The sequence below is a fragment of the Kitasatospora sp. MAA4 genome, assembly GCF_029893355.1.
Taxonomy (GTDB): Bacteria; Actinomycetota; Actinomycetes; order Streptomycetales; family Streptomycetaceae; genus Kitasatospora.
This window is the reverse complement of sequence record NZ_JARZAI010000008.1, coordinates 56828-171820: the sequence shown is the minus strand read 5'-3', so window position 1 is coordinate 171820 and position 114993 is coordinate 56828. Positions and strand designations below refer to the sequence as shown.

Annotated in this window: 95 protein-coding genes and 1 pseudogene (2 of these 96 only partly in view); 51 read left to right on the top strand and 45 right to left on the bottom strand. The window is 72.3% G+C overall.

Annotation, left to right across the window (positions count from 1 at the left end; genetic code table 11):
- On the bottom strand, nt 1-590 hold the 5' portion of the coding sequence (locus tag P3T37_RS13525; protein WP_280723821.1) for an IclR family transcriptional regulator. It extends 211 nt beyond the left edge of the window; only the first 590 of its 801 coding nucleotides appear in the window; it begins with the start codon at nt 588-590; its stop codon lies off the left edge, out of view.
- A gap of 97 nt (nt 591-687) precedes the next feature.
- Here P3T37_RS13525 and P3T37_RS13520 point away from each other — a divergent pair, with 97 nt between their 5' ends.
- Together P3T37_RS13520 and P3T37_RS13515 are read left to right on the top strand one after the other, a co-directional pair.
- Entirely contained in the window at nt 688-1086 is a 399-nt protein-coding gene (locus P3T37_RS13520) for a bifunctional 3-phenylpropionate/cinnamic acid dioxygenase ferredoxin subunit (protein WP_280723820.1), read from the top strand.
- Nucleotides 1087-1093: 7 nt separating this feature from the next.
- Entirely contained in the window at nt 1094-1513 is a 420-nt protein-coding gene (locus P3T37_RS13515) for an SgcJ/EcaC family oxidoreductase (protein WP_280723819.1), read from the top strand.
- A 7-nt stretch (nt 1514-1520) separates the two neighbouring features.
- Here the strand turns inward: P3T37_RS13515 and P3T37_RS13510 are convergent, their stop codons facing one another.
- A complete protein-coding gene (locus tag P3T37_RS13510; protein ID WP_280723921.1) occupies nt 1521-2528 on the bottom strand; it encodes an alpha/beta hydrolase-fold protein in 1008 nt (335 codons plus the stop codon).
- A 302-nt stretch (nt 2529-2830) separates the two neighbouring features.
- Between P3T37_RS13510 and P3T37_RS13505 the strand changes: the two genes are divergently transcribed.
- From P3T37_RS13505 to P3T37_RS13495, 3 genes are all read left to right on the top strand, one after another.
- On the top strand, nt 2831-3400 hold the full coding sequence (locus P3T37_RS13505) for an RNA polymerase sigma factor (RefSeq protein WP_280723818.1): 570 nt from the start codon (nt 2831-2833) through the stop codon (nt 3398-3400).
- Complete coding sequence (locus tag P3T37_RS13500; protein ID WP_280723817.1) at nt 3397-4023, top strand: hypothetical protein; 627 nt, start codon at nt 3397-3399, stop codon at nt 4021-4023. The genes P3T37_RS13505 and P3T37_RS13500 overlap by 4 nt, the downstream gene beginning before the upstream one ends.
- A 115-nt stretch (nt 4024-4138) precedes the next feature.
- Nucleotides 4139-5347, top strand: a complete 1209-nt coding sequence (locus P3T37_RS13495) for a hypothetical protein (protein ID WP_280723816.1) — start codon at nt 4139-4141, stop codon at nt 5345-5347.
- Between the two features lie 34 nt (nt 5348-5381).
- Here P3T37_RS13495 and P3T37_RS13490 read toward each other — a convergent pair whose 3' ends face one another.
- Nucleotides 5382-6374 carry a helix-turn-helix domain-containing protein gene (locus tag P3T37_RS13490; protein WP_280723815.1) on the bottom strand — a complete coding sequence of 331 codons (993 nt, stop codon included), beginning with the start codon at nt 6372-6374 and terminating at the stop codon, nt 5382-5384.
- Between the two features lie 290 nt (nt 6375-6664).
- Here P3T37_RS13490 and P3T37_RS13485 point away from each other — a divergent pair, with 290 nt between their 5' ends.
- Nucleotides 6665-7882: a DUF4185 domain-containing protein gene (locus P3T37_RS13485; protein WP_280723814.1), complete on the top strand. Its 1218-nt coding sequence runs from the start codon at nt 6665-6667 to the stop codon at nt 7880-7882.
- Between the two features lie 8 nt (nt 7883-7890).
- Here the strand turns inward: P3T37_RS13485 and P3T37_RS13480 are convergent, their stop codons facing one another.
- Complete coding sequence (locus P3T37_RS13480) at nt 7891-9264, bottom strand: cation:dicarboxylase symporter family transporter (RefSeq protein ID WP_280723813.1); 1374 nt, start codon at nt 9262-9264, stop codon at nt 7891-7893.
- Nucleotides 9265-9402: 138 nt separating this feature from the next.
- On the opposite strand from P3T37_RS13480, the gene P3T37_RS13475 reads away from it, so the two are divergent.
- Nucleotides 9403-11031: a sensor histidine kinase gene (locus P3T37_RS13475; protein WP_280723812.1), complete on the top strand. Its 1629-nt coding sequence runs from the start codon at nt 9403-9405 to the stop codon at nt 11029-11031.
- Nucleotides 11028-11744, top strand: coding sequence for a response regulator (locus P3T37_RS13470; RefSeq protein WP_280723811.1), 717 nt, complete (start codon nt 11028-11030; stop codon nt 11742-11744). The genes P3T37_RS13475 and P3T37_RS13470 overlap by 4 nt, the downstream gene beginning before the upstream one ends.
- Here P3T37_RS13470 and P3T37_RS13465 read toward each other — a convergent pair.
- The 3 genes from P3T37_RS13465 to P3T37_RS13455 form a co-directional block, all read right to left on the bottom strand.
- Nucleotides 11738-15820, bottom strand: a complete 4083-nt coding sequence (locus P3T37_RS13465; RefSeq protein ID WP_280723810.1) for a bifunctional nitrate reductase/sulfite reductase flavoprotein subunit alpha — start codon at nt 15818-15820, stop codon at nt 11738-11740. The genes P3T37_RS13470 and P3T37_RS13465 overlap by 7 nt on opposite strands.
- 156 nt (nt 15821-15976) lie before the next feature.
- Nucleotides 15977-16678, bottom strand: a complete 702-nt coding sequence (locus P3T37_RS13460) for a response regulator (RefSeq protein ID WP_280723809.1) — start codon at nt 16676-16678, stop codon at nt 15977-15979.
- Nucleotides 16675-18300, bottom strand: a complete 1626-nt coding sequence (locus P3T37_RS13455; protein WP_280723808.1) for a sensor histidine kinase — start codon at nt 18298-18300, stop codon at nt 16675-16677. The genes P3T37_RS13460 and P3T37_RS13455 overlap by 4 nt, the downstream gene beginning before the upstream one ends.
- A gap of 217 nt (nt 18301-18517) precedes the next feature.
- Between P3T37_RS13455 and P3T37_RS13450 the strand changes: the two genes are divergently transcribed.
- The 8 genes from P3T37_RS13450 to P3T37_RS13415 all read left to right on the top strand — a co-directional run bounded on the left by P3T37_RS13450 (nt 18518) and on the right by P3T37_RS13415 (nt 25903).
- On the top strand, nt 18518-19378 hold the full coding sequence (locus tag P3T37_RS13450; protein WP_280723807.1) for an ABC transporter ATP-binding protein: 861 nt from the start codon (nt 18518-18520) through the stop codon (nt 19376-19378).
- Nucleotides 19375-20253, top strand: a complete 879-nt coding sequence (locus tag P3T37_RS13445) for an ABC transporter permease (protein ID WP_280723805.1) — start codon at nt 19375-19377, stop codon at nt 20251-20253. Before P3T37_RS13450 ends, P3T37_RS13445 begins: the two co-directional genes overlap by 4 nt.
- Nucleotides 20254-20282: 29 nt before the next feature.
- Nucleotides 20283-21365 (top strand): ABC transporter substrate-binding protein, encoded by a 1083-nt coding sequence (locus P3T37_RS13440; RefSeq protein ID WP_280723804.1) that lies wholly within the window; start codon nt 20283-20285, stop codon nt 21363-21365.
- 121 nt (nt 21366-21486) lie between these two features.
- Nucleotides 21487-22284 (top strand): neprosin family prolyl endopeptidase, encoded by a 798-nt coding sequence (locus tag P3T37_RS13435; protein ID WP_280723803.1) that lies wholly within the window; start codon nt 21487-21489, stop codon nt 22282-22284.
- Nucleotides 22285-22522: 238 nt separating this feature from the next.
- On the top strand, nt 22523-23359 hold the full coding sequence (locus P3T37_RS13430) for an SAM hydroxide adenosyltransferase (RefSeq protein ID WP_280723802.1): 837 nt from the start codon (nt 22523-22525) through the stop codon (nt 23357-23359).
- Between the two features lie 38 nt (nt 23360-23397).
- Nucleotides 23398-24270 (top strand): ABC transporter substrate-binding protein, encoded by an 873-nt coding sequence (locus P3T37_RS13425; protein WP_280723801.1) that lies wholly within the window; start codon nt 23398-23400, stop codon nt 24268-24270.
- An 11-nt stretch (nt 24271-24281) separates the two neighbouring features.
- Entirely contained in the window at nt 24282-25163 is an 882-nt protein-coding gene (locus P3T37_RS13420; protein WP_280723800.1) for an amino acid ABC transporter permease, read from the top strand.
- Complete coding sequence (locus P3T37_RS13415; protein WP_280723798.1) at nt 25160-25903, top strand: amino acid ABC transporter ATP-binding protein; 744 nt, start codon at nt 25160-25162, stop codon at nt 25901-25903. Before P3T37_RS13420 ends, P3T37_RS13415 begins: the two co-directional genes overlap by 4 nt.
- On the opposite strand, the gene P3T37_RS13410 is transcribed toward P3T37_RS13415, so the two are convergent.
- Complete coding sequence (locus tag P3T37_RS13410; RefSeq protein ID WP_280723797.1) at nt 25867-26040, bottom strand: hypothetical protein; 174 nt, start codon at nt 26038-26040, stop codon at nt 25867-25869. The genes P3T37_RS13415 and P3T37_RS13410 overlap by 37 nt on opposite strands.
- Before the next feature lie 108 nt (nt 26041-26148).
- Here P3T37_RS13410 and P3T37_RS13405 point away from each other — a divergent pair, with 108 nt between their 5' ends.
- The 4 genes from P3T37_RS13405 to P3T37_RS13390 all read left to right on the top strand — a co-directional run bounded on the left by P3T37_RS13405 (nt 26149) and on the right by P3T37_RS13390 (nt 31263).
- Complete coding sequence (locus P3T37_RS13405; RefSeq protein WP_280723796.1) at nt 26149-27267, top strand: DUF5937 family protein; 1119 nt, start codon at nt 26149-26151, stop codon at nt 27265-27267.
- Between the two features lie 254 nt (nt 27268-27521).
- Complete coding sequence (locus P3T37_RS13400) at nt 27522-28949, top strand: family 2B encapsulin nanocompartment shell protein (RefSeq protein WP_280723795.1); 1428 nt, start codon at nt 27522-27524, stop codon at nt 28947-28949.
- The gene (locus P3T37_RS13395; RefSeq protein WP_280723794.1) at nt 28936-30288 is read left to right on the top strand and encodes a SufS family cysteine desulfurase; all 1353 of its coding nucleotides are present in this window, start codon (nt 28936-28938) and stop codon (nt 30286-30288) included. The genes P3T37_RS13400 and P3T37_RS13395 overlap by 14 nt, the downstream gene beginning before the upstream one ends.
- 45 nt (nt 30289-30333) lie before the next feature.
- The gene (locus P3T37_RS13390) at nt 30334-31263 is read left to right on the top strand and encodes an RluA family pseudouridine synthase (protein WP_280723793.1); all 930 of its coding nucleotides are present in this window, start codon (nt 30334-30336) and stop codon (nt 31261-31263) included.
- 28 nt (nt 31264-31291) lie between these two features.
- On the opposite strand, the gene P3T37_RS13385 is transcribed toward P3T37_RS13390, so the two are convergent.
- A complete protein-coding gene (locus tag P3T37_RS13385) occupies nt 31292-32506 on the bottom strand; it encodes a serine hydrolase domain-containing protein (protein WP_280723792.1) in 1215 nt (404 codons plus the stop codon).
- 6 nt (nt 32507-32512) lie between these two features.
- Complete coding sequence (locus P3T37_RS13380) at nt 32513-33340, bottom strand: DUF4389 domain-containing protein (RefSeq protein ID WP_280723791.1); 828 nt, start codon at nt 33338-33340, stop codon at nt 32513-32515.
- A gap of 143 nt (nt 33341-33483) precedes the next feature.
- On the opposite strand from P3T37_RS13380, the gene P3T37_RS13375 reads away from it, so the two are divergent.
- Complete coding sequence (locus tag P3T37_RS13375) at nt 33484-34269, top strand: GNAT family N-acetyltransferase (RefSeq protein ID WP_280723790.1); 786 nt, start codon at nt 33484-33486, stop codon at nt 34267-34269.
- Between the two features lie 39 nt (nt 34270-34308).
- On the opposite strand, the gene P3T37_RS13370 is transcribed toward P3T37_RS13375, so the two are convergent.
- The gene (locus P3T37_RS13370; protein WP_280723789.1) at nt 34309-35337 is read right to left on the bottom strand and encodes a PHP domain-containing protein; all 1029 of its coding nucleotides are present in this window, start codon (nt 35335-35337) and stop codon (nt 34309-34311) included.
- Between the two features lie 94 nt (nt 35338-35431).
- Here P3T37_RS13370 and ligD point away from each other — a divergent pair, with 94 nt between their 5' ends.
- The 6 genes and pseudogenes from ligD (at nt 35432) to P3T37_RS13340 (ending at nt 40602) form a co-directional block, all read left to right on the top strand.
- Entirely contained in the window at nt 35432-36328 is an 897-nt protein-coding gene (gene ligD, locus P3T37_RS13365) for a non-homologous end-joining DNA ligase (protein ID WP_280723788.1), read from the top strand.
- A gap of 28 nt (nt 36329-36356) precedes the next feature.
- Nucleotides 36357-36947: an amino acid transporter gene (locus tag P3T37_RS13360; RefSeq protein WP_280723787.1), complete on the top strand. Its 591-nt coding sequence runs from the start codon at nt 36357-36359 to the stop codon at nt 36945-36947.
- A 25-nt stretch (nt 36948-36972) separates the two neighbouring features.
- Nucleotides 36973-37239 (top strand): annotated as a pseudogene (locus P3T37_RS13355) (muconolactone Delta-isomerase family protein); the annotation flags it as partial.
- A 69-nt stretch (nt 37240-37308) separates the two neighbouring features.
- Nucleotides 37309-37854, top strand: coding sequence for an N-acetyltransferase (locus tag P3T37_RS13350; RefSeq protein WP_280723918.1), 546 nt, complete (start codon nt 37309-37311; stop codon nt 37852-37854).
- Between the two features lie 319 nt (nt 37855-38173).
- Nucleotides 38174-39991, top strand: a complete 1818-nt coding sequence (locus P3T37_RS13345; RefSeq protein ID WP_280723786.1) for a hypothetical protein — start codon at nt 38174-38176, stop codon at nt 39989-39991.
- Between the two features lie 56 nt (nt 39992-40047).
- Entirely contained in the window at nt 40048-40602 is a 555-nt protein-coding gene (locus tag P3T37_RS13340; RefSeq protein WP_280723785.1) for a type VII secretion system-associated protein, read from the top strand.
- A 6-nt stretch (nt 40603-40608) separates the two neighbouring features.
- Here the strand turns inward: P3T37_RS13340 and P3T37_RS13335 are convergent, their stop codons facing one another.
- From P3T37_RS13335 to P3T37_RS13310, 6 genes are all read right to left on the bottom strand, one after another.
- Nucleotides 40609-41052 carry a hypothetical protein gene (locus P3T37_RS13335; RefSeq protein WP_280723784.1) on the bottom strand — a complete coding sequence of 148 codons (444 nt, stop codon included), beginning with the start codon at nt 41050-41052 and terminating at the stop codon, nt 40609-40611.
- 86 nt (nt 41053-41138) lie between these two features.
- The gene (locus P3T37_RS13330; protein ID WP_280723783.1) at nt 41139-42914 is read right to left on the bottom strand and encodes a putative T7SS-secreted protein; all 1776 of its coding nucleotides are present in this window, start codon (nt 42912-42914) and stop codon (nt 41139-41141) included.
- Nucleotides 42914-43483, bottom strand: a complete 570-nt coding sequence (locus P3T37_RS13325) for a hypothetical protein (RefSeq protein WP_280723782.1) — start codon at nt 43481-43483, stop codon at nt 42914-42916. Before P3T37_RS13325 ends, P3T37_RS13330 begins: the two co-directional genes overlap by 1 nt.
- Complete coding sequence (locus P3T37_RS13320) at nt 43476-43817, bottom strand: SseB family protein (protein ID WP_280723781.1); 342 nt, start codon at nt 43815-43817, stop codon at nt 43476-43478. Before P3T37_RS13320 ends, P3T37_RS13325 begins: the two co-directional genes overlap by 8 nt.
- Nucleotides 43818-44165: 348 nt before the next feature.
- Nucleotides 44166-44726 (bottom strand): hypothetical protein, encoded by a 561-nt coding sequence (locus tag P3T37_RS13315; RefSeq protein ID WP_280723779.1) that lies wholly within the window; start codon nt 44724-44726, stop codon nt 44166-44168.
- A 240-nt stretch (nt 44727-44966) separates the two neighbouring features.
- Nucleotides 44967-45779 (bottom strand): DUF4253 domain-containing protein, encoded by an 813-nt coding sequence (locus P3T37_RS13310; protein ID WP_280723778.1) that lies wholly within the window; start codon nt 45777-45779, stop codon nt 44967-44969.
- Between the two features lie 142 nt (nt 45780-45921).
- Between P3T37_RS13310 and P3T37_RS13305 the strand changes: the two genes are divergently transcribed.
- Entirely contained in the window at nt 45922-46548 is a 627-nt protein-coding gene (locus P3T37_RS13305; RefSeq protein ID WP_280723777.1) for a hypothetical protein, read from the top strand.
- Between the two features lie 398 nt (nt 46549-46946).
- On the opposite strand, the gene P3T37_RS13300 is transcribed toward P3T37_RS13305, so the two are convergent.
- Nucleotides 46947-48041, bottom strand: a complete 1095-nt coding sequence (locus P3T37_RS13300) for a Ku protein (RefSeq protein WP_280723776.1) — start codon at nt 48039-48041, stop codon at nt 46947-46949.
- A gap of 138 nt (nt 48042-48179) precedes the next feature.
- Here P3T37_RS13300 and P3T37_RS13295 point away from each other — a divergent pair, with 138 nt between their 5' ends.
- Nucleotides 48180-50420 carry a BTAD domain-containing putative transcriptional regulator gene (locus tag P3T37_RS13295; RefSeq protein WP_280723775.1) on the top strand — a complete coding sequence of 747 codons (2241 nt, stop codon included), beginning with the start codon at nt 48180-48182 and terminating at the stop codon, nt 50418-50420.
- Nucleotides 50421-50430: 10 nt separating this feature from the next.
- On the opposite strand, the gene P3T37_RS13290 is transcribed toward P3T37_RS13295, so the two are convergent.
- Together P3T37_RS13290 and P3T37_RS13285 are read right to left on the bottom strand one after the other, a co-directional pair.
- Entirely contained in the window at nt 50431-51030 is a 600-nt protein-coding gene (locus tag P3T37_RS13290) for a sigma-70 family RNA polymerase sigma factor (RefSeq protein WP_280723774.1), read from the bottom strand.
- A 212-nt stretch (nt 51031-51242) separates the two neighbouring features.
- Nucleotides 51243-51647, bottom strand: coding sequence for a hypothetical protein (locus tag P3T37_RS13285; RefSeq protein ID WP_280723773.1), 405 nt, complete (start codon nt 51645-51647; stop codon nt 51243-51245).
- Between the two features lie 250 nt (nt 51648-51897).
- Between P3T37_RS13285 and P3T37_RS13280 the strand changes: the two genes are divergently transcribed.
- Entirely contained in the window at nt 51898-53154 is a 1257-nt protein-coding gene (locus P3T37_RS13280) for a hypothetical protein (RefSeq protein ID WP_280723772.1), read from the top strand.
- A gap of 181 nt (nt 53155-53335) precedes the next feature.
- On the opposite strand, the gene P3T37_RS13275 is transcribed toward P3T37_RS13280, so the two are convergent.
- The 4 genes from P3T37_RS13275 to P3T37_RS13260 form a co-directional block, all read right to left on the bottom strand.
- A complete protein-coding gene (locus tag P3T37_RS13275) occupies nt 53336-54604 on the bottom strand; it encodes a S8 family serine peptidase (RefSeq protein ID WP_280723771.1) in 1269 nt (422 codons plus the stop codon).
- On the bottom strand, nt 54601-58011 hold the full coding sequence (locus P3T37_RS13270) for a right-handed parallel beta-helix repeat-containing protein (protein ID WP_280723770.1): 3411 nt from the start codon (nt 58009-58011) through the stop codon (nt 54601-54603). The genes P3T37_RS13275 and P3T37_RS13270 overlap by 4 nt, the downstream gene beginning before the upstream one ends.
- A 48-nt stretch (nt 58012-58059) precedes the next feature.
- A complete protein-coding gene (locus tag P3T37_RS13265) occupies nt 58060-59448 on the bottom strand; it encodes a hypothetical protein (RefSeq protein ID WP_280723769.1) in 1389 nt (462 codons plus the stop codon).
- A 106-nt stretch (nt 59449-59554) separates the two neighbouring features.
- The gene (locus tag P3T37_RS13260) at nt 59555-60004 is read right to left on the bottom strand and encodes a hypothetical protein (protein ID WP_280723768.1); all 450 of its coding nucleotides are present in this window, start codon (nt 60002-60004) and stop codon (nt 59555-59557) included.
- Between the two features lie 306 nt (nt 60005-60310).
- On the opposite strand from P3T37_RS13260, the gene P3T37_RS13255 reads away from it, so the two are divergent.
- Nucleotides 60311-60700, top strand: a complete 390-nt coding sequence (locus P3T37_RS13255; protein WP_280723767.1) for a hypothetical protein — start codon at nt 60311-60313, stop codon at nt 60698-60700.
- 50 nt (nt 60701-60750) lie between these two features.
- On the opposite strand, the gene P3T37_RS13250 is transcribed toward P3T37_RS13255, so the two are convergent.
- Nucleotides 60751-61398, bottom strand: coding sequence for a class I SAM-dependent methyltransferase (locus P3T37_RS13250; RefSeq protein ID WP_280723766.1), 648 nt, complete (start codon nt 61396-61398; stop codon nt 60751-60753).
- 57 nt (nt 61399-61455) lie between these two features.
- On the opposite strand from P3T37_RS13250, the gene P3T37_RS13245 reads away from it, so the two are divergent.
- Nucleotides 61456-62067 carry a GrpB family protein gene (locus P3T37_RS13245; protein WP_280723765.1) on the top strand — a complete coding sequence of 204 codons (612 nt, stop codon included), beginning with the start codon at nt 61456-61458 and terminating at the stop codon, nt 62065-62067.
- A 1-nt stretch (nt 62068) separates the two neighbouring features.
- Here P3T37_RS13245 and map read toward each other — a convergent pair whose 3' ends face one another.
- Nucleotides 62069-62836: a type I methionyl aminopeptidase gene (gene map / locus P3T37_RS13240; protein ID WP_280723764.1), complete on the bottom strand. Its 768-nt coding sequence runs from the start codon at nt 62834-62836 to the stop codon at nt 62069-62071.
- A gap of 62 nt (nt 62837-62898) precedes the next feature.
- Between map and P3T37_RS13235 the strand changes: the two genes are divergently transcribed.
- From P3T37_RS13235 to P3T37_RS13215, 5 genes are all read left to right on the top strand, one after another.
- Entirely contained in the window at nt 62899-63174 is a 276-nt protein-coding gene (locus P3T37_RS13235) for a helix-turn-helix transcriptional regulator (protein WP_280723763.1), read from the top strand.
- A gap of 130 nt (nt 63175-63304) precedes the next feature.
- On the top strand, nt 63305-64534 hold the full coding sequence (locus P3T37_RS13230; RefSeq protein ID WP_280723762.1) for a hypothetical protein: 1230 nt from the start codon (nt 63305-63307) through the stop codon (nt 64532-64534).
- 17 nt (nt 64535-64551) lie between these two features.
- Nucleotides 64552-64947, top strand: a complete 396-nt coding sequence (locus P3T37_RS13225; RefSeq protein WP_280723761.1) for a nuclear transport factor 2 family protein — start codon at nt 64552-64554, stop codon at nt 64945-64947.
- Nucleotides 64948-65074: 127 nt separating this feature from the next.
- Entirely contained in the window at nt 65075-66022 is a 948-nt protein-coding gene (locus tag P3T37_RS13220; protein WP_280723760.1) for an ATP-binding cassette domain-containing protein, read from the top strand.
- Nucleotides 66019-66870 (top strand): ABC transporter permease, encoded by an 852-nt coding sequence (locus tag P3T37_RS13215; protein WP_280723759.1) that lies wholly within the window; start codon nt 66019-66021, stop codon nt 66868-66870. Before P3T37_RS13220 ends, P3T37_RS13215 begins: the two co-directional genes overlap by 4 nt.
- Before the next feature lie 55 nt (nt 66871-66925).
- Here P3T37_RS13215 and P3T37_RS13210 read toward each other — a convergent pair whose 3' ends face one another.
- From P3T37_RS13210 to eccD, 10 genes are all read right to left on the bottom strand, one after another.
- Nucleotides 66926-67651 (bottom strand): (2Fe-2S)-binding protein, encoded by a 726-nt coding sequence (locus P3T37_RS13210; protein ID WP_280723758.1) that lies wholly within the window; start codon nt 67649-67651, stop codon nt 66926-66928.
- 32 nt (nt 67652-67683) lie between these two features.
- Nucleotides 67684-77544, bottom strand: coding sequence for a hypothetical protein (locus tag P3T37_RS13205; protein ID WP_280723757.1), 9861 nt, complete (start codon nt 77542-77544; stop codon nt 67684-67686).
- Nucleotides 77545-77589: 45 nt separating this feature from the next.
- Nucleotides 77590-77895 (bottom strand): hypothetical protein, encoded by a 306-nt coding sequence (locus P3T37_RS13200; RefSeq protein WP_280723755.1) that lies wholly within the window; start codon nt 77893-77895, stop codon nt 77590-77592.
- Nucleotides 77888-78328 carry a YbaB/EbfC family nucleoid-associated protein gene (locus P3T37_RS13195; RefSeq protein WP_280723754.1) on the bottom strand — a complete coding sequence of 147 codons (441 nt, stop codon included), beginning with the start codon at nt 78326-78328 and terminating at the stop codon, nt 77888-77890. Before P3T37_RS13195 ends, P3T37_RS13200 begins: the two co-directional genes overlap by 8 nt.
- Before the next feature lie 100 nt (nt 78329-78428).
- Entirely contained in the window at nt 78429-80669 is a 2241-nt protein-coding gene (locus P3T37_RS13190) for a hypothetical protein (protein ID WP_280723753.1), read from the bottom strand.
- Nucleotides 80670-80759: 90 nt separating this feature from the next.
- The gene (locus P3T37_RS13185) at nt 80760-81191 is read right to left on the bottom strand and encodes a hypothetical protein (RefSeq protein WP_280723752.1); all 432 of its coding nucleotides are present in this window, start codon (nt 81189-81191) and stop codon (nt 80760-80762) included.
- A 27-nt stretch (nt 81192-81218) separates the two neighbouring features.
- Entirely contained in the window at nt 81219-81512 is a 294-nt protein-coding gene (locus P3T37_RS13180) for a WXG100 family type VII secretion target (RefSeq protein WP_280723751.1), read from the bottom strand.
- A 28-nt stretch (nt 81513-81540) separates the two neighbouring features.
- A complete protein-coding gene (locus tag P3T37_RS13175; protein ID WP_280723750.1) occupies nt 81541-81879 on the bottom strand; it encodes a hypothetical protein in 339 nt (112 codons plus the stop codon).
- Nucleotides 81880-81972: 93 nt separating this feature from the next.
- On the bottom strand, nt 81973-83409 hold the full coding sequence (eccB, locus tag P3T37_RS13170; RefSeq protein ID WP_280723749.1) for a type VII secretion protein EccB: 1437 nt from the start codon (nt 83407-83409) through the stop codon (nt 81973-81975).
- A gap of 37 nt (nt 83410-83446) precedes the next feature.
- On the bottom strand, nt 83447-84796 hold the full coding sequence (gene eccD / locus P3T37_RS13165; RefSeq protein WP_280723748.1) for a type VII secretion integral membrane protein EccD: 1350 nt from the start codon (nt 84794-84796) through the stop codon (nt 83447-83449).
- Nucleotides 84797-85055: 259 nt separating this feature from the next.
- On the opposite strand from eccD, the gene eccCa reads away from it, so the two are divergent.
- On the top strand, nt 85056-88982 hold the full coding sequence (gene eccCa, locus P3T37_RS13160) for a type VII secretion protein EccCa (protein ID WP_280723917.1): 3927 nt from the start codon (nt 85056-85058) through the stop codon (nt 88980-88982).
- An 83-nt stretch (nt 88983-89065) separates the two neighbouring features.
- Nucleotides 89066-91348: a hypothetical protein gene (locus P3T37_RS13155; protein ID WP_280723747.1), complete on the top strand. Its 2283-nt coding sequence runs from the start codon at nt 89066-89068 to the stop codon at nt 91346-91348.
- Between the two features lie 23 nt (nt 91349-91371).
- Here the strand turns inward: P3T37_RS13155 and P3T37_RS13150 are convergent, their stop codons facing one another.
- Genes P3T37_RS13150 through P3T37_RS13140 form a run of 3 tightly spaced genes read right to left on the bottom strand, consistent with a single transcriptional unit; the run spans nt 91372 to nt 95154 of the window.
- A complete protein-coding gene (locus tag P3T37_RS13150; RefSeq protein ID WP_280723746.1) occupies nt 91372-93426 on the bottom strand; it encodes a WD40 repeat domain-containing protein in 2055 nt (684 codons plus the stop codon).
- 27 nt (nt 93427-93453) lie between these two features.
- Complete coding sequence (locus tag P3T37_RS13145; RefSeq protein WP_280723743.1) at nt 93454-94377, bottom strand: hypothetical protein; 924 nt, start codon at nt 94375-94377, stop codon at nt 93454-93456.
- A gap of 39 nt (nt 94378-94416) precedes the next feature.
- On the bottom strand, nt 94417-95154 hold the full coding sequence (locus P3T37_RS13140) for a (2Fe-2S)-binding protein (RefSeq protein WP_280723916.1): 738 nt from the start codon (nt 95152-95154) through the stop codon (nt 94417-94419).
- A 276-nt stretch (nt 95155-95430) separates the two neighbouring features.
- Here P3T37_RS13140 and P3T37_RS13135 point away from each other — a divergent pair, with 276 nt between their 5' ends.
- The 10 genes from P3T37_RS13135 to P3T37_RS13090 are packed head-to-tail and all read left to right on the top strand — an operon-like array spanning nt 95431 to nt 107012.
- Nucleotides 95431-96426, top strand: a complete 996-nt coding sequence (locus tag P3T37_RS13135) for an iron ABC transporter permease (RefSeq protein WP_280723915.1) — start codon at nt 95431-95433, stop codon at nt 96424-96426.
- 11 nt (nt 96427-96437) lie between these two features.
- A complete protein-coding gene (locus P3T37_RS13130) occupies nt 96438-97448 on the top strand; it encodes an iron ABC transporter permease (protein ID WP_280723742.1) in 1011 nt (336 codons plus the stop codon).
- Complete coding sequence (locus P3T37_RS13125; protein ID WP_280723741.1) at nt 97445-98269, top strand: ABC transporter ATP-binding protein; 825 nt, start codon at nt 97445-97447, stop codon at nt 98267-98269. The genes P3T37_RS13130 and P3T37_RS13125 overlap by 4 nt, the downstream gene beginning before the upstream one ends.
- A gap of 29 nt (nt 98270-98298) precedes the next feature.
- Entirely contained in the window at nt 98299-99303 is a 1005-nt protein-coding gene (locus P3T37_RS13120) for an iron-siderophore ABC transporter substrate-binding protein (protein WP_280723740.1), read from the top strand.
- A 58-nt stretch (nt 99304-99361) separates the two neighbouring features.
- Nucleotides 99362-100561: an ATP-grasp domain-containing protein gene (locus P3T37_RS13115; RefSeq protein ID WP_280723914.1), complete on the top strand. Its 1200-nt coding sequence runs from the start codon at nt 99362-99364 to the stop codon at nt 100559-100561.
- Nucleotides 100558-102261 (top strand): IucA/IucC family protein, encoded by a 1704-nt coding sequence (locus P3T37_RS13110; RefSeq protein WP_280723739.1) that lies wholly within the window; start codon nt 100558-100560, stop codon nt 102259-102261. Before P3T37_RS13115 ends, P3T37_RS13110 begins: the two co-directional genes overlap by 4 nt.
- Entirely contained in the window at nt 102258-103463 is a 1206-nt protein-coding gene (locus tag P3T37_RS13105; RefSeq protein WP_280723738.1) for an MFS transporter, read from the top strand. Before P3T37_RS13110 ends, P3T37_RS13105 begins: the two co-directional genes overlap by 4 nt.
- The gene (locus P3T37_RS13100) at nt 103463-105214 is read left to right on the top strand and encodes an IucA/IucC family protein (RefSeq protein WP_280723737.1); all 1752 of its coding nucleotides are present in this window, start codon (nt 103463-103465) and stop codon (nt 105212-105214) included. The genes P3T37_RS13105 and P3T37_RS13100 overlap by 1 nt, the downstream gene beginning before the upstream one ends.
- Nucleotides 105211-106461 (top strand): type III PLP-dependent enzyme, encoded by a 1251-nt coding sequence (locus tag P3T37_RS13095; protein ID WP_280723736.1) that lies wholly within the window; start codon nt 105211-105213, stop codon nt 106459-106461. Before P3T37_RS13100 ends, P3T37_RS13095 begins: the two co-directional genes overlap by 4 nt.
- 35 nt (nt 106462-106496) lie before the next feature.
- On the top strand, nt 106497-107012 hold the full coding sequence (locus P3T37_RS13090; protein WP_280723735.1) for a hypothetical protein: 516 nt from the start codon (nt 106497-106499) through the stop codon (nt 107010-107012).
- An 87-nt stretch (nt 107013-107099) separates the two neighbouring features.
- On the opposite strand, the gene P3T37_RS13085 is transcribed toward P3T37_RS13090, so the two are convergent.
- A complete protein-coding gene (locus P3T37_RS13085) occupies nt 107100-108368 on the bottom strand; it encodes a sugar ABC transporter permease (protein WP_280723913.1) in 1269 nt (422 codons plus the stop codon).
- 227 nt (nt 108369-108595) lie between these two features.
- Here P3T37_RS13085 and P3T37_RS13080 point away from each other — a divergent pair, with 227 nt between their 5' ends.
- On the top strand, nt 108596-109927 hold the full coding sequence (locus tag P3T37_RS13080) for an RNA-guided endonuclease TnpB family protein (RefSeq protein WP_280723734.1): 1332 nt from the start codon (nt 108596-108598) through the stop codon (nt 109925-109927).
- Here the strand turns inward: P3T37_RS13080 and P3T37_RS13075 are convergent.
- The 4 genes from P3T37_RS13075 to P3T37_RS13060 all read right to left on the bottom strand — a co-directional run bounded on the left by P3T37_RS13075 (nt 109863) and on the right by P3T37_RS13060 (nt 112685).
- Nucleotides 109863-110657 (bottom strand): ATP-binding cassette domain-containing protein, encoded by a 795-nt coding sequence (locus tag P3T37_RS13075; protein ID WP_280723733.1) that lies wholly within the window; start codon nt 110655-110657, stop codon nt 109863-109865. The two genes, P3T37_RS13080 and P3T37_RS13075, sit on opposite strands and share 65 nt — an antisense overlap.
- Before the next feature lie 45 nt (nt 110658-110702).
- On the bottom strand, nt 110703-111797 hold the full coding sequence (locus tag P3T37_RS13070; RefSeq protein WP_280723912.1) for a substrate-binding domain-containing protein: 1095 nt from the start codon (nt 111795-111797) through the stop codon (nt 110703-110705).
- Between the two features lie 198 nt (nt 111798-111995).
- Nucleotides 111996-112325, bottom strand: coding sequence for an SHOCT domain-containing protein (locus tag P3T37_RS13065; protein ID WP_280723732.1), 330 nt, complete (start codon nt 112323-112325; stop codon nt 111996-111998).
- A gap of 126 nt (nt 112326-112451) precedes the next feature.
- Complete coding sequence (locus tag P3T37_RS13060; protein WP_280723731.1) at nt 112452-112685, bottom strand: hypothetical protein; 234 nt, start codon at nt 112683-112685, stop codon at nt 112452-112454.
- 131 nt (nt 112686-112816) lie between these two features.
- On the opposite strand from P3T37_RS13060, the gene P3T37_RS13055 reads away from it, so the two are divergent.
- Nucleotides 112817-114607 carry a SpoIIE family protein phosphatase gene (locus P3T37_RS13055; protein ID WP_280723730.1) on the top strand — a complete coding sequence of 597 codons (1791 nt, stop codon included), beginning with the start codon at nt 112817-112819 and terminating at the stop codon, nt 114605-114607.
- On the opposite strand, the gene P3T37_RS13050 is transcribed toward P3T37_RS13055, so the two are convergent.
- A protein-coding gene (locus P3T37_RS13050; RefSeq protein WP_280723729.1) for a cytosine permease crosses the window boundary here: on the bottom strand, nt 114604-114993 show its final stretch. The gene runs 1098 nt beyond the window's last position; only the last 390 of its 1488 coding nucleotides appear in the window; the start codon falls outside the window, past its right edge — the gene reads right to left on this strand; the stop codon is at nt 114604-114606. The two genes, P3T37_RS13055 and P3T37_RS13050, sit on opposite strands and share 4 nt — an antisense overlap.

The following is a 114993-nucleotide window of genomic DNA, read 5'->3' as shown; positions in this document are numbered from 1 at the left end:
TCCTCGACGCAGAAGGCGAAGCCCTGCGTACGGACCTGCTCCAACTGCTGCACCAGGGCATCGCAGTCGGTCAGCGTGCGCGGCGTGAACCGCTCCAGCGGCGCGGCCAGCCTGCTCGTCAGCAGATCGCCGGGCAGGTGGGCCAGCAGCACCTTCCCGCTGGAGGTGGCGTGCAGGGCCGTCCGCTGACCGATCCAGTTGTGCGTGGTGAGAGCGGACGGGCCGAAGACCTGGTCGATGTTGACGGCCGCGTCACCGTCCAGGATCGCCAGGTTGATCGTCTCCGCGACCTCGACGGCCAGCCGCTCGCAGATCGGCCGGCTCTGCTGGGACAGGTCCATCCGGACCGTCGCGGCGCCGGCGAGCCGGATCAGGCCCAGGCCCAGGCGGTACTTCCCGCGCTCGCCCGACTGCTCGACGAGTCCGCGCATCTCCAGGGCGGCGGCGAGGCGGAACGCCGTCGACTTGTGCACCCCCAGCTCCGCTGCGATCTCGGTGACGCCCGTCTCCCCCCGGCGAGCCAGGATCTCCAGGATGGTCACCGCCCGGTCAACGGACTGAACCGGGGATTCCGTCTGACTGTTGCTCATAACGCAACAGTATGCCCTCTTGACAAGGCCCGGGAGGGTCGAAACCATGTTGCGAATGACGAACTCTGTTGCGTCATACGATACACGGGAGGCTCCCATGATCACGGTGTGCCGGATCGAAGACCTACCCCCGGGCGAGGCACTCCGGGTGACCGACGGCGTGGCCGCACCGGTCGCCCTCTTCAACGCCGACGGCGTCATCTACGCCGTCGACGACACCTGCACCCACCAGGACGCCTCCCTCGCCGACGGCTGGCTGGACGGCTGCCTCATCGAATGCCCCCTGCACGCAGCCTCGTTCGACCTGCGCACCGGCCGACCGACCTGCCCGCCGGCCAAGCAGCCGCTGCGGACCCACCGGGTCACCGTGGAGGACGGGTACGTCATCCTCCACGCCACGGTCGGCGAACCGGCAGGACCTGATCGCGGTTCGGCGATAGTTGGATCCGGAGCGCGCGATACTGTCCGCTCCGGATCGGACCCACGCGAGGAGTGAGTCAGCCATGGACGGCCAGGAACCCGTCAACACCGGGATCGTCGACCCGGCCCGCCTCCCGTTCGCGTACCAGGACGCGCTCAACGCCGGGGACGCCGACGCTGTCCTGGCGCTGTTCCACCAGGACGCGTCGATGCGCACCTTCACCGGCGAAGTCCTCACCGACCGGGAGGCGCTGCGCGCTGAGACGCTCCAGACGATCGCGGCTCAGGCGCGCCTGACCAACAAGCCCAGGTTCACCCAGATCGGGGGCGACACGGCCCTGAGCATCGTCGACTGGACCCTGGAGGCGACGTTGCCGGACGGCACCCTGATCTCGCCGACCGGAACGACGACGGCCGTCGCCCGCCGGTCGGCCGACGGGTCGTGGCGATTCGCCGTCCTCAACTGTCAAGGGACAGTTGGATCTCCCGGATGGCCTGCCTGACGGTACGTCAGCTACTCGCGAACGCCTGCTCCAGGCGCGGCACGTAGTCCACCAGGTCCTGTGCCCAGCAGTAGCCGTTGTGCCCGCCGCCGCAGTTGGTGCCCCAGGTGGCGCCGTTGCCGTAGTCCACGAGGTAGTACGGCATGCCCAGGGCGTCCAGGTGATCCCGCACGTGGAGGGTGGCGGACTCGGCGAGGAACTCCTCGGCCGTGTTGGGGCCGTTGCCCTGGCCGTTGCCGACGTAGAGGGAGATGCCCATGCCGGCCAGCTTGTCCATGTGGGTGGAGGGGTCGGCCTCGTTCCAGCGCCAGTCGGCGTTGAAGACGGGGTAGGGCGAGCCGAAGACGGCGTCGCTCGACACGGTGGGACCGAAGTTGAACGGGCAGTTCGGGTCGGAGGCGTTGCCGCACAGGCCGCCCACGTTGGTCAGGGTGCCGACCACCGCGGCGCGGACCACGGCCTCGTCGCCGGAGATGTCGTCGGCGCCGGAGAAGGTGGCGACCTGGCTGAACAGGTCGGGGCGGTCCTGCGAGTAGCGCAGCGCGCCCAGGCCGCCCATCGAGATGCCGCCGATGCCGCGGCCCTGCTTGGTGGCAATGGTGCGCAGGTTGGCGTCGATGAAGGGGATCACCTGGGTGAGGTGGAAGGTCTCCCAGTGCTGGGCGCCGGCGGCGGTGGACTGGTCGAGCCAGTCGGCGTACCAGCCGCGCAGGCCGCCGTCGGGGATGACGGTGATCATCGCGCTGGAGGCGGTCAGCGCCGGGAAGGCCAGGCCCGGGTTGCCGGGGTCGTCGGAGGTGCCGTGCAGCAGGTAGAAAACGGGGTACCGCTTGGTCGGGTTGTCCGCGTACCCGACCGGCAGGATGACCCGGATGTGGTGCGGGCCGGCCACCTGGGCGGTGGTCACGGTGAGGACGAAGTTGTCGGCGGTGCCGGTCGCGGGGGCGACCTGGGTCAGGCCGAAGCCGTCGGTCAGGGCGGGCGGGACCGGGTCGGCGGCGTGCGCGGCGGGCATGACCAGCAGGGTCGCGGCCGCCAGGACGGCGGCGACCGTGGCGGCCGCCGCCCTGGTCCGTCGGCGCCAGGCGGGCAGGAACGACTTCATCGGGTGAACTCCTCGGAGCTGGGTGGGTACGGGTGGGCAGGGGTGGGCACTGCCGGGATGAACACACCTGGCGGGCCGACGCCGTATGACACCGGGCCCGTGATTTTTCCGAAGGGCTGCCGAGATCACCGGCGCCGCGAAGCTACCGGGTGGTAAGAAGGACCCCGGGGGTGGTCGCAGTGACGGTCGACAGGCAGTTCGAAGCAGATGACATGTCCGCGTCGCCAGTGGCCGATCCGCCCGTCGCCGGTCCGCCTGACGCCGGTCCGCCTGACGCCGGTCCGCCCGCCGCCGGTCCGCCCGCCGCGCCCGCCGACTTCGACGCCGTCTTCAGCACCCTGCTGCCGCGCCTCTACCGCCGGGCCGTCGTCCTGGCCGGCGACAGCGCTCAGGACGCGGTGCACGACACCTACCTCAAACTCCGCCGCTACCCCCGGCAGTTCACCACTCACCCGGTTCCGTACGCCTACGCCTTCCGGGCCCTGGTCAGCGTGGTGCACAACAACCGCCGGCGGCGCGCCTGGCACATCCTCACCGACCAGGTGCCCGACACCCCGGACCCGGTCGGCCCGGTGGTGCTGCGCGAGGCCGAGTGGCAGGTGCGCTGGCTGCTGAGCCAACTCACCGTCAAACAGGCGGCTGCCGTGCTGCTGGTCGACCTCGACGCGCATACCATCGACGAGGCCGCCGCCGTGCTGGGCGTCCACCGCGGCACCGTCGCTCGGGCCCGCTCCCGGGCGCTCTCCCACCTCCGCACCCTGCTCAAGGACGCCGACCGATGAGGCGCGAACACCCGCACAGCAGCGAGCCCGGCCCGGACAGGGAACCCGTCGCCGACCCCGAGGCGGTGCTGGGCGCCCTGCTGCGGGCGGGCACCGAGTCCGTCGAGGTCCCAGCCGACCTCTGGGACCGGATCCGCGACGGCCGCCCGGCCCCCACGCCGCGCCCGCGCTCCCGCAACCGCAGCTGGCTGTCCCCTCTGGTGGCCTCCGTCGCCACCCTCGCCGTCGCCGCCGCCGTACTGCTCGGCACCGGCATGCTGCGCCCGCACCGCTGGGAGTTGCCCCCGCTCGCCCCCGGCGCCAAGGGCGTGTCCCTCACCGTCTACAACGCCGAAGCCGCCTGCCAGTCCCTGCACACCATCGAGTGCTCGCTCTCCGTGGTGGACAACCCGCACGCCGCCTACGCCGAGCGGAACACGGTGGGCCGGGTCTGGCACGGCGAGCGGGTCACCAGCGACTGCGTGATCACCGACGGCACCGTGGTGATCGACGAGGCCGGGGTCTCCTCCGCCCGCTGGTACCACGTCACCCTCCCCGACGGCGGCACCGGCTGGCTGCCCGGGGTGCGCACCCGCAACAGCACCGAAGTCCCGCTCTGCGCAACCGATCCCGCATCGCCGTAGGACTCACGGTCAGAGCGCGAGAAACCCGGGCCGCCGTGTCATACGGCGCCGCCTGCCCAGGTGTGTACCAGAGGCCGCGGGGGACCGCCCGCAGCCGTCACACCAAGGGGAGAGCATGCGCCACGACCACGACCACGACCCGACCGCAGCAGCGCCGCGCGGCGGCCTGATGAACCGCTTCACCGCCCGAGCGGCGGCCGCCGTGCTCGGTGCGCTCGGCCTGACGGCCGGCCTGCTCGGCGCCGCAGCCCCGGCCCAGGCCGACACCAGTGCGGTCGAACTGCCGCCGCTGGTCGCGGCCGGCCCGAACTACCAGCAGGACCTCCAGGCCGAGGTGAACTACTGGACGCTGGCCACCATGGCGGCGGCCGGGCTGAACGACGACGGAACGGACGCCTTCGCAGCGCAGACCGGCTGGGACAACCTCAGCGCGCCCTGGCCCGGCGGGCAGGGGCTGGTCTCGCGGACCGCCGGCAAGCTCTTCATGCGGGTCAAGGACCTGGACAGCGGCGCCGTCACCTCGGATGCCTGCTCCGCCGACGTGGTGACCAGCGCCAACCAGAGCGTGGTGCTCACCGCCGGCCACTGCCTTGCGGTCAACGTCCCGTTCGCCGGCGCCCTGGGCGTTCACGACCTGCACTACATCGCCACCAACGTGGTCTTCGTCCCCGGCTACAACGGCGCCGACCTGCCGCGCGGCACCACCAGCACCGCTCTGCCGGGCAAGGACATCGCGCCGTACGGCGTCTGGGGTGTGACCCGTTCCTGGATCACCAACACCTGGAGCAACAGCGCCGACTGGGCGCTCGGCCGCGACATGGCCGCGCTGCTGGTCGCCAACCCCACCGACCCGCGCCCGATCGCCGAGGTGACCGGCGCCCAGCAGGTCGCCTTCAACCAGCCGCAGAACCAGTACGACTACATGTTCGGCTACCCGCAGACCAATGAGCGCAACTGGTACTGGCCGAACAACAACAACGGCACCGCGGCCTCCAACGGCGCACCCCAGGCTCTCTGGCGTGGGTTCGACGGCCGGTCCATGATGGTCACTCAGGGCCAGTCCCACGCCGACCCGGTCCTCCCGTTCGACGTGCTGGACAGCGCCCAGGCCCCCGGCTGCAGCGGCGGCCCCTGGCTGCAGAACTTCGACCCGGCCACCGGCGCCGGCGTCCAGACAGCCGTCAACTCCCGCTACAACGACCCCAACCGGGGCATCAGCCTGCTCGCCTGGCTGGGCTGGTTGCAGGGTCCGCAGATGGAGGCCACCCACTTCGGCGACGAGGAGCTCGCCGTCTACCAGGCCGCCCAGTCGGCCTCGCGCTGACCGGCGGTCCCCCGGGCGACCGTGCCTCAGCCGGTCACCCGGGGGTACCCGGCCCCGCCGTGACCTGCGCGATCGGCTGTGCCGGACGGTAGTGCAGGAGGTTCCCGCCGACCTGGTCCAGGTAGGGCTGGATGGCCGCCAGCCTGGCCTGGTCCCGGCTCTGCACCACCCAGGTGGCGGTGCGGTAGGCCGCGGCGAGATTGAGGGCCGGGTCGCCCGGGACGCCCTGGAGCTCCGGGGCGATGGCGCAGAGCATCCGGCCGACCGCGAGGATCGAGTCCTCAGCGGTGAACGGCGGTACGGGGACGGTTCCCTGACGGTCGGACGGCAGATAGTAGCGGAGCACCCGAGGCGTCCAGCGGGCGATGCCGTACTCGTCCTTGGCCGGGTCGCTCAGGTTCGGGTCGAAGCCGCTCTCTGCCTTGAGCATGGCCGCGATCAGGGCCGGGGTGATCTCCGGTTCGGGGCAGCCCGTGCCCGCCTCGATGATCAGGCCCAGGTACTGCGCGGGAATGTCGGTGCCGGGGCGCAGCCACCGTGCGGTGGCGGTCGCCAAGGCGCCGGTTGCGCCGGTTGCGCCGGATGCACCGGATGCACCGGATGCGGCGGAGTCGCCCGGGACGCAGGCACTGAAGGTGAGGGCGGACAGCACCGCGAGCAGCGGACCGAGGACGCGGCGCCGCACCTGCGGTGGTGCCGGCGACGCGTCGAGCACGGGCGAAGCCTCCGCCACCACCTCCGCGACCGTAACCAGCGGCCGGGTGATCAGCCGGTGCGTGCGCACTCGACGGCGCTCCCACTCCACCGCGTCGCCGCCGCAGGCGGTCACGAACGCGGCCAGCACCGCCTCGCTCGGCAGTCGGCGGCCGGCGCAGGCCTCGGCGAGCGTGGAGGCGGAGTAGTTGATGCGGGCGGCCAGTTGGCGGTAGGGCGGGCTGCCGGCCTGGCGCCGCAGCTCTCGCAGGTCCAGCGCGAAGACCGCCAGTGGGCCTGCCCCGGCGTCGAGCGGTTGTTCCTGACGTCCCACCTGCTGATCCTCCCTGTCGTCCGAGCCTCGTCCGAGCGCGTCCGAGCCTCGTCCGGACTTTGTCCGGCCTTTGTCCGAGCAGGCCGTGAGGCCGTGACGGCGCCGTCCGGGCCGGGTTTGATGGGGCGCGGCACCCCCGTTTCGCACCAGCCATGACAACATCCAACCGCTTCGTGGGCGCCGCTTCTCCGCTTTCCACCGGATCTGCCATGTGCGGTAGTTCACACACCGTCAGCAAGCGGTCGCTCATCGGTGGCCGCAGCCGCACCCACCCTCTGGAGGACCACTCGATGTCCCACCCTTCCCAGCCGGACGCCGCCGAGGTCACCCGCCGCTCGCTGCTGCGCGCCGGCGCCGGCCTGACCCTGGGCGCGGGCCTGCTCGGCAGCACCGCCGGCGCCGCCTCCGCGAGCCCCGCCGCTCCCCGACCGGCCCTCACGCCGATGGCCCAGAGCGGCACGGCGCTGTGCGACACGCCCGGCGACTCGGCGAGCGCGCAGGGCCTGGGCTCCGGAGACCTCGGCATCCCCTACTTCCGGGAGCACGACGGCTCCTGGGGCTACGTCTTCGGCGACTCCTGGGCCAACTCCGCCCAGCGCGATCCCTACCTGGGCTCGCCGGTGATGCTCGCCCAGTCGAACTTCGACAGCAGCGGCGGCTCGCCGATCTCCTTCACCTGGGCGATGCCGACCGGCGGCCGGGCCAACCAGATGTTCAACTACGCGCACCAGACGGACAACGGGTACGGCTGGGAGTTCAGCCGGATCCCCAACGACTGCATCGAGTTCGGCGGTCGCACCTACATCCAGTACACCTCGGTGGCGGTCTGGGCCCCGCCGGCCGGCTACGACGGCTCGCTGATGTCAGGGGTCGCCTACTCCGACGACTTCGGCGTGACCTGGCAGGACTACCCGTACCACTGGGCGGGCGACACCCAGCACAACAACCAGTCCATGTACGGCATGTGGTCCTTCGCCGGCATCGACCCGGACGGCTGGCTCTACATCTTCTCCAAGCGCTGGAACGGCAGCCACCGCAACACCGCCGACGGCGGCGCGATCCAGCTCTTCCGGATCCAGCCGAACGACTTCCGGGCCGGCAACTTCGGCGCCCAGCAGAACTGGGCCTACCTCAACGGCTCCTGGCAGTGGACCCAGGCGGCCCCACCCTCGGTCATCCTCTCCGGCAACAACATCGGCGAGTTCTCCGTCAAGCGGATCAACGGCACCTACTGCATGAGCTACTTCGACGTCGACGACTACTCGATCTGCACCCGCACCGCGCCCCGCCCCGACGCCGTCTGGACGGCGCCCAAGCCGCAGATCGTCGGCAACAACGTCCTGCCGCCGAGCCATTGGGGCCGTCCCCAGCTCCCCTACCTCTACGGCGGCTACATCCACCCGGGCAGCGCGAACGCGAACTCGCTGACGCTGATGGTCTCGCAGTGGAACGGGCAGCAGGGGCAGTCGCCGTACCGGGTGCTCCAGTACGACGGGATCAACCCGTAACAGCGGCGCTAACCCCGCGCGGATTCAGCCACGGGCTGCTCGGGGATGGCGGCCGGGTCGGCGGTGGGGTCGCCGGTGGGGTCGGCGAGGACGGTCTCGTCGAACGGGAGGCGGCCGGCGAGCACCTCGGTGGCCCGGGCGTGGTCGATCTCGCCGGTCCAGTGGCCGATCAGGACGGTGGCCACCGCGTTTCCGGCGAAGTTGGTCAGCGCGCGGGCCTCGGACATGAAGCGGTCGATGCCGACGATCAGGCCGACGCCGTCCACGAGTTCGGGCCGGTGCGACTGGAGGCCGCCGGCCAGGGTGGCGAGGCCGGCGCCGGTGACGCCGGCGGCGCCCTTGCTGGCGATCACCATGAAGATCAGCAGCGAGAACTGCTGGCCGAGCGAGAGCGGCCGGTCCATCGCCTGTGAGATGAAGATCGAGGACATCGTCAGGTAGATGGCGGTGCCGTCCAGGTTGAAGCTGTAGCCGGTCGGCACGGTGATGCCCACCACCGGACGGCTGACGCCGAGGTGCTCCATCTTGGCGATCAGCCGCGGCAGCGCGCTCTCGGAGGAGGAGGTGGAGAGGATTAGCAGCAACTCGCGGCTCAGGTAGCGCAGCAGCGCGAGGACGTTGACGCCGGCGACCAGGCGCAGCAGCAGGCCGAGCACCACGAGGACGAAGATCCCGCAGGTCAGGTAGAAGCCGATCATGATGACGGCCAGGCTCTTGAGCGCTGCGGTGCCGGTCGCGCCGACCACCGCCGCCATCGCGCCGAAGGCGCCGATCGGGGCCACCCACATGATCATCGACATGACCCGGAAGACCAGCCGCTGAAGGTGCTCCACGCCGCGCAGCACCGGCGCGCCGGCACTGCCCAGCGCCTGGAGCGCGAACCCGCAGAGCAGCGCGACCAGCAGGGTCTGGAGCACCTGGCCCTGGGTGAGCGCGGAGACCAGGCTGGTCGGGATGATGCCGAGCAGGAAGTCGGTGGTGCTCTGCTGGCCGGCCGCCACCTGGGCGTGGCCGGCCTTGGCGAGCGCCTGGGTCAGGTGCAGGCCCGAGCCCGGCTCCAGCAGGTTGCCGACCACCAGGCCGAGGCCGAGCGCGACGGTGGACATCACCAGGAAGTAGCCGAGCGCCAGGCCGCCCACCCGGCCGACCTTGGCGGCCTTGCTCACCGAACCGACGCCCAGCACGATGGTGCAGAAGATCACCGGGCTGATCATCATCTTGATCAGGTTGACGAAGCCCGTCCCGACCGGCTTGAGCTGGACGGCGAACGACGGCGCCGCCAGGCCGAGCACGATGCCGGCCAGGACCGCCGCCAGGACGGCAAGGTAGAGGTAGTGCGTGCGGTCGGCCGGTCTCGTCCGGTCGGTTGCGGTGATCGCCATGCGTCGGCTCCTTCAGCTACTGGCCCTGCTGGCCCTGGGTGGCGGGCCGCTCCGACTATCGGCGCTGGAGGTGACGGGCGTCACGTTTGCGTTCATAGAGTTCACGGCGGAGCTCACCGCAGAGGCACACTGACTGCCATGCCCCTCCGCCCGCCCTCGCCACCGCGCCGGCTGCCGCGCAGCCTCGCGGGGCAGCTCTTCGCCGTCCAGATCGTGATCGTCGCCGTCGTGCTCGCCGGCAGCGCGGTCCTGGCGTACCTGACGGTCGCCGAGCGCGCCCGGGACGCGGCCTTCGGCCAGGTCACCGCCACCGCCCGCGCGGTCGCGGACTCCCCCACCGTCCGGCAGGCGGCCACCGGACCGGACCCCACCGAGGTGCTCCAGCCCTACGCTCAGCGGGTGTGTGCGGACGCGGGCGTCGCCTTCGTCACGGTGATGGACACGCACGGGGTGCGCTGGACCCACCCCGACCCGGCACAGATCGGCCGGCCCTTCCTCGGCCACATCGAGCAGGCACTGGCCGGCGGGATCGTCAGGGAGACCTACACCGGCACCCTCGGTCCGTCGGTGCGGGTGGTCACCCCGGTCCAGGACGACCGGGGGCGGGTGATCGCACTGGTCAGCGTCGGCATCAGAGTGCAGTCGATCAGCCGGCAACTGAACGGCCCGCTGATCGTGCTGGCCGGGGTCGCGCTGGCCGCACTCGCGGTCGGCGGCCTCGGCAGCTACCTGGCCAACGCGCGGCTGCGCCGGCACACCCACGGCATGGGTGCCGACGAGCTGAGCCACCTCTACGACTACCACCAGGCGACGCTGCACTCGGTCCGGGAGGGCCTGATCCTGCTCGACCGCGCGGGCACGGTGGTGCTCTGCAACGACGCGGCCCGCGAGCTGCTCGGCCTCGAAGGCCCCGCGGAGGGACGGCAGTTCGCCGAACTCGCGCTGCCCGAGGCGCTGACCCGTTCGGTGCTGGGCGCCGATCCGGCGCACGACGAGGTGCACCTCACGGCGGACCGGGTGGTGGTACTGAACACCTCGGCGATCGGTCCAGGGCCCGCCCTCGGCACCGTGGTCACCCTCCGCGACCACACCGAACTCCAGTCGTTGAACGGTGAGTTGGACTCCGTCCGGGGCTTCTCCGAGGCGCTCGGCGCGCAGGCCCACGAGGCCGCGAACCGGCTGCACGCGGTGGTCGTCCTGGTCGAACTCGGGCGGTACCGCGAGGCCGTGGAGTTCGCCACCGCCGAACTCGAACTCGCCCAACGCCTCACCGACCGGGTGGTGAGCGCCGTCAGCGAACCGGTGCTGGCCGCGCTGCTGCTCGGCAAGACCGCCGAAGCGGCCGAGCGCGGCGTGGAGTTGACGCTCACCGAGGACAGTCGCATCGACGACGGCGTGCTGCCGCCCGAGCTGCCTGCCCGCGACCTGGTGACGATACTCGGCAACCTGATCGACAACGCCGTGGACGCCGCGATCGCCAACTCCGCCGCGCACCCTGGCCCGCCCGAGGTGGCGGTGACCGCGCGGATCGACTCCGACCGGCTGCTGCTGCGGGTCGCCGACACCGGAGCCGGGATCGAGCCGGGCGAGGTCGAGGAGGTGTTCCGGCGCGGCTGGTCCACCAAGGAGGAGCGCGGGCACGGCCTCGGCCTCGCGCTGGTCGCCCAGGCGGCCCGGCGCAACGGCGGCGCCGTGGAGGTCGGACGCGAGCGGGGCGCCGTACTGACGGTCCGACTGCCCCTCCAATCAGCGGGGGCCGTGCGATGACCCGGACCGCGACGATCGACGTGCTGGTGGTCGAGGACGACCCGGTGGCGGCCGAGGCGCACGCGCTGCACGTCAACCGCGCACCCGGCTTCCGGACCGCCGGCACGGCGCACTCGGCGGCCCAGGCGCTGCGCCTCCTGGAGAGCGCCCGGGCCGCGGGCCGCCCGGTGGACCTCACGCTGCTCGATCTCCACCTGCCGGACGGCCACGGCCTCCAGCTGTGCCGCACCCTGCGGGCCGCCGGGCACGGCACCGACATCATCGCCGTGACCTCGGCACGCGAGCTGGCGACGGTCCGCCAGGCGGTGTCGGCGGGCGTGGTGCAGTACCTGCTCAAGCCGTTCGCCGCCGCCACCCTGCACGAGCGCCTGGACCGCTACGCCCGCTACCGCGCGTCGCTGGCCCGGGCGGGCGAGGCCACCGGGCAGGACGAGGTGGACCAGGCCTTCGCCGTGCTGCGGACCTCCGAGCGCAACACCCTCCCGAAGGGCCTGAGCGCACCCACCCTGGAGGCCGTCGCAGCGGTGCTGCGGCAGGCGGACGGCAGCCTCTCGGCTGCCGCCGCCGGCACGCGGGCGGGCGTCTCGCGGATCACCGCGAGACGCTACCTGGAACACCTGGTGGACACCGGCCTGGCCCTCCGCGAACCGCGCTACGGCCAGGTCGGACGACCCGAACTCTGCTACCGGGCCCGGAACAGGCCCGATCAGTAGACGTCCCGGACGTAACGCCGGTCGGCGGCCAGCTGCTTGACGTATGCCGCGGCTTCGTCCTCGGTCAGGCCGCCATGGGCACAGGCGATGTCGCGCAGTGCCCGGTCGACGTCCCTGGCCATCCGGCCGGCGTCGCCGCAGACGTAGAAGTGGGCGCCGCCGCGCAGCCAGTCCCACAGCCGGGGACCCTGCTCGCGCATGCGGTCCTGGACGTAGACCTTGGCGCGCTGGTCGCGGGAGAAGGCGAGGTCCAGGCGGTCGAGGTGGCCGGACGCCTGGAAGGCGGCGAGCTCCTCGCGGTAGTAGAAGTCGGTCGCCTCGCGCTGCTCGCCGAAGATCAGCCAGTTCGGACCGGTGTGGCCGCGGGCCTGGCGGTCCTCCAGGAAGCCGAGGAAGGGCGCGATGCCGGTGCCCGGGCCCACCATGATCATCGGCGTGCCGGAGTCCGCGGGAGGGCGGAATCCCGGGGAGCGCTGGACGAAGACGGGCACCGGCCCGTCGTCGGCGGCGTCGGCGAGGTAGCTGGAGCAGACGCCGCTGCGGTCCCTGCCGCGGTCGTTGGTGTAGCGCACCACGGACACCGTCAGGCGGACCTCGCCGGGGTGGGCGAGCGGGCTGGAGGATATCGAATAGAGGCGCGGCTGAAGGCGCCTGAGGACGCCGGCCCACTCGGCCGCGGTCGCCCGGACCGGGAAGGCGCCCATCACGTCCACCGCCTGCCGGCCCCAACTCCACTTCGCCAGCTCGCCCTTGTTGTCCGGGCGGAGCAGCCGCCGCAGGTCCCGGTCGCCGGTGCGCTCGGCGACGAAGCGCAGCAGGTCCGGGGTGATCCTGGCGATCTCCAGCCGGGTGCGCAGCGCCTCGCCGAGGGGCAGGTCGCCCACGTCGGGAACGGACACGGCGTCGCCGGGGTCCAGGCCGGTGACGGCGAGCCATTCCGCGACGAGTTCGGCGGAGTTGGCGGGCCAGACGCCGAGCGCGTCGCCGGCCTCGTAGACGAGGTCGCCGTGATCGCCGCCGCGGGTGTCGAAGGCGAACTGCCGGACCTCCTTGGCGGAGCCGGGCAGGCTCAGCAGCCGGTTGCCGATCAGCAGGGTGGCGAAGGGCGAGCTCTTCGAGTAGCCGGACCGGGCGGCCGGGGTTGCCGGTTGATCAGAGCTCGCGGCCAGGGCGGTGAGGACGTGGTCGAGCCACTGCCCGGCGGCCTCGCCGTAGTCGGGTTCGCACTCGGTGCGCGGGGTGAGCCGGATGCCGCCGAGTTCGCTGAGGCGCTGGTCGAGCCGCCGGCCGTGGCCGCAGAAGTCGTCGTAGCTGGAGTCGCCGAGCGCCAGGACCGCGTACCGCAGGCCGGCGACCTCGGGGAGGTCGCCGGCGGACAGCGCCTTCCAGAACCCGGATCCGTTGTCCGGAGCGTCCCCGTCGCCGAAGGTGCTGGTGATGAACAGGGCCGGCACCCCGGCGGGCAGGTCGGCGGGGGTGACGTCGTCCATGCCGAGGAGTCTGGGCCGTCGGCCCGACGCGGCCAGGCGCTCGGCGGCCGCGGCGGCGACCTCCTGCGCGTTGCCGGTCTGCGACGCCCACAACACCATGACCTCCTGCGCCGACGGCGGCGCGGAGACCGTCGCCGCACCGCCGGACACCAGACGGGAGAACACGCCCGCCAGCACGCCGTTGACCCACAGCGCACGCTCGGGGGCGATGGGGACGCCGTCGGGCAGCACCGGCACGGTCGCCGACGTCGACGGCGCGCTCCCCAGGCCGGTGAGGAAGCCCGACAGGAAGTGCCGTTCACCGGTGGTGAAGGCGGGCGGGGCGAGGTCGGCGAGACCGAACAGTCCGCTGAGCACCGCGACGGGCTCGGCGGCAGCGGGCACGGGCGCCAGGGGCGCGGTCACCACCTTCAACGAGACGGCGCAGGCCTTGAATTCGGGTTGGAAGGAGAGCGGGTCGACGGCGTCGTTCGTGACGGCGTTGATGCTCAGGTACTCGCCGAAGAGGTCGTTCCAGTGGAACGGCGCGAAGCAGTTCCCCGGCCGCACCCGGTCCGTGACGACGGCCGGCAGCACCGCCCGCCCGCGCCGCGACGCGACCTCCAGGCGGTCCCCCTCGGCGACGCCGAGCGCCGCCGCGTCCTGCGGGTGGATCTCCACGAACGGACCGGGGTCGAGCCTGTTGAGCTTGGCGACCTTGCCCGTCTTGGTCAGGGTGTGCCACTGGTGCTGGAGCCGGCCGGTGTTCAGCACGAACGGGAAGTCGTCGTCCGGGAGTTCGGCGGCCGGCAGGTGGGGGCGGGCGAAGAAGGAGGCGCGGCCGCTCGCGGTGGGGAAGGCCAGCCGGGGGCGACTGCCGTCGGGGCGTTCCAGCAGGGTCTGGCTGACGCCGTCGTTGAGGTAGCGGATCGGGTTGCGGTCGGGGCCCTCGACGGTGGCGCTGGGCCACTGGACCGGGGTGTCGCGGAGCCGTTCGTACGTCACTCCGCGCAGGTCGTAGCCGGTCTTCGGGTTCCAGGCCTGCTTGATCTCCTCGAAGACCTCCTCGGCGCTGGTGTAGTCGAAGGCGTCCTGGAAGCCCATCTCGCAGGCGACCCGGGCGATGATCCGCCAGTCCGGCAGCGCCTGCCCGACGGGGTCGGCGGCCGGCTGGACGAGGGTCAGGTTGCGCTCGGAGTTGACCATCACGCCCTCGGACTCGGCCCACATCGCGGCCGGCAGCACCACATCGGCGTACGCGTTGGTCTCGGTGTCGGCGAAGACGTCCTGGGTGATGACGAGTTCGGCGGCCTCCAGGCCGGCGATGACGGTCCTGCGGTTGGCGACCGAGGCGACCGGGTTGGTGCAGATGATCCAGCAGGCCTTGATGGCGCCCTGCGCCATCCGGGAGAACATCTCGACGGTGCCCCGGCCGACTTCGGTGCGCAGGGTGCCGGGCGGGATGCCCCAGAGCCTCTCGGTGAACGCCCGCTCCTCGGGCACGGCCACCGAGCGCTGGCCGGGCAGCCCCGGTCCCATGTAGCCCATCTCGCGCCCACCCATCGCGTTGGGCTGGCCGGTGAGCGAGAACGGGCCGCTCCCCGGGCGGCAGATCGCGCCGGTCGCCAGGTGCAGGTTGACCAGGGCGTTGGTGTTCCAGGTGCCGTGCGTGGACTGGTTGAGGCCCATCGTCCAGCAGCTCATCCACTCGCCGGCCTCGCCGATGAGCCGCGCCGCCCGCCGGATGTCGGCCTCCGGCACGCCGGTGATCTCGGCGACCCCGGCGGCCGGGTAGTCCGCGAGGAAGCCGGGCATCTGCTCCCAGCCCTCGGTGAACTCCGCCACGAAGGCCGGGTCCGTGTGGCCGTTCTCCACCAGCAGGGCCAGCAGCCCGTTGAGCAGCGCCAGGTCGGTGCCGGGCCGCACCGGCAGGAAGAGGTCGGCCCTGTCAGCGGTCGCACTTCGCCGCGGGTCCACGACGATGAGCTTGGCGCCCGCCTTCACCCGCTCCATCATCCGCAGGAACAGAATCGGGTGGCAGTCGGCCATGTTGGCGCCGATGACGAGGAAGACGTCCGCGTGCTCGAAGTCCCGGTAGGAGCCCGGCGGGCCGTCCGCGCCCAGCGAGAGCTTGTAACCGGTGCCCGCACTGGCCATGCAGAGACGGGAGTTGGACTCGATCTGGTTGGTGCGCACGAAGCCCTTGGCCAGCTTGTTCGCCAAGTACTGTGCCTCCAGCGTCATTTGGCCGGAGACGTAGAACGACAGGGCGTCCGGGCCGTGTTCGTCCAGGATCGCCCGAAGCCGCCGAGCGGTGGCGGTGATCGCGGCGTCCATGTCGGTGGCCACGGGCTGGGCGCCGCGCTCGGCCCGCACCAGGGCGCTCTCCAGCCGGCCGGGGGCGGCCAGCAGGTCCGCGCTGGTGGCGCCCTTGGTGCAGAGCCGGCCGGCGTTCGCCGGGTGGGACCTGTCCCCGGACGCCTTGGCCACCGCGCGCCGCCCGCTGCCCGCGTCCCGCACGATGTCGAGCAGCATTCCGCAGCCGACGCCGCAGTACGAGCAGACGGTCTTCACCGTGCTGGTGGCATTCTGGCCCGACGCCGTCACAGGGCCCCCTCGGCTTGCAGTCCTCGTCGCGGGAGACCCCCACCGTCAGCACCCTAAGCCGCCGCGATTACCGCCTCGTCACGCCCGTCACACGCCGATCGTTAACACACCCGCACACCGGTCACCACCTGCACGTGAGCTTCCGCCCGCAGGCTCTCAGATCGAGGGCCGGGCGGTGAACCGGTAGCGGTGCTCGGGGCGGCCGGTGGCGCCGTAGCGCAGTTCGAGGGCGACCAGGCCCTCGCGCACCAGGTAGGAGAGGTAGCGCTGAGCGGTGGCCCGGGACACGCCGGTGCGGGTCGCCACCTGGCTGGCCGACAGGTCGCCCGGCTCCGCGCGGACGGCGGCCAGCACCACCGAGAGGGTCGGCGCGGAGTGGCCCTTGGCCGGCAGGGCGGGCAGCGCGGCGGGGCGCGCCGCGCTGAAGAGGGCGTCCACCTCGGCCTGGCCGTTCTCGGCGGCCGGGTCGAGGGCGGCCATCCGGGTGCGCAGTTCGCGGTAGCCCGCCAGCCGCTCGGAGAGCGCGGCGAAGCCGAACGGCTTGACCAGGTAGCCGGTCGCGCCCAGCTGCATGGCGGCCCGCACCGAGGCGACGTCGCGGGCCGCGGTGATCACCAGGGCGTCGGGCCGGCCGCCGTCGGGGTCGGCGGTCAGCGTGCGCAGCACGTCCAGGCCGCTGCCGTCGGGCAGGTAGACGTCGAGCAGCAGCAGGTCGGGGCGCAGCGCCCGGACCGCCTCGACGGATCCGGCGACGGTGGACTGCTGTCCGGCCACCTCGAAGCCGGGGACGCGGCCCACGTAGGCGCAGTGGATCGCGTTGACGCGGAAGTCGTCGTCGATCACCAGGGTCCGGATCACCGCGCACCCTCCAGCACGGCGGCGTCGCGTACGGCGGGTTCGGGCACGGCGGGCAGCGGGAGGCGGACGGTGAAGACCGCTCCGGGGCCCTCGCTGACGGTGATGGTGCCGCCGTGCCGCTGGACCAGCCGGTGGACCAGGGCCAACCCGAGGCCGCGGCGGGCGGTGCCGCGGTCGGGGCTGGTGGACCAGCCGTCCTCGAAGATCTTCTCGGCGGAGCCCGGCGGGATGCCCGGGCCGGTGTCCTGGACGGTCACGGTGATCGCCTCGCGGGTCTCGACCAGCGCGAGCCGCACCTCGCAGCGGCCGTGCCCCTGGGCCGCCTCGACGGCGTTGTCCAGCAGGTTGCCGGTGATGGTGAGCAGCCGGGGCATGTGGCCGGGCTGCTCACCGAGCCGGGACTCCGCACTGAGCTCGATCCGCACGCCTCGCTCGGCGGCCACCGTGATCTTGGCCACGATCAGGCCCACCATCAGCGGGTTGCCGATCCGGTCGCGGACCTCCTCGGCCATCGGCGGGTCGGTGCGGCCGAGTTCGACCGCGTAGTCCAACGCGGCCTGGTGCTCGCCCAGTTCCAGCAGGCCGGCCAGCGTGTGCAGGCGGTTGGCGAACTCGTGCTGCTGGGCCCGGAGCGCGTCGGTGAGACCGCGGACCGAGTCCAACTCCCGTAGCAGGCCGACCAGTTCGGTACGGTCGCGGACGGTGACCACGGCGCCGAGCGCGCGGCCGTGCAGGGCGACCGGCATCCGGTTGACGGCCAGGCAGTGGCTGTCGGTGAGGACGGTGAGGTCGCTGCCCTCCAGGGTGCCGTCCAGCGCCCGGCGCAGCCGTCCGTCCGGCAGCACCTCGTCCAGCCGGGAGCCGAGCGCGGTGCCCAGGCCCAGCAGGCGGCGGGCCTCGTCGTTGACCACGGTGATCCGGTCCTGCGGGTCGAAGGCCAGCACGCCCTCGCGAATGCCGTGCAGCATCGCCTCGCGGTCCTGGAGCAGGCCGGCTATCTCCTCCAGCTCCAGTCCGAACGTGGAGCGCTTGAGCCGGCGGGCCAGCACGTAGGAGGCGACGCAGCCGACCGCCAGCGCGATCGCGGCGTACAGGCCGAAGCTGGAGAGCTCGCGGCGCAGGTGTCCGAGGACGTCCCGCTCGTCGATGCCCACGGACACCTCGCCGACCAGCGCTCCCGACGGCCCGTACAGCGGCGCCTTGGCGTTGGCCGAGCGGCCCGTCGCGCCGTTGTCCATCCCGGTGTGCGACCGGCCGTCCAGCACCGCGATCGGCTCGTCCACCGCCCTGCCGATCAGGTCGGGGTGCGGGTGGGAGTGCCGGATGCCGTGCAGGTCGATGACCACGACGTACGCCGCGCCGGAGGCAGTCCCGATCCGGCCGGCCACGCTCTGCACGACGCCGCCGTCCCCGCCGTCCGCCATGGCCCGGCTGATCTGCGGATCGGCGGCGGCGGTCCTGGCGATGGCGAGCGCGCGCTGCTCGTACTCGCGGTCCAGCTGGGCCCGCTGCGCGTAGGCCAGCAGCACGAAGCCGATCGCACTGGTGATGGCCAGAATGACCAGCTGGCTCACCAGGATCCGTGCCGAGAGTTTCCGGCCCTGCCCGCTCGATCGGGCCATCGGGCCCACCTCCGTACCTCTCCTGCCCCCCGTGGCCGCGTCTGCACGTCCGGCGATTGTGCCTGGTGAGCACGGGTTTGCCCACCCCCGCGACGCTGCGCAGAACGAGCAGAACCCACAGCAACGCGATGAAGCCGCGCAATGCTCGCAAGACTCCCGCCGACCCGGGCGCCGGTCCTACCTTCTCGACACCCACCCAGTGAAGGAGACGGATTCGATGGCTGTGCGAGACGAGGTCGCGACGCCCCCGGCCACCGGCCGAACCGGTCGGGCGGACGCCCGGATCGAGATATCCGGGGTGACCAAGAGGTTCCTGTCCCCCAGCGGCGAGGCCTTCACCGCGCTGCGCGACGTGACGTTCGACGTCGAGCCGGGCCAGTTCTGCGCGGTGGTCGGGCCGACCGGCTGCGGGAAGTCGACCACGCTGGGCCTGGTGTCCGGTCTGGACCGGCCGAGCGAGGGCACGGTCCTGGTCGGCGGCCGCGAGGTGGACGGCATCACCGACGGCATCAGCTTCATGTTCCAGGCCGATGCGCTGCTGCCCTGGAAGACCGTGCTCGGCAACGTGGCGATGGGCCCGATGTTCCGCGGTGTCGGCAAGAAGCAGGCCCACGCCTCGGCGCGGGACTGGCTGCGCCGGGTCGGGCTGGCCGGCTTCGAGGACCACCACCCCCACCAACTGTCCGGCGGTATGCGCAAGCGGGTGGCGATGGCCGCCGCGCTGATCAACGAACCGTCGATCCTGCTGATGGACGAACCGTTCGGGGCGCTCGACGTCCAGACCAAGGCGATCATGTCGAACGAGTTGATCGGCCTCTGGGAGCAGCTGCGTCCGTCGGTCCTCTTCATCACCCACGACCTGGAGGAGGCCGTCGCCCTGGCCGACCGCGTGGTCGTGATGACCTCGGGGCCCGGATCGGTGAAGGCCGTCTACGACATCGACCTGCCGCGCCCGCGCGGTTCGGTGCAGGACATCCGCTTCCAGCCGCGCTTCCTCGAACTCCACCACCAGATCTGGACGTCGCTCCGCGAAGAGGTGGAGCGCGCCTACGCACGCACGACGGGAGAGAACTCATGAGCAGTGCGGTCGGGACCAAGGCGCCGAGCGCGGAACTCGCCGCCGCCACCGGAGCAGGGGTCCGCGCGGTGCGGCGGCGCAGGCTGCTGGTCCTGGCGGCGCGGCTGGCAGTGGCCGTCGTGGTCGTCGGCGGCTGGCAACTGGTCACCACCTGGGGGTGGTTGGACCCGTTCTTCTTCGGGCAGCCCAGCGGGATCGCCCGGCGGCTCGTCGACTACTTCTCGCAGGGGGACCAGGCCACCGAGTTCGGCTCGTACTGGGTGCAGATCGAAACCACCCTGCGGGAGGCGGTGTTCGGCTTCGTCGCCGGCGCGGTCACCGGCATCGTCTTCGGTGTCGCGCTGGGCCAGAACCGCTTCCTGGCCGACGTGTTCGGGCCGTACATCAAGGTCGTGAACGCCATTCCGCGCATCGTGCTCGGGTCGATCTTCGTGGTCGCCTTCGGCATCGGCGAGACGCCCAAGGTGCTGCTCGCCGCGGTGCTGGTGTTCTTCGTGGTCTTCTTCAACGCCTTCCAGGGCGTCCGGGAGGTCGATCGCAACATCCTCGCCAACGCGCGGGTGCTCGGCGCCTCACCGCTGCAGATCGTGCGGCACGTGGTCGTTCCCTCGGCGCTGACCTGGATCATCGCCAGCCTGCACACCGCCTTCGGGTTCGCCATCGTCGGCGCGCTGGTCGGCGAGGTGCTCGGTGCCCAGAGCGGGCTGGGGCTGGTCATCAAGACCGCTCAGAACAGCTTCGACCCCAACGGGGTGTTCGCCACGATGTTCGTGATCGCGATCATCGCGCTCACCGCCGAGTGGCTGCTCACCAAGCTGGAGCGACGGCTGCTCTCCTGGCGACCGCCGGCGCCGTCCGAAGCCGCGGCCATCTAACCCCCCTCTGACGAAAGGCCTGGATCATCATGCTCAAGCGGACTCTCACCAGCTCACTGGCCGGCGCCCTCACCCTCTGCGCCGCGCTCACCGCCTGCTCCGGCTCCACCGGTAGTTCCAGCGCCGGCGCCGGCGTGCCGACCGTCAGACTCATGGTCGGCGGCATCGACAAGCAGATCTACCTGCCGTACAAGCTCGCCGACCAGCTCGGCTTCTACAAGAAGTACGGCGTCAACGTCGTGCTCAGCACCGAGACCGACGGCGGTGTCGGCGCCGAGGACGCGATGGCCTCGGGCCAGGTCGACATGGCCGGTGCCTGGTACGTCCACACCATCGACTTCCAGGTGAAGGGCAAGGCGGTCGAGGACATCGTCAACCTCTCCGGAGCGCCGGGAGAGCGCGAGATGTGCGCCACCGGCAGCGGCGTCCACTCGGCCGCCGACTGGGCCGGCAAGACGCTCGGCGTCACCGACCTCGGTTCGGGCACCGACACCCTCACCCAGTTCCTGGCCGGGCAGAACAACCTCAGGACGAGCCAGTACACCCGGATCGGCGTCGGCGCCGGAGCCACCGCGGTGGCCGCCCTGCAGAACGGCAAGACCGCCTGTGTGATGACCACCCAGCCGACGGTCGTCGCCATGGAGAAGAAGAACATCGGCTACTCGGCGATCGACCTGGCCACCACCACCGGTGCCCAGCAGGCGATGGGCGGCACCTGGCCCTCCGCGGGCGTGCTCGCCACCAGCGCCTGGGTGAACGCCCACAAGGACGCCGCGCAGAAGGTGGTCGACGCCCTGGTCGCCACGATGCACTGGATCGACACGCACTCCGCCGCCGACATCGCCGGCGCCCTGCCGCCCTCCTACGTCTCCAACGGCACCGTCTCCAAGGCCGACTACATCGCCGCGCTCACCGAGGACAAGGGCCAGTTCCTGCCCGACGGCATCATGCCGGCCGGCGGCCCCAGGACCGTCCTGGCGACCGAGAAGCTGGTCGGCGTGAAGACCGACTCCGTCAACCTCGCCCCGACCTTCACCAACGACTTCGCCGTCGCCGCCAACAAGTCCGAGGGATTCACCACCACCACGCCCCCGGCCGGCGCGAACGGCTGAGACCACGCCCCGCAGCTCCGCCGCCGAAACCCACTCGGTCGCGGGGCTTGCGGGGCATTCCCGCACCCTCTAACTTAACCAGCCATGTAAGTGAAGTTACCTCATGACTGAAGGGACACTCATGTCCGTTCGAAGACCACTCGGCGCACTCGGCGCACTCGGCGCCGCCGTGCTGGGGCTCACCCTCCTGCTGCCCGCGCAGAGCGCGGACGCCGCGACGTACCGCAACGGCGCGTGGTTCAGCTACGTCTCCGGCCAGCAGATCACCCAGGCCGCCGGCGCCGGCGTCACCATGATGCAGGCCACCCCGTACGTGGCGAGCCCGCAGGGCCACTCGCTGCAGGAGCTCTCCCTCCAGGATGCGAACCAGCAGTCCACCATCGAGGTGGGCTGGACCGTCGACCCGCAGGTCAACGGCGACTACCTGCCGCACCTGTTCGTCTTCCACTGGGTCAACGGCCAGGTCTCCTGCTACAACGGCTGCGGCTTCGTCCCGGCCACCGGCACCGGCGCCTGGGCCGGCATGCCCGTCACCTCGGGGAGCACCGCCACCTTCCAGATCAGCCACGACAGCGGCTCGCAGGCCTGGTGGATCTACTACAACGGCCACGCCGTCGGCGACTTCCCCGACGCGCTCTGGCAGGACCCGGCCACCCACGCCGACACCTTCACCAGCGCCCAACTCGTCAGCGCCTTCGGCGAAGTGGCCGACCCCGAGCAGGCCAGCGGGAGCTGGATGGGCAACGGCTCCTGCGGCACCTGGTCGAACTCCTCCGCCATCTCCGACTACCAGCTCTACGGGTCCCGCGACCAACCGGACTTCACCGTCCGGGCGACCGACCCCAGCGCCTACAACTACGGCAGCGCCACCGCCACCTCGTTCCACCTCGGCGGATCGGGCACCGGCAGCGCCTGCTGACCACCGGTGTTCAGGTAGTGGACAGGTGGTGCGGGTGGCGTCGGCGTGGTGCTACTGTCCGCTCCATGCTGCACACCACCGCACTCGCCATGATGCGAATGATGCCCCGAACTTCGGAGGCGCTTCGCTAGCGAAGCCGTGTGCGCGCCAGACGCGACGGACCCTCCGGAAACGGGGGGTCCGTTTTTTGTTGCCCCCACATACCTCGTCGTCCCCGACAGAAGGCGAAGAACCCGCCGTGACGCATCCACCGGTCATCTCCCTCACCGACTGCGCCGACCCCAACGCGCTGGCCCGGCAGTCCGCCCGGATCGCCACCCTCTTCGGCGCCACACCGACCGTCCTTCCGCTGAGCGGACCGGACCCGGAGGGTGCCGCCGCCCTCACGCTCCTCGACCTGCTGCGCTCCACGGATCTGATCGGCGGGCCGACGCACCCGGTCGTGGTCCTGGTCAACATCGCGCCCCGGGACGGGCACTGGCCCAACGGCGCGCCGTTCTGCTACTTCCGCCACGGGGACCACCTGGTCATCAGCACGGTGAACCACCGGGTCCTCGCGCCGCTGGCGGCCTATCTGGGCCTGGCGGAAGTCCAGGTCACCGACGTCCGCGAGGTGCTGGAGGCTGCGGCCGGCGAGTGGGCCGAGCTGGCTCCGGCCGAGGTCGAGGAGATCGTACGGACCCAGTTCCGCAGCCTCTGGTACGTGCCGCTGCTGGCCCGCTGGCTGGCGGACGGCCGCCCGGTCCCCGCGCAGCCGCTCCCGGTGCGGCAGCCCGTTGCGGAGGCGGTGCGGGTCGCCGTCGTGGACAACTTCGGCAACTGCAAGCTGGATCGGCCCGCCGCCGCCCTGCCCGGCTTCGACGGCGCGGCAGGTCTGCCCGTCCGCAGCCGGCGCGACGGGCGCAGCGTCCAGGTCCGCTGCTACGACCGGCTGCCCGACGTTCCGCTCGGCGAGGCGGGAATCACCATCGGGAGTTCCGGTGTCGGATTCGCCGAACTGGTGGTGCGCGGTGGCTCCGCAGCCGAACTGTTCGGCCTGCGCGAGGGCGACCGGGTCCTTCATCCCACCAGCTGACACGTCGTCACTAAGCTTTTTCGAAAAAGGAGTTCACCATGTCCCGTACCCGCATAGCCCTTTCGGCTTCCGTCGCGGCCGCCGTCGTGCTGACGGCCGCCGCCTGCGCGCCGCAGCCGCAGACCTCGGCGACGGCGACCGGCTCCGCCAGTGCCACCTGCACGACGAACAACCCCAGCCTCCACAAGAGCGGACAGTTGACCGTCGCCACCGACTCGCCGGCCTATTCGCCGTGGTTCGACAGCAACACCCCGGCCAACGGGAAGGGCTTCGAGAGCGCGGTGGCGTACGCGGTGGCCGGCAAGCTCGGTTTCGGCCAGAGCCAGGTGAAGTGGGTGGTCGAACCCTTCGACAACTCCTATGCCCCGGGCGCGAAGAACTTCGACTTCGACATCAACGAGATCTCCAACACCCCGCAGCGCGCCCAGGCAGTGGATTTCTCCACCAGCTACTACACGGCCGACCAGGGCGTCCTCACCCTGGCCAACTCCAAGTACGCGACCGCCACTTCGCTGGGCGCGCTCAAGGACGCCAGGATCGGCGTGCAGGTGGCCACCACCAGCTACCAGGCCGTGCTCGGCGAGCTCAAGCCCTCGCACCAGCCGAGCGTCTTCAACACCACCAACGACGAGGTCAACGCGCTGCAGAACGGCCAGATCGACGCGATCGTCACCGACCTGCCGACCGTGTTCTACCTGGCCGGTTCGGAGCTGAACAACGCCAAGATCCTCGGTCAGTTCGGCTACGACGGCGGCGCCCCCGAGGAGTTCGGCCTGCTGCTGCAGAAGGGCAGCGGACTGACCTCCTGCGTCAGCCAGGCGCTGAGCGCCCTCAAGGCGGACGGCACGCTCGCCAAGATCACCGACCAGTGGCTGTCCGCCTCGGCGAACGTCCCCGAGCTGAAGCCGTAGCGGGGCCGACCATGGACTTCACCACACAGGCCGCGCCGCCGGACGAGGACTACCGACCGAGCGCCCGGGAGCGCGAGCGCGAGCGGTTCCGCCGTTCCCGCAGGCGGCGCAACACCTGGATCGCCGCCCTGTGCACCCTGTTCTGCCTGCTGGCGCTGGGGGCGGCCGCGGTCGCCTCGCCCGGCTGGGAGCGCGTGCACAGCCTGTTCCTGAACGGCGCGGAGTTCCGGAGCACGCTCCCGGAGATCCTGCGGGGCTTCTGGCTCAACGTCCAGATGTTCCTGATCGCCGAGGTGCTGATCCTGGGCCTTGGCCTGCTGATCGCCCTGGTACGGGTGACCCGTGCGCCGGGCCTTCAGCCGCTGCGGCTGGCGGCGACCGTGTACGTGGACGTCTTCCGCGGCGTGCCGACCCTGCTGCTGGTCTTCCTGATCGGGTTCGGGCTGCCGGCCCTGCGCCTGCAGGGCACGCCCACCCAGCCCTGGGTGCTCGGGGTGATCGCGCTGGTGCTCTCCTACGCGGCCTACGTCGGCGAGGTGCTGCGCGCGGGGCTGAACTCGGTGCACCCGGCCCAGCGGAACGCCGCGCGGGCGCTGGGGTTGAACGAGCGTCAGACCCTGCGGCACGTGGTGCTGCCGCAGGCGGTGCGCAACGTCCTGCCGCCCCTGCTCAACGACTTCATCGCGCTGCAGAAGGACACCGCGCTGGTCGCCGTCCTCGGTCCGCTGGAGGCGCTGCGGGCCGCGCAGATCAAGGCCGACTACGACTTCAACTACACCCCTTATCTGGGAGCGGCACTCTTGTTCATCGCGGTGACCATCCCGTTGACCCGCTTCGCCGACCGCCTCCAGCGGCGCGCGGCGCAGCGCACCTGGGCGGAGGCGGGACGATGAGCGAGCCGCTGCTGCGGATCCGCGGCGTGCGCAAGCAGTACGGGTCACGCCTGGTGCTGCGCTCGATCGACCTGGACGTCGCCGAGCACCAGGTCGTCTGCCTGATCGGCGGTTCGGGCTCGGGCAAGTCGACGCTGCTGCGCTGCGTGGACCTGCTGGAGGTCGTCGACGACGGCACCGTCCACCTCGGCGAGAGCGAGCTGACCGACCCCCGCCTGGACGCCAACCTGGCACGCCGGCGGATCGGCATCGTCTTCCAGGCCTACAACCTGTTCCCGCACCTGAGCGTGCTGGACAACATCACACTCGCGCCGCGCCGGGTGCACGGCGTGCCGCGACGGCAGGCCGAGGCGTCGGCCCTCGAACTGCTGGACCGGCTCGGACTCGCGGACAAGGCGCAGGACCACCCCGACCGGCTCTCCGGCGGACAGCAGCAGCGCGCCGCGATCGCCCGCGCCCTGGCCACCGAACCGGACCTGCTGCTCTTCGACGAGATCACCTCGGCGCTCGACCCCGAGCTGGTGGGCGAGGTCCTGGACGTGGTCGCGGACCTCAAGCAGCGCGGGCTGACCATCCTGATGGCCACCCACGAGATGGGCTTCGCACGCCAGGTCGCCGACCAGGTCTGCTTCCTGGAGGACGGCGTGATCCTGGAGCAGGGCACGGCGGAGCAGGTGCTCACCGCTCCGCGGCAGCAGGCCACTCAGCGCTTCCTCTCCCGCGTCCTCGACCACTCGTAGTCCCGAGTGGTCCCGAGTAGTGCCCGCGCCGCCCTCCACCAGCCGGGCCAGTCGCCCGCGCCGGGGGCGGGCGGGGGCAGCGTCCGGTGCTGGGCGGCGCGGTGGACGTCGAGCATGTGCTGCTGGGTGGCGTTCATGCCCCCACCCTGCGGCGCCCGGCGTGGGCCCGTCGCGTCGATTGACCAGGACTGTCAATCGACGGCCCGCCCGGCCCGACCTGCAGCGATGCCAGGCATCATGAACCCATGAGCGTGACCATAGACATCGCGGGACTCCCGCCCGAGCAGCTGGTCTTCAGTCCGTCGCCGCTGGCCGAACTGTGCGCCGCCCTGCACGTCCTGGCCGAGCCGGGGCACCACCCCGGGCTGCACGGCTGGACCACCGCGACCAACGCCGCCCTGCGGCCGGACCTGGCGGACCGGCTCTGCGAGGCCGACTTCCTGTGGGGCTCCACCTCCTCCGACATCTCGATGCCGTTCGCCGCGCTGCCGGACGCGCTCGGCCGCCCGGGCGCCACGCTCGCCGAGGACCTGGACCTGCTGGACCGCCTGGACGACGCCCGCTTCGTCGAGGCCGCCCTGGAGATCTCCTGCCACAGCGGCTACGGCCGGGGCGGCCCGTCCCCGCTGCTGAACGCCGAGGCCCGCACGCAGGCCCTGGAGCGTGCCACCGTGCGCGGCCCCCGGCAGGTGGACTTCGCCAAGCGGCTGCTGGAGGACCCGCCGGCCGTACGGGCCTGGATCCGCCGCCTGTTCGAGGACTGCGCCGAGGCGTTCTTCGACGACGTCTGGCAGCGGGTGCGCGTCCAACTCGCCGCCGACGCCCGGAACAAGACGGAGCTGCTGCGCCGCAGGGGGTTGGCCGAGACGCTGGCCGAGGTGTCGGCCGCCGTGGCGCCGGCGGACGGCGGGTCGCGGATCCGCGTCGACAAGCTCAGCGACGGCCGTGCGACCGCGCTCGACCCGGCCGTCGGCCCGGGCGTCACCTTCGTGCCGTCCTCCTTCGGCTGGCCCCACCTGTGGATGCTGCGCGCGCCGGGCTGGCGACCGGTGGTCCAGTATCCGGCCGCCGCGCCCGAACTGCCGGGCCCCCGCTCCCTGGAGCTGCTCACGCTGCGACTGGAGGCCCTCGCGCACCCGATGCGGATCCGGCTCTGCCGCTACCTGGCCCGATCCGCCTTCACCACCACCGAGTTGGCGGCCTCGCACGACCTCAGCGCGCCCGAGGTCTCCCGGCATCTCGCCGTCCTGAAGAAGGCCGGGCTGCTCACCACGCGTCGGCGCGGCCGCTATGTGCTCCACCAGCTGGACCTGACGGTGGTCGCCCGGCTGGGCAGCGACTTCCTGGAGGGGATCCTGCGCTGACCGGGACGTTCCCAAGGGAATCTTTCGAACACATCACTGCTGCTTATGGCCCAATTCACTCCTACGAGTGAGTTTCGCGCGGCACCCGTCCGGCCTTGCATCGCGGTCTCCACCGGTGCATTCGAACATGCCTTACATCGGCGCGACGGTCTCGCAAGAATCCTGTCTGGCGACCGGGCGGGGCGCCTATCCCCCGCCTGCCGTCGACCTTTTGACGCTTCGTCATGTCATCGAGCCGAGGACAGGGACCAGCCATGACCACCGAGATCACGCAGCAGAGTCAGCCCAGTCAGCAGAGCCAGCGGAGCCTGAGCACCTCCGCCGCCAGGAACCTGGCCACCACCACCAAGACCGCGCCGCAGATGCTCGGGATCACCCCCCGCTACCTGCTGCGCGCGCTGCCCTGGGTGGACCTGGAGGCCGGCGTCTACCGGGTCAACCGCCGCCGCGGCTTCATCCTCGGCGACGGGCTGATCAGCACCTACGCGGACGGCAGCGGCGCCGCCCAGGTGATCGCCGAGGACCTGCGCGAGATCGCCTTCCTCAGCGAGCTGGAGAGCCCGGTGCTGAACGCCCTGGCCGGGGGCTTCGTGCAGCGCGAGGTCGGGGCCGGCGAGCTGATCGCCGACGCCGACTCGCCGGCCGGGCAACTGCACGTCATCGCCCTCGGCCGCGCCGAGAAGCGCGCCACCGGCCAGTACGGCGAGGACGCCCTGCTCGCCATGCTCGGCGACGGGGACTTCTTCGACGTCGCCGCCTGGGTGCACGGCGAGCCGATGCCGTACCAGGTCAGGGCGTCCACGCCGTGCACCGTGCTCTCGCTCGACCACCGGATGCTCACCGAACTCGCCGACCGGGAACCCGCGTTGCGCGCCCAGCTGGACGCCTACGCCGCCGACGGGCAGGGCCCGGCCGACCGCGAGCACCCGATCGACCTGACCTCCGGCCACAGCGGCGAGCCCCACCTGCCGCAGACCTTCGTGGACTACGAGGAGAGCCCCCGCGAGTACGAGCTGAGCATCGCGCAGACCGTACTGAAGGTGCACACCCGGGTCGCCGACATCTACAACTCCTCGATCGACCAGGTCCAGGCGCAGCTGCGGCTGACCGCCGAGGCGCTGCGCGAGCGCCAGGAGTGGGAGATGATCAACAACGCCGAGTACGGGCTGCTCAGGAACGTCGCGCCCGGCCAGCGGGTGCACACCCGCAGGGGCGCGCCGACACCGGACGACATGGACGAGCTGCTCGCCCGGGTGTGGAAGCAGCCCGCGTTCTTCCTGGCGCACCCGCGGGCGATCGCCGCGTTCGGGCGCGAGTGCACCCGGCGCGGGGTGCCGCCGCAGATCGTGGAGCTCTTCGGCAGCCCGTTCCTGACCTGGCGCGGTGTGCCGCTGCTGCCCTCCGACAAGCTCGACCTCAAGGGCTCGGGCGACTCGGCGCCCGGCACGACCAACATCCTGCTGATGCGGGTCGGCGAGGCCGAGCAGGGCGTGGTGGGCCTGCGCCCGTCGAAGGTGCCGGACGAGGTGGAGCCGGGCCTGTCGGTGAAGGCGATGGGCGTCGACCACCAGGCCATCACCTCGTACCTGGTGACGAGTTACTTCTCGACCGCCGCGCTGGTGGACGACGCCATCGCCGTGCTCCAGAACGTCGAGGTGTCGAACTACTATGACTACTCCTGACGGATTCCCCCAGCCGACCCCCCGCCCGCTGCCGGCGGCGCTCGCCCACGCGGCGGGCGGCCCGCGGTACTGGCTGCCGCAGCAGCAGTCGGCCCAACCACCCACGTCGACGACAGCTCCCAGCGGCTTCGACGTCGAGGCGGTCCGGCGCGACTTCCCGCAGCTGCACCGGGAGGTGAACGGCCGTCCGCTGGTCTGGCTGGACAACGGCGCCACCACGCTCAAGCCCCGCCAGGTCGTCGAGGCCGTCTCCGAGCACTACGCGAGGGAGACCTCCAACGTCCACCGCGGCGCGCACACCCTGGCCAAGCAGGCCACCCAGGTCTACGAGGAGGGCCGCCAGGCCGCGGCCGAGCTGCTCGGCACCCGGGACGAGGGCGAGATCGTCTTCGTCCGCGGCACGACCGAGGCCGTCAACCTGGTGGCGCAGAGCTGGGGTCGCGCCAACCTGGGCGTGGGCGACGAGATCCTGGTCTCGGCGGCGGAGCACCATTCCAACCTGGTGCCCTGGCAGTTGATCGCCGCCGAGCGCCGGGCGCGGATCCGCCCGATCCCGCTGCTGCCCGACGGCCGGCTCGACCAGGACGCCTACCGGGACCTGCTCGGCTCCCGGACCAGGCTGGTCGCGCTGACCCACGCCTCCAACGTGCTGGGGACCGTCCCGCCGGTGGCCGAGATGACCGCGCTCGCCCACCGGTACGGCGCCAAGGTGCTGGTCGACGGCGCCCAGGCGGTAAGCCACTTCCCGGTGGACGTCACCGAGCTGGACGCCGACTTCTACGCCTTCTCGGGGCACAAGATCTTCGCCCCGACCGGGATCGGGGTGCTCTTCGGCAAGCGCGAGCTGCTGGAGGCGATGCCGCCGTGGCAGGGTGGCGGCAACATGATCGACTCGGTGAGCTTCGGGGAGACCACGTACGCACCGATCCCGCACCGACTCGAAGCGGGAACCGGCCACATCGCCGGGGTCGCCGGACTCGGGGCCGCCCTGCGGTACCTGGCCGGGCTGGACCGGGAGGCCGCCACCGCGCACGAGGAGCAGCTCACCGCCTACGCGCTCGGCCTGCTGGCCACCGTCCCCGGACTTCAGCTGATCGGCGACGCGCCGGGGAGGATCGGCGTGCTGACGTTCCTGCTCGCCGGGACCGACCCGATGGCGGTGGCCGGGGCACTCGACCAGCAGGGCATCGCGGTGCGCGCGGGACACCACTGCGCACAGCCCGCCCTGGCCGCCTTCGGCCTGCAGAGCGCGGCGCGGGCCTCGCTGGCGCTGTACAACACGGTTCAGGACGTGGACGCCCTGGTAGCCGCCCTGCACGAGATCCAGGCCGCCGCCTGAGAGGTGGGCCGGCGGCGAAAAGCCGCAGGTTAGGCTGGACTCGATATGAGACGCCGCCGGCCCACGCTGCCCCCCGCACCACTGCCGCAGCGCGACGGGATCGACCCGGTGCGGCTGCGGCTGCCGGGCGAGGGGCCCTGGCCGACCGTCCGTGCGTATCTGCTGGACCACTTCCCCGAGCGGCTGGCCGGTCAGGTGGAGGCGATGCTGCGCGAGGGCCGGTTCGTCGGCGTGGACGGCCCGCTGGCGCCGGACGCACCGTTCCGGCCCGACGGCTACCTGTGGTTCCACCGCGACCTGCCGGACGAGGTGCCCGTCCCGTTCGGCATCGACGTGCTGTACCGCGACGAGCGGCTGCTGGTGGTGGACAAGCCGCACTTCCTGGCCACCATGCCGCGCGGCGGGCACGTGACCCAGACGGCGCTGGCCCGGCTGCGCCGCGACCTGGACCTGCCCGCGCTCAGCCCCGCGCACCGGCTGGACCGGCTGACCGCGGGACTGGTGATGTTCGTCGTCGCCCCCGAGTACCGCGGGGCGTACCAGACGCTCTTCCGCGACCACCTGGTGCGCAAGGAGTACGAGGCGATCGCGCCGTACGACCCCGCGCTCGCCCTGCCGCGCACCGTCCGCAGCCGGATCCTCAAGGAGCGCGGCGTGATCGCCGCCCAGGAGGTGGCCGGCGAGCCCAACAGCGAGAGCCGGATCGAGCTGATCGAGCGCCGCGGCACGCTGGGCCGCTACCGGCTGCTGCCGCTGACCGGGCGCACCCACCAACTGCGGCTGCACATGAGCAGCCTGGGCCTGCCGCTGCTCGGCGATCCGGTCTACCCCGTCCTGTTGGACGCCGGCGCGCCGGAGGACTTCAGCCACCCGTTGCAACTGCTCGCCCGGCAGCTGGAGTTCACCGACCCGGTGACCGGCGAGCAGCACCGCTTCACCAGCAGGCGCAGCCTCCAGGCCTGGGGCGAGAGGTAGGCCCTCTCGCCCCAGGCCTGCCGTCCCCTCAGCTGCCAGTGGGGATCGGGTTGTCCGGCGCGAAGGCGGCGGCGATCTGCGCGGCGATCGCCTCGGCCGTGTTGCCGTCGGGCGAGTCGGGGCCCTTGGTGGTGGAGACCGCGATGGACAGGCACTTACTCGGCAGATAGGCCTGGATCGCCGCGTACCCGGAGAAGGACGGGTTCTGGAGGATCCAGCCGTTCTCCACCAGGACGGTGAAGCCGAAGTGCAGCGCCTCGGTGTTGTGCAGGCACACCGTCGCCGGGCACTTGTCGGTGGGCCCGCCGAGGCCGACCGTGCCCGGGTTGAGCTGGGTCTGGAAGCCGGCCGGCGAGAGCAGTTCGCCGGTGCCGATGGCCTGCGCCGAGCGGGCCAGGTCGCAGATGTCGGTGGTGATCACGGCGCCCCGCGCGGTCGTCCAGGACGGGTTCCAGAAGGTGGACTCCTCGTACTTGCCGCGCTCCGAGGTGAAGGAGTGCAGCACCGGGGCCGGGATGTCGGGCGTGAAGTTGTTCTGCGTGTTGTGCAGCCCGAGCGGGCCCGTCACGCGCTGCTCCATCAGCTTGTCCAGCGGGATGCCGGTGATCCGCTCCAGGGCCTCGCCGAGCAGCACGAAGTTGCCGTGCGAGTAGCTCCAGTTGGTACCCGGGTCGTACCAGAGGTCGTGGCTGAAGGGGTAGGCGAGCACGTCGTCGTCGGTCCAGTGGCGGAACGGGTGGGCCTCCAGCTCGGCGAGGAAGGCCGGGTCGGTGACGTAGTCGTGCAGGCCCGAGGTGCTGGAGCCGAGCATCCGCAGGGTGATCTGGTCGGCGTGCGGCACGTCCGGCAGCCAGCGCGAGATCGGGTCGTCGAGGCTCACCACGTGCTCGTCCACCAGCTGCAGCAGCATCGTGCCCATGTAGGCGATGCCCACCGAACCGGCCCGGAAGTGCATGTCCGGCTCGGCCGGTACGCCCGTCATGGACTCGCCGAGCGCGGAGGTGGCGAGGTCGTGGCCGTCGCGGGTGACCTTGAGGATCACCGACTTCAGGCCGTACTGGTCCTTCGCCTGCCGGGCGATGTCGAGCACGGTCCTGCCCGGCCCGCCCTGCGGCTCGGAGCGGACGCAGGCGTGCGGGTCGTGCGGGGCGCCCGAGAGGGCGGCGGCGCCCGCGGTGCTCGGAAGGCTGGTGGCGATCATCGTGGCGGCGGTGAGGGCCAGGGCCGCTCTGGTGCGTGTCATGCCGCACTATGTGCGGACGTACCGGGGCAAATCCGGCATGACACTCGGCGCGGTCCTCCGTTCGGCGGACGAGGACGTGTCGTTGTCGTTGCCGCTCGTGAGGGACTCGGCGAGGTTGCTCGCCAGCCCGAGCACCAGGAACAGCACCAGCAGCGCCGCGCCGGCGCTGCTGAGCCGCAGCGGGCTCGTCGCGGAACGGACCTCCACCCGCGGGTCCGGCGGACCGTCGCCGAACAGCCTCTTGGGGTAGGCCGAGGTCAGCATCAGCCCGTACGCGTGCAGCCGGAACGCATAGCGCGCGATGGCGGCGGTCGCCTCGAAGAGCGGCCGGGGCATCCGGCCGGCGATCAGCACCCAGAGCCAGATCAGCACCGACACGGCGAACCAGCCGCCGGTGGCCAGGCTCTCGATGACCGCCGCGGGGAACATCAGGATGATCCGGAACAGCACGGCCAGGCGGTTCAGCCGCCCCGGGCGCAGCTCGATCTGCACCGGGTAGCCGGCGGGCGCGGTCAGCGAGAACGGCGGGTAGCTGTCCACCAGCAGCGCCGCGCTCGCCCCCACCCGCAGGTAGTAGCCGACGTACCCGGCCAGGAAGCGGGCGATCGGCTCGGGCAGCTCGGCGGTGACCAGCGCGGCGAACCACCCGACGATGGCCGCCAGGGTCGCCACGAACGAGAGCACGAACAGGACGACGAAGTGCGGCAGCAGCATCAGCAGGCGCAGCAGCACGGTGAGCCGGCGCTGGCGCCCGGGCTCGGGGATGTCGAGCACCGGCAGCCACTCCACCGGCCCGGTCTCGATCGGCACGCTCCATCCGCCTGGTGCAGCCATGTCCTGTTCCTCCGTCTCGTCGTCCACCGTCAGACCTGCCGTCCATGCCCCACGCTGGCAGGCCCGGCGGGCGGCGGCCTGATTTCAGGGCCGTCCAGGTGGCGCCGGGGCCGACCGCCCGCGGCCTGTGCTGGAGTAGGGGTATGGACAAGGACGAGGTGCTGGCACTGTTCGACCGCGAGATGCGGCGGGAGGCGCGGCCCAACCGGCCCGGCGCGCGGGTCGAGCGGGACGGCGGCGTGGTGCGGCAGGTCAGCGCGGACGGCGCGGACGGCGGGTGGGTCGGGGTGCTCTGGTCGGACCTGGACCGGGCGAGCGCGCCGGCGGCGATCGCGGCCCAGGTCGCGCACTTCACCGCGCGGGGGCAGGAGTTCGAGTGGAAGCTCTACTCCCACGACCGGCCGGCCGACCTCGGGGACCGGCTGACGGCAGCCGGCTTCACGCCCGAGCCCGCCGAGGCGCTGATGGTCGCCCGCACCGGCGAGCTGCCGACCGCAGTCGAGCCGCCCGAGGGTGTGCGGCTGGTACGGGTGACCGATCCGGCCGGCGTCGACCTGGTGGCGGAGGTCCACGAGGAGGCGTTCGGCAGCGGTGCGGCCCGCGTCCGGGGGACCCTGCTCAAGCAGCTCGCCGAGGCGCCCGAGAGCGTGGTCGCGGTCGTCGCGATGGCCGGCGACCGGCCGGTGAGCGCGGCCCGGATGGAGCTGGCGCCGGGCACGCGGTTCGCCGGGCTGTGGGGCGGCGGCACTGCGGCGCCCTGGCGCGGCCGCGGCATCTACCGCGCACTGATCGCCTACCGTGCCGCGATCGCCGCCGAGCGCGGCTACGACTACCTCCAGGTCGACGCCTCCGACCAGAGCCGCCCGATCCTGCAACGCCTCGGCTTCACCCTCCTCGCCACCACGACCCCCTACCTCTACCGCCCCTGACGCGGCGCACTGGGGGTGCCGCCTCGATCTGACATAGTGTCAGGCTGCCTTCGGCAGACGGCCGGTGTCGGTCCAGGCGAGCAGCTGGTCGGCCGTCCAGGTGGTGATCACCCGCTCGGGCGGCAGGCCGGCCTGCGCCGCCCGGGCGCACCCGTAGGGCTGCCAGCTCAGCTGGCCCGGCGCGTGCGCGTCGGTGTCCAGCGAGAAGAGGCAGCCGGCCTGCTCGGCCTGGCGCAGCAGCCGCATCGGCGGATCGAGCCGCTTGGGGCTGCAGTTGATCTCCACCGCCGTCCGGTGCTCCACACAGGCCGCGAAGACCGCGGCCGCGTCGAACTGCGACTCGGGGCGCGGGTTGTCCTGCGCGATCAACCGGCCCGTGCAGTGCCCGAGCACGTCCACCAGCGGGTCGGACGCGGCGGTCGCCAGACGGCGGGTCATCGCGGCGGGCGGCATCCGCAGCTTGGAGTGCACCGAGGCGACCACCACGTCGAGTTCGGCGAGCAGGTCCTCGTCCTGGTCGAGCGAGCCGTCGTCCAGGATGTCGCACTCGATGCCGGTGAGCAGCCGGAACGGCGCGAGCCGCGCGTTGACCTCGGCGACCACGGTCAGCTGCTCGCGCAACCGCCCGGCGCTCAGGCCGTTGGCCACGGTCAGTCGCGGCGAGTGGTCGGTCAGCACCGCCCACTCGTGGCCGAGCAGGCGGGCCGTGTGCGCCATCGCCTCGATCGGGCTGCCGCCGTCGGACCAGACGGAGTGCAGGTGGCAGTCGCCGCGCAGTGCGTCGAGCAGGCGCTGGCCGGCGTCGTCGAGTTCGGCGAGCGGCGTGCTCGCGCGCTCCTCCAGCTCGGCCAGGTAGCGGGGCGTGCGGCCGGCGAGCGCCTCGGTGACGACGGCGGCGGTCTTGGGGCCGATGCCCGGCAGCGCGGTCAGGCCTGCGGCGGTGCGCGGCAGATCGGAGCGCCCGGCCAGCACCCCGGCCGCGTGGCGGAAGGCCTGGACGCGGTAGGTCGACGCGTGCTCCCGTTCCAGCAGGAAGGCGATCCGCTCCAGCGCGTCGATCGGGTCCATCGGGCAGCACCTCCAAGGTCCAGCATGAACCCGATCCCGCCCCGACCGCAGCGCACGGGGTGCGCGGGAGCGGCCGAGGACGTGCGATGGAGGTATGCCCGACCCCAATGCCGCCGTCACCGAGGTCGAGGGCCGCCGCCTGCGGCTGACCCACCTGGACCGCGTCCTCTACCCGCGGACCGGCTTCAGCAAGGCCGCCGTGCTGCACTACTACGCGCAGGTCGGCCCCGCCATGCTGCCGCATCTGCTGGACCGGCCGGCCAGCTTCCTGCGGATGCCCGAAGGCGTGGAGGGCCAGCGGTTCTGGGCCAAGCGCGTCCCGCCGGGCGCACCGGCCTGGGTGCGCGGGCTGGACGTCGAGCACCACCACGAGACGCTGCACCAGGTCGTGGTCGCCGACCTGCCCACCCTGCTCTGGGCGGCCAACCTCGGCTGCCTGGAGGTCCACGTCCCGCAGTGGCGCCTCGCGCCGCGCACCCACGACCGCCTGATCGTCGACCTGGACCCCGGCCCGGGGGCGACCGTGGTGGAGTGCTGCGCGGTCGCGCTGGCCGCGCGCGAACTGCTGGCCGCGGACGGTCTGGCGGCCTACCCGAAGACCACCGGCAGCAAGGGCCTGCACCTGACCGTCGCGCTGGTCGCGACGCCCGCCGGGCAGGTCGGCGACTACGCGCGCGAGCTGGCCCGGCGACTGCGCCAGGCGCACCCCGGGCTGGTGGTCGACCGGATGGCCAAGCAGCTGCGGCCCGACCGGGTCTTCGTCGACTGGTCGCAGAACAGCAGTGCCAAGACCACCGCCGCCGCCTACTCGCTGCGGGCCGGAGCCGAGCCGGGCGTCTCCACCCCGCTGGCCTGGTCCGAGGTAGCGGACTGCGGACGAGCCGAGGAGCTGGCCTTCACCCCGGAGCAGGTCGCCGCGCGGGTCGGCAAGGACGGCGACCTTCAGGCGGGCCTGACGGATCCGGCGGCGGCCGGGAGGCTGCCGACCTAGCGGCAGACTGGTATGTCATATTGTACTAATGGATTTCGAAGCAGAGACGCAACTCACCGCGGTCACCGGCCTCTTCGCCGACTACCCCGGCTCCTGGTGGGTCGCGGGCGGCTGGGCCGTGGACCTGCACGTCGGACGGGTGCGGCGGCCGCACTCCGACGTGGACGTGCTGGTGCTGGACCGCGAACTGGCCCTCCTCGCCGAGACCTTCGCCGACCGCGGCCTGCTGCTCACCGACCGGCGCACCGGCGAGCGCCGCCCATGGACACACCCGCAGCCGGTCGAGCCGGGACGCGAGACCCTCAGCCTGGTCGACGGCCCGGCGGAGGTGGAGATCCTGGTGGCCCGGACGGAGGGGCCGGACTGGGTGTTCCACCGCGGCCGGAACTCCCGCCGCCCGCTGACCGGGCTCACCTGGACCGGCTCCGGCGGCCTGCCCTACCTCTCCCCCGAGGTGGTCCTGCTGTTCAAGTCCCGCGACGGCCGGGACAAGGACGACCTGGACTTCCGGGCGCTGGCCCCGCTGCTGACCGCCGAGCAGCGCGCCTGGCTGACCCCGCGCCTCGGCCCGCCGGGAGCGGAGCCGCACCACTGGCTGGCCGAGCTCGCGCAGCGGTGAGTCCGCCGAGGGGGAGACTGGGGGCATGGAGTTCCTCGTCACGATGACCACCCGCGTCCCGGACGGGACCTCGGAGCAAGCCGTCGCGGACATCCGCGCCCGCGAGGCCGCCCGCGCGCGTGAACTCGCGGCACAGGGCCACCTGCTGCGCCTGTGGCGCCCACCGCTGCAACCGGGCGAGTGGCGCACCCTCGGCCTCTTCAGCGCCGCCGACGCCGGGCAGCTGGAGGAGGTCCTGGCCTCCATGCCGCTGCGCGTGTGGCGCACCGACGAGGTCACCCCGCTCTCGCCGCACCCGAGCGACCCCGCCCAGGGGCCTCAGGGCGCGCCGACCACCAGCGGTGGAACCCGTGAGCCTCTCATCCTCGACGCCACGGAGCTGACGTCCGATCCGGACCTTGCGGCCCGGTTTGCGGAGTCGGCCCACAAGATCCTGACTGACCTGGTCCGTGCAGGTGCTGCACTTGGCTGGGTCGAACCTCCGTCGCGCGATGAGGTGTCGAAACTCCTCGACCATGTCGTCTCCGCGGCGAACGCCGGTGATGCAGCCCTGCGTGCCGCTTACCTCGACCGTCAGCTGGTCGGGCTGGGGTACTGGCTGCGCTACGCGCGACCGACCCATCGCCCGCACGCCGACCTGGAGAAGATCGCGGTGGATGCCGCTGCCCATGGTCACGGCATCGGCCGGGCACTCACTGCCGCCTTGATCACTGACGCCAGGCGGGCAGGAATCGAGGTCCTCACCCTGGACGCCCGTGGCGACAACGGCAACGCCCTGCACCTCTACCGATCGCTGGGCTTCAGCGAATACGGCCGTCTGCCCGACTTCGTCGCTGTCGGCACCTGCCGCTACGACAAGGTCCTCTACATGCTCGACTTCCGCCAAGAGGAGGGGTGCGCGTCCTAGGCGCTGCGCAGGTGGTGCGCTTGCGATTCCACGGCCCGGCCGCGATCTCGCGCTCAAGTCATGGCCTGACTCTGCGGAGCCGGCTCCGGATGGCTCGTAGACTGACGGTCACGTTTGGAGGGGCATGGTGGGTGGGAATTCTGGCTGGCTTCCGCCGCTTCGGGCGGGCCGTCAAGCGGCTGGACGGGCGCTCTTGGAGTGGCTGACCGACGAGCGGGCGCCGGCACTGTGCTGGGTGTCCGGTGCGCCGGGGAGCGGGAAGTCGCATCTGCTGCGCTGGTTGGCCTCGGCCGCCGGTGGACCAGGAGCAGATGGGACGGTGCGTCCGGCGGTGGCGTTGTCGCTGGCCGGACTTGGCCTGGAGGGCACGGTGGCCGTGCTGTCGCGCCGGCTGGGCGGCAGCGCGCGGACGGTGGAGCAGTTGCTGGAGGTCCTGGACGAGCGGCCGGGGCCGCGGTTGCTGGTCCTGTGGGACCTGGACCGGGCCGAGGAGCCCGCACGGATCGTCACCTCGCTGCTGGGCGTGCTGTCCTCGGTTCGCGGCCTGCGGGTCGCGGCGGAGGCGGCCGTGGTGGAGCGGGTCGGGTGTTGTGGAGCCGGTGCCGTGGCTCCGGCGGTGCTTGATCTGGATGATCCGCGGTGGACGGATGCGGCCCGGTTCGAGCGCTGGTACCGCAAGCTCGCGGGCGACCAGGCATTCGGCGCGGACCGGGTGTACCCGAACCCGGGGCTGGCCCGCCTGGCGGCCCTGGTCCCCCCGGAAGTCGACGGCCGTGGTGGGGTGGCGGCCGCGTGGTGGGCGGCGCTGCCGGGCGAGGTGCGGGCGGCGGTGCTGGCGCTGGCGCGGGCCGGAGTGCCGTTGACTCGGGCGCAGTGGTCGGTGCTGGCCGGCGCGGCCGTGGTGGAGCGGGCCGCCGCGCTGGTTCCGTCTCTCATCCCCGCCGGGGATTCCTGGTTCGTGCCGGCCGCCTGGGTGGGCGAAGGCAGCGGCGTCCGGGACGAGGACCGGGCGGCTGTGCCGGCGCCCGGTGAGGTCGTCACCCGCACCCTCCTTGCTGATTCGGGCGACGGAGCGCTGCCGCAGGCCGATGAGGCGGGGCTTTTGGGCCTGCTGGTGACGGACGTGGTGCGCAGCGGAGCTGACGCACCGTGGTTGGCGGATCCGGCGTTCGTGAGCCGTGCCGGTCCGCGCGCCGTGACCGCCGCGTTCGTGGCCCGGCCCAGTGAACCGCTGGCCACGGCGTGGCGGCGGGCCGCACCCGCGTTGCTCGACGAGACGCGGGCGTCGGTACGGGCGGAGGTGCTGCGAACCCACCTGCTGGGGCCCGGCCACCCGGTCGCCCGCCCCACCTCCAGCACGGTCGGCTGGCAGGCGCGGTGGGCGCTGTGGACCTTGCCCGAGCGGGCGCAGGCGGTTGTGGCGGGGGAGTTGGTGGTGGCCGCGCTGGGCCGGGGTCCGTATGCGGGGTGGGTGGTGGTGGCCGACGAACTGGGGGATGTGTTGCTGCTCGACGCCGTCACGGGGGCGCAGGCGCCGCCCCGGTGGCCGAAGGTGCCCAAGCGGCTGCGCTCGCTGGTGTGCCGGTCGGACGGCACGTTCGCCGCGCTGGACGAGGCGGGTGCGCCGCGGGTGCTGTTCGGCGCGGAGCCGGAGCCGTGGGGCGGGTCGGCGGCGAGCGCACTGGCCTGGCTGCCGGCCCGCGGCGATGGGTGCGGTTCGGTGCACTGGCTGCCGAGCGGGGCCGGCGAGGTGCTGCACACCGGGCCGGTCACGGCGTTGGACGGTGTCCCGCTGCCCGAACACGGTCCGGTGGGCGGCGAGGAGGCGGTCCTGTTGGTCAGTGGCGGGGCTGATGGGCTGGTTCGGGCTTGGAAGCCGGGCCACGTGCCGATGCCGAACCCGGTGGACTCGCACACGTGCCCGGTCACCGCGGTCGCCATCGCCGCGGGCCCGCGTGGCCTGGTCGTGGCCTCGGCCTGGGCGGACGGCCTGATCCGGATATGCTGCCTGGCCGAGCCGGGCAGGACGGTCGAGCTGCGCCTGGGGGCGGCGGCCCGAGATCTCCTGGTCGACGACGCGGGCCACGTCCTCGCGCTGCTGCCCGACGGGCTGGTGAGCGTGGCCATCACCCCGTGATCACCCGCACATGCTGTCTTCCTCGTCCCCCTTTTCCCTACGCGATCGGAAGTGTGATGACGACCCCGCTCGAACCGCCGCTGACCGAGGCCATGCGCGAGCAGGCCCGCAGCCGACCCGGCCAGTGGCTGTACTCCATCGATCCGGCTTTCGACCCGAACGGGGCGGTGCCGCCGTACGGGGTGATCGGGGCCTGGCAGGTCGACCACGACGGCACGGTGCTCAGCTTTCAGCACAACCCGGACTACCAGCCCTCTCCTCGGGCGTTGGATCTGCCCGAGCCGCAGAACGCCGCCGAGGCCGCGCTGCAGAACGCGGCCACCGGCCACGGAAGCGAGGGCGATCTCATCGCCGCGCTGCTCGACACGCCGCTGCTGCTGCGGGCCGATGCCGAAGTCGGCCCGCAGGTGGTCGCCGGCGAGGGGGGCCGGAAGGTTCTGCAGGCCTGCACCTCTGCCCAGTACCTGCCGTCCACCTGGCCCGGCACCATCACCGTGACCGGCCGTGAACTCGGCACCGCCGTCACCGGACTGGACGTGTGCCTGAACCCGGGCAGCCGCATCGCGGTGACCCTGCCGGTCGACGAGCTCTCCGACCGGGCCGGGGCCTGAGCGGTCTCACGCGCGGGAGCGGCGCTGCTCCAACCACTGGTTGTAGGCGGCCTGCTGCTCGGCGACACTGACGACGAGCTCAGCCGGAGCGTCGTCGAAGATCGGCACCAGCGGCTGGTTCCCGCCCACGGCGTGCGGCAGGAGCAGGTAACCCTCCTCACCACCCGCCCCGCGCAGCATGCCGCTGGGCCAGACGTCCCTGCGCGCTCCCGCCAGCGCCAGCAGCCATCCCAGCGGCTCCAACTGCAGCCGCACCTCCACGAGCGCGCCGAAGGCGTCCCCGCGCGTGCTCCCGACCACACCCCAGGGGCCCTGCGCGCGAACCGTGTACATCTCGCGCTCGTCCTCGGCCCAGGGGTCGCAGTGACAGCTGACATGGCAGCGGACCACCGCACCTGCCGGCCCCAGGGCCAGGGCGTCCGGGCGGTCGCTGCGCAACTCGGTACTCATGGGGGATACCTCCGTGGCTACCCCGGCCCAGAGACCGGGAGAACAGGGGGACGAGAGAGGGAAGGGGAGCGGTGAGGTCCGCTCCCCTAGGAGCCTTGGGCACGGGTCCATCCCGGCGGCAGTCCGGCCGGGTTCGGGGCCGCCGGGGGCGGTGGGGGCGGTGCCCCGGGCGCACGCGGGACGTAGTCGGGGTTCGGGTGCCAGGCCATGCGTGTGGATCCGTCGGGTCCCATCTCCCAGGCGCCCTTGATGAACTCCGGGCGGATGCCGCCGGGGAAGACGACCTCCTGCTCGCCGGGGTGCGGCGAGAGCTCTCCCAGCGTGGCGTTGACGTCGATACCGCCGGGAGCGTCGAACTCGTACTGGAACCGCCGCAGAAACTTGGCACTGATCTCGGGTACCTTGCTCGTCCCGACGAACGCGGAGTCGTAGCCACCGTTCGCATACCTCAGCAGGTCGGTCTTGCCGGTGTCATGGGGCGCGAACCCCTCCTTGAAGGCCTGCTCCGGGGGCCGGTTGGCCATGCGGTAGAGCGGCCCGTTGGTGTCCCGGAAGACCGGGGTGTGGGAGATCGCGTCGATGTCCACGTTCCGGTCGACGGCCACCGCCAGCGGGTCGGTGTTGGCGGGCACCGCTGCCGGGGCCGGGGCGGGGTGCGCCGCGTCCTGGGCAGCGTCCTTGGCGGCGTTCTCTCCGGCGCTCCTGCTGGCGTCGATGCCCACCGACTCGGCGGCGGTGGCGGCTTCGCCGCTGCCGCCGGTCAGGGCGCCGAAGGCGACGTTGGTGAGGAGTTTGCCGCCGGCCTCGAATGGGTCGGAGCCCCAGCCGGAGCCGACCAGGGACTTGACCACGTCGATGGGGTGCATGTCGGCGTGCACCAGGCCGGCGGCGGTCTGGTTGACGTGGTCGAGGTAGGTGGCGGGGTGGGTGATGTTGTAGACGTCCATCGGGTCCAGGCCGCGCCCGAAGTTCACGATGTCGGCGGCGCCCTTGAAGATCCCGCCGTACAGGTGCGCGCCGCCCATCACGCCGCCCTCGGCCAGGTCCATCGAGTCCAGCTTCATCCGCTGGGTGAAGCTGGGCGCGGTCGGCGCCGTGGCGGTGGCCGTCTTGAGGGCGCTCGCCGCGCTGTCGGCGGCGGAGTCGCGTCCGGCGCGGGCGGCACGCAGCAGGTCCTGGGCGTGGGTGAGCTGGTCGGTGCTCGGGTCGTGGAAGGCGCCAGGATCGGTGGGCTTGGGGCCGGGGTCGGGGTTGCTCTTGGCGGCGTCGTTCCACCGCTTGGCGGCGGCGTTGTAGCTGTCGACGCTCGCGTTGTAGGCGTCCTGGGCCTGCTGGTGAGCCTTCTTCGCGGCGTTGTACGCGTCGATGGCCTGCTTGGCCTGGCCCTGCGCCCAGGTGACGGTCTGCGAGAAGCCGTCCAGCGCCGTGGCGGCGGCCGCGCACGCGTCGGCGGCGGTCAGCCACAGCGCGGGATGCGGCTCGAACTTGGCGCGGAAGGCGTCGGCGGCCTGGCCCTGCCAGTGCGAGGAGTCCAGCGCCTGCAGGCCGCTGCCGGTCTCCTGGAACGCGTCGTGGAACTTGCGCAGGTGGGCGGCCGTGTCGGTGAGCGCCTTGGCGTCGCCGTGGACCAGGTCCTTGGGGTCGTCGGACTGCCCGAGCTGCTTCTCCCCGACCTGCGCGCCGAGGTCGTCGGCGACGCTGTCGCCCCAGGCGTCCACCGTGTGCGCCGCGTCGTGCAGGCCTACGAAGTCGAGCATCCCGCCCACCGTGTGGGCGTTCTGGTCGATGACCCTGCCGACCTGCTTCTTGCCGTCCTTGTACAGGCCTTCCAGGCCGTCGCCGACGTCGTCCAGGAACCCCATCAGCCCTTACCCCCCGGCTTCGGGGCCGGCATGAAGGCCCCTGGCAGGCCGGGCACGGGAACATGGCCCTCGATGTCCTTGCCCTCCGCGGCCCACGTCTTGCGGGTGTCGGCGGCCGCCTGATCGAACGACGCCTTCGAGTAGTCCGGGTTGGTGACCTGGGTGTACGGGTTGTTGTCCCAGGTCTGGCTCCAGGACTGCTTCTCCACCTGCTCCTGCGTCAGGTCCGGGTTGCCGATCGCGGCGTTGACCACGTCCTTCATCACACCGGAGGCGTACTGCTCCTGGTCGTAGTACCGGCCCGCCGACAGGCCCAGCCGGTCGGCGATCTCGGTGCCGTCATGGACCAGGGTGCGAACCCCCCAACCCCACCGGCCGCAGAAGTCGTCCAGCGCCGACTGCAGGCCCGCGTTGCCGACCTGCATCCCCGTCAAAGAGAGGCTGGAGAAGCCGCGGCCCACCTCGGCGCTCTCATCGATCCCCAGCGTCTTCAGCTCGGCGACCGCGTCGTTGATGCCCTTCGCCGTGTTCTTCAGCGCGTTCGGATCGACCTGGTACGAATCAGCCACCGGACACCGCCGAGGCGGGCAGCAGGAACGGCGCCGGGCCGGCCACGTCCAGCGCCACACCGGCCGCAACGCCCAGTGCGGGAACGGCCGCATCCAGCACGCGGGAACCACGCACCGTCAGATACGCCACCTCGCCGTCGATGCCGCGCGCGGACGCGAAGCGGGCCAGTGCCGCCTCGCTGGTGAACGCGTACAACCAGCGCACGCCCTCCGCGTCCCCCGCCAGCGGCTCGCCCGAACGCGTCGGCAGCAGGACCAGCGCGGCGCGAAACTCCGACAAGATCCCCGGGCCGTCAATCAGCCCCGCGTGCAGCGCCGCCAGACGCTCCGTCAACCCCACCTCGACCCCTCCCAACTGCCTCACCTGCCCGACAGGCTATTCGATCGCACAGACACCGCGGCAGGCACCTCGGGGCGCGCCCCGGTTCGCAAGCAGCCGCAGCATCGATCCTTTTGACTGCTCCCCCAGCTGGGGTGTTGACGAGTAGCTGACCGGCACGGGAAGGCAGCGAGCGAAGATCGCTTCCCGTACGGCGAGTGATTGCTTCCTGAAACGAAGCCGCTACAGGTCGGGCCCGCAGCGGGTCTGAGCTTCATGGTGCCCTGAAAGTGGGACCTGGCCTCTTCAGCTGCAGGGCAGGAACCGGGGCAGAGCGCTCCGTTGATGCATCAGCACGGCCGCCTACGGGAGGGGCATGTCGTGCGGGATGTCGCACCCGTCGTATCGCAGGTGCAGCCGCCGCAGGTCTTGCAGTGCGGCGAGAGGAAAGGGGTGGAGCACCCACTTCGCCCGGTAACCCTCTTCACCGTGGAGCCGCAGCACCGACTGTGCGGCCTCCACGACGGCATGGCTCAGGGCGCCTCGGTCCTGCCTCGAACTCCAGACGAGTGCGCCGTGGTCGTCGGGGGCATCGAAGCTCGCCGACATGTCCGGGAACCTGTAGATCTCGATGTCCACATCCCGCCCCAGTCCTCGAAGAACCCACCTGATCTCGGCCGGTTCGAGGTCGAAGGAGAACCTGTGGACGGTGCCGGGTGCGTAGAGATCCGCAACGCCGTCAAGCAAATCGGCAAGAGCATCCGTGCAGTAGCTGACGACGTCCTTGCGTTCCGCTGATCCGTCGGCAACGCGGCATGTCGCCCAGCCGGATCCGCTGAGTTCCCAGCTGAACCGGAGATCAGCCACCAATTCCGCCCTCTCCCCGTACTTTCGCGGCGCCCAACGCCTGCTGCTGCTCTGCATCTTGCCGGAACTCCCCCAGCAGCCGGAAGAACTCTTCGACGGGTGTGGCACCGTCCGGTGTCAGCCGTTCGATCTCGGCGGCCCAGCCGAGGGGACTCGATCCTCCAATGTGTCGCCAGAGCCACGTGCTGAACTGGTGACGTCCGGCCGACGGAGGATCTGGTGGCCATGCTCAGCTGGATCGACTCCTCCGATCTCTAGCTGATCGGACACAGGCACAGCGATACGGCTCAGTGCGGCTCAGTCCCACCAGAACTCCCAGTAGTGGGTGGCGATCAGCCGCTCCGCGTACGCGGCCAGGGCGTTGCGGTGGCTGTTCTGCCAGACGTTGTCCGGGCAGAAGGCGAAGTGCTCGGCGGCCACGAGCTGGGCGTCCTCGGTCGTTGTCGGCGGTGCGGCGACACTCAGGTGGAGGGTGGCGGGACCGACGGCGACCACACGTGCACCGAAGCGCTGCTCCCAGCCGCGTACGACGGCGGAGAACTTGGCGGTGTCGTTGTCATAGTTGACCGGCCCGTCCCAGCCCGCGACGGTGAGCGCGTCGGAGCCCGTTGCGGCGGCGACGAGTCCCAGCCGCGACTGCGGCCGGCGGGAGGCGAAGTGTTCCGCGTATTCGGCGGCCATCTCGTCCGGATCGATTGGTGATGAGGAACTGGACGCAAGGCCTGGCCATAGTTGGCCGAAGGGGGCGGTGACGGCCAGACGCTCTTCCGGCGAGAGCACGTCGTCGTCCTCGTCGTGGGCGGTGTAGTCCTTCCACCACTTCGCAAGTAGTTCGGCCGGGTCGTGGGTGTCGGGCGAGGACATCCGCTCAGGGAACACTTCACCCGCTCCCCAGGGCCGGAAGTCGGTGTCGAAAGGATCCCTGGAGTCGAGAAGCAGCGGCCACAGGCCCGTACTGGCGTGGTCGGCGTGTATCCGCTCCCACAGTCCGGCGGAGACCGGCCCGTCGCTTAGCCAGAGAGTCTGCTGCTCTCCGTCGCCCTCGTCCGAGGTGATCATCCGGCCGGGTGGGAGGGGAATGTCGACGAACGAGAGGGGTTCAGAGTTCATGTGGCCGGATGTTAGTCGTGAGATCTGACAGCTCCGGCCTCAGAAGCTCCCGCACAGCTCGGGTGCCAGGACACCGCCGAGCTTGGCCCTGCCGCATCCGGTGTCACCGCAGGTGGATAGCCTCCGGCGGGAAGGGCGGCTGATGGGAGTGGACGTGGACATCGAGGAGATGCTGGACCGGCTCGGCGCGGTGATCGGGCCGCCGCCTGCGGGCGGAGTGGTCCCGGTCCCGTGGGAGCTCGGGCCCGAGGTGCTCGGTTTCCAGCTGCCCGCGGACTACCGGGCGTTCGCCGACCGGTACGGGATGGTCAGCATCAGCGACGAGCTGCACATCTACACACCATCGACAGAGCTCGGCCCCTACGTCGGTGGACCAGTCGGCTTCGAGGGATTCCTGTACTTCACGACGGAGCCCTACGGATACTGTGCCTGGCTGGCCGAGGTCTACCAGGATGGGGACTACGACGAGTGCCCGTACCCGTTGTTCCCGGCCGAGGAAGGGTTGCTGAAGTGGGGCAACAACTGGAACTCGGACCATTTCTTCTGGCTGATGCGGGGCCCGGACCCGGACCGGTGGCCGGTGGCCGCCAAGTTCGACTCGATGCGGGAGTGGGACCTGTTCGAGGGCGGCTTCCTGGAGTTCCTGCTGGCGGCGGTGACGGAACAGTATCCGTACCACGGGGACGTCGTTCCCGGCGGGACGAAGCAGGTGGGTGACGGCCGTGCCTATCGCTTTGGGGGAGACTGGTCGAAGAACCTTCGGCACTGAATCCGCGGACACGGTCAACGGCTCCGGGTGGCTCCGGCTCGGTGACCTGGCAAGCCGTTGTCATACCCGATTGCGGCAGCTCGGTCGGGTGGTTTTGTCGCGTGCCGGGCATGAAGGCAGGGCCTCTGGTGCAGCTCGGGGTTGTCGAGACCTTGAGCGCGCCAGGAGGCCCTGTTGTCGCTGTTGTACGCCCTCACGCCGGCCGGATCCAACTCTGCAGCCCGTACGTGTGACTGCCTCGCTCACCTGTTCGGGAACGCCGGCGACCGGAGTCGCGTGGATTTCCGCGACTGGTATCTGAGCTGGCTGTCCCGGGCGACCGCCCAGGCGCATGGGGCACGGCAGTGGGGAGATCTCGGGCGGCGATGACCAGCTGGCGCTGTCCACAACCCGCTGATTCAGGCACTGCGCAGGTGTCGTCCGCGTCCGGTTGGGGTGTGTTCGAGGGCGTCTTGGAGTTGGTCGCGGGTCATGGTGGAGCGGTGGGGGATGTCGAGGTCGGTGGCGCGTTTGTACAGCTCTGCCTTGGTGAGCGAGTCCAGGTCCGACTTGGCGGTCTTGGCCTTGCTGGTGGTCTTGTGCGCGGCTGCGGCCTTGGGCTGAGGCTGCTGGGCGGAGGTGCTCTTCTTCCCGCTCGCGCCCTTGGGCGCGCGCGCCGACGCCGGCGGTTTGCGGCTGTCGCCGGCTTCGTCGGACGCGTCCTCGGGTGACTGACCGGCGTTGGCGAGGCTGCGGTTGAGGATGTCCATGAGGTCGATGACGTTGGTCGCCTCGACCGGGCCCTCGGAGGCCGCGATCTCGCGCCCTTCGGCCTTCGCCTGGACGAGCTCGCGGACCTGTTCGCTGTAGGTGTCGTGCCACTGCTCGGGCTCCCACTCCAGGGAGAGCATGTCGATGAGCTGCTCGGCCGCCGCGAGTTCGAGGTCGGAGACCGCGATGTCCTCGTCGGGGAGGTTGTCGACCTCGTGCTGGGGGTCGCGGACCTCGTCGGCGAAGTGCATCGTGTGGGCGGTCAGGATGCCGCCCTCCGCCTTGACCGCGGTCAGATAGGACTTCCCGCGCATCGCGAACATCGCCAGGCCGGCCCTGTTCCGCCGTTCCATGGCCAGCTGGAGCAGGCGGTAGACCTTGGAGTACTCCTTGCCCTTGGGGCCGATGTAGTACGTGGTGTCGAAGTAGATCGGCGCGACCTGGTCCAGGTCGACGAAACCGGTGATCTCGATGGTCTTGGACCGTCCGGGGGAGATCTGCTCCAGCTCGTCGGGCTCCACGATGACGTACTCACCCTCGGCGAGCTCGAAGCCCTTGACGATGTCGCCGAAGGCGACCTCCTCGCCGGTGCGCTCGTTGACCCGCTTGTTGCGGACCCGGTCGGCGGTGCCGCGCTGGATCTGCCGGAAGGAGACCCCATGGGACTCCGTGGCGGAATAGAGCGCGATGGGCACGGTGACCAGCCCGAAGCTGAGCACTCCCGTCCACAGCGGTCTGGCCATAGCCGCTACCTCCAGGTGCTGACCGGTGCTGACCGGTGCCTTCCATGGTGCTCTCGTTCCCGTCCCGGCGCCGCCGCACCTTAGACTGCGGACCTGCCGCGGGACGCAGCGGCCAGTGGGGATTGGGGACGCATCGGCATGGGCATACGCCTGCTCGGTCCGGTCGAGCTGCGGCTTCCGGACGGAAGCCCCGCCGAGGTGGCGGGCGCCAAGCGGCGCGCGGTGCTGGCCCTGCTCGCGCTCGAACTCGGACGCAGCGTCCCGGTCGAGCGGTTCTTCGAGATGCTCTGGGGTGAGGATCCCCCCGCCCAGGCCCGGGCCGCGCTTCAGGGGCACGTCGCCGCGCTGCGCAAGGTGCTCGACGGCACCCCGTTCACGCTGCAGACCCGGGCGCCCGGCTACCTCCTCTGCGGGGAGGCCGAGCTGGTGGACGCCCGGCGGTTCGAGGAGCTGGTGGCCCGGGCCGAGGGCCTGGCCGACCGGGCCGAGGCCGCCGAGCTGTGCGACCGGGCGCTCGCGCTCTGGAGCGGCGCGGCGCTGGCCGACCTGCCCGACACCGAGCTGCGCCGCGCTCTGGCCGAGCGGCTGGACGAGACCAGGACCCGGGCCCTCACCGTCTGGGCGCAGTGCCTGCTCGGGCTGGGCCAGGGGGTCGCGGCGATCGCGGCCCTGGAGCAGCAGGTCCGCTCGGACGGGCTGCGCGAGCAGACCGTCGCGCTGCTGGTCCGCTGCCTGCACCAGGCCGGACGGTCCTCGGCCGCGTTGAACGCCTACCACCTCGCGCGCCGCCGACTGGACGAGGAGCTGGGGGTGGCCCCGGGGCCGGCGCTTCAGGCGGCCCTGGCGGCCGTGCTGGCCGAACCGCCCACCGCCGATTCCGCCGTCCGCGCGGGCCGGGCCGGGGTTGGGCCCGGGGCGAGGGCTGGGAGCGGTGAGCGGGTCGGCGGCCCGTTGCGGCTGGTGCCGGTCCAGGCGTCGAGCCCGGTGGCAGTGGCGGTGGCACCGGCGGCGGTGGCAGTGGCGGTGGCACCGGCGGCGGATCGGGGCGGCTCTCCCGGCGGGCGGCCCGCCGTCCAGTCGCTGCCACGGCAACCGCTCGGCTTCGTGGGCCGGGCGGCGGAGTCGCAGTGGCTGGACGGCGAGTGCGGGGCCGACCGGGTCGGCAACGGACTCGCCGTGCTGATCGGCCCGGCCGGCGTGGGCAAGACCGCCACCGCCCTGCGCTGGGCGCACGCCGCCTCCCCCGGGTTCCCCGACGGGCAGCTCTTCGTCGACCTGCGGGGCTTCGACCCCGCCGGTCCGGCCGGTCCGGACGAGGTGCTGACCGGATTCCTGCGGGCGCTGGGTCTGCCGGAGGACTCGATCCCGGCGGACCCGGCCGCACGGGCCGCGCTCTACCGCGAGGAGACCGCGCGACGCCGGCTGCTCGTGGTGCTCGACAACGCGCACAGCGCGGCCGAGATCTCCGAGCTGCTGCCGGCCGGACCCGGCTGCGCCACCGTCGTCACCAGCCGCGGCACGCTGGAGGACCTGGTGGTCACCGAGGGTGCGGCGATGCTGCGGATGGAGACGCTCAGCGAGGACGAGGCGCTGCACCTGCTGGAGCGGATGCTCACACCGCAACGGGTCCGGGCCGAGCGGGAGGCGGCCGTGGAGCTGGTGGCGCTCTGCGACCGCCTCCCGCTCGCGCTGCGGATCGCCGCCGCCAAGCTCGCCGCCCGTCCCGCGTGGTCGCTGGCCGACCTGGTGGCCGAACTGCGGGACGAGCGGACCCGGTTGACCGCACTGGACACCCGCGGAGGCGCCGGCGTGCGCACCGGGCTGTTCCTGACGTACTGTCAACTGCCGATCGAGGCAGCCAGGTTGCTGCCGCTGCTGGCCGTCCACCCGGGGGTCGAGGTGGACACCTGGTCGGCCGCCGCCCTGCTCGACACCGACCAGCAGGCCGCCCGGCAGGCGCTCGGTGCGCTGGCTTCCTATCACCTGCTGGTGGAGAGTTCCCCCGGACGCTACCGCCGCCCCGACCTGATCCGGCTCTACAGCCAGGAGTTGAGCGCCAAGCGCGGAGCCGCCGCACAGCAGGCTGCCGCCGGACGGCTGTTGAAGCACTACCTGGCCACCGCCCACCGCTCGGCCACCGCTCTCCAGGCAGCCGGGCAGTTCCTGGAGTACCTGGAACTGCCCGAGTACCCGTCGGACCGGCTGCCCCGACTCGACGACCCGCGGGCCGCGCTCGACTGGCTGCACGCGGAGCAGTCCGCGATCCGCGCCCTGCCGACCGCGACCGCAGCCGCAGGCACAGCCGCAGACCACCCCGAACAGGCGGCCCGGCTAGCCGAGTTGTGCGCCGCACTGAGCGAGATCCAACCGCCGGGTTGAGCGGCGGGGCTCAGACGGCCTGGGCCCGGGCGGCGGCGAGGACCGGCCGCATGGCCCGGATCGCGTAGAAGTTGCGGGACTTGACCGTCCCGACCGGCACGCCCAGGACCACCGCGGCGTCGGCCACCGAGCGGTCGTTGAGGTGCAGCTCCACCAGCACGTCGCGGTGGTGCGGCTGGAGCTGCGCGAGCGCGAGCTCCATGTCCCAGGCGGACAGCACCTGGTCGAACGGGTCCTCCAGGACCGTGCGCTCCTCGGGAGCCTCGTCCGCAACCTCCTGGGCGCGGGCGGCGGCCATCCGGAAGTGGTCGATGGCGATCCGCCGGGCGACCGTGAAGAGCCACGGGCGGCTCTGCTCCGCTCCGCGCGAGATCGCCTCGGGGTGCTGCCAGGCCCGCAGCAGCGTCTCCTGGAGGATGTCCTCGGCCTTGCCGCGGTCGCCGCTGGTCACCCGCAGCAGGGCGCGCAGCAGGTAGGGGCCGTGCAGGCGGTAGATCTCCGCCAGGGTCTCCTGGTCGAGAGTGGCCCGCCGCACGACCGGCGCCACCGGGGCAACCGGGGCGTCGTCGGCACTGGGGGTACAGCTGTCTGTCACGTCGAGGGTCTGCATGGTCACCGCTCTTTGCTTCACGCCGGCACGAAACGCATCTGGGAGGCCAGGGCCGCACGCGTTGAACGGCGGCTCCCCCGACCCGGCAGAGGAATCGTGTCGGGCGGCGCCAACAGCCGCCCAAGGGAACGCCAACGTCCGCCAACGTTTGCCCAAGGGCCGACGTTGGGCATACTGCGGCAGAAAATTCGCGGCGAATCTGCAACCGATCGTCACTGCTGGACCGTCAGAGCAAGTAGCAGGCGCTGCACGCCGTCCTCACCGAAGCGCTCGATCAGCACCGCCACCCAGTGCGCCGCGAGCTGCCGCTCCCGCGCCGTCCAACCGGCCGCCGACGGGTGCTCGTCGATGACCAACGCCTCGGCGATCAGCCGCAGTTGGACGGACGGCAGATCGACCGGCCGGCCGGCCGTACCGCGCCGGGCCAGCGCCTCGGCCGCCGCGATCACCTCGGCGGCCCGAGCCTGCGGCACCACCAGCCCTCCGCCGAAGTCCGGTCCGCCCAGCGGCGGATCGCCCGGGGCCTCCTCGGCCGCGGTCTGACCGGCCAGCAGGCCGGCGATCAGCTGACGTATCGTCAGTTCGCGCTGGGCGCGATCGTCATCGTCGGGCAACACGTCTGCCGCCCCGGTCCGACGTCCACGCCGAGCCCACCCCTGACCACCCGTCTCCATGCCGTGCTGCCGTCCGACCACCGGCCACCGCTCGGACGAGGGCCGCTACGGGTAGAACGTGTCCGGCGGCCCACGGGTTCACCCCCCGGTCACGAACCAGGGCCGCTGTGGCGGGCAGCGGCCGAGCTGAACGCCACCCCCTGCCGCAGCCGTTCAGCTGACTGGACGACGGGGCGGCGACAGGAGGCAGCAGATGGCAGGCGCAGGCGGCGGAGCAGCGACCGTGCAGCGATTGGACCCGGAGGCCGACTGGGGCCTCGCCCCGGACTACACCCCCGTCGACCGGTCGCCCGCGGTGGCGCCGACCACGCTTCCCAGGCCCGACTGGACCGAGCCGCTGGACGCGCTCGGCACGGTCCTGGTGCCGCCGGAGGCGCGTCCGGTGAGCTGCCGGACGACTCCGGAGGCGGCGCCGGCCCCGCCCGTACCTCCCGCGCCGCTCGCGCCGGTGGCGCCGCCGCGCAGTCCGCTCGGCCTGGCCGCCGCCGTCGAGCTCAGCCCCGAGCGCCTGCTGCGCCGTCCGGCGCAGCGCGCTCCGCTCGGGCGGCTCCGCGGGCTCGGCGGGCTCGGCGGGCTCGGCGGGCTCGGCGGGCTCGGCGGCGGTGGCGAGCAGGAGCGGCTGCGGAAGCTGGCCGCCGTCCGCACGCCGCTCAGCCGGTGCTACCGGATCGCGGTGATCGCCCTGACCGGCGGCATCGGCACCACTTCCGCCACCCTGGCGCTGGGCTCGACGCTCGCTGCCGAGCGCCCCGACCGGGTGATCGCCGTCGACGCCGCCCCGGCCGCCCCCTCCCCCGGCGCGCTCGGCCTGCGCACCCGCGACCTCAGCACCGCCACCCTCGCCGACCTGCTCGCCGCCGCGCCCTCGATCACCGGCCACCGGGACATCCGCCGCTTCACCGCACAGAACGCGAGCGGCCTGGAGATCCTGGCCCACCCCGCGCCGGACGGCGACGCACCGCTCGACCCCCGCGCCTATCAGCAGGTGATCGGCCTGCTGAGCACGCAGTACCCCGTGATCCTCACCGACTGCGGCGCCGGCCTGCCCCCGCAGGCCCTGCACGGCGTACTGGACGTCGCCGACCAGGTGGTGGTCACCGCCGGCACCAGCCTGGACGGCGCCGACAGCGCGAGCCGCGTCCTGGACGGGCTGGTGGCGAACGGCTACGGCGAGCTGGCGCTGCGCGCGATCACCGTGGTCTCCGGCGCCGCCCGCGGTAGCGGTGGACGGCGGGTCGGCACGGACGAGTTGGCGGCCCACTTCGCGGCCCGCTGCCGGGGCGTGGTGGTGCTCCCGTTCGACGACCGCCTGGCCACCGGCACCGAGCTGGAGCCCGCCCGCCTGCGCCCCAGGACCCGCCGCGCCTGCCTGGACCTCGCCGCCCTGGTCGGCCAGGACATGGTCCGCGCCCAACTGGGCACCGGCAGCTGGCCCCCGCCGCTCGGCTGACCGGTCCCGGTCGGTCTACCCCGCGTACGGCGAGGCGACGGCCGGCACCGCTGCCACCGCCTCGCCCACCGCCCGGCCGTGCGGCAGCATCGGCGGCTCGCCGTCGTACGGGTGCGGCCGGACACCTCGGTCGCGGCGTGCAGCCGGCCGAGCTGGGCGTCGTACCCGCGCAGGCGAAGCGCTACGAGGCGCCCGGGCGCCAGTTGCGGCGGCGGCCTCGGGGGAGGACCACGGCTGCGCAGCCGACCAGGAGGGCCATGCCCAGGGCGCCGCCAGCGACGGCGGCGGCCTGGCGGGCTGCGGGTTGCGGCGGGGCCGGAGGCATCGCCGTTGAGCCGGTGGGGGGTTGCGGATGCGGGGTGGCGGGGGCGTGTTCCTCGGGGAGGACTGCGGAGACGGCGGCGACCGGGTCGACTGTGCCGTAGCCGAGTTGCGGGTCGGGCAGCGCCGTGCCGGGGTGGTAGGCGGTGGCCTCCAGTCGGTGGAGCAGCTGCTCCCTCGTCAGGTCGGGGCGGTAGCCGAGCACCAGCGCGGCCGTGCCGGCCACGAAGGCGGCGGCAAAGCTCGGTCCCGAGCCGGTGAAGTAGCCGACGCCGCCCGGGCCGACGCTCATCACCGCGTCGCCGGGGGCCGTCAGGTCGACCCGCGGGGCGGGAGCGGCGGACGGGGAGGGAGACGGGGACGACGGCGGGCTGCCGCCCGGACCGAGGTCGCCGACCGCCAGGACGTCCGGGTCCGTCGGCGGCTGGGCGGCCGACGCCGCGCCGGCGGCCGAGCCGCTCGGGTCCGGTACGGACGGCGCGATCACCAGCGCGCCCTTGCCGTCGGCGTAGTGCAGCGCGCTGCTCAGGTCGGCGTTCCCGGCCGGGAGCGGCACCGCGAGGTCGATCACCCGGGCGCCCGCGTCGGCGGCCGCGCGGATCCCGCGGGAGACCTGGTCGACGGCGGTGTTCCCGACGTCGTCGGTGACGGCGACGGCGAGGATCCGGGCCCCGGGCGCGACGCCGGCGAAGCCGAGGCCGTCCTGCCGCCCGGCGGCGATCAGTCCGGCCAGGAAGGTGCCGTGGCCCACGCAGTCGCGGCCCGAGTCCCCCGGGCCGTACTCCCGTGGGCCGAGCGCCAGTCGGCCGCCGAGCACGCCTGACGTACCGTCAACTCCCGATCCCAGCACGGCCACCGTCACCCCGGCGCCCTGGCTGAGCGGCCAGGCCGCGTCCGGGCGCAGGAAGGTCTGCGCCCACGGGGTGCGGTCGGTGGTGCGGGCCGAGGAGTGCACGCAACCCTGCTGCTGGAAACCGGGGTTGGTCTGCGCGATGCTCGGCAGCGAGGACGGCTCGGCGCCGGCTGACGCAACTGCGCTCGGCGTGGGCGTGTCGGCGAGGGCGACGCCCGGGGCGAGCGGCACCAGCAGGAGTGCGGCGAGCGCCGCCGAGGTGGCACGGGGGGTCATGCCGAACTCCCCACCCGGTGCGCCGGGATGTCCTGCGGGAGCAGCAGGCTGAGCTCGGCGAGGTCGTCGATCTCCAGTCGGCTGAGCCGTCCGGCCTGCCGGGTGACCATCGACTCCAGGGTCTGCCGGGCGAACCGGCCGTTGCCGAAGGCCCGGTCCCGGGGCACGGACCCGAAGAGCGCGTGCAGCGCCTCCAGCGTCTCGGGCGCGCAGACGTAGCCGGCCGTCTCGGCCTGGAGCCGCACGATGGTGGTCAACTCGTCGTCCGTGTAGTGCTCGAAGGCGATCTCGCGGGAGAACCGCGAGGCCAGACCGGGGTTGGAGGCCAGGAAGCCCTGCATCTCCTCCTGGTAGCCGGCCACGATCACCACGACCTCGTCGCGGTGGTCCTCCATCAGCTTCATCAGCGTGTCCACGGCCTCCTGGCCGAAGTCGTTGCCGCTGCCACCGCGCGGGGTGAGGGTGTACGCCTCGTCGATGAACAGCACACCGCCGCGGGCCCGTTCGAAGGCCTCCTTGGTGAGCTGCGCGGTGTGGCCGACGAATCGGCCGACCAGGTCGGCGCGGGCCGTCTCGATCAGCTGGCCGCCGCTCAACACGCCCAGCTCGGAGAGCAGTTCGCCGTAGAGACGGGCGACGGTGGTCTTACCGGTACCGGGCGGCCCGGCGAAGACCAGATGGTGGCTAATCTTGGCGGTCGGCAGGCCGGCCTCCTCGCGGCGGCGGACCTGCTTGATCAGGTTGACCAGGTCCTCCACCTGCTCCTTGGCGGCCGGCAGGCCGACCATCGCCCGCAGCTGGTCCAGCAGTTCGGTGCTCGCCGGGACCGGCTCCCCGCCCGCCTCCTGTGCGAGCGCGGCCGCCACCGCCGCCGCGGCCTCGGCGCCGACGTCCAGCGGGACGAGCTGCGCGAGGTCCGCGTCGCCCACCTCCGAGAGCAGCGCGAGCCGGGAGGCCTGCCGGTCCACCATCTCCTCGAAGACCTTGCGCGCCGCCCGGCCGTTGCCGAAGTCGGCGCCCTTGGGCATCCGTTCGAAGAGGACGGAGAGCGTCTCGCGGGTGTGCTCGGCCAGTTCGTAGCCGTGCGCGCCGGCCGCCCGCTCCACGATGGTGGTCAGCTCGTCCACCTCGTAGTTGCAGAACTCGACGGTCCGGCTGAAGCGCGAGGCCAGGCCCGGGTTGGAGGCCAGGAAGTCCTGCATCTCCTGGGAGTAGCCGGCCACGATGACCACGATGTCGTCGCGGTGGTCCTCCATCAGCTTGACCAGCGTGTCGATCGCCTCCCGGCCGAAGTCCGGGCCGTTCCCGCCGCCGCCCGCCGACAGCGCGTACGCCTCGTCGATGAAGAGCACACCGCCGAGCGCCTCCTTGAAGACCTCGGTGGTCTTGATCGCCGTGCCGCCGACGATCGCGGCCACCAGGTCGGCCCGGGCCACCTCGGTGAGATGGCCGCTGCGCAGCACGCCGAGCTCGGCGAGGATGGCGCCGTAGAGCCGGGCGACGGTGGTCTTACCGGTGCCGGGCGGCCCGGCGAAGATCAGGTGGCGGCTCATCGGGAGGGACGGCATGCCGGCCTGCTCGCGGCGCTTGGCCAGCTTGTTGAGGTTGACCAGGGTGGCCACCTGCTCCTTGACGCCGGCCAGGCCGACCAGCGAGTCCAGCACCGCCAGCGGCCCTTCGGGCTCCTGGACCGGCTGGACCTCCTGCGTCCCGCCCGCCGAACCGTCCTCGCCGCCCGGCTCGAACGCCCCGCCGGTCTCGTCGAGGCGGCCGGACCCGGTGGCCAGGGCGCTGTGCGCGCTCGCACTGCCGTACGTGTCGGCGCTGACGTTCTCCAGGCTGGTCAGGTTCTCCACCGCGAGGCGGTTGCTGGGCTTGGTCTGCCGGAGCCCGGCCCCCCGGTTGCCGGTCACCACGCAGTCGGTGATCCGGACCGGCTCGGTGGACTCGATCCGGATGCCGTCCAGGGTGTTGTCGAGCAGTTCGCAGGCGTTCAGGCCGGCCCGGCTGCCCGCCGCGAGCATCGCGCCGTGCCGGCGGCTGCCCCGCACCCGCGACCTGGTGGCGGTCAACTCGCCGCCGTCCTCGGCCAGCAGGCCGTCCGCGCCGGAGTCGATCACGTCGCAGTCGCGCAGCGAGCCGATCCCCGCCGGGCCGGCCGAGACGCCGGGGCCGGCGGAGCCGCGTACCGTCGTGGAGCCCAGGTAGGTGTTGCCGCCGTCCTCGATCCGCACGCCCGCCCGGCCCGCCGAGGTGATCTCGGACGCCTCCACCCGGCCCCGCCCGTCGGTCAGCACCTCGACGCCGTGCCCGCGCACGTCGATCACGTTCAGCCGGCGCAGCAGCGGGTTGGCGCCCTCCCGGATGCTCACCCCGGGCCCGGCCACGTCGCGGATCTCCAGCCGGTCGAACTCGGCCGAGCACTCGCCGACCAGCTCGACGCCGACGTCCCCGCAGTCCCGCACCGCGGTCCGGGTCAGCGAGGGCCCGGACGACTCCCCCACCCAGATTCCGGTGCCGTCGGCCCCACTGACCTCGCACTCCTCGAAGGTGCCCCGGGACCGGCCGCCGACGTGGATGCCGTGCCCGGCGCTGCGCGCGGTGCGGCAGCGGCGCAGCGCCGGGTCGGTGCCGCCGGCCAGCACCACGGCGTGGCCCTGGGTGCCGGTGACCGTGCAGTCCTCCAGCACCACCCGGGCGGAGGAGCTGAGGTAGACCCCGACCGAGGTGTCGCGCACGGCCGTGCGCAGAACGCGGGTCGTGCAGTTCTCCTCCAGCGCGATGGCGGGCTTGTCGGTGGCCGAGATCTCGCAGTCCTCGATCACCCCGCGCGCCTCGCCGTTGGCGCAGACGCCGTTGCCCCGCGCGTCGCGCATCACGCAGTTGCGCACCACCGGGTTGGCCCGCTCACCGATCACCACGGCGGAGGTGCCGAGGTGCTCGATCACGCAGTCCTCGATCACGCTGGAGCCGGTCGAGGTCTCCACGATGCCGGCCCCCGCCGGGTTGACCACCCGGCAGCCGCGCATCGCCAACGCCCCCTGCTGGCGCGTCAGTACGGCCGTCCAGGAGTTGCCGATCACCTCGCAGTCCTCCAGCGCCGCCTGCCCGCGCGGGACGTCGACGGTCGGCAGGTCGTCGTCCTGCCCCTGGAGCACCAGGCCGGTCAGCTGCACCGCCTCGGCGACCACCTGGATCACCGCGCCGCGCCGGGGCGCGATCCGCACGCTGCCGCGGACGTCCTCGGCCGTGATGGTCACCATCTTGGTGATCACCAGGTTCTCCTCGTAGCGGCCCGGCCGGACGCTGATCACCGCACCGCTGCGCGCCGCCTCCAGGGCGTCGCCGATCGTGCGGTAGCCGCCGTCCCGCTGCTCCGCACACACCGTCAGCACATGGCGCGTCATGCTCGTTGTCTCCTTCGTCGTTCATCTGGCGGTTGGGCTCGGGCGCTCTCAGCCCGTGCAGTCCGCCTTGACGGCCGCGGCGGCGAGGTGGGCGTACGTCTTGGCGGTGTTCGTCCAGTCCTGACCGCGGTCGTGCAGCATCACGCCGATCCGGCCGTTGCTCACCGGGTACGTCCCGGCGTCCACCCACTCGCCGCGGTTGCCCACCTGGTTGACGGTGAACGACCCGATGGTGCCGCTGCCCGGGCTGCTGCCGGTCTGCACGGTGTAGTACGCCGGAGCGCCGCCGACCGCCTTGATGTCGGAGTTGCTCGGGACGTAGACCGACAGCGTGCAGCTGCCGCTGCTGACCGCGCCGGTACTGAACGTCCAGACCACCGAGTTGCCGGAGTCCTTCCCGGACGCGCCCGACATCGGCATCGAGTTGAACCTGCCGCCGCAGCCGCTGTTGCCGGAGTTGGTGACCCAGCCGGCCTGGCCCTGGTCGAACCAGCCGTTCTGCTGGAAGGTGGTGCCGCTGTTGGCGCAGAACGGACCGGCCACACCCGAGTAGCTGGGCGCGGGCGGGGGCGCGGCCTTGGTCGGCGCGGGGGGCGGCGCGGGCTGCTGGGGCTGGGTCTGCGTGTTGGGCTGGGTCTGCGGCTGGGGCTGCGGCTGCGGTTGGCCCGGCTGCTGGGGCTGCCCGTTGGGCTGCGGCTGGGACTGGGACTGGCCCTGCTGCTGGGGGGCGCCCGCTCCGCCGGCGTTGGCGTTGGTGCCGCCGCCCGAGCCGCTGCCGACCGGTGCCAGGGCCGTCCCCGCGCCCGCGGCTCCCGCCGCCGCGATCGGGGCGGCGCCCGGTGCGCCGCCTGCGTTGCCGCCCGCGCCGCCCGTGCCGCCCTGCGGGGGCTGGCCCGGGGCCTGCGGCCCGCCGGGACCGATGTCGCCGTGCGCGTCGGCCTTGGGGACGAAGCCGTCGCCGCCGCCGCTCTGCTGGGTGTAGCCGGGCGGAGCCCCGGCGCTGGGGCCGCCGGGCGCGCCGCCGCCACCGAGGTGGGAGAGGACCAGCGGGAGACCGATCAGCACGACGCCGGCGGTCGCGGCGGCGGCGATCATCGGCTTGGAGATCCGGCCGGGCCGGGTTGAGGCGGTCGCCTGGGCCGACGCGGCGGTCGCGGCGGCGAGGCCGTCGGTGGCGGCGAAGGCGGGGGCCTTGGGCTCGCCGTCGGTGTCGGCGTCACCCTCGGGGGCCGCTTCTCCGGCGATTTCGGGCACCAGCTCAGCGGCGGGCTCGGGCGACTTCTCGGGCGACTGCTCGGGCGCCGTCTCCGACTCCAACTCCGGTTCCGGTGCTTCCAGTTCCTCCGCGGCCCAGGCGAGCGCAGGCAGCTGGTACCCGAGACCCGCGCCCTCCGATTCGCCCGATCGTCCGCTCTTGCCGTACCGGTCCTTACCCACCCTGGTTCCCTGGCCCTTCGACGACCGTCAACGAACGCATCCACCCGATGTGACGGACGGCGCGGCCCGCAGGGTTCAACGGTCCCGCGCGACTCTTCCGCGACTGCTACGCGGCGTCGGACCCGCCCACGCTCCAGACCAGCTCGGCCTCCTCCTCCGGCGGGGTGAGGACGAACGCCACCGCCCGTTCCAGGACGGCCTCGTCCGCGCTCGGGACGGCACCCGCGGCGCACCGTGCGCGGACGTGCGCCAGCAGGCCCGGCTCGGGCGCGAGGCCGTAGCGGTCCAGGTAGTAGATGACGGTGTCGGTCCAGATCCAGGAGCTGTCGGTGCGGTAGGTCATCGGGACGGCGGCCACCCGGGACGGCTCGACCACGTCGTCCATCATCATCGGCGTCATCAGCACGGCCTCGCCGGCCCGCAGATAGGCCAGCAGGGCGGCGCGTTCGTCGAAGTCCTCGATCCGCGGCCGGTCCGGCGCGAAACCGGGCCCGGTGACCGGGTCCACGGTGTCGAACACGGAAGCCAGTTCGAAGGTCTGCGCCGTATCGGCCATCGCCACGCTCCTGTCGTCGTACCCGCCCCGGCCGTCCGCCGAGGCACCCTCGTCCAGCAAGAACGGACGGACCGGGCCGCAGCGTTCAGTGCCGCGCCCTGAAAGTCGGCCCGCTCGACTTTTCGGGGGCCTGGTTGTGGCGCTCGCGCAGGGGCGGCCGGAGTGGCTCGAAGCCTCGGGAAGCGGCTAAATAGCACCTTTCCTGAGTCGTCGCCGCACAGGCAGGATGCTGTGTGGACGAATCAATGGGAACGTCCAGCGGCCCACGGCCCAACACCGGGCCTCCACGTGCAGGGGGAACACTTCATGATCAGGTTCGGACGCCGCACAGCGACGGTCGCGACGGCCATGGCACTGAGTGTCGGCGCGCTCATCGCGACCGCGGGGAGCGCTTCCGCCGACGATATCGTGCCGATCAGCGTCGGCCACTGGGTCGGCCTCTACAACGGTCCCAGCACCGCGGACGGCAAGGCCGGGTGGGCTGACATAGCCCCGGGCGGCGCAATCTACGCCCAGTGCTGGACCGTCGGCCAGGGCATCGGCAACTACGGCGACACCTGGTACCGCGCGAACCAGCTGAACTACAACGACGGCGGCGGATGGACACACATCGGCGTACCCGTCTACGTCTTCGCCGGGTACGCCGACGGCAACGCCCGCAGCGTCAACCGGGATCCCAATATCCCTCAGTGCTGACGACTCCTGAGCAGCCCCGGCGTCCGCGATGGACAGCCGGGGCCCTCGGATCACCGCTTGCGGCCCAGCAACTGCACCGCCCGCGACTGATGGCCGTTCATCGTGGCAACCTCGATCCGGCGCTCGTCCACCAGGTCGAAGTCCGACAGCAGGGCGCGCAGCTCCGCGATGTCGTGATGCCGGCACACCGCACCGTCGTCCGTGGCGAAGACCCCGTAGGGTGTGCCGAACTGCTGGGCGTGGGTGGCGTAGCGGTTGCGGTTTCGTTCGTCGTCCTGCAGGACCAGGTCGCTGACGTAGAGCAGCCCGCCGGGTGCCAGGACACGGCTCAGCTCGGCGACCAGTGCGCGCTGAGCGTCGTCGTCGGGGACGCAGGTCAGCACCGCGAACAGCAGGACGACATCGAAGCTCGCCGACGCGTACGTCAGGTCCGGCGGGGACTCCAGGACGGCGAGGCGCAGGTCGGGCCGCAGCTGACGGCCCCGCTCGATCAGCGTCGGAGACAGGTCGACACCGGACACATCAGAGAAGCCGTGCTCGCCCAACTCGGCCATGACCCGGCCGTATCCACACCCGTAGTCCAGGACCCGAGCGTTCCGACCCACCCCCGCCAGCCAGCTGAGATTCACTGGATGGGTGAACGTCTTCGTTGCGCCGACGCTGTCCCAGTATGCGATCTGACTACCACGATCCCTCATACGAGTGCAGCATAATCTGCATCGATCATGGCGCCGGCCCTGGCTAGACTTGATCAAATGGCTGATGACCCGACGGCGCACGCACCCATCGTGCTCGACTACGACCCCAGCTGGCAGCAGCGCGGACTCGCCCTCGCGGGCGAGCTGCGCTCGGACCTCGGGCCGCTGCCGCTGCACGTCGAGCACATCGGCAGTACCGCGATCCCCGGTATGGCCGCGAAGCCCGTCTTCGACCTGCAGATCACCGTCGCGGACCTGCACGAGGCCGAGCGCGCCTTCGACCGGCTCCTGGCCGACCGGGGTTTCCGGCTGTCCCGCTATCGGCACGACCATGTTCCCGCGGGCCTCGACGACGACCGCGAGAGGTGGACGAAGAGGCTCTGGTCGCGGCGCGGGCAGGCCGGCGCGGACTGCAACCTGCACGTTCGCCTGCTCGGCTCACCGAACGACCGGCTCGCCCTGCTGTTCCGGGACTGGTTCCGGGCCCATCCCGAGGCGGTGCCGGCCTACGCGCGGTTCAAGTCGGTGCTCGCCGGCGCTGTCCGTGACGTCGACACCTACTCCGACGTCAAGGATCCCGTCGTCGACCTGGTCGTCGGCGTCGCCGAGACCTGGGCCGCCGCGACCGGCTGGACACCGCACCCGTCCGGCGAGGTCAGGGCAGGGTGAGTCAGGGCAGGGTGAGGATGCGGGGGCCGTCCTCGGTGATGGCGACGGTGTGCTCGATGTGGGCGGCTCGGCTGCCGTCGATCGTGCGCAGGGTCCATCCGTCGGGGTCGGTGCGGTAGTCGTTGCGTCCTCCGGCCATGAGCATCGGTTCGATGGCGAGGGTGAGGCCGTGGCGCAGCGGGAAGCCGCGGCCGGGTCGTCCGTGGTTGGGGACGTGCGGGTCCTCGTGCATCGTGCGGCCGATGCCGTGGCCGCCGAAGTCGGCCGGCATGCCGCAGGCTGCCTTGCGGGCGACCGTGCTGATCGCATGGGCGATGTCCCCGAGGCGGTGGCCGACGGTGGCGGCGGCGATGCCGGCGTCCAGGGCCTGCTGGGTGGCGGCGATGAGTTCCAGGTCGCCGGGGCGAGGGGTGCCGACGGTGAAGCTGATCGCGGCGTCCCCGGTCCAGCCGTCGAGTTCGGCTCCGCAGTCGATGCTGACCAGGTCGCCGTCACGCAGCCGGTAGTCGTCGGGGATGCCGTGCGCGACGGCGTCGTTGACGGAGGCGCAGATCACGGCGGGGAAGGGAACGGGGGCGAACGAGGGCTGGTAGCCCAGGAACGGCGAACGTGCCCCGGCCGCGGCCAGGATGGTTCGGGCGGCCTCGTCGAGCTCGCGCAGGCTGACTCCCACGGCTGCCGCCGCGCGGACGGCTGCGAGTGCGTGGGCCACGACGCGCCCGGCCTCCCGCATCGACTCCAGTGCGCTGTCGGTCTTGATCTCCACCATGTTCCGCGACTCCCCGCGATGCGATGCTTCCCAATACTTATACCGGTATTAGTATCACGGACATGGTGAGAGTTCCTCTGAGTCCGCAGGAGCGGCAGCGCGGCGAGCACTTCGGCGCCCTGCTCCGCCAGGCCCGCGGCGACCGCAGCATGGTGGACGTGGCGGCGGCCGCCGGAGTGTCCGCGGAGACGCTCCGCAAGATCGAGACCGGCCGGGCCCCGACCCCGGCCTTCTTCACCGTGGCGGCCCTGGCCCATGCGCTCGGGCTGTCGCTGGACGACCTGGCGGCCGCCTGCGCGGAGGACCTCGACAGCGGCGGGCAGGCCAGGTCGGCGTGAACCCCGAACGCCTGGCGGGCACCCGGCCCTTGCGGTAGAGGTTCTGTTCTCCTTCGTTTGCGCACGCTACGGTGACCCCACTGTTGTGTACGCGCCGAGCTGGGGGATGCAGGTGCCGCAGGAGGATCCGTTGGCTGCCGGGCTGGTACCGGCCGCAATGAGCACGCCGGCCGACTTCGTGAAGGGCCTCAACCTCCTCAGGGTCGAGGCCGGCCGGCCGCCGCTTCGGGAGCTGTCCCGCTCGACCGGGATTCCCCGCAGCACGCTTTCCGTGGTCTTCGATCAGCGACGGGGTCAACTGCCGCCGCTGGACCGCTGTTTCGCCGTACTGACGGCGTTGGGAGCGGCCGAGTCGCAGGCGGCCGAGTGGGCCGCGGCATGGAAGCGGATCGAGGCCGCGGCGCTGCTGCACGCCGACGAGCCGGAGCCGGAGCCGGAGCCCGAACCGGAGCCCACCCCAGAGCCAGAGGCCGAGCCTGAGCCTGAGGCCGGGGCGCCGGAACACCGTCGCGGCCGCCACCCAGGCCGCCACCGGCTCGCCCTCGCCTTCGTCCTGGGTTTCGTGCTCGCCGTCGTCACCACCCTCACGACACTCCACCTGATCAAGACGCCCGCGCCGCCGGCGCCGGTGCTCGTCGGGGACTACGCGGTGTGCCAGCCCGGCGACTTCTCGCCGAGCCCGCCATCAGCGAAGCCCGGCCCTCCCGCACCGCCCGTCACCACCGCTGCCGGCCCCACCCGTCCGATCAGCTGGATCTCCCGTCCCGCGTACGACGCGAAGATCCTCAGCAGCACGCAACTCAGCCTGCCGATCACCACCGCCGTCGCCGACGGGCACGCGCTGATCGTCACCATGATGCTCACCAGTACCTGCCCCGGCCAGGTCACCGTCACCGACAGCCAGGACAACCACTACCGCACGGTCGCGGACGTCACCGACGTCTCACGCCACCGCGTCCTGATCATCGCGGCGTTCGACGTCGACGCCCTCGGCACCGCCGACACCATCAAGCTCAGCTACCCCAGGGCGAGCAAGTACCACGTCGCCGTCGACGAGTTCAGCGGTCTCAGCGGTGCCGACCGGGCCGCGACCGCCTCCGGCGCAGCGGGCGGCGGTGCGTTCAGCACCAGCGCCGTACCGCTCACCTGTACCGACGGCGGCCTCCAGGTGGCGGCCATCGGCACCAACTCCGGTGACGCGCCCGTTCCGTCCCCCGGCTGGACGGTGGTACCCCCGGTCCTCAAGCTCTCCTCCTACCGGCTCACCACCGCCTACCAGCTCACCCGCACCACCGGCGCGTGCGCGGTGACCGGCACCACCAGCGCGCAGTGGGCCGCCGCGCTCGCCACACTCCACTGACCTGGGAAGATAGGGCCATGGAGAGTACGGAAGATGAGGTGCAGCAGGCGATCGCGTGCGAGTTGCAGCTGATGGACCCGCAGGTGCGGGCCTCGCGGGAGCTCGCCGGGCGGCTGCTCGACCCGGAGTTCGTGGAGGTCGGCGGATCCGGGCGGCGCTGGACGTATGCGAGCATGCTCGCCGCGCTGCCCGACAAGCCGGGCAGCTCGGCAGAGGGCCCCCGGTACGAGCCCTCGGAGATCTCGGGTGTGCTGCTCGCCCCGGGGCTGGTCCATCTGACCTTCGAGGCCGTGCTCGGAGAGCGCAGGACCAGGCACAGCTCGATCTGGCGCAAGCGGGACGGCGCCGAGGAGAACGGCGCCGCGGGGTGGCGGATGTACTACCACCAGGCCACGCTGGTGCCGCCTCTGTAGTACCGCGGTACCACCCCCGTCCCGATGATCAGTCCTGGGTACGACCGTCTGCGGGGTCCCGGTCCGTAGCGTTGAGCACAACGCAGGCCGGGACTGTCCGGCGGCCCGAGGCCAGGGGAAACAGCCGATGATCGAGGCGCAGCAGCTCACCAAGCGGTACGGCGAGAAGACCGCCGTGGACCGGCTGGACTTCACGGTCAAGCCCGGAACGGTGACGGGCTTCCTCGGCCCCAACGGCGCCGGCAAGTCCACCACGATGCGCATGATCGTCGGTCTGGACGCTCCGAGCGCAGGTTCGGTCACCGTCAACGGGCGCCGCTACGCGGAGCACGCCGCTCCCCTTCAGGAGGTCGGCGCGCTGCTGGAGGCGAAGTCGATCCACCCCGGCCGCTCCGCGTTCAACCACCTCAACACGCTCGCGCTCACCCACGGCATCCCGCGCCGCCGGGTGGACGAGGTGATCGAGATGACCGGCCTCCAGCAGGTGGCCAAGAAGCGCGCCGGGGCGTTCTCGCTCGGCATGGGCCAGCGGCTGGGCATCGCGGCCGCGCTGCTGGGCGACCCGGCGACGATCATGCTGGACGAGCCGGTCAACGGCCTGGACCCGGAGGGCGTGCTGTGGATCCGCAACCTGCTCATCGGTCTGGCCGAGGACGGCCGCACGGTCTTCGTCTCCTCGCACCTGATGAGTGAGATGGCCCTGGTCGCCGACCACCTGATCATCGTCGGACGGGGTCGGCTGCTCGCCGACACCACCGTCGAGGGCCTGATCCGGCAGTCCGGCGGCGACACCGTCAAGGTCGCCAGCTCGGACCCCGCACGGCTGCGCGAGCTGCTGGCCGGCCCGGGCGTGGAGATCACCGGCCGGTCCGGCTCCGAGGAGCTGGAGGTCACCGGGCTGGCGGCGCGGGCGATCGGCCTCAAGGCCGCGGAGCACAACATCGCGCTCTTCGAGCTCCACACCAAGGCCGTCTCCCTGGAGGAGGCGTTCATGGAGCTGACCCGGGACGCGGTGGAGTACCACGGCACCACTACTGCGGCTGTCGCCGCCGAGACCGTTGGGAGCGCAGCATGAGCACCGCCACCGCCACCCCCACCGACGCTCCGGCCGCCCCCGAGCGCGCCGGACGCCCCGCCTACAAGGTCACCGCCGCCCGCGTGCTGCGCTCGGAGTGGGCCAAGTTCTGGTCGCTGCGCTCCAGCTGGATCACGCTGACGCTGGCGCTGTTCTTCGTCCTGGCGTTCGGTCTGATCCGGGCCTGGCGCTTCAAGGCCAACCTCGACTCGGGCCAGCACATGGACCCGGACATGCTGGGCGCCAACGCGGTCAGCCTGACCCTGTTCGGCCTGAACTTCGGCCAGCTGGCGCTGGGCGTGCTCGGCGTGCTGGTCGCCGCCGGCGAGTACTCGACCGGGATGATCCGCTCGACACTCGCGTCCGTCCCGCGCCGGCTGCCGGTGCTGTGGGCGAAGGCCGTGGTCTTCGGCCTGGTCGCGCTGGTCGTCGGCACGGTGGGCGCGTTCGTCGCCTTCGGCGTCGGCAGCGGCATCGTCTCCGGGACGCACGCGGCGCTGACCTTCTCCGACGCAGGTGTCCTGCGCAGCCTGTTCATGGCGGGCCTGTACCTGGCGCTGATCGGGGTCTGCGGTGTCGCGCTGGGCGCGCTGCTGCGCTCGGTCGCCGGCGGGATCGCCATCCTCGTCGGGATTCTGATGCTGGTCCCCGGGCTGGTCTCGCTGCTGCCGACGAGCTGGCAGAACAACGTCAGCCAGTACCTGCCCAGCCACGCGGGCGACTCGATGTACGCGCTGCACCACGACGCGCACACCCTGACGCCCGGCGTCGGGCTGCTGGTCCTCGCGCTGTGGACGGCGCTCGCGCTGGCCGGCGCGGCGTACCGGCTCAAGCGCACGGACGCGTAACCACGGAGTCCGCTGATGCCCGCGACCACCGGCCAGGTGCCGGTGGTCGCGGGCATCAGTGCAGCTGGCGGCGGGTGAGCACGCAGTCCCCGCAGAGAGCGCCGCCGGGGGTGGCGCGGTAGATCAGGCAGCAGCTGCGGCGCCGGAACGCCGTGGGACCGCCCGGCGCACCCGTGCCAACGCCGCGCAGCGGCGGCCGAGCCAGCAGCAGCGCGGCGATCGCGCGGGCCCGATCCGCCTGCGCGGGACGGGCGTTGGCGAGCGCGGCGGCGGCGCCGTTGAGCGCCGAGGCGACGTTGCCCCACAGGATGTGCGGCGAGACCGACAGCGGCCGGGTGGCCTCGACCAGCTCGCGGATCGGGCCGTCCAGCAGCTCGGCCGCCAGCCGGTCGGCGAGTTCGGGCAGCTCGGCCACCGGATCCGGGGTGCACCGGGGCAGCGAGAGCGGGAACATGCTGCCCGGCACCGGCTGCCAGCGGGCCTCCCGCAGGTCGATCGGCAGCACCGCGCGGTAGCGGACCGCCACCGCCAGCGCCGGCGAGATCAGCCGCGCCGTCAGGCCCAGGTGCGCCACCGAGGCCGCCACCCGCAACTCGACCTGCTCCGGCGAGCGGCCACCGGCGGCCGCCAGGTAGTCGCGGACGCCGGCCGCCCGGTCCGCCAACACGGCCGGAACGTCGACCAGTTCGGCCATCCGCCGCCAGGGCGCCGGGACGGCGGCGGCCGCGTCGTGGACCTCGAACGCGAAGAACGGCCCGAGCGCCGCAACCTCGTCCACCACTGCGCGTCCCCCGTAAGTCACTTGGCAGCCGGTCACCCTACCAGGGCGTCGAAAACGCTGTGGCCCAGCTCGGTGAGCGGCGGCTGCGCGGCGGCCGCCGGCGCGGTGGGCACGGCCGCCGGCGCGGTGGGCACGGTCGTCCAGTCGCCCTCGTCGTCGGTCCACATCCTTCCCTGCGGGTCGAACCAGATCCGCTTCGCCACCAGAAGCTCCGCCCGACCCTTCAGATACCACACCGGGCCCGAGGCCACCTCCACCTGCGCCGTCACGCCCTTCTCGGACAGCAGCCGCTTCAGCTCCAGCCGGTAGCCCGCGAGGTCGGGGGACCCAAGGCCGCTGGCCAGGAACCGCAGGACGGCCGGCCTGCCATTGGTCTCCCACTGGATCGCGGCCTCGGTCGCCAGGGTCTCCGCCTTGATCCGGACGCCGTCGCGGGTCGGCCATCCCCGGTCCACCGTGTGCATGGCGAGCCGCAGTTCGCCCTCGGCCTCGGGCAGCCGCGACAGGGCATCGTGCAGCTGTGCGCGGGCTGCCGGGTTCACCAGCTTGTCACCCATCCAGACCACACCGTGCGGGAGATCGGGCAGTGTGGCCGGGGCGGCCGCCTCGGGAGCAGGGACGGCGTCCGGCTGGACCTCCTGCGGGCCCTGCACCGCCTCGGTGAAGTCCTCGCCGGGAAGATGCTCCTGCAGCTTCGAGGCGAGTTCCGTCGGGCTGAACATCGTCTCCAGCTTCTGGGCGTGCCGCTCGTACGCCTCCCCGCCCCGCTTCGCGCCCGCATCCTTCTTCTTCTTCCCGGCGGCCTTCGGTGTCTTCTTCGCCCGGGCCTCCTCGACGGCCTTCTCGTGCGCCAGCTGCTTGGCCGTCTTGGTGCTCGCCTCGGCCTGACCCGAACCCTGCGCCGGCCCGGCCTTCTCCTCGTCCTCGCCGCCCTTCTGCTCCTCGCCCTTCGCTCCCGTCGTGTCGTACCTGAAGCGGCGCCGGGTCAGGCCCTCGGTCGTGGCGATCCTGAGCCCGGCGGCGACCAGGTGCCTCGGCTCCCCGCCATCTTCCGGGGTCGGGTCCGGGCGCGGATCGGTCTCCCAGTCGAAATTGGCGTCGAAGGTGCCCTTCGGCACTCCCCGCTCGCTCGGCGGACGCTCGCCCGCGGCCGGGTCGTCCGCTTCCAGACGGCTCCAGTCCGCCTTCCGGAAGCGGGCGGCACTGGTGTAGGAGGAGAAGTCCGCCTGGTAGAACTGCTGGGCCTCCTCGTAGAACCGCCGCATGACGGACAGGACGCGGCCCCGGTCGAGCTCCCCGTCGAGCTCCCCACCCGGCTTCCTGGACAGCTTCACGGCCGTCCGGGCCAGGTACTTGAAGGCCTCGTGCCGGTTGACGTCCTCGGTCTTGTGGAACTCGCTGCGCATGTAGAACCCGAACGGGTCGGAGTCGACGATGGAGAGCGCCTTCTCGAAGTCCCTGCGGGTGCGCCCCGGATCGCCCTCCACGTGCCACAGTGCGCGGTACTTCCGCATCATCTGGACAGCGCCGATGTGCTCGGGCTCGGCATCGTGGCGGCCCTTGCCGCCGCCGTACATGGCCTTGGAGTTCATCTTCTGGATGTCGTGGAAGAGGATGGCCTTGACCACGGTGTCCACCGGAACGACGCGCTCGGCGCCGTTGTCGTGACCGACCAGTTCGCGGTACTGGTTCAGCACCATCTGGGCGTGCTCGAAGAAGGTGTACTTCTCGGAGACCGCCGCGACCTCGTCGAACTTGTCCCTCAAGTCCGGGAAGGCATGGACCAGTTCGTAGATGAGTTCGTCCGGTTCGGCGCCGTCCCTCCAGAGTGCGGAGAGCCGCGCGCCGACCGCCCGCTGGCGTTCCGTGAACGCCGGCAGGGCCGCGCGGTCGGCGGCGAAGTCGTTGGGGAACGACCGGTCGGACACGTCGAAGTCGTTCTTCGCCTCGTCGTAGGCCCGGGACATCTCCCGCCCGATGCCCGCCTGATCGGACCACGGAAGCACGAGCTCCGCCATGAACCGGTCGATGTTCCCGACCGTGTCCGGGTGGACCTCGCCGTACGGCGTCTCACTGCCGATGTCGAGGTCCAGCGCACCGCGGCGGCTGTCCCAGTACCCCTCCCGGAACCTGTTGTGGTGATCCTGCAGGAACGTCCGCAGCTCGGACAGGCGCTTCGGGAACGCCTCCTGCCGGTCGGAGAGCAGCGGACTCGGCCCCGGCTCGGCCGCGCCCTGCTTGAACTGCCGCCAGGTCTCGTAGTGCTGGGCGAGCTCCTCGGCGATCGAGGTCAGTCCGCTCGCGTCGTTGAGGAACGTGGAGTTCGCCCACGAGGCGGCTGCCGTCCTCTCGAACCGCTCGGCCAGCTCGTCGCTGCGGACGCCGCTGCCGTAGTCGCCGATCGCCTGCTCAAGGTTGAGGATGTTCTCCCTGGGCTTGTTGACCGCACCCGCGGTGTTCCGCTCCTTCAGGCCCTGGAGGCTCTTCGCGATCCCCGCGGTGTACTGCTGGACGCGATCGTCCACTTCCTTGAGGGCCTTGTCGATGTCGCCGAGAAGTTCACGGGCCGGTCCCTCCTGCGGCGCGTCCCCCTCCAGCACGCCTGGGTGCTGATCGACCAGATCCCTGGTGCGATCCCCGTGCTCGAAGGTGTCGATGACCCGCTGGAACTCCTCAGCGGTCCACGATCCGGCGCTCTCCAGTCCCTTCAGGCTCTCGTGGAGGGTCTTGGCGTTCACCTCCAGCAGCGTCAGCCGCCGGGTCGCCTCGTCGAGCCGCGCCCGGGCGGCCTCGCGCAGTTCCGCAGGAATCGCCTCTGCCTTCTCGGAGTCGAGAGACTTGGCGAGTTCCTTGACCGATGCTCCGAACTTCTTGACGAGATTGTGCGGCTCGCTCCTCTTGCCGACGTCCCCGCTGTACTTCGCGGCCTCCCGGACAGGGCGCAGGAAGTTCGCCTTGAGGGTGTCGAGGCCGTTCTTGAACCCGACGGAGTCCTCGGTGTCCTGGCGCGCCCGGTGGGCTGCCTCGACGAAGTCCCTGGCCAACCCCGGGTGCGAGCCGAGACGGTTCGCCACCTCCTCCAGCCGGTCGGCGAGTTCCCTGCTCCGGGGGCCGTTGAGGAACGCGTCGACGGCCTGTGCCACGTCCTGCCGAAGCTGCGCGTCGTCGCCCTGCAGTTCGTCCCGGCGTCCGGTCAGCCGCGCGGAGATCGCTCCATGCTGGCGGATCCGGCCGGCCGCCTCCTCCACCAGGGTGCGCTCCTTGTTGTGGCTGAGCCAGGGATCCCACTTCCTGACCAGCGTGCGTGCCCCGACCGGCGGGACCCTCAGCCGCTCCCGGAGGACGTCGACCGAGCGGATCTCCTCGCCGTGACTGGCAGCATCGGCCCGCATCCGCAGTTCCCCGTGGTTGTAGGCGTAGGTGATCAGCGAGTTCGGCTTGGCGTGCACCCGCAGGTTCGCGAGGTCCTCGCCGACGACGCCGAACTGGTTCGGTTCACCGCGGTGGTCGACGTTGAAGGTCCGCCCCTGGCCTCCCGCGTCGTCCTCGTGGAGGGCGTTGAGGGAGACCGCGTCGAAGACGTGCGCCGGCACCAGGAAGGAGCGGATCAGCGGCCTGGTCTCCCTGCCGTGCTCGGCCCGGTACTTCTCGGCCCACTGAAGCGCCCGCAGCGGCCGGCCGCCGCCTACCCACAGGACGGAGTTCTCCTGCGTCGGCTTCGTCCCCGTGCCCGTGGAGATGCGGACCCTTCCGTCCCCACCCTGCTGGATGTCCTTGTGCGCCGACCGCGAGATCACGCCCGGCACCTGATCCGGTGCCGCCGGCTCGTCGCGCAGCGCCTGCGCGCTGACCACCACGGTGTACAACCGCACGAACGGGTCGTCGTGCTCGTCCAGTTCGACCTCGTACTCACCGCGGTGGACGATCCGGCCCGTCCACGGACCGGGAGTGCTCCGCCTGCCGTCCGGCCGGCTCGGGCCGGGGTACGCGACCCCGCGGATCCCGACAACCGGCTCCGGATTCGGGTGATCAGGGTCTTCGGGCAGCCCGAACGCCTGCACGCCATCGGGCGTGGCCGCGTCGCGCCGCTGCGCGGAGCGCTCGTCCAGCGGGACGTAGCCGTCCGGGGCCGGGGCGGAGCGCGGTTCCGGGCTGCCGTCGACCGGCAGGTGGGCGCCGTGCGGCTTCACCTGCACCTCATCCGAGCCGGCCGGCAGCGACATCCGCAGCCAGTGGCCGCCGGGGGCGAACCGCGGTCGGCCGGACGCGTCGAAGCCGACCTTCGCGCTGACCAGCAGGTCCCCCGCGGCCTCGCGGTCCAGCCGCCCCGGCCCGACGACCTTCGGCACGAAGAGCAGGACGCCGTCCGGGACGAACGCCTCGAACGGCTCGTCCGGCAGCAGCCGGCGCAGCTCGCGCAGAGTCTGCGCGGCGTACGAACCGGCCTCGCCGCGCCCGCTGTTGCAGGCGGCGAGCTGCAAGGGCTGGTCCCGGGTCCACTGGCCCTGCCGGCGCAGCTTGGCGAGGGCGTGCGCGAACTCCGCCGGCGACACCGGCTCGCCGCGCCAGACCAGGCTCCCGTCGCCGCGGTCGGTGTGGCTGGCCACGGTGAAGAACCGCGGGTCGACCGGGAAGTGCTCGATCGCCTCCGCGATCCGCCGCCGCTCCCCGGCGTCCGTCCCGGGATCGGCCGGCCAGTGCACCCCGGATCCGCGCTGCACGGACAGCGCGTCGGCCAGCTCCGCGACCCGCTGCTGGTCGACCGGACCGGACTCGTGCCCGGGCCCGGCCGTCGTCGGCCCGTGGTCGGTGCCGAACCCGTCGCCGAAGAGGTCGAGGCCCTCGTCGTCACCGAAGATGTCCGCCAGGTCCTGCTGCGCCGGAGCGGTTTTCCGGTGGCGGTCCGGGTTCGCGTCCCCGCCGTTGCCGAGCAGCTGCGCCTCGTGCGCCAAGCGGTCGCCGGTCACGCGCTCGAAGTGCGTCCTGAGGGCTTCGGGCGTGGCGAACATCTCCCGAAGGTTCCGGAACGCCGTTTCGCTGACGGTGTACTCGAACCGCCGCGGATTCTCCGGGACCTCCGGCTCTTCCTCGGCCAGCCGGGGACCGCGCCGCAGCGGGTACGTCTCGTCGGGCCTCGACTCCTGGACGTTGTCCAGGGCGAGCTTGTTGTCGAAAATCGACCTGCCCGGCTGCTCCTGCGGGTTCGGCTCGCGGCTGGGACGGTAGTCGCTCGCGCTGGTGTAGGAGGAGAAGTCGGCCTGGTAGTACTGGTGGAACTCGCCGAAGAACTGCCGGATGGCGGCCACGTCCTGCTCGGTCAGCTCCGCCGGTCGGCGACGGCCGTCCAGAAACGTGTCGGGCTCCTTGCCGGACAGCTTCAGGGTGGTCCTGGTCAGGAACTCGAAGGCCGCGTCCCGGTTCTTCGCCTCGTCCTTGGGGGCGAACTTGTTGCGGATGTAGAAGCCGAACGGGTCGGAGTCCACCATCGCGATCGCCCGCTCCAGCTGCCGCTCCCCCTCCTCCCCCTCGCCCCACAGGCGCCGGTACTTGCGCATCATCTGGACGGCGCCGATGTGCTCGGCCTCGCGGTCGTGCTCCTCGCGCGTGTTCTTGCCCTTCTCCACGGCGTACATGCGCTCGGAGTTCTGCTTCTGGATGTCGTGGAACATGATCGCCTTGACGACGCTGTCCACCTCCACGAACCGGTTCGGGTCGTTGCGGTCGGGGTGGGCGAGCTTGAGGTACTGGCCCAGCACCATCTGCGCGTGGTCGGAGAAGGTGTACGGCAGGTGGTCGGCGATCTGCTCGTCGAACTTGGGCCCCAGCTCGGGGAAGGCGCCGAACAGGCTCTCGATCATCGCGTGCGGCGGCGCGCCGCTCGTCCAGAGATCCGTGATCTCCTGCCCGACCTGGAGCTGACGGGCGTTGTGGGCGGGCAGGTTGTGCAGGTCGGCCGCGAAGTCGTTGAGCGCCGGCCTGCCCAGGACGTCGAAGTCCGCCGACGCCTCGCGGTAGCCGCGCGACAGCGACTCGCCGATCGCCGCCTGGGTCGCCCACGGGAGCACCGTCCGCTCCATGAACTCGTCGACGCTCGCGCGGTCCTCGGGACCGAGGTTGTCGAGGTCCTCGGGCAGACGGGAGCGGCTGTCCTCCGGCGGGTACTCCTCCCGGTACTTCTCGCTGTGCTCCGCCACGAACGTCTTGAGGTCCGCGAGGCGCTTGGCGAAGCGCAGCTCGTTGCCCCCCGCCAGCAGCGGGTCCATCCGCCGCTGCGCCTCAGGCTGCTGGGACTGCTTCCAGGTCACGTAGTGCTGGCGCAGCCGGAAGGCGATCCCGCCCAGCTGCGTCGCGTCGTTGCGGAACTCGGCCTTCGGACGCAGGTCGAAGACGAGCCGCTTGAGCTGGTCGGTGGTCGCGTCGAGCTCGCCGCCGGTTTCGAGCTTGTCGCGCAGCTCCTGGACGACCTCGGTGTACTGACCGGGCTTCAGCTGCTCCGCCCGGTCGGCGGCCCAGGCGAGCAGCTCCCGGTGAGCGTCGAGCTGCTGCGGTGTCAGGGGCGCGGCGTTGTCGTGGCCGAACCGGGTGAGGAGGTCCTCCAGGCCGTCGGCCTTCTGGTGGATCTCCAGGGCCTCCGGCTGCTCGGCGACCCACGGGTGGTCCTTCGCCAGCAGCCGGCGGTCCGCGACCAGCGGCGCGCCGAGCTCCCTGCGCAGGTCGTCGACGTGCGCCCGGGCGCCGTTGCGCGGGTCGTCCGGGGAGCTGAGGCCCGCTTCGTCGTAGTAGTACGTCCGCAGCGAGTCCGGCCGGGCCGTGCGCTGCAGCAGGTCGATGTCCGCGCCGACGATGCCGAACTGGTTCGGCTCACCGCGGTGGTCGACGTTGAAGGTCCGCTGGGAGTTGGGCAGCGGCGAGGTGACCCCGGCCGAATCGAGTCCGGAGTTGTTCGCGAACTCCTCGCGGGCCCTGGCCAGCGCGGCGTCCAGCGTGTGCTGGACGAAGGCCTCCCGCTGCGGCTGCGGGAGCCTCTCGTACTCGTCGGTGAGGGTGCGCGGGTCGAAGCCCTCGGGTGCCAGCAGCGAGCCCCTGCCGCGGTAGGGCGGGACCGGCGAGTTGCGGTCCTCCTCGTGGATGGCGTTGTCGACGATCGTCCGGTAGGTCGACAGCGGCACCAGGTAGGAGCGGAGCAGCGGCTTCGTCCGGGGGCCAAGGTCCGCGATGTACTTCTCGGCCCACTTGAACGCCCGCAGCGGGCGGCCCGCGCCCGTCCACAGCACCGAGTCGCCCCCGACCGAGATCTTGATCTCCCCGGTCTTCGGGTCCTGCTGGATGTCCTTGAACGTCGACGTCATCCCGCCGGGCCGACCGGGCGCGGGCGTCAGCTCCTGCTCGCTCACCACGGTGGTGTAGAGGCGCACGAACGGCTCGCGGTCGTGGAACTCGACCTCCACCTCGCCGCGGTAGACCGTCTTGGGCTCGCGCCAGACGAACTGCTCCTTCTGCTTGTCGAAGGTCAGAGCGCCGTCCAGCGGCCGGTTCGGACCGGGGTACGCGACGCCGGGGAGCCCGATCTGCGGGGCCTCGGCGGGGTGGGGGCCTTCGCCGCCGCCGTCGGGAGTCTTGGGGCCGAACGACAGGGCGCCCGCGATGTCGTTCAGCTCCTGCTCGTGCTCATGCTCCTGCTCGTGGGGCGCGGGGGCGGGGGCGGGAGCAGGGGCGGAGTGAGTGGGCACGGGCACGGGGGTGGCCACGGGAGCGGTGGCCTCGGCGGTGACGGTCTTCTCCTCCGCCACGACGCCCCCGCCGGACGCCGTCTGCACGCGGGTCGGCGCTTCGACCGGCTGCGGCCGGTGCTCCTCGGGCGGCAGCTTGTCTCCGTTCCCCAGGCCGCCGCCGGTGGTCCGCGGGCGGTCCGGCGCGCCGAGGTCGTCGCCGGCCACCGGGACGCTGCCCTTGGGGAAGAGGTGGGCGTACTCGACGGGGACCGGCTCGGCGATGTTGCCGTCGCCGTCGTAGCCGAGGAGGTAGCCGAGGTCGCCCTCCTTCTCCCCACCGTCCGACTGGGTGCTGCGGGGAGTCGGCGGGGCGATCGGTTCGCCCTTCCCCGACGGGGACTTCGTCGTCGTCTCCGTCGTCGTGGTCTTCGGCGTGCCGAGGTCGGACGACTTCCCGTCGGGCTCGCCCGAGGACTCGGTCTTGGGCAGCTTCAGGTCTAGGGACCGCGGCCGCGACCCGTCGGCCACCGGCCGCCGTACCGGGAACGGCGTCGGGTGGCCGGTGAGGTTGGAGGCGATCGAGATGAGCGTCAGCGGGTGGAACGGGCCGAAGAAGGTGCTCTTGGTCTCGCTGTCGATCGACTCCTGGTTCCACTTCTCCACGTACGCCTCGAACTTGGCCCTGAACGGCTCCGTCGCCACGTGCCCGATCGCGCCCAGCGCGCCCATCGCCAGGCCGGCGAAGAAGGTGTCCGCCGTGACCGTGAACGAGTGGCTGTCGTCGAAGACGAGGTTGTAGCCGCCCTCGGTCAGGATGTTGTGGAGGCCGCCCTTGAGCAGGCCGCCGGCCTGCTCGCCCAGCCGGTAGAGGAACTGATGGGCCGTCTGGGACCCGAGCCTCGATGACACCGCCATCGTCTCGGCGGCCAGCTTGTTGATGAGCTCCTTGTCCGCCTTGTCGAAGTCCTTGAGGACATTGGTGAGGATCACCCTGACGGCGTCCTGGTCCACGGCGTGACGCGCGGCGTTGGTCGCGATGGTCTTGGCGAACTGCCGGCCCATCTCGTTCGCCGTCGTCGCGCCGATCACGCCCTTCAGGCCGTTCTCGAAGCTGGTTCCGAGGTCCTTGGTGAACGTCTCCGTCTTCGACAGCTTCTTGACGGCCTCCTCGACGGCCGTCTCCGCCGCTTCCTTGGCAGTGGTCTCCACCGCCTCCTCGACCGCTTCCTTGGCGACGTCCTTGACGGCGGTCTCCACCGCCTGTTCGACCGCCTCCTTGGCAACCTCCCCGACCACCTCCCTCGAGACGGTCTCCAGCGCGCCCTTCGTGGCAGCCGAGATGACCGCCGTCATCTCGTTCTTCTCGACGTCCTTCACCAGCGAGTCGAGCGCCGACTTCTCCAAGTCGTTGAGCCCGGCCTTGAGTTCGGCACCCGCCAGGTCCTTGAGCTCCGTCTCCAGAACCTCCCCGAGACCCTTGCCGAACAGCCGCCCGAGCAGCTTGCCGAAGCCGAAGCCCAGCAGCTCCAGCGGACCGGCGAGCAGGCCGTTGATCGCCCCGAACTCCACAGCCTGCAAAGTGGACTTGGAGTCCCAGCTGGTCTTGTGCCCCTCGGCGATCTGGATCGTCTGGATGATCACGTCGAGCAGCAGACCGCCGACGATGCTGGTGAACTCGTGGATGATGAGCTGCTTGAACAGCCAGATGAAGATCTGCTTGAGGACCGCCGCCACGGCCTCCATCGCCATCGGGATCGCCGCGAGCGAGCCGCCGAAGGTGAGCGGGATCATCGCGATCGCGTAGGCGATCTCCGCCAGCAGCTGGACGAGTTGGGCGATCGTCATCCACTTGGTGTACTCGACCTGGTTGGCCGTCTGGTGGGCGTAGTCACCCAGTTGCTTCGCCGTCCCCGCCGCCGTCGTCAGGTAGTCGGTCCCGCCGGTCTGACCGATCAACTGCCGCATCTGGTCGACGAAGGCGTCGGCCGCCTCCCCCTCGAACTGAGCCAGGCAGCACTTCACCAGGTCGGCGATGTAGCCCTTGAGCTCCGGGATGTCGTTGGCGATCGCCAGGTAGTCGTCACCCGCGGTGCGCAGGTTGTCCTCATTCGCCTCGGGCCATTTCATCCCGGTGACCTTCGAGAAGATCGTGGCGACGGCCGGAGGAAGCATGATCGACATGAGGTGCGTACTCCTGACGTGGCCTGACGTTGCGTCAGAACTCGTTTAGGCCGAGTCCTTTGCGTTCTGGTCGGCGGCGTTCAACAGGTCGGTGGTGTTCTGGCCCTGGTGGCCTGCGTTGTCCACGGCGTCGCGGACCTGCTGGAGCAACTTGTCCAGGTTCGTGGTCGGGTCGTCGACCTGCTTGTGGTAGGTCTTGCCCAGATCGTCGTTGCCGGCCGAGTTCTTGTTGAACTCGGTGATCTCGTTGGCCTTCGTCCGCATGGTGTCGATGAGGTTCGACATGTCGTCGAAGGGTGCGCCGAAGGCCGCCTTGAGGTCCGCCATCGCGGTGAGCTTCGGCTTAGCCACGGAACTCCTCCTGCCGCTCGCGCTTGCGCCGCGCCTCCTCCTCGGCGAAGCCCGGGCGCATCGAGCGCAGCGGAGCGAGCATCTCCTCCAGCTCGGTACCGCCGGTCATCGAGGTCCGCAGCACCTCGCCGATCCCGCTGAACGGGCTCATCGTCTCCATGACCCGGTCACCGATCTCGGCGCGCGCCGTGTTCAGCACGTCGGTCAGGATTCCGGCCAACTGGGCGGGCGCCATGGAACGGTAGGCGGTGGTGTGGAAGGTCAGCGAGACCACCTGGCCCTGCGCCCCGACCTTCGCGGTGACCATCCGGTCCTTGGAGGTCACCGAGGCCGTGGCCGCCTGGAGTTCCTTGGCGGCGGCGGCCATCCTGGTCTGCTGCTCGTGCAGGGCGGTCATCGCCTGCTCGATCTGTTCCGCGAACGGGGTCGTCATACCGGCACCTCCGTGGTGTGTAGGTCGTCACTTCCCTCTACGGACGGACCGGGCCCGCAGGTTCGGCACCCGACGGACGACCTGCACACCACACCGGCTCTCAGCGGCCGATCACGCCGCTCACCGCGCCGGACTCGGTGCCCCAGACCTCCTCGTCCTCCGCCAGCCAGGTGGTGCGCTGACGGTCCTGCCCGCCCTGCCCCTGCGCACCCGCGCCGCCCATGCCGGCGCCGCCCATCGGCGGCATCATCGAGCCGCCGGCTCCGCCGGTGGTCGCCACCGAGCGGCCGGACAGCTGGGCCTCCTCGGCCGCGCTCTCGGCAGCGGCCTTCTCGGCAGCCGCGGTCTGCTCCGCGCTCAGCGACTCCGGGCCGCCGCTCTCGGTGCTGGTGCCGCCCGCGCCGCCTCCGCCGAGCCTGCCGCCCAGACCGATGTCCGGAGTCCCCAGGAGTGTGGACTTGCCACCCCCCGAGCCGGAGCCCGAACCGCCGAAGGAGTCGCCGAACGAGCCGCCGCCGAGCCCACTCAGGCCGCTCCCCAGCCCACCGAGACCACCCAGGCCGCCCACGCTGATCGGCGGGCCGGTGTACCCACCGCCCAGACCGCCGAGCCCGCCCAACCCGCCCAGGCCCAGCCCGCCTCCGCCCCCGCCGGTCTGCAACGCGCCGCCGGTCCCGGCGAAGGCGTGCTCCTCGTCGCTCAGCAGCTGGTCCATCTCGGAGACCGGCTTGCCGTTCGCGTCCAGGACACCGCCGTCCGGGCCGATGGTGTCCCCCTTGGCGAGCACCACCGGGTTCCCGTTCGAGTCGAGCAGCGGCTTGCCGTCCGGCCCGGTCACCGTGCCGTCCGGGTTCAGCTTCGAACCGACCGGCAGCTTGAGCTTGGGACCGGACGTCGAGCTGACCGGCGGTCCGACCGTGGTGCCGATGGGCACGAACTCCGGCTTGCCGTCGGGGCCGAGGACCGGCTTGCCGTCCGGCCCGATCACCTCGCCCTTGCCGTTGATCGTGGAGCCGGCCGGCACGAACTCCGGCTTGCCGTCCTTGCCGATCAGCTGCTTGCCGTCCTTGCCGAGCAGCGGGGCCTGCCCGTTGTTGCCCCCGAGTCCCAGGCCGCCGCCACCGCCCAGGCCGAGCCCGCCACCGCCGCCACCGCCGGGGTTCAGCTTGGTCGGGGTGGGCGGCGGCGGGACCTTGTTGTCCGTCTTCGGGCCGCCCAGGTTCGTCGGAGGCGGTGGCGGTGTCGTGGTGGGAGGCGGCGGTGGCGTCGTCGTCGGCGGCGTCTTGCCCCCGTCGGTGTTCGTGGGGTCCGGCGGCAGAGTGAGCGAGGGCGGCATGAGGACAGGCAGCGCACGCACGGCGTTCTGGTATCCGAGGAGGGTGGCGCCGGCGGTGGTGCCGTTGGTCAGGTTGTTGATGACCGTACCGGCCAGGGTGTCGAGATCGTTGACCGAGGCCAGCCATTTGGCCCGGGCGTTCGCGTTGATCGCGGCCCACCAGTCGGCGGAGTCCGGCGTGCCGTTGGGGCCGGTCACGGTGACGCCGGTGCCCACCACGAACGAGACGTTCAACAGCAGGACCGCTTCCTTGAAGGCGTCCATGGAGGCGATCAGCGGAGAGGACACCTTGTCCGTACTCTCCAGCATCGTCCACGACGTGCCCTCGGGCGTCGCCGTCCAGGCACTACTGGGCCCCTGCCAGGCCGCGAAGCCGTCCCGCAGCTGCTTCAACGACTGGGTCAGCTGCGCACCGGCGGCGGTGAGCGCCCCCGGGATGTCATCGTCCTTGCCGTCGCCACCCGGCATCGTCAACTGGCCCAGCACGTTCTCGAGTTCGCCCTGGAACTGGGTCATCACCTGCTTGAAGCGCCCGGCTGCACTGCCCTGGAGATCGCTGTCGGGAGCATCGATATCGCCGACCCAGCCCTTGACCGTGCCGATCTGCTGGGTGAGCCAGTCCTGCGTCGACTTCATCAGCGTGGAGGCGGCGGTGAAACTCCCGGGGTCCACCACGTCGTTGCCCGCGATGGCCGAGTTCAGGATGTCCGCCGGACCGTGGAAGAACTGCGTCATGGCGCTCGGGGCCGACGAAGTCCCGTTCCACGTGGTGTAGTCGAGGGTCCCGTAGATCGAGTACCGGATGATGGTCTGGCTGTCGGCCCACTTCGCGTAGAGGTCCGCCGTCGGCGTCTGGTCGGAGCCCAGGTTGCCGTACACCACGGGGTTCTGGCCGATCCACGGATGCGCCGGATCGGCCACGGAATGCCGATCCGTGACCTCACCGATCAGCGTGGAGGAGGCGAAGGCCTTGAGTGCCGTCTCCCAGTTGAACGTTGATGACAAGCCGGACCTCCTGGCGTGCAGTTCGTGTGTGGGGGGAGTTGCCGTGCCGCCGGACGGGACGACGGCTGTCGTCGCCCCGTCCGGCGGTCGTCACTGGGTGGACGGCGGCGGGATGACCGGCGGCGTCGTGCTCGATCCGTTCAGGACGTTCTGCAGGAGCTGGAGCAACTGCGCCGAAGTCAGCGAGTCGTCCTCCGCGTTGTTCAGGGTGGACTTTGCGTTGTGCAGGTCCACCCTGATCGTGTACAGGCTCTTACCCATGGCCTGGAAGGTGTCGTAGAGAGCACCGCAGAGCGCCTTGTACTTGTCGGACAGCGTGCCCGCGATAGCGAGATCGGCCGTCGTTCCGGTCAGTAGGGCGTCGTACGTCCCGTCGGCGTTCAGGCCTGCCTTCGTGCCGCCGTTCTTGATCCCCGCGAGGTTCAGAATGAAGGGGTTGTCCCCCGTGTCGTCGACGAAAGCCTGGAGTCTCTGCGCGAACTCGTCGAAACCCTTGTCCGTCGCCACCAGCGTGCTACCCATCGGCACCCGCCTCCTCTACTTCGGCGCTCAGCTCTGGTGGAAGCCGGCGGCGCCGGCGTGGTCGGCGGCCGTCATGGTCTGGTGCATGTTGTCCAGGCACGCCGCGGCGGCCGCGATGTCCTCGGTCATCTTCTGCTCGTTGGCGTTGACGGCAGCGAGGAACTCCTCGAACGCCGTTGCCGCCGCACCCTGGAAGTGCTCCTTCAGCGGGGTCAGCACCTGGACCAGGTGCTCGAGGTCGTTCGTCATCGTGGTGCCTGCGGCCTGGAGTTCCTGGACGGCCTGGTCGACCGTCTCGTGGTGGAGTGTGAGGTCTGCCATCGAAGTGTTCCTTTCGGTCCGGGTGCCGTCAGCTGCCGCTGAGGGCCTGGAAGACGGGGTCCGAGGCGCCCCAGTTGCCGCCGATCAGCCCGGCCTCGTCCTCTGCCTTGTTGAGGACCTGGTTGGCACCGGCGGTGCTCTCGCTGAGCTTCTGGAAGGCGTTCATGACCGTCTTGTAGCGCGAGATCCAGTCCTCGATGTTCTGCTGGAACTTGGTGCTCGCGCCGGAGATGTAGCCGGCGTTGATCTCCGCGTTGATCCGCTCGACCGTCAGGGCGGAGGTCATCATCTCCGAGATCTTCGTGTCCAGGCCCATCAGAGCCTGCTGGATCGCCGCGTCGTCCTTGTTCAACACTGGTGTGGACACCGGTGCTCCCTCCTCGGTCCGCCGGGCCGCACGTCGCTGGCCCGTACTCGCGTCATCTGGTTCAACGGGCCTGCCGCGCCGCCCGGTTCACCCTCAGCAGCTCGTCTTCGCGACCACCTGCGGCGCCGCCACCCCGCCGCCCGAGAGCGCCGCCGGGTCCAGGCTCGGCCCGCTGGGCAGCAGGGTGAGCAGCCCCTCGGGCACCGCGACCGCCGCGACGCCCGCGTAGCCGAGCTGCTTGACCACCGCGGCCGACGGCAGCGGGTACTTCACCCCGCCGTCGGTCACCAGGTAGTCGGTCGTCCCGGCGCCCGCGCCCGAGAGTGCGCGCACCAGCGCCCCGCCGCCGGGGCGCACCGCGATCCGGTCGGCGGACGTGCAGCTGGCCGGCACCCCCGGCTGGACGGCCGGCGGCTGGCCCGCCGCCGCAGCGGCGTCCAGCACGGTCACGGCGGTGGCCGGGGCGCCGGCGCCCACGTGCAGGTCGGCGCAGACGGCGCGGCCCTGGCCGGGCGCCACCAGCGCCGGCGGCACGGCCGGCAGCGTGCCGGCGAAGCCGCCGGGCGCGGTGTGCGCGGCGAGGTCGGCGGGGCCGATCGCCGCGGGAGCCGTCGCCGCGCCGCCGTACGCCTCCTGCTGGGTGCGCGGGTCACCGCGCAGCAGGCCGAACTGCGTTGCGGTGAGCGGCACCAGGCCGCCCGCGCCGAGGACGTACGGCGCGCCGCCGGGTGCCTGGAAGAGCTGGCCGACCCGGGTCGGGTGCCCGGCCAGCACCGGTCCGGCCGAGCCGCGTCCGGGGATTTCCGGGGCGCTCAGGTCGGGCCCGGCGGGCAGCGCGTCCAGGAAGGCGGCGGAGACCGGGAACGGCGCCGTGCTCCCGTACCCGAGCGCGTCCAGCGCACCGTTCTTCGTGTCGGCCCGCAACCGCTGCCCGTGCCAGAGCAGGTGGACCGAGCCGTCCGGCGCGCCGACCAGCAGGGCCTGACCATCCGTCAGCGGATAGCCCTGCTGCGCCGGGCCGACCAGCAGCGTCAGGTTCGGCGCCACCGCCCCGGCCGCGGTGGGCTGCAGGGTGCCGCAGGCCAGCCAGTCGGCGGCGTGCAGCTGGGCGGCCGGCGGCAGCCCGTCGGGCGCGCCGACGATGCCCAACGGGCCGCCGCGCGCCATGCCGGCGAGCGAGGCCTGGCCGACCTGGTCGACCGTCATCTGGTCACCGCCCAGCAGCTTGGCGGTGGTCTCGTTCAGCACGGGGTGCAGTTGGCCGCCCAGGTACAGGTAGCGCGCGCCGGTCTCGTTGACCACCACCAGGGTGCCGGCCTTGGCCCAGCCGGTGTTGCCGCCGGGCTGCATCACCCCGTAGACGGTGACCCCCAGGCCGATCAGCACCGCCATCGCCAGGCCGGTCACGGCGCCGCGGGTGGTGCGGCCGATGGGGGTGTCCGGCGCGTCGGGCTCGGCCCGCAGCATGCCGGAGGCGAGCCTGCTCATCACGAACAGGTGCGCCTGCACCTGGTCGCGTCGGGACTGCATCCGGTTCCTCCTGGAGTTCGCTTCGATCGGGTACTGCTCAGCCGTTCATGGCCCGCAGGGTGTGGTAGACGCCGACCGCCAGCAGGCTCAGCGGCAGCAGCGCGATCGCCGACAGGGTGTGCAGCAGGTCGGCGGCCCGTCCCCAGTACGGCAGCAACCGGCGCCCGGGCACGGTCCAGGCGACCACCAGCAGCGCGGTGGCGAGGACCAGCAGCCCGGCCAGCGTGAGCAGCCGGCCGCCGGTGGACTGACTCAGCGTCAGCCGGACGGCCAGCAGCGCCACCCCGTACGCGCCGGGCACCAGCACCGCGAGCCGCTGCGGGATGCTGCCGATCGCCCGGCTGTGCAGCAGGAGCAGCACGCTGAGCGTCGCCGCCAGCGCGATCGCGGCCCACCCGGGCCCGAACGCGACCAGCGTCAGCGCACCCACGCAGGCCACCCCGACCGTCAGGTAGAAGGCCGTCAGATACCCGTCCGCCACCCGGCTGCGCTCCAGCACGCCGGTCGCCTCGAAGGGCTCGATGTCCTCCTGCAACTCGTCGGCGTTGCGCGGCAGCGCGGGCAGCCGCAGCCCCGACAGGCGGAACGCCAGGGAGGGGACGAACGAGCCGAACAGCACCGCCGCCACCGCCACCAGCGCCGCCGACTGCTCCGGCGACAGGCCCGCCAGCGCGAGAGCACCGGCCAGCACCCCCAGCAGCGCGAAGAGCCCCAGGCCCAGGAAGAGCGGCGCCGCGCAGGCCACCGCCGCCACGCCCAGCACTGCCGCGCCCGCCGCCGCCGAGGCCCCGGCCAGCAGCCGCGCCCCGGTCAGCTCGGTGCCGGCCGGGCCGGTCGGCAGCAGCAGGCCCGCCAGCGCGAAGTACGGGACGGCCGTGGCGGCCAGCGCGGTGCCGGCCCCCGCGTCGCCCATCGCCCGCGAGGCGCTGGTGGCGCCGAGCAGCAGCAGCACGCCGGTCACCGCGGCCGCCGCCTCGCGCAGCTGCGGCGAGCCGGGCAGCGTGAGCAGCACGACGCCGCCGAGCAGCGCCAGCAGGCTCAGCCCGACGGCCAGGTGGTGGGTCAGTACCGGCCGCCAGGAGTCCCCGCGCTCCTGCATCCCGGTGGCGACGCCGTCGACCATGTCGTCGAAGTGCACCGGCGGCAGCGCGCCCCGGCGCGGGCGCAGATAGAGCTCGTCGCCGTCGTGCAGGCCGAGCGCCTCGGCCGTCAGTTCCTCGTCCAGCGGGTCGCCGCCGAGGGTCTGCAGCACCCAGCCGCCATGCTCAAGTCCCTGTTCGGCCAGCTCTGTTCCGGCGTAGCCGAGCACGGCCGGCAGCAGGTCGGCCAGCGGCACGTCGGCCGGGACCGCCAACTCGAAGGCCGTTCCCGGTGCGTGGAACCTCAAGCGGCACAACCCCGCGACGGCACTGGTGTGCACGCGTCCTCACTCTCCCAGCCTCTGCTCCTGAACGGGGGCGAATCGCCGCCCCACCCCGCTGTACGGGCGCGGCCGACCAATCAGTTCACCTGCTCCGCGGCTGAACCCCGCGCCCCCGCCGAACCGTCGACCCAGTGGACGGCGGTGTCGCGGCCGTCGAGGAGTGAGGAGCCTTCCCTTGAGCGTGGTCCTGGTCAACCGCACGCCCCGGCGCCCCGGGCCGGAGATGCCGGACGGGGAGATGCAGCTGCAGGAACCCCCCGTCCTGCCGGAGTCGCAGAGCGGCATGGCCAGTGTGATCAGCATGGCGCCGATGGCGCTGGGCTCGCTCTCGATGGTCTTCATGTTCCTGCGCCCGGACGGCGGCGGCGGGGGCGCGATGTCCTACATCGGCATCGGCATGATGGCGCTGTCCTCGGTGGGCATGCTGGTCACCCAGCTGATCCGCGGCTCCAGCGACCGCAAGCAGCAGCTGCGCGCCGAGCGCCGGGACTACCTGCGCTACCTCTCGCAGATGCGCAAGCAGGCCCGCAGGACCGTGGTCCGCCAGCAGGAGGCTCTGGCCTGGCGCCACCCCGCGCCGGGCGAGCTGTCCGCGCTGGTGCGCACCTCGCGGCTGTGGGAGCGGCGCTCCTCGCACCCGGACTTCAGCGACGTGCGGATCGGCACCGGCCAGCAGCGCCTGGCCACCCGGCTCGCGCCGCTGTCGACCAAGCCGGTGGAGGACCTGGAGCCGCTCTGCGCCCACGCGCTGCGCCGCTTCATCCACGCCTACGGCACGCTCGACGACCAGCCGGTCGCGATCCACCTGCGCGGCTTCGCCCACCTGCTGGTCCGCTGCGAGGAGGACCCCGAGCAGGCCCGCGCGATGGTCCGCGCGCTGCTGGCCTCCCTCGCGCTCTTCCACGCCCCGGACGAGCTGCGGATCGCCGTGGTGGCGGACGGCGCGCGGCGGGCCTCCTGGGAGTGGGCGAAGTGGCTGCCGCACGCCCTGCACCCGACCGAGACCGACGGCGCGGGCGCGCTGCGCCTGGTGGCGAGCACGCTGGCCGAGGCGGAGCAGCTGATCGGCGAGGAGTTCGCCGCCCGGCCGCCGTTCGAGCCGGACGCCGTGCCCAACCGGGACGAGCCGTTCACGGTGATCGTGCTGGACGGTCCCGGCGCCCAGGGCATCGCGCGTCCGGCGCTGGCCGGCTACCGCAACGCCATCCTGGTCGACCTCGGCGAGGCGCTGGAGTGGAAGCCCTCCCGGGTCACCCTGCGGCTGCGGATCGCGGACGGCCGGCTCGCCATGGTCGGCGCCGACCGCAACCGCAAGGACGAGGTGACCGACCTCGGCCGTCCCGACACCCTCGCGCTGCCGGCTGCCACCCGGATGGCCGCGCTGATGGCGCCGTTCCGGATCGGCGACTCGGTGGAGGCCGGCGAGCCGCTGGCCACCGACTTCGACCTGACCGCGCTGCTGGGCATCCGCGACCTGCACCAGCACGACGTCGCGCAGCACTGGGCCGAGCGCACGCAGCACAACAAGCTGCGGGTCCCGCTGGGCCTGGGCGCCGACGGCAGGCCGGTCGACCTGGACATCAAGGAGTCCGCCCAGGGCGGCATGGGCCCGCACGGCATGCTGATCGGCGCGACCGGCTCGGGCAAGTCCGAGCTGCTGCGCACCCTGGTGCTGGCGCTGGCGATCACGCACTCCTCGGAGGTGCTGAACTTCGTCCTGGTCGACTTCAAGGGCGGCGCGACCTTCCTGGGCCTGGACGCCCTGCCGCACACCTCCGCGGTGATCACCAACCTGGCCGACGAGGCCGCCCTGGTGGACCGGATGCGCGACACCCTGCACGGCGAACTGGTGCGCCGCCAGGAGCTGTTGAGGTCCGCCGGCAACTACTCCTCGCTGCTGGAGTACGAGAGTGCCCGCGCCGCCGGGACGTCCCTGGAGCCGCTGCCGACGCTCTTCGTGGTGGTCGACGAGTTCAGCGAACTGCTGGCCGCACACCGGGACTTCATGGAGCTCTTCGTGATGATCGGCCGGCTCGGCCGCTCGCTCGGCGTGCACCTGCTGCTCGCCTCGCAGCGCCTGGACGAGGGCCGGATGAACGCCCTGGAGTCCCACCTGTCCTACCGGATCGGCCTGCGCACCTTCTCCGCGATGGAGAGCCGCGGCGTGCTCGGCGTCCCGGACGCCTACCAGCTGCCCTCGCAGCCCGGCAACGGCTTCCTGCGCAGCGACACCTCCACCCTGACCCGCTTCAAGGCCGCGTACGTCTCCGGCCCCTACCGCCCGCGCCGCCGCCCGGCCCAGCAGGCGGTGATCGCCGGCCAGGTCGTCCCGTACGGCACCGAGTACGTGGTGCCGCGGCACCGTCCGATCGCCGTCGAGGAGGAGCCGGCCGCCGAGGAGAGCGGCTCGCTGCTGGAGATCGCCGCGTCGCGGCTCTACGACGTGGGCCCGCCGGCCTACCGGGTCTGGCTCCCGCCGCTGGGCGTGCCGCCGACCCTGGACGAGCTGCTCCCGCCGCTCGCCCCGCACCCGCAGCGCGGCCTGACCACCGAGGGCACCGACAACCGCGGCACGCTCAGCGTCCCGGTCGGCGTGGTGGACCGCCCCTTCCACCAGCAGCGCGACCTGCTGCTCGCCGACCTCTCGGCGGCGGGCGGCCACGTCGGCATCGCGGGCGGCCCGCAGAGCGGCAAGAGCACCCTGCTGCGCACCCTGATCACCGGCCTGGCGCTCACCCACACCCCGCGCGAAGTCCAGTTCTACTGCCTGGACTTCGGCGGCGGCGCGCTCTCGGCCCTGCGCGGCCTGCCGCACATGGGCGGGATCACCGGACGCCACGACCCCGAGCGGGTGCTGCGCACCATCGCGGAGATCACCGGCATCCTGAACCGGCGCGAACAGCGCTTCGCCGAGCTCGGCATCGACTCGATCGACGCGTTCCGGCGGCGCCGGGCGGCGGGCGACCTGGACGACGACCCGCACGGCGACGTCTTCCTGGTGATCGACGGCTGGAACACCGTCCGCCAGGAGTTCGCCGACCTCCCCCCGCTGCTGACCCTGATCGCCCAGCGCGGCCTCAACTACGGCATCCACCTGGTCATCGGCACCACCCGCTGGGGCGAGATCACCGGCGCGCTGCGCGACCTGCTCGGCACCCGCTTCGAACTGCGCCTGGGCGACGCGGTCGACTCCCTGATCAACATGCGCGCCGCCGCCAAGGTGCCCAAGGTCCCCGGGCGCGGCCTGACCGACGACCAGCTGCACTTCCTGACCGCGCTGCCCCGGATGGACGGCTCCGGCAGCACCGAGGACCTCGGCGAGGGCGTCGCGGACCTGGTGGACGCGATCGCCGACCACTGGACCGGCCCGCGCGCGCCCGAGGTCCGGATGCTCCCGCTGATGCTGGACGCCGCCACGCTGCCCGCCCCCGAGGGCCGGCTGCGGATCCCGATCGGCCTGGAGGACGCCGCGATCGCGCCGCTCTGGCACGACTTCGAGGAGTCCCCGCACCTGATGGTGGTCGGCGACAGCGAGAGCGGCAAGACCAACCTGCTGCGCCTGGTCACGGCGGCCGTCACCAGCGCGTACACGCCCGAGGAGGCCAGGATCATGCTGGTCGACTACCGGCGCGAGCTCTACGAGGCGGTCCCCGAGGCCTACCGGCTGGGCTACGCGGTCGGCGTGGACGTGCTGCGCCAGATCGTGGACGGCGCGGCGCGCGCGATGCAGAACCGGGTACCGGGCGCGGACATCTCGCCCGCCCAGCTGAAGCTGCGCGACTGGTGGACCGGCCCGGAACTCTTCATCGTGGTCGACGACTACGACCTGGTGGCCGGATCCGGCGTCAACCACCCGTTCGCCGCGCTCTTCGACCACCTGGCCCAGGGCGCCGAGTTGGGCCTGCACCTGATCGTGGCGCGCGGCGCCAACGGCATCGGGCGGGCGATGTCCGACCCGCTGCTGCGCAAGCTCCAGGAGGTCAACACCCCTGCGGTGCTGCTCTCCTGCCCGCCGAGCGAGGGCTACCTGTTCGGCAACGTCAAGCCGCGCCAGTTCCCGGCCGGCCGCGGCCTGCACATCACCCGGCGCCGCACGGTCCAGGTGCAGACCGGACACGTCACCGAAGGAGCCTCGCATGACGAACGGTAGGACCCTCGGCTGAACCCCGGCCAGGGCACTGCCCGTATATCCCCATGGAGAGCCCTACACCAACGAGCAGTGGAGGCAGGCGGATGCCCGCGCCGACCCCGCAACCGCGGACCGCCGACGTCCCCGAAGCACCCGCCCGCAGCCTGCCGCGGCGGGCGCTGCGCCGGGTGCGCGGGCGGCTCGGCGCCGTCCGCGGTACCGAGGAGAGCACCGGCCCGTCGACGCTGCGCGCGGTGGGCCCGCACTTCGTCATCGCCGCCGCGGACGACCACGGGCTGACGGCCGCGCTGGCCGGCCTGCGGGCCGACCCGCAGACCCTGGTCCTGGTCGCCGCGGCCGCCGACGCCGCGCCCGTCCTGCGCGCCCACCTGGCCGAGCTGGCCCGGACGGCGGCCGAGCGCGGCGCCGGCGCCCTGGTGCTGGCCGCCTCCGGACTCGCCGCCGCGCCGGCCGGCGGGCCCCGTCCGGCCGAACGGGTCGCCGAGCAGGCCGGGTTGCCGGTGGTCGCGCCGGACGGGCTGGTTTCGATCCGCCCGGACGGCACCCTCCTGGCGACCGGCTCCTGGTGGCGCTGCCCACCGGGCGGGACACCCGAACGCCTCGGCGAGCTCTGGCCGCCCCCCGAACCCCTTCCCGCCCCCGAACCCCCTCTCGCCATCTCCTCGACCGAACTCTTCGGCCCGGACGGCCCGTTGCTCACCCCCCTACCGTCCGGCTGCTGGCTCAGGTCCGACGGCGAGCCTGCGGGCTTCCACTCCACGGCACTTGAGGGCGTCTCGGCCGAGCCCGACAGCTTCGTCCTGGTCGTCGGCCACCCGGCCGCCCCGCTGCTGCCCGCCGACCACCTGGTCACCGCCCTCACCCATCTGGCACCCCCCAACACCGGCCTGCTGCTCAGCGCGCCCTGGTCCACCCCGGTGGAACTCGTCGCGCTGGCCGCCGAACTCGCCGCCCGGCTGGGCCGGGACGTGCGGGCCGCCGTCGGACTGCCGATGCGCACCGCCGACGGCCGCTCGGCCCGGCTGCTGCACGCCGACGGCCGCCTCGGCTGGGAGCCCTTCCTGGTCGAACTGACCGCCTCCGCCGACCGCCACCAGGTGGTCGCCTCGGCCTGGCGCAGCCGCCCCGAGCACTGGACCCCCTGCGGCCCGGCCCAGTTCAGCGCGCCGCCGGACTGGCAGCTGGAGGCCGTCCCCGCCGGGCTCTGGCTCCGCCCGCAGGACCCGCAGGACTGCGCACCCCGGCAGTACATCCCGGACGCCGCACGGCCGTTGCTGGTGGTCGGCGAGCAGGGGCGGCCGGTGGGCGCGCAGGTGTGGGAGGGGCTGGGTGAACTCCTGGCGGGCGTACCGCCGTTCGGGGACGTCCGGCTCGGTCTACTGGTGGCCGGGACGACCGACGCCGGCTCCGAGGCCGTCGCCCGGTTCAGCGCCCGCCTGCACAAGCTCGACTGGACGGACCCCCAGCCGCAGCCCGAACTCCCCACCCCCGCACCGGAACCCGCCCCGGAACCCGAACCCGAACCCGCCCCACTCCCCGCTCCCCCACTCCCCACTCCCCCACCCGCCGCCATCACCACCGGCCCGGTCCCCACCCCCGCCTCCCCCGCGCACACCGGCACCAGCACCCCCGCCGAGCGCGAGGCCCTCAGGTCCCTCCTGGGAGACCGTTTCCAGCGCCTGGCCAGCCGCGCCGACCAGGCCGGAACCAGGCTCCCCTCACTGCGCTCCTCACTCCAGGACGACCTCAAACCCGACCTGGTCGCCGTCCTCCTGCACCACCTCGACGCGCAGGACCCCGCCTCGCGCGCCGAACTCGCCCGCGCCGCAAGGAGTTCCACCCCCGGACCGCTCACCCCCGTGCTGGCCTGCCTCGGCTCCGGGCTGCGCCGGCTGCCCAGCCACCACGGCGCGGTCCTGCTCGGCGCCGACGCCGGACCGGAGGAGCTGCGCCACTACACACCCGGCGCGATCCTCACCGAACCCGCCGCCCTCGCCGGATTCCCGTCCCACGAGGTCGCGTTGGGCGCGCCGGTCGAGTTCGCCGTCTGGTCCACCACCGGCCGCCGGACCGCGGTGTTCGCAGCCCCCGGCGAGGAGCCCGAGGTGGTCTTCGCGCCCGGCACCCGATTCACCGTACTGGCCCTGCTGCCCGCGGACGACGAGGAGAGCGCCCCCGCCCGCGTCCTGCTGCGCGAACTGGGCACCGAGAGCGCGGAGCAGACAGCGGACGAGCGCGACCAGCAGACCTGCGAACGCCTACTCGGCTGGCTCGCCCGCCGCGACACCCTCCCCACCGCCCAGCTACGCCCCCCGACCCGCCCAACCACCGCCACCCTCACCCCGGGCATCGCCACCACCCGCTGAGCACCGGCCGCCCTGGGCCCCGGTCAACGGCGGGCCAACACCGCGACCTCCCAGCCGAAGCCCACCACCAACCGACCATCCGGCACCACAGCCACCGCGCAGACCCCCAGCGGGAACACCGACTCCGGCCCGACCTGGTCGCCGATGGTCAGGTCCCACACCCGCACCGTGCCGTCGTCGCCACCGGTGACCGCCAGGGGGCGGCCGTCGACCACCGCCGTCGCCACCGCGTTCACATCGCCGATGTGGCCCGTCAGAGGCTCACCGACCTGCTGACCCGCAGGCAGGTCCCACACCCGCACCGTGCCATCGCTGCCGCCGGTGACCGCCAGGGGGCGGCCGTCGACCACCCCCGTCGCCACCGCGTTCACATCGCCGATGTGGCCCGTCAGAGGCTCACCGACCTGCTGACCCACAGTCAGATCCCAGACCCGTACGTCATCCCAGCTGCCGGTGATCGCTACAGGGCGGCCGTCGACCACTGCCGTCGCCACCCCGTTCACCCCCTCCTCGTGGTCGGCGAGCGGCTCGCTGATCTGCTGACACGTGGTCAGGTCCCATACCTGCACGTGGCTGCCGGCGACCGCGACGGGACGGCCGTCGACCACCGCCGTCGCCACCGCCCCCACCCAGTCGTCCTGGCCGGTGAGGTGCAGGCCGATCTGCCGGCCGGTGGTCAGGTCCCAGACCCGCACCGTGCCGTCGCCGCCGGTGACCGCCACGGGGCGGCCGTCGACCACTGTCGTCGCCACCGCGTTCACATCGCCGGTGTGGCCGGTGGGCGGCCCACCAACCTGGCCGCCTGAGGTCAGGTCCCACACCCGCACCATCCCGTCCTGACTGCCGGCGATCACGTGGGGACGGCCGTCCAGCACCGCCGTCGCCACCGCCCGCACCTTGTCGGTGTTGCCGTTCACCGGCTCGCCGACCTGCTTGCCGGTGGTCAGATCCCACACCTGGAGCGTCCAGTCCTCGCCTCCGCTGACGATGCATGGGCGGCCGTCGATCGTTGTCGTGAGCACCGACAGCACCCAGCCGTCGTGACCGGTGAGAGGTCGGCCGATCTGCCGGCCGGTGGTCAGGTCCCATACCCGCACGGTCTCGTCCTCGCTGCCGGTGACCGCCACAGGGCGGCCGTCGACCACCCCCGTCGCGACCGCTCGCACCGCCTCCTCGTGGCCGGTGAGCGGCTCGCCGATCTGCTCGCACGTGGTCAGGTCCCACACCCGCACGGTCTCGTCGTGGCTGCCGGTGACCGCGACGGGACGGCCGTCGAGCATCGCCGTCGCCACCGCGCACACAGCATGGGTGTGGCCGGTGAGCGGTTCGCCGATCTGCTCGCACGTGGTCAGGTCCCACACCCGCACGTCGCCGCTGCCGGTGACCGCGACGGGACGGCCGTCGAGCACCGTCGTCGCCACCGCCGACACCGCAGCTGTGTGGCCGGTGAGGGGTTGGCCGATCTGCTCGCACGTGGTCAGGTCCCACACCCGCACGGTCCGGTCACTATTGCCGATGAGCGCCACGGGACGGCCGTCGACCACCGCCGTCGCCACCGCGCACACCTGGCCGGTGTGGCCGGCGAGGGGTTGGCCGACCTGCCGGCCGGTGGTCAGGTCCCACACCCGCACGCTCCGGTCAGTCCCGCCAGTGACCGCCACAGGGCGGCCGTCGACCACCGCCGTCGCCACCGCCAGCAACGCGTCGGTGTGGGCGGTCGGAATACGACGCACGGACCGGTCGAGCTGGGAGCCGGTGGCCCACTCGACGCCCCACGATGCGGCGGGTTCGTCCTCCACCGGTACTGCGGTGATCCGCGCCGACAGCTCCCGGTCCCCGTAACGGGCCGCGTCCAGCGCCAGCAGCTGTCGGCGCACCCCCGCAGTGACGGCAGGATGCAGGTGTGTCGAGGCCCGGTACACCGACGAGGCCAATCGCGCAGCCGGACCCGACGCCGCATCCAGCAACGCCGTCACCGATCCCGGGTCAGCGTTCACCAGGAACACCGGATCGGCCAACCGCTCGGCGGCCACGGCAGATTCAACACCCGGGCGGATGTCCCGCAGATCATCGGACATGACCGGCACAGTACCCGCAGGCGATCTCTATCCGATCAGGCGCCGGCGCCAGTCCAGCGGGGTGATGGTGATGGCCCGGCCGGGATCGCGGTCCCACTCGACGGTGAGGCCGGCCGCTTCGAGGGCGGCCATGACCTCGCGGCCGATGGCCGCGGTGGTCTCGGACGAGTCGTCGAAGCCGCCGTAGAGCAGCATCAGTCCGTGGCCGGCAGCGGCCGAGTCCGTGCACTGCGTGTGGAAGTACACGAAGCCGCGGGCGTCGGGCCCGCCTTCGCCGCCGATCTCGGACTGGCCGCAACTGCGGCAGCAGGTGAAGTTCTCGCGGGCGGTGATGCCGGCTTCCCGCAGCGCGCCGAACGCGCGGGTGAGCCGCTCAGGGTCGGTCTCGCCCTGCCATTCGGCCTGCTCCGCGACGCGCTCCAGCCATATCCGGTCGACCAGCGCCTCCGCCTGCTCGCGCGACACGGGCCGGCGGTCCGCGGTGACCAGGTAGTCCTCGGCGAGTTCCGCCAGTTCGGCACGGGAGGCGTAGCCGCCGACCAGCACCTCGCGGACGCGCCCCTCCAACTCCTCGCGCTCACCCTCGTCCAGGTCCAGCGGCGGCACCTCGCGGGTGGGGCCCATGTCCAGTAGCGACCACTCCAGACCGGCGCCCCAACCATTCTCCTGGCGGGCCCAGCCGGTCATCGCCGCGATGACGGCCTCAGCCTCGGCGCCGTCGACGATCACCTGGAAGTGCCGGTCGGCGGCGCCGTCGCGGTGCTCCAGCGTGTAGGCCCCACCGGCCTTGTGCCAGACCTGGGCGAAGACGTCGGGCAGGTCGGGTATCCGATGGACCACCAGGTACCGGTCACCGTCAGTGCCGATCCGCCGGACCAAGCCGGCCAGATCCTCCGCGGACACACGGACGTGCCGCTCCCAGTTCTCCGTCTTCACCACGATCTCGAGCATGCGCAGACTCTGACACACCTCCCTGACAGCAGGACAGGCTCACCCCTCCAGCCGGCGCACCCGCTCGGCGTCGCCGGTGCGCGGGCAGGTGACGCAGGTGTCGGCCGGCCGGATCGTGTAGTAGAGGCAGCAGCCCAGCCGGGTGCGGGTCAGGTGGTGGCTGCGCCCGTCGGTGCCCGGCAGCCGGCGGAAGGCGGCGCCGCCGGGGAACGGCGGCGGGCCGCCGGGCAGGAGGACTGCCGCCTCGGCCACCGCGCGCTCCTCGTCCCCGAGCATCCGGCCCAGGTGCCAGATCCCGGAGACCAGGTCGTCGGTCACCATGCCCCACAGCGCCCGGTCGCCGCGCTTCACGACCGGGCGGAACGCCTCCAGCACACCTGCCGCGTGCGCCACGACGGCTGCCCGCAGCTCGGCCCGAAGCTCCTCCTCCCCCGCCACCACCCGCACCCCCCTCTCTCGCACATTTCCACCACATTCACCACCGGCCGCAGGATCCCCCGCCAGGCACGCGAAGCCCCCCGGCCGCACGGCCAGGTCACCTGACGCCGCCTCGATCCAGACGTCCTCGGGCCGCAGCCGCAGCACCCGGCGGTCCAGGTACCACGGGCCGCTGAGCAGCAGGCAGGCCGACCAGAGGTAGTGGTGCAGCAATCGCGACGCGGCCACGTGCGGTGGCGCCACGCACCCGTACTCGGCCTGGATGCGCCGCACTTCGGCCTCGACCAGCCGCTCCCGCCACCGCGTCAGGTCGGCTGCGGAGACCCACTCCCGACCCACCCGCGACACGGGCGAGGCTCCGCCCTCCAGCACCGACACCCGCAGCGTTCCGCAGGCATCGGTCAACCGCCGGTAGACGTCCGGAGTGTCGAGCACGGTCTCCCCCTCACAACTAAGGTGAGCCTCACCTTACAGGTAGTCAGGGCACGCTCCATTACCCTCACCCACCCAATCGAGCCACTTGGTCAAACTTGACTAAATTAGGGTTGCCTAACCTAAGCTGAGGCCGTGCTGAGAAACGACCTGCCGGCCTCCACGGCCCCGGCGCAGCGTTCTCTGACCGTCCGGCAGTCTCTGCTGCCGGCCGTCGGACTCTGCGTCCTGGTGCTGTGCATCGCCCTGAGCCTTGCCCTCGGATCCCGCCCCCTCCCGCTCTCCACCGTGCTCGACGCCCTGCTCGGCAGCGGCGCCGGCCACGGACGGGACGCGGACGCGGACGTGGTCACCGGGCTCCGCGTGCCGCGCACGATCATCGGACTGGTGGTCGGTGCCGCGCTCGGTGTGGCCGGCGCGGTCGCCCAGGGCATCACCCGCAACCCGCTCGCCTCGCCGACCACGCTGGGCATCAACGCGGGCGCGAGCTTCGCCGTGGTCACCGCGATCTACGCCCTGCACCTGACCCGCCCGGTCGAGTACGTCTGGTTCGCGATCGCCGGCGCCGCCGCCACCGCACTCGCTGCCCAGGCGATGGCCCGTCGCGCCGGCGACCTGGACCCGACCAGGCTCGCGCTCGGCGGCACCGTGCTCGCCGCGGTGCTGACCTCCTGGACCTCGGCCCTGATGCTCACCAGTCGGCGCACCCTGGACGAGGCCCGGTTCTGGCTGGCCGGCTCGCTGGCCGGCCGCGGTCTGGACGTGCTCACCCCCGTCCTGCCGCTGATCGTCCTCGGCCTGGCCCTCGCCTTCGCCGTCGCCCCCGCACTCAACGCGCTGGCGCTGGGCGACGAGAGCGCCCAGGCGCTCGGCGTGCCGGTGACCCGGATCCGGGTGCTCGGCGGCCTCGCCGTCGTCCTGCTGGCGGCGGGCGCGGTCGCGGTGGCCGGGCCGGTGGCGTTCGTCGGACTGGCCGCGCCGCACCTGGTGCGGCTGGTGCTCGGCCCCGACCACCGCCGGCTGCTGCCTGGCTGCCTGATCGCCGGTCCGATCCTGCTGCTGGCCGCCGACGTGCTGGGCCGGGTGGTGGTACGGCCCTCCGAACTGGAGGTCGGCATCGTCACGGCCTTCCTCGGCGCCCCGCTGCTCGCCGTACTGGCGCGGAGGGCGGCCCGGTGACCGTCCTCCCAGTGGCACGGCGAGCAGCCCGCCACCGCACCCTGCTGCTCTGCGCGGCGGCCCTGGCCGCACTGGTCGCCCTGACCGCGCTCGGCCTGAGCTCCGGTCAGGCCTCGATGCCCGCCGGGACGGCGCTGCGCGCGCTCGTCGGCCTGGGCGACCCGGGCGACGTCCTGGTGGTCCAGCAGTTCCGCGCTCCCCGCGTCTTCGCCGCCCTGATCGCCGGCGCCGCGCTGGCCGTCTCCGGCTCGCTGCTGCAACGGCTGTTCCGCAACCCGCTCGCCTCGCCCGACGTGGTCGGGGTGACCGGCGGCGCGTCGTTCGGCGCGGTCCTGCTGCTGGCCACTGGCGCCTCGCAACTGCTCACCCCGCTGGCCGCGTTGGGCGGCGGACTGCTCGCGGCGCTGGCACTGGGCGCGTTCGCCCGGCGCTCGCGGGTGGCGGTCGGCAGCCTGGTACTGGTGGGGCTCGCCGTGCAGGCCGGACTCGCCGCCGCGGTGAACCTGATGATCGTCCGCTTCCCGGCCGAACTCGCCTCCTCCGCCCTCCAGTGGACGACGGGGTCGCTGTACGGCAGCACCTGGCCCGAGGTCTGGGCCGGCGGCGGCGCGGTCGCCGCGGTACTGACCGCCGCCTTCCTGCACAGCCGCCGACTGTCGGTGCTGGACCTGGGCGAGGAGTCGGCCGGCGCACTCGGCCTGACGCCGGCCCGCGCCCGGCTGCACCTCCTGCTGCTGACCATCGCGCTGGCCTCACTGGCCGCCGCGCTCAGCGGCCCGGTCGGCTTCGTCGCCCTGGCCGTCCCGCACCTGGTCCGCTTCCTGGCCGGGCCGCCGACCCCCGCAACCCTGGCCCTCACCGCGCTCACCGGCGGCGTCCTGCTGCTGGGCGCCGACCTGATCGTGCTGCACCTGCTGCCGGTCCACGGCCTGCCGGTCGGGGCGATGACCGCCACCCTCGGGGCGCCCTGGCTGCTCGTCCTGATGATCCGCCGACCCGCCGCCGACCGGAGCACCCCATGACCACCCTGGCGACCGCCACTCGCAACGAACTCGCCACCCACCGCCTGGCCCTGCGCTACGGCAGCCGCACGGTGGTCGACGGCCTGGACCTCACGCTGCCCGGCGGCGCGGTCACCGCCATCGTCGGCCCGAACGCCTGCGGCAAGTCCACCCTGCTGCGCGGCCTCACCCGGCTGCTCGACCCGGCCGCCGGCACCGTCACGCTGGACGGCTCGGACGTCCACCGGATGCCGGCCCGCACGCTCGCCCGGCGGATGGGACTGCTGCCGCAGCAGCCGGTCACCCCCGAAGCGATCACCGTCGAGTCGCTGGTCCGCCTGGGCCGCTACCCGCACCAGCGGATGCTCAGCCCCTGGTCGGCCGCCGACCAGGCCGCGGTCGAGGAGGCGCTGACCCGCACCGGGACGGCCGAGCTGCGCGACCAGCCGGTGGACCGGCTCTCCGGCGGCCAGCGCCAGCGCGCCTGGATCGCCCTGACCCTGGCCCAGGACACCGAGCTGCTCCTGCTGGACGAGCCGACCACCTTCCTCGATCTCCGGCACCAGCTCGAAGTCCTCGACCTGGTCGCCGAGTTGAACACTGACGCGGGCCGCACCGTGGTCATGGTGCTGCACGACCTCGGCCAGGCGGCCCGCTACGCCGACCACCTGGTGGTCCTGCACGAGGGCCGGCTGGCCGCCGCGGGACCGCCCGCCGAGGTGCTGGACGCCGCCCTCGTCGAGGCCGTCTTCGAGGTGCCCTGCCAGGTGGTACCCGACCCGGAGACCGGCACCCCGCTGGTCGTCCCGCGCGCCCGCGCCAGACGGCCGACCACCCACTGACCCCCCAACTACCCGAACCAGGAACTCCCGTGACCCAGCGCACCCCCTCCACCCGACTCCGCACCCTGCCTGCCGCCGTCCTCGCCGTCGCCCTCAGCACCACCCTGCTGGCCGGCTGCGGCAGCAGCGGATCGGGCAGCACCACCGCCGCCGCCTCCCAGGGCTCCACCGCCGGCTTCCCCACCACCGTCAAGCACGCGATGGGCACCGCCGAGATCAAGAGCCGGCCCCAGCGCGTCGTGGTGCTCGACAGCGGCGAGTTGGACGACGTCACGCTGCTGGGCCTGACCCCGGTCGGCGCGGTCTCCCCGCACATGAAGACCGAGGGCGGCTTCCCGTCCTACCTCAGGGGCGAGATCAGCGGCACCAAGGACGTCGGCCCGATGGCGGAGCCCAACCTGGAGCTGATCGCCTCCCTCAAGCCCGACCTGATCCTCTCCTCCAAGGTCCGCCACGAGAAGATCTACGCCCAGCTCAACGCGATAGCCCCGACCGTCCTGGCCGAGACCACCGGCTTCCCCTGGAAGGCCAACCTCGCGCTGTACGCCCAGGCGCTCGGCAGGCAGGACGAGGCGAGGAAGGCGCTGGCCGACTACCAGGCGCGGGCCGCCGAGCTCGGCGAGGCCATCAAGGCGAAGAACGGCGGCGCCATGCCGACCGCCTCGGTGGTCCGCTTCGTGGCCGGCCCGACCCGCCTCTACCAGAAGTCCTCCTTCAGCGGCACGGTCCTTCAGGACGTCGGCCTGGGCCGCCCGGCCTCGCAGAACGTCGACAGCGCGATGCTGGAGGTCAGCCCCGAGCAGGTCGACAAGGCCGACGCCGACCTGGTCTTCGTCACCGTCGCGGACGACCCGACCAAGACCCAGGAGAGCCAGGTCCAGTCCACGCTGGTCTGGAAGAGTCTGAACGCCGTGAAGAACGGCAAGGTCTTCAACGTCCCCGACGAGACCTGGATGTCGGGCATCGGCGTGCAGGCCGCCGACCAGATGCTGAACGACATCGCCAAGGCCGCCGGCGTCCCCGTTCCGCATTAACCCCCCGCCCCGCAGTAACCCTCCCCTCTCACCCACCATGTCGAACGACGAGGCCATCTTGCGGCTCTACCTGCTCGCCCTCAACCCCACCGACTCGGTCACCCAGGGCTTCCTCCCGGCCGCCGCACAACTCGGCCTCGACGTCACCGTCCTGACCGACCACGCCGAGGCGCACCAGCGGGCCTACGCCCAACTTCCCTCACCCCCCGAGGTGCTGGCCTGCGAGGTGCAGGACTTCCGGGAGGTGATCGGCCTGGTCTCCCGCCACCACGCACCCGCCGCCGTCTTCAGCAACAGCGACCACCTGCAGACCCAGACCGCGCTCGCCGCCGACTACTTCGGGCTGCCGGCCAAGGACTGGCGGGCGACCCTGCGGGCCAAGAACAAGGCCGAGCTGCGCCGCCACCTGAGCGCCGGCGGCCTGGACACCGTCTGGTCCGCCGAGTTGACCCCCGGTCAGCACTCGGCCACGCTGGCCGACCCGCCCTTCCCCTGCGTGCTCAAGCCGCGCGAGGGGGTGGCCAGCGAGGACGTCACCCTGGTCGGCGACGCCGCCGAACTGGCCCTGCGCCACCGAGAGATCCAGCACCGCAGGCCCGGCGCGGCGCTGGTCGTCGAGGAGTTCCTCAGCGGCGACCTGCACACCCTGGAGACGCTGGGCGACGGCCGCGAGCGCCGGGTGCTCGGCGGCTTCCGCACCCGCCTCTCGCCGCCGCCGCACTTCGTCGAGGAGGTGCTGGAGTTCGTCCCGGCCTACCCGCAGGCCGTGTTGGACCAGCTGCTCCCCCAACTGGACGCGCTCGGCGTGGGCCTGGGCGCCTGCCACACCGAGTTCGTCCTCCAGGCGGACGGCCGGGCGCGCATCATCGAGGTCAACTACCGGGCCATCGGGGACCAGTGCGACCTGATGCTGGCCCAGATCCTGGAGACCCCGTACTTCGAGCAGGTGCTCGCCACCCACCTCGGCCGCCCGCTGCCCGCCGTCCCGGGCCCCCGCACCGACCGCCGGGCCCGCAACGAGGCGGTCTGCGCCGACCGCGCCGGGACCCTCACCGCCGCCCCCGGCCGCTACGACACCGAGGCCGACGGCGTGCAGCTGGCCTACCGCCCGCTGCGCCCACTGGGCGAACGCCACGAGCACTACCGCACCAACCGCGACTACCTGGGCGTGGTCTGGGCGATCGGCGCGGACCAGGGCGCGGTGGACGCCGCCGTCGCCGGCTTCCTCGCCGCCCACCGCTGGGAGATCACCCCGTGAACCCCCAGGACGAGTTGACACTCCGGGTGCTCGACGCCCTGCTCCGCGAGGACGTCCTCGGCCTGCGCACCCGCAGCACCCCCGTCGACCGGTCGGACGGCCGCTGGCTCCTGGGCCCGCGGTTCGCGCTGCCGGTGGGCCCCGGCGGCTTCCAGTGCGAGTACGCCGTACGGGCACCGCTACTGGAGGCCGACGGCGTCCGCCTGACCGACCTGGACACGATCCTCTCCGCCTGCGCAGCGGCCGCCGCCCCGGCGGACCGACCCGGCTACCTCGCCTTCGCCGAGGAGTGCCGGCAGACCCTGTCCACCCTGCACCTGCACGCCGCCGCCCGGCCCGCCGTGCACGGACGGCTGGCCGAGCGCTACGGCCCCGACCCCGCCGCCTGGACCGGACTCGGCGCCGGCCTGGCCTTCGACACGCTGGCCGCCTATCTGGACCACCCGGTCTATCCGACCTCACGCGGCCGCTCCGACTTGACCGACAGTCAGATCACCTCCTACACACCGGAGTTCCACCCATCCTTCGAGCTGCGCTGGCTGGCCCTGCCGGAGTCGGCGCTGACCGTGCACGGCAGCGCACCGCTGCCGCCCTGGTGGCCGACCCCGGCCGACCTCGGCCTCGGCCACCTCGGCGCCGGCCATCTCACCATCCCCGTCCACCCGTTGTCGGTCGGAGCGCCACTTGACGACGCCCTGCGCGCAGCAGGCCTCACCAACCGCGCCGAACTCGCCGACCACAGCTACCTGGAGGTCGTCCCGACGCTGTCCACACGCACCGTCGCGGTGGCCGCCGACCCCTCCCTGCACCTCAAACTCCCACTGGCCACCGCCACCTTGGGCCTGCGCAACCGGCGGACCATCAAGCCCGGCACGCTCCAGGACGGCGCGGCCGGCCAGCGGCTGCTGGCCGCGGTGATCGCGCGCGAGCCGCGCTTCGGGCAGACCGTGCTGCTCGCGGACGAGCAGTGCTACGCGCACGCCGGCCACGAGCTGCTCGCCGTACTGGCCCGCCGCTACCCGGCCGGACTGGACGAGGCCGTGACGGTGCCGCTGGCCGCCCTGGCAGCCCCCGCGCCGTCCGGCCGGCTGGTCCTGGACCACCTCGCCGACCGCTTCTACGCGGGCGACCCGCTGGCCCTCTACGACGCCCTGCTCACCCTGCTGCTGGACTGGCAGGTCACCCTCTTCGGCCACGGCATCGCCCTGGAGTCGCACCAGCAGAACACCTCCCTGGTGCTCGACCGGACCGCGAACGGCAGCCGCCTGCGCCTGCTCCACAAGGACAACGACGGCCCCCGGATCAACCGAGGCCGCCTCCGCAGCAGCCATCTCCCCGTCAACGAAGCCGAGTTCGACGACACCCGGATCTTCACCGAGGACGACCGCGCACTGACCGACCTGTTCACCACCATCACCGGCCACCTCTGCACGGCCTCGCTCGCCTTCGCCCTCGCCGAGCCCGGCCGCGCACCGCTGGCGGTGACCCTCGGCCTGCTGCGCACCCGGCTGACCGAGGCCCTGGACCGGCTCGGACCGGCCGGCGACCCGCTGCGCGCGGCCCTGCTGGACGCCGACCGGCTGCCGGTCAAGGCGATGGTCACCGCCGGAAGCCTGCTGAGCAAACAGCGCTCGGGCGCGGCGGACATCAACAAGCACTACACCACCGGCCCTAACTACCTGCGCACGGTGGCCTCGTGAGGACTGTCACCGCCAAGGCCCGGGCCACCGCCCGCGGCGAGGCCCGCCCGGCCGGGCTGGAGCGCCGCCAGGTGCACGCCGTGGCGGCCTGCTACTTCGTCGCCTCCTTCGCCGCCCTGGGCCTGCCGCCCTACCTCACGGCGATCCTGCCCGGACTCGGCGACAGCAAGGGCTCCTGGGCCGGGCTGCTCTACATCATGCCCACGATCTTCAGCGCGCTCGGCGCCCCGCTCTGGGGCCGACTGGCCGACCGCTTCGGCCGCAAACGCCTGCTGCTGCGCGCCCAACTCGGGCTCACCGTCTCGTTCCTGCTCGCCGGAGCGGCCGACAGCCTGTGGGCGTTCGCGCTCGCGCTGGTCCTCCAGGGCTTCCTCGGGGGCACCTTCGCCGCCACCAACGGCTATCTGGCCGCCGCCCTGGAGGGCCCGCAGCTCTCCAGGGCGCTCACCCTGATGCAGGGCAGCGCCCGAGCCTCCCTGGTGGCCGCGCCGATCCTGGTCGGCGCGCTCTCCCCCTGGATATCCCCGCACCGCCAGTACCTGCTGATGGCCGTCCTGCCGCTCGCCGCGGCCGCACTGCTGGTCCGGCTGCCCGAACCCGAGCAACCGGCCGACCACCGCGGGCCGCGACAGAACACGGCACACCACCCAGCCATCCCCCTGCGACCGCTCTACGTCTACGAGTTCGCGTTCGTCTTCGCCACCGTCGTCTCCTTCCCCTACCTGATCGCCCTGGTCGACCAGCGCCTGCCCGGGGTGAGCGCGACCGTCTCAGGTCTGCTCTTCGCCCTGCCGCATCTGTGCTACCTGATGTTCGCCTCCCGCGTGCACCGCACCTTCCTGCACCGGCCGCACACCGGCCTCGCCCTCGGCTTCGCGCTCGTCGCGCTCGGCCTGGCCGGGCACGCCCCCGCGCACTCGCTGCTCGCCTTCGTGCTGGTCCGGCTGCTGCTCGGCGCCGGGCTCACCCTCGGCCTGGTCTGCCTCTCGGTGCTCGCCGCCGAGGCCGCCCGCGGCCGGGCGCCGGGCCGGATGTTCGGCACACTCGAACTCATCTCCAAGGGCGGCGCGGTGGCCGCCGGCCTGGCCGCCGCGCTGGCCAACGCCGCCTACGGCGCGGCCGCACCGATCCTGCTCGGCACCGCGGCCGCCCTCGCCGCCGCTGCCCCCCGCCTGTTCACCCACACCCGTTGGAGCCGCTGATGTCCGCCCTGCCGGCCTCGCTTCCCGCGCCCACCGCCACACCCACCGAACTCCCCACCGCCGACCAGGCGGTGGCCCACACCCTGCTCAACTGCCTGCTGCGCGAGGTCTCCTCGGCCGAGCACCAGAGCGCCGTCACCGACGGCCGGCTGCTGATCCGGCTGCCCCGGCGCGGGGTGCTGCTCCGGGTGGCCCTGCGCCGCACCTCACTGCTCGGCGCGCACCGCTTCGTCGGCCCGGTCTGCGAGGAAATCCCGGGCGGTTGGCGGGAGTTGGACTGGCGCGAACTGGCCGAGCACATCCAGGCGGAGCTGACCCTGCGCACCGGTCTGCACAACGAGGAGTTCCTTCACCAACTGGCCTCCAGCCACCAGGGCGTCGCCGCCGCGCTGGCCGGCCGCCCGGCCCCCGGCACCGATCGCTACCTGGAGTCCGAACAGGCCCTGCTGTTCGGCCACCGCTTCCACCCCGCACCCAAGTCCCGTTCGGCCGGCCCGGCGGCCTGGGCCGCCTATGCACCCGAGGCCCGGGCCGTCTTCGCCCTGCGCTACCTCGCGGTGCGCGAGCACCTGATCGCCGAGCAGCACACCGATCCGGCGGCGACCGCCGTCCTGGACGGCCTGTTGCCCCCTCGGTGCGTCCCCGCCGGCTACCGGCTGCTGCCCGCCCACCCCTGGCAGTACGAGCTGCTCGCCGACCACCCGGCCCTGCGGGCCGCTCTCGCGGTCGGCGACGTGCTCGATCTGGGCACCGGCGGACCGCAGTTCGCCGCCACCGCCTCCGTCCGCACCCTGCACGGCGCCGGCGCCTTCCTCAAGTTCAGCCTCAACGTGCGGATCACCAACTGCCTGCGCAAGAACGCCGCGTACGAGCTGACCGGCGCCGTCGCGCTGACCCGCCTGCTGGAGCCGGCCCTGGCCGACCTGGCCGACCGCTTCCCGCACGCAGCGATGCTGCGCGAGCCGGGCTTCCGCACCCTGGCCCTGCCCGGCCCGGACGGCACCCCCGACACCGCACTCTTCGAGGGCTTCGGCCTGATCGTCCGCGAGGACCTGACAGCCCGACTTCGCCCTGGCGTCACCCCGCTGCTGGCCGCCGCCGTCGCCGACGAGTACCCGACCAGCTCGGCGCACATCTCCCGACTGCTGGACGGCGCCGGCCCGCAGGACCTGCTCGCCTGGTGGGCCGCCTACCTGCGGCTGCTCCTGCCGCCCGTGCTGGCCGCCTACTTCGACCACGGCGTGGTGCTGGAGCCGCACCTGCAGAACGTGCTGATCGGCGTGGACGGCGCCGGCCACCCGACCCAGGTGCTCTTGCGCGACCTGGAGGGCACCAAGCTCGTCCCGGAGCGCAACGCCGCGCTGCTGGCGCAGTTGCCGCCGGAGGTGGCCGGCCCGATCGGCTATGACGCGCAGCGCGGCTGGGACCGGGTGGTCTACTGCCTGCTGGTCAACCACGTCTCCGAGCTGCTGGCCGCACTGGCCGACCAGGCCCCGCAGCTCGAACCGGAGCTCTGGGAGCTGGTCCGCTCGACCCTGCGGACCTACGGCGACGAACACGGCTGCCCGCCACGGCTGAACGCGCTGCTCGCGGGCGTGCCGCTGCCGGCCAAGGCCAACCTGCTGACCCGCTGGGAGCGCAAGGCCGACCGCGAGGCCGGCTACGTCCGACTGCCCTCGCCGTTCGCCGCCGACGTGCTGGCCCAGGCCGCCCACGTCCACACCCGGATCCCCGCCGGGAGCGCCCGGTGAACCCGACCCCCGCCGTCCTGGACCGCGTCGCCGCCCTGCCCGCCGACGCCCTGCCCGCCTACCTCTACGACCTCGACGCCCTGCGCCGCCACGCCGCCGCCGTCCGCGCCGCGCTCCCCGAGCGGGTCGAGCTCTACTACGCCGCCAAGGCCAACTCCGAGGCCCCGGTCCTGGCCGCCCTGCGCGACACCGTGGACGGCTACGAGGTCTCCTCCGGCGGCGAGTTGGCCCATCTGCGGGCCACCGTCCCAGGCGCCCCGCTGGCCTTCGGCGGCCCGGGCCGCACGGCGGCCGAGACGGCCCTGGCACTGCGCCCGGGGGTGCACCGCTGGCACCTGGAGAGCGAACAGGAGCTGTACCGGCTGGCCGAGTTGCTGGCAGCCACTCCCGAGGCCGAGGTCGACGTGCTGCTCCGGGTGAACCTGCCGGTGGCCTCGGGCGCGCTGGACTCCGTCGCCCTGGCGATGGGCGGCCGACCCACGCCGTTCGGCCTGGACCCCGAACGGGCCGAGGCCTGCGTGCGGCTGCTCGCCGAACCGCGCTTTCGCCAACTGCGCCTGCGCGGCGTGCACGCCCACCTGGCGAGCGGCCTGGACGCCCCCGAACACCTCGCGGTGGCCGGCCAGGTGGTCACCTGGGCCGTCGACCTGGCCCGGCGCCACCGCTTCGAGCTGGCCGAGGTCAACGTCGGCGGCGGGATGGCCGTCGACTACGCCGACCCGGCCGCCCGCTTCGACTGGCCCGCCTTCGGCGCCGGCCTGGCGCAGCTCCTCGCACCCCACCCAGGTCTTCGGCTGCGGATCGAGCCGGGCCGCGCGCTGACCGCGTACTGCGGCTGGTACGCGACCGAGGTGCTCGACGTGAAGCACAGCCACGGCGAGGACTTTGCGGTCCTGCGCGGCGGCACCCACCACCTGCGCACGCCGGCCACCCGCGGCCACGACCAGCCGTTCGCGCTCCTGCCGGTCGCGGCCTGGCCGCACCCCTGGCCGCGCCCCTTCGCCCGCACCGGCCGGGCCACCCTGGCCGGCCAGCTCTGCACCCCCAAGGACGTCCTGGCCCGCGACGCCCCCGCGCCCGGCCTGCGCGCCGCCGACCGCGTGCTCTTCCAGCTGGCCGGCGCCTACGCCTGGAACATCTCCCACCACGACTTCCTGATGCACCCGCGCCCCGGCTTCCACTACCTGAGCGGTCTCAACCCGTGGGTTGACCCCCCGGTTCCACCCGCGCACCCACCCGCGGGCTGACGACCCACCCCCCGCCCGCGCGGGAAGCTCTTCCCATGAACACCACCGAGTACTGCGTCCAGCTGGTCCTGATCCTCCTCGTCGTGCGCCAGATCAAGGGCGGCAAGCTGGACGCGGCGAGCCTCGTCCTGCCGGTCGTCCTGATCGCCGCCACCGCCGCCTACTACCTGCGGCAGTTCCCGACCGCCGGCGGGGACCTCGGCCTCGAACTGGGCCTGGGCGCCCTGGGCGTGCTGATCGGGGTGCTGTGCGGGATCACCACCCGGATCTGGAACACCGGGCAGGGCGTCTACGCCAAGGCCGGCGTGGTGGCGGCCGCGCTCTGGATCGGCGGCATCGGCACGCGGATCGTCTTCGTCCTGGCCGAGGAGCACACCGGCTTCAGCAAGACCGTCGAGACCTTCAGCCGCAACCAGCAGATCACCGGCGCCCAGGCCTGGGTGGTGGCCTTCGTCCTGATGGCACTCGGCGAGGCCGTCGCCCGCCTGGTGACCATCCGGGTCCGGGCCCGCAGCGTCGGCCGCTCCGGCACGGTGGGCCTGGTCGCCTGATGCACAGCCCCCGGACACCGGAAAGCCCCAGCGCCACCAGGCGCCGGGGCTCCCGGCCGTTTCCCACCCCTGACTGAACCCCCTGCCTCAGGCGCGACCCGCCGCTTGCTGGGTCCGCCGGGAGAGCGAGTCGATCACCACGGCCGCCAGCAGCACCGCGCCGGTGACGATGAACTGGATGGCATTGCTCAGCCCCTGGATGTTCATGCCCGACTGGATCGAGCCGATCACCAGCGCACCGAGCAGCGCCGACCACGTCTTTCCGCGTCCACCGAAGAGGCTGGTGCCGCCGATGACGGCCGCCGCGATGGAGTTCATCAGCAGGTTGCCGCCGCCGGAGGTCTGGCTGGCCGACTGGATCTGCGCGGCGAGGAAGAGCCCGCCGACCGCCGCCATGGTCGAGCAGATCATGAAGACCGAGATCCTGGTCCAGGAGACGTTGATACCGGCCCGCCGGGCACCTTCGATGTTGCCGCCCAGCGCGAAGATCCGCCGCCCGTAGGTGGTCCGGCGCAGCACGAAGTCCAGCACCACGATGAAGATCAGGAAGACCAGCAGCGCCAGCGGCAGTCCCTTGTACTGGTTGAGCGTGTACGCCACCACGAAGCCCACCACCGCCAGCAGCACGGTGCGCACCGCGATGTCGACCGGCGGCCGGAACGGCACCCCCGCCCGCCGCCGCCGGTTGGCGTCGTAGAGCATCGCGCCCAGGTAGAGCAGCACGCCGACCGCCGCCACCCCGTACGCCGCGATCTGCTGCCCGTAGATGGTGCTGTAGAGCCGCGAGACGATGTCGTGGCCGGACAGGTTGACCGTGCCGTTGGCGCCCAGGATCTGGAGCATCACGCCGTTCCAGGCCAGATTTCCTGCCAGCGTGACCACGAAGGCCGGCACGCCGACCTTGGCGAAGAACAGGCCCTGGATCAGCCCGACCAGCGCGCCGCCGACCAGCGCCGCGATCAGCGCCACCCACTCGTTGACGCCGTGCGTGACGTCGAAGACCGCGAAGATCGCCGCGCACAGCCCGCTGACCGAGCCGACCGACAGGTCGATCTCGCCCAGCAGCAGCACGAAGACGACGCCGATGGCGATCATCCCGGTGCCGACGATCTGCTGCGACAGGTTGGACAGGTTCTGCGCCGACAGGAAGCTGCTGTTCAGGCTGCCGAAGACGGCCCAGATGACGATCAGCGCGAGCACCACGGGCAGCGAGCCCAACTCGCCACTACCGATCCGCCGCCGGAACTCCCCCAGGTACCCGGCCACGCCCTGCTCGCGGACGATCAGCCGCGGGTCGACGGCCGGCGCCGCCCCCGGCGCCACCGGGACGGGGGCGTTGACGCCGTCCCGGGACATCCTGTCCTCGGGCAGTTCGCCCCGGTGGAACCCGTCGTCCCCCGGGGTGTTGTGGTCGCTGCTCACCTGATGTCTCCCGGAAAGCCCCGGCCCTCAGGCCGATGAGAAGGGGGTCCGCCCGCCCGGAAGGCGGGAGCGATTCCTTGGCTCGGCGGCAGGGAGCGCCAGAATGAGCCTCGGGTGTTCTGACCGGCCGGGTTGTCAGTGGGCCCCGGTAGCTTGATCTCGTGCACCTCAGATACTCCTATCGGGTCTATCCGACGGTAGGTCAGCGCTCCGCGTTGGCCCGGACTTTCGGGTGCGCGCGGGTGGTGTACAACGATGCTTTGGCGATGCGGAAGGAGGCCCGCAAGGGCGGCCTGCCGCATCCGAGGGCCACCGATGTGCAGAAGCAGGTCATCACGGCCGCGAAGAAGACGGCCGAGCGCGCGTGGCTGGCCTCGGTGGGCGTGGACCCACTGATCCAGTCCCTGCGCGATCTGGACACCGCCTACCGCAACTTCTTCGACAGCGTGTCTGGCAAGCGGCAGGGCCGGAAGGTCGGACTGCCCCGGTTCAAGTCCAAGCGGGACACACGGCAGTCGCTGCGGTTCACCCGCAACGGGTTCCGCATCCGGGGGAACGGGAAGCTGAACCTGGCGAAGATCGGCGACGTGCGGGTGAAGTGGTCCCGGGCCCTTCCCGCCGAGCCGACGTCCGTGACGGTCGTGCTGGAGTCGTCGGGCCGGTACTACGCCTCGTTCGTGGTGGATGTGGAACCGGAGATCCTTCCCCGGCTGGACGCCGAGGTCGGTATCGACCTGGGCCTGACCACGTACGCCGTCCTCTCGGACGGCTCCGTGATCGACAATCCGCGCTTCCTGCGGAAGGCGGAGAAGAAGCTCAAGGCCGTGCAGCGCGAACTCTCCCGCAAGGCCAAGGGAAGCAAGAACCGGGCGAAGGCCAGCAGGAAGGTCGCCAAGGCGCACGCCAAGGTGGCCGACACCCGCATGGACTGGCTGCACAAGAAGACCACCAGCATCATCCGCGAAACCCAAGCGGTGTACCTGGAGGATCTGAATGTGCGCGGCCTGAGCCGTGGCCGTTTGGCCAAGTCCGTCCACGACGCCGGATGGTCCACCTTCCGGCGACTGCTCGAAGAGAAAGCAGCCCGGTACGGGCGGACCGTCGGCATCGTCAATCGTGCGTTCCCTTCCTCCCAGCTCTGCTCGGAGTGCGGGCACCGCGACGGGCCCAAACCCCTCGCTATCCGCGAGTGGGCTTGTACGGCGTGCGGTGTGGTCCATGACCGTGACCTCAATGCTGCTCGAAACATCCTGGCCGCCGGGCAGGCGGACAGACTAAACGCCCCCGGAGGGCCGGTAAGACCCGGTGTGGCAATCCCACTCCAGGCACAGCCTGATGAACGGGGAACCCGCCTCAGCGATCTGACCGGCACGGGTGGCCGTACCGCAGGCGCGGGAGGAGCCCCCGCCCTTCAGGGCGGGGTGGATGTCAATCTTTGCCCTCCGTGCCACGGGCCTTGCGGCGGGTCACGGCGTTGTCCGTGGCGCCGGTGATGGCGGAGATGATCTCTTCCTGGCTGGTCGAGCGCCGGTCGAAGACGCCGTTGTTGCGGCCCAGGCGCAGCACCGCGACCTGGTCCGCGACGGCCATCACGTCGGCCATGTTGTGGCTGATCAGGATGACCCCGAGGCCGCGGTCGCGCAGCCGCTCGACCAGGTCGAGGACCTGGGCGGTCTGCTCAACACCCAGGGCCGCGGTGGGTTCGTCGAGGATGACGACCTTGGGCTCGCCGATCAGCGAGCGGGCGATCGCGACGGTCTGCCGCTGCCCGCCGGAGAGCGAGGCGATCGGGATCCGCACGCTGGGGATCCGGATGGAGAGCGTGTTGAGCAGTTCCCGCGAACGCTTCTCCATCTCGACCTCGTCCAGCACCCCGAACCGCCGGATCTCCCGGCCGAGGAAGAGGTTGCCCACCACGTCCAGGTTGTCGCAGAGCGCGAGGTCCTGGTAGACGGTGGCGATGCCGAGGTGCTGGGCGTCCTGCGGCCGGTGGATGGTGACCGGCCGCCCCTGCCACTCGATGACGCCCTCGTCCGGCTGGTTGACCCCGGCGACGGACTTGACCAGGGTGGACTTCCCGGCGCCGTTGTCGCCCACCAGGGCGACCACCTGGCCCGCCGGGACCTCCAGTTCGATGTCGGTCAGTGCCTGGACGGCGCCGAACCGCTTGGAGATCCCGCGCAACGCCAGGACCGGTGCAGCTGCCGTGGGTGCGACTGTCACGGTACCAACTCCCTTGTCCGACCGAGGTTCTGGACTGGTTCTGGACTAGCTGAGGCCGGCCGCGGTGCAGGCCGAGGCGTACTGCGGCGTGCAGATCTGGGCCACCGTGTAGAGGCCGTCGGCGACCACCGTGGTCTTGATGTTGTCCTTGGTCAGCACGATCGGGGTGATCAGGTCGGAGGGCACCGTCTGGCCGCTGCCGCTGGTCGCGGTGGTCGGCGTCGCGGAGGCGGGCAGCGGCTTGGACTGGGCCAGCGCGACCGCCATCGTCCCGGCCGTGTCGGCCTCCGGCTTGTACGGCTTGTAGATGGACATGGTCTGGGTGTCCACCAGGATCCGCTGCACCGCGTCAAGCTGGGCGTCCTGGCCGGTCAGCGGGACCTTGAGGCTCGCCGCGCTCAGCGCGGTGGCGATGCCGGCGGCCATGCCGTCGTTGGCGGAGTAGACCCCGACCACGCTGGAGGCGCCGATCGCGGTGATCCCGGCGGCGGCCTCCTGGTTGGCGTTGTTCGGGTCCCAGTTCGGCGTGTCGTACTCCTTGCCGATAGTGAGCTTCCCGTCGATGGCGCTGTGCGCGCCCGCCTTGAACTGCGCCGCGTTCGGGTCGGTCGGCGAGCCGTTGATCATGATGATCTTGCCGCTGGAGGCCTTGCCGCTGGAGGCCTTGCCGCCGACCGCGGCCACCAGCGCCGCGCCCTGCAGCTGGCCGACCTTGTTGTTGTCGAACGAGACGTAGGCGTCCACCGGTCCCTGGGCCAGCCGGTCGTAGGCGATCACCTTGACGCCCGCGTCGTGCGCCTTCTGCACGGAGGACTGGATCGCCTTGGCGTCCACGGCGTCCAGGATCAGCACCTGGTTGCCCTTGGTCAGCGCGGTGTCCACCTGGGTCTGCTGGGTGGTCGCGTCCTGGTTCGCGTTGTAGTAGTCGATCTGCGCGTTCGGGTCCAGCGCCTTGATCTGCGCCTCGATCAGCGGCTTGTCGAACTGCTCGTAGCGGGTGGTCTTGGTCTCCGGGAGCAGCAGACCGATCTTGATCGCCGCGGTGGAGCTGCCGCCCGAGGCGGCCGAGCTGCCGGACGATTTCTTCGCGCTGCCGCACGAGGCGGTGACGAGGGCGAGGGAAACCACGGTGGCCGCGATCACGGCACGGGAAAGGCCGAGCTTCAAGGGAACGCCTCCAGACGTCGGGCCCCCCGGCCTCCGAGTCTCTGACGCCCCGTCGGGTCCTGCCACCGCAGCTCGGCCGAACGTGTGCCTGCCCCCGGCCGCCCCCGCCCCCCCAGCCGACGAACCGTCAGCGCCCGACCTCGCCGTCGGGCGCCGACGATCCGCCGGCCGTCACTGCGGCCCGGGCCCGCGCAGCATGTTCAGACGCCGCTGGTACTCCTCGTCGTCGATCTCGCCCCTGGCGTAGCGCTCGCCCAGGATCCGGGCGGCGTCGGGCCCGGGCTCGCGACCGGCCTCGGGCGGGGGCGGTGCCCAGCGCATCGGCGAGGCGCCGGCAGCGGCGACCGACTGGTGCGAGGACTGCCGGCGGTAGATGAGCGCCATCAGGACGACGATCAGGACCAGGAGGACCAAGGCGCCGAGCGCCACCAGACCGAAGCCCCAACCGCCCCAGCCGCCCATCCAGCCACCGCCATGGTGATGCGGAAATCGGTAGTTCATCGCGCGCCGCCTCTCCTGCCCCGCTGCGGGGGCGGACGTCTCCGCAGCACTTTCCAGTGTGCTCCGGGCCCTGCGGCCTGCGGCGATCCCCGCAATGAGAAGTTCCTGAGGTCCTTGACGCGGTGCTTATGCCTCGCCGGGGTGCCAGCGGGGCCACTCGCCGGGCCGGTCCGCCCAGTGGACCTGGTGCGGGTCCTCCAGGTCGATGTCGGGGAAGACCTGCTTGAGGCGGGGCTCGAACTCCTCGGGGGCGAGCGGCTCCCAGCCGACCCCCTTCAGGTGGACGAGGCGGTAGCGACTGTCCGTACGGAACTCCGCGACCTCGACCAGGACGTCGCGCGGGCTGCTGGTGCTGTTCATGGCACCAAGCCTGGGCCGCCAGGCCCCGTGCTGCACCGTCATGCGTCCGTACGGACGCATGACAGGACGCAGGACACACCTCCCGCATCAATGGGATGATCGGAGCAACGCCGAGCCCGCCAGGAGGGACGATGGCCCAGAACGAGCCGCGGCCTCCTTTCTCCGAGGTCCTCGCCGACCGCGAGGCGCGGGAGGTGCTCGCCGCGCTCGGCCGCGCCGACCTGCCGAACGGACTGCTCCCGGCCCTGGACGACTACCACCTGGTCCGGCAGATCCTGGACCGGGCGAGCCTGGGCATCGCCGTCCTCGACCCCGACCTGCGCTACCGCTACGTCAACCGCACGCTGGCCGACATGAACGGGGTGGCCGCCGCCGACCACCTCGGCAAGTGCCTGGAGGACGTCGTCCCGGGCATCGACGTGGCAGCCGCGGAGACTGCGCTGAACTCGGTGCTGGCGGACGGCGAGCCGCGGATGCACACCGTCGAGGGCACCACCGCCTCCGGGCCGGCCACCGAACCGCGCTGGTGGCACAACGCCTACCACCGGCTGGAGGACCGCGACGGTGAGCCGGTGGGCGTGGTGGCGATGGTCCTGGAGATCACCGAGGACCGCCGGATCCGCCAGGCGCTGGACCGCGCCCGGACCCGGCTGGTGCTGCTCGACGAGGCGGCCACCCGGATCGGCACCACCCTGGACGTCGAGCAGACCTGCAGGGAACTGACCCGGCTGCTGGTGCCCCGGTTGGCCGACATCGCCTGCGTGGACGTGCTGGAGACCGACCGGCCGGGCGCCTCCAGCATCCCGACCTCCGCGCTGCGGATGCGCCGGGTGGCGCTCAGCACCACCAGCGCGCTGGTCAAGGCCGGCCGGCAGCTCGGCTCCCCGGGCGTCCTGTTCAGCCCGCAGACCTCGGCCGCGGTCTCCCGCTGCCTGGCCGAGCAGCTGCCGGTGGTGTTCAACTTCCCCTCCGAGCAGGAGATGCTCAGCAACGTCTCGCAGGCCTCCCAGGTGGCGCGCTTCCGCCGTCTCGGCCTGCACTCAGCGGTGTTCGTCCCGCTCACCGCGCGCGGGCAGGTCGTGGGCGTGGTGGTGCTGGTCCGGGCCGGCGACTCCCCCGGGTTCACGCCCGACGAGGTGGAGCTGGTCGCCGAACTGGCCCGGCGCGCCGCCTCCAGCATCAGCAACGCGCAGCGCTACGCCCAGGAGCACGAGACCGCACTGGGGCTCCAGCGGGCGCTGCTCGCCGAACCGATGAGCCCGCACCCGGACGTCGAGTGCGCCAGCCGCTACCTGCCCGCCGGCGCCAGCGCGGAGGTGGGCGGCGACTGGTACGACACGGTGGCCCTGCCGGGCGGCTCGACCCTGCTGGTGGTCGGCGACGTGATGGGACACGGCCTGGACGCGGCCGCGACCATGATCGAGTACCGCTCGCTGGTCCGGGCGCTGGCCCTCCAGCAGCTGCGGCCGAACGAGATCCTCTGCGAGGCCGAGCGGATCGTCGAGGCGCTCGAACTGGAACGGGTGGCGACCTGCCTGCTGGTGCTGATCGACCCGGCCGCCGGGACGTACTCGTTCGCCAGCGCCGGGCACCTGCCGCCGCTCCAACTGGAGCCGGGACGGCCCGCACGGCTGCTGGACGTGCCGGTCGGCCCGCCGCTGGGCACCGGCACCGGCGGCTACCGGCAGCTGACCCTGCCCTACACGCCCGGCCTGACCCTGCTGCTCTACACCGACGGCCTGGTCGAGCGGCGCGGCACGGACATCGAGCAGTCGCTGACCGCCTTCGCGGCGCTGCCGCTGAACCCCTCGGATCCGCTGGAGCACCTGATCGACACGGCCCTGACCGAGCTGGCCGCCGGCCACGGCGAGGACGACGTCGCCGTCCTCGCCGCCCGCCTGACGCCCCCGACGGCGTTCTAGCCCAACACCTGGGCGCGCTCCTCCCGCGCGACCGGCAGCGGCGTGCCGCCGGCCCGCCCGCGCGAGCGGTGCGAGAGCGCCAGGTAGACCAGCGCCGCCACGGCGCCCGAGAGCAGGAAGCTGACGTCGATCCCGCCGGTCATCGGGAGCAGCGGCCCCTGGTAGACGGGGGTGTCGACCGAGCAGAGGCCGACCGCGCCGCCCAGCACCCAGGCGACGGTGGCGGGCAGGTTCCAGCCGGCCTTGTACCAGTAGATCCCGCCGCGGGTCCGCTGGTTGAGCACCTGGAGCGAGGGGCGGTCGTAGTCGCCGCGGCAGCGCCGGAAGCCGATCAGGGTGATCACCGCCCACGGCGTGCCGATCGCGGTGAGGATCAGCACGAAGGA

What these genes read in the sequence shown, in the direction of transcription:
- P3T37_RS13250 (WP_280723766.1), bottom strand. Translation starts at nt 61,398, where the DNA reads ATGAGGGATCGTGGTAGTCAGATCGCATACTGGGACAGCGTCGGCGCA.
- P3T37_RS13335 (WP_280723784.1), bottom strand. Translation starts at nt 41,052, where the DNA reads ATGAGTACCGAGTTGCGCAGCGACCGCCCGGACGCCCTGGCCCTGGGG.
- P3T37_RS13225 (WP_280723761.1), top strand. Translation starts at nt 64,552, where the DNA reads ATGGAGAGTACGGAAGATGAGGTGCAGCAGGCGATCGCGTGCGAGTTG.
- P3T37_RS13380 (WP_280723791.1), bottom strand. Translation starts at nt 33,340, where the DNA reads ATGGCTGCACCAGGCGGATGGAGCGTGCCGATCGAGACCGGGCCGGTG.
- P3T37_RS13255 (WP_280723767.1), top strand. Translation starts at nt 60,311, where the DNA reads ATGATCAGGTTCGGACGCCGCACAGCGACGGTCGCGACGGCCATGGCA.
- P3T37_RS13375 (WP_280723790.1), top strand. Translation starts at nt 33,484, where the DNA reads ATGGACAAGGACGAGGTGCTGGCACTGTTCGACCGCGAGATGCGGCGG.
- P3T37_RS13180 (WP_280723751.1), bottom strand. Translation starts at nt 81,512, where the DNA reads ATGGCAGACCTCACACTCCACCACGAGACGGTCGACCAGGCCGTCCAG.
- P3T37_RS13505 (WP_280723818.1), top strand. Translation starts at nt 2,831, where the DNA reads ATGTCCGCGTCGCCAGTGGCCGATCCGCCCGTCGCCGGTCCGCCTGAC.
- P3T37_RS13520 (WP_280723820.1), top strand. Translation starts at nt 688, where the DNA reads ATGATCACGGTGTGCCGGATCGAAGACCTACCCCCGGGCGAGGCACTC.
- map (WP_280723764.1), bottom strand. Translation starts at nt 62,836, where the DNA reads ATGGTGGAGATCAAGACCGACAGCGCACTGGAGTCGATGCGGGAGGCC.
- P3T37_RS13510 (WP_280723921.1), bottom strand. Translation starts at nt 2,528, where the DNA reads ATGCCCGCCGCGCACGCCGCCGACCCGGTCCCGCCCGCCCTGACCGAC.
- P3T37_RS13415 (WP_280723798.1), top strand. Translation starts at nt 25,160, where the DNA reads ATGAGCGAGCCGCTGCTGCGGATCCGCGGCGTGCGCAAGCAGTACGGG.
- P3T37_RS13425 (WP_280723801.1), top strand. Translation starts at nt 23,398, where the DNA reads ATGTCCCGTACCCGCATAGCCCTTTCGGCTTCCGTCGCGGCCGCCGTC.
- P3T37_RS13300 (WP_280723776.1), bottom strand. Translation starts at nt 48,041, where the DNA reads ATGGCCAGACCGCTGTGGACGGGAGTGCTCAGCTTCGGGCTGGTCACC.
- P3T37_RS13245 (WP_280723765.1), top strand. Translation starts at nt 61,456, where the DNA reads ATGGCTGATGACCCGACGGCGCACGCACCCATCGTGCTCGACTACGAC.
- P3T37_RS13055 (WP_280723730.1), top strand. Translation starts at nt 112,817, where the DNA reads ATGGCCCAGAACGAGCCGCGGCCTCCTTTCTCCGAGGTCCTCGCCGAC.
- P3T37_RS13100 (WP_280723737.1), top strand. Translation starts at nt 103,463, where the DNA reads ATGTCCGCCCTGCCGGCCTCGCTTCCCGCGCCCACCGCCACACCCACC.
- P3T37_RS13215 (WP_280723759.1), top strand. Translation starts at nt 66,019, where the DNA reads ATGAGCACCGCCACCGCCACCCCCACCGACGCTCCGGCCGCCCCCGAG.
- P3T37_RS13060 (WP_280723731.1), bottom strand. Translation starts at nt 112,685, where the DNA reads ATGAACAGCACCAGCAGCCCGCGCGACGTCCTGGTCGAGGTCGCGGAG.
- P3T37_RS13280 (WP_280723772.1), top strand. Translation starts at nt 51,898, where the DNA reads ATGGCAGGCGCAGGCGGCGGAGCAGCGACCGTGCAGCGATTGGACCCG.
- P3T37_RS13485 (WP_280723814.1), top strand. Translation starts at nt 6,665, where the DNA reads ATGTCCCACCCTTCCCAGCCGGACGCCGCCGAGGTCACCCGCCGCTCG.
- P3T37_RS13475 (WP_280723812.1), top strand. Translation starts at nt 9,403, where the DNA reads ATGCCCCTCCGCCCGCCCTCGCCACCGCGCCGGCTGCCGCGCAGCCTC.
- P3T37_RS13500 (WP_280723817.1), top strand. Translation starts at nt 3,397, where the DNA reads ATGAGGCGCGAACACCCGCACAGCAGCGAGCCCGGCCCGGACAGGGAA.
- P3T37_RS13470 (WP_280723811.1), top strand. Translation starts at nt 11,028, where the DNA reads ATGACCCGGACCGCGACGATCGACGTGCTGGTGGTCGAGGACGACCCG.
- P3T37_RS13295 (WP_280723775.1), top strand. Translation starts at nt 48,180, where the DNA reads ATGGGCATACGCCTGCTCGGTCCGGTCGAGCTGCGGCTTCCGGACGGA.
- P3T37_RS13450 (WP_280723807.1), top strand. Translation starts at nt 18,518, where the DNA reads ATGGCTGTGCGAGACGAGGTCGCGACGCCCCCGGCCACCGGCCGAACC.
- P3T37_RS13310 (WP_280723778.1), bottom strand. Translation starts at nt 45,779, where the DNA reads ATGAACTCTGAACCCCTCTCGTTCGTCGACATTCCCCTCCCACCCGGC.
- P3T37_RS13090 (WP_280723735.1), top strand. Translation starts at nt 106,497, where the DNA reads ATGAACACCACCGAGTACTGCGTCCAGCTGGTCCTGATCCTCCTCGTC.
- P3T37_RS13480 (WP_280723813.1), bottom strand. Translation starts at nt 9,264, where the DNA reads ATGGCGATCACCGCAACCGACCGGACGAGACCGGCCGACCGCACGCAC.
- P3T37_RS13405 (WP_280723796.1), top strand. Translation starts at nt 26,149, where the DNA reads ATGAGCGTGACCATAGACATCGCGGGACTCCCGCCCGAGCAGCTGGTC.
- P3T37_RS13270 (WP_280723770.1), bottom strand. Translation starts at nt 58,011, where the DNA reads ATGACGCGCCATGTGCTGACGGTGTGTGCGGAGCAGCGGGACGGCGGC.
- P3T37_RS13410 (WP_280723797.1), bottom strand. Translation starts at nt 26,040, where the DNA reads ATGAACGCCACCCAGCAGCACATGCTCGACGTCCACCGCGCCGCCCAG.
- P3T37_RS13420 (WP_280723800.1), top strand. Translation starts at nt 24,282, where the DNA reads ATGGACTTCACCACACAGGCCGCGCCGCCGGACGAGGACTACCGACCG.
- P3T37_RS13125 (WP_280723741.1), top strand. Translation starts at nt 97,445, where the DNA reads ATGACCACCCTGGCGACCGCCACTCGCAACGAACTCGCCACCCACCGC.
- P3T37_RS13435 (WP_280723803.1), top strand. Translation starts at nt 21,487, where the DNA reads ATGTCCGTTCGAAGACCACTCGGCGCACTCGGCGCACTCGGCGCCGCC.
- P3T37_RS13290 (WP_280723774.1), bottom strand. Translation starts at nt 51,030, where the DNA reads ATGCAGACCCTCGACGTGACAGACAGCTGTACCCCCAGTGCCGACGAC.
- P3T37_RS13220 (WP_280723760.1), top strand. Translation starts at nt 65,075, where the DNA reads ATGATCGAGGCGCAGCAGCTCACCAAGCGGTACGGCGAGAAGACCGCC.
- P3T37_RS13370 (WP_280723789.1), bottom strand. Translation starts at nt 35,337, where the DNA reads ATGGACCCGATCGACGCGCTGGAGCGGATCGCCTTCCTGCTGGAACGG.
- P3T37_RS13395 (WP_280723794.1), top strand. Translation starts at nt 28,936, where the DNA reads ATGACTACTCCTGACGGATTCCCCCAGCCGACCCCCCGCCCGCTGCCG.
- P3T37_RS13400 (WP_280723795.1), top strand. Translation starts at nt 27,522, where the DNA reads ATGACCACCGAGATCACGCAGCAGAGTCAGCCCAGTCAGCAGAGCCAG.
- P3T37_RS13065 (WP_280723732.1), bottom strand. Translation starts at nt 112,325, where the DNA reads ATGAACTACCGATTTCCGCATCACCATGGCGGTGGCTGGATGGGCGGC.
- P3T37_RS13445 (WP_280723805.1), top strand. Translation starts at nt 19,375, where the DNA reads ATGAGCAGTGCGGTCGGGACCAAGGCGCCGAGCGCGGAACTCGCCGCC.
- P3T37_RS13260 (WP_280723768.1), bottom strand. Translation starts at nt 60,004, where the DNA reads ATGGCCGATACGGCGCAGACCTTCGAACTGGCTTCCGTGTTCGACACC.
- P3T37_RS13275 (WP_280723771.1), bottom strand. Translation starts at nt 54,604, where the DNA reads ATGACCCCCCGTGCCACCTCGGCGGCGCTCGCCGCACTCCTGCTGGTG.
- eccB (WP_280723749.1), bottom strand. Translation starts at nt 83,409, where the DNA reads ATGCAGTCCCGACGCGACCAGGTGCAGGCGCACCTGTTCGTGATGAGC.
- P3T37_RS13360 (WP_280723787.1), top strand. Translation starts at nt 36,357, where the DNA reads ATGGATTTCGAAGCAGAGACGCAACTCACCGCGGTCACCGGCCTCTTC.
- P3T37_RS13455 (WP_280723808.1), bottom strand. Translation starts at nt 18,300, where the DNA reads ATGGCCCGATCGAGCGGGCAGGGCCGGAAACTCTCGGCACGGATCCTG.
- eccCa (WP_280723917.1), top strand. Translation starts at nt 85,056, where the DNA reads ATGCCGGACGGGGAGATGCAGCTGCAGGAACCCCCCGTCCTGCCGGAG.
- P3T37_RS13390 (WP_280723793.1), top strand. Translation starts at nt 30,334, where the DNA reads ATGAGACGCCGCCGGCCCACGCTGCCCCCCGCACCACTGCCGCAGCGC.
- P3T37_RS13305 (WP_280723777.1), top strand. Translation starts at nt 45,922, where the DNA reads ATGGGAGTGGACGTGGACATCGAGGAGATGCTGGACCGGCTCGGCGCG.
- P3T37_RS13145 (WP_280723743.1), bottom strand. Translation starts at nt 94,377, where the DNA reads ATGCTCGAGATCGTGGTGAAGACGGAGAACTGGGAGCGGCACGTCCGT.
- P3T37_RS13340 (WP_280723785.1), top strand. Translation starts at nt 40,048, where the DNA reads ATGACGACCCCGCTCGAACCGCCGCTGACCGAGGCCATGCGCGAGCAG.
- P3T37_RS13155 (WP_280723747.1), top strand. Translation starts at nt 89,066, where the DNA reads ATGCCCGCGCCGACCCCGCAACCGCGGACCGCCGACGTCCCCGAAGCA.
- P3T37_RS13440 (WP_280723804.1), top strand. Translation starts at nt 20,283, where the DNA reads ATGCTCAAGCGGACTCTCACCAGCTCACTGGCCGGCGCCCTCACCCTC.
- P3T37_RS13330 (WP_280723783.1), bottom strand. Translation starts at nt 42,914, where the DNA reads ATGGGGTTCCTGGACGACGTCGGCGACGGCCTGGAAGGCCTGTACAAG.
- P3T37_RS13235 (WP_280723763.1), top strand. Translation starts at nt 62,899, where the DNA reads ATGGTGAGAGTTCCTCTGAGTCCGCAGGAGCGGCAGCGCGGCGAGCAC.
- P3T37_RS13315 (WP_280723779.1), bottom strand. Translation starts at nt 44,726, where the DNA reads ATGCAGAGCAGCAGCAGGCGTTGGGCGCCGCGAAAGTACGGGGAGAGG.
- P3T37_RS13205 (WP_280723757.1), bottom strand. Translation starts at nt 77,544, where the DNA reads ATGTCGATCATGCTTCCTCCGGCCGTCGCCACGATCTTCTCGAAGGTC.
- P3T37_RS13195 (WP_280723754.1), bottom strand. Translation starts at nt 78,328, where the DNA reads ATGACGACCCCGTTCGCGGAACAGATCGAGCAGGCGATGACCGCCCTG.
- P3T37_RS13385 (WP_280723792.1), bottom strand. Translation starts at nt 32,506, where the DNA reads ATGACACGCACCAGAGCGGCCCTGGCCCTCACCGCCGCCACGATGATC.
- P3T37_RS13185 (WP_280723752.1), bottom strand. Translation starts at nt 81,191, where the DNA reads ATGGGTAGCACGCTGGTGGCGACGGACAAGGGTTTCGACGAGTTCGCG.
- P3T37_RS13085 (WP_280723913.1), bottom strand. Translation starts at nt 108,368, where the DNA reads ATGTCCCGGGACGGCGTCAACGCCCCCGTCCCGGTGGCGCCGGGGGCG.
- P3T37_RS13150 (WP_280723746.1), bottom strand. Translation starts at nt 93,426, where the DNA reads ATGTCCGATGATCTGCGGGACATCCGCCCGGGTGTTGAATCTGCCGTG.
- P3T37_RS13495 (WP_280723816.1), top strand. Translation starts at nt 4,139, where the DNA reads ATGCGCCACGACCACGACCACGACCCGACCGCAGCAGCGCCGCGCGGC.
- ligD (WP_280723788.1), top strand. Translation starts at nt 35,432, where the DNA reads ATGCCCGACCCCAATGCCGCCGTCACCGAGGTCGAGGGCCGCCGCCTG.
- P3T37_RS13515 (WP_280723819.1), top strand. Translation starts at nt 1,094, where the DNA reads ATGGACGGCCAGGAACCCGTCAACACCGGGATCGTCGACCCGGCCCGC.